The sequence below is a fragment of the Acinetobacter sp. CIP 102637 genome, from assembly GCF_000368425.1.
Taxonomy (GTDB): domain Bacteria; phylum Pseudomonadota; class Gammaproteobacteria; order Pseudomonadales; family Moraxellaceae; genus Acinetobacter; species Acinetobacter parvus.
This window is the reverse complement of record NZ_KB849435.1, coordinates 1,216,765-1,308,548: the sequence shown is the minus strand read 5'-3', so window position 1 is coordinate 1,308,548 and position 91,784 is coordinate 1,216,765. Positions and strand designations below refer to the sequence as shown.

General features: G+C 42.0%; 85 protein-coding genes, 2 tRNA genes and 5 pseudogenes (1 of these 92 running past the window's edge). 39 read left to right on the top strand and 53 right to left on the bottom strand.

The genetic code is table 11. The annotated features are described in order from the left end of the window. The 7 genes from tolA to F967_RS09290 all read right to left on the bottom strand — a co-directional run. The coding region (gene tolA, locus F967_RS09320; protein ID WP_004757663.1) for a cell envelope integrity protein TolA at nucleotides 1-920 on the bottom strand (920 nt) is incomplete at its 3' end. Nucleotides 921-923: 3 nt separating this feature from the next. Further along, nucleotides 924-1,376: a protein TolR gene (gene tolR, locus F967_RS09315; protein ID WP_004682678.1), complete on the bottom strand. Its 453-nt coding sequence runs from the start codon at nucleotides 1,374-1,376 to the stop codon at nucleotides 924-926. Next, entirely contained in the window at nucleotides 1,376-2,074 is a 699-nt protein-coding gene (tolQ, locus tag F967_RS09310; RefSeq protein ID WP_004682677.1) for a protein TolQ, read from the bottom strand. The genes tolR and tolQ overlap by 1 nt, the downstream gene beginning before the upstream one ends. A gap of 24 nt (nucleotides 2,075-2,098) precedes the next feature. Then, the gene (ybgC, locus tag F967_RS09305) at nucleotides 2,099-2,506 is read right to left on the bottom strand and encodes a tol-pal system-associated acyl-CoA thioesterase (protein ID WP_004676848.1); all 408 of its coding nucleotides are present in this window, start codon (nucleotides 2,504-2,506) and stop codon (nucleotides 2,099-2,101) included. A gap of 59 nt (nucleotides 2,507-2,565) precedes the next feature. Beyond that, nucleotides 2,566-3,564: a Holliday junction branch migration DNA helicase RuvB gene (gene ruvB / locus F967_RS09300; protein ID WP_004757666.1), complete on the bottom strand. Its 999-nt coding sequence runs from the start codon at nucleotides 3,562-3,564 to the stop codon at nucleotides 2,566-2,568. A gap of 7 nt (nucleotides 3,565-3,571) precedes the next feature. Then, nucleotides 3,572-4,180 carry a Holliday junction branch migration protein RuvA gene (gene ruvA, locus F967_RS09295; protein ID WP_004682675.1) on the bottom strand — a complete coding sequence of 203 codons (609 nt, stop codon included), beginning with the start codon at nucleotides 4,178-4,180 and terminating at the stop codon, nucleotides 3,572-3,574. A 146-nt stretch (nucleotides 4,181-4,326) separates the two neighbouring features. Continuing rightward, nucleotides 4,327-5,667 carry a deoxyguanosinetriphosphate triphosphohydrolase gene (locus F967_RS09290; protein WP_004676853.1) on the bottom strand — a complete coding sequence of 447 codons (1,341 nt, stop codon included), beginning with the start codon at nucleotides 5,665-5,667 and terminating at the stop codon, nucleotides 4,327-4,329. A 352-nt stretch (nucleotides 5,668-6,019) separates the two neighbouring features. Here F967_RS09290 and purL point away from each other — a divergent pair, with 352 nt between their 5' ends. Both purL and F967_RS09280 read left to right on the top strand, forming a co-directional pair. Beyond that, entirely contained in the window at nucleotides 6,020-9,850 is a 3,831-nt protein-coding gene (purL, locus tag F967_RS09285; RefSeq protein WP_004799512.1) for a phosphoribosylformylglycinamidine synthase, read from the top strand. A 100-nt stretch (nucleotides 9,851-9,950) separates the two neighbouring features. Next, on the top strand, nucleotides 9,951-10,265 hold the full coding sequence (locus F967_RS09280) for a YqfO family protein (RefSeq protein WP_004769584.1): 315 nt from the start codon (nucleotides 9,951-9,953) through the stop codon (nucleotides 10,263-10,265). A 4-nt stretch (nucleotides 10,266-10,269) separates the two neighbouring features. Here the strand turns inward: F967_RS09280 and F967_RS09275 are convergent, their stop codons facing one another. Beyond that, a complete protein-coding gene (locus F967_RS09275) occupies nucleotides 10,270-11,031 on the bottom strand; it encodes a nitroreductase family protein (protein ID WP_004682672.1) in 762 nt (253 codons plus the stop codon). Between the two features lie 116 nt (nucleotides 11,032-11,147). After that, the gene (locus F967_RS09270; RefSeq protein ID WP_004799508.1) at nucleotides 11,148-11,948 is read right to left on the bottom strand and encodes an enoyl-CoA hydratase-related protein; all 801 of its coding nucleotides are present in this window, start codon (nucleotides 11,946-11,948) and stop codon (nucleotides 11,148-11,150) included. A gap of 109 nt (nucleotides 11,949-12,057) precedes the next feature. Between F967_RS09270 and F967_RS09265 the strand changes: the two genes are divergently transcribed. Further along, nucleotides 12,058-12,663, top strand: coding sequence for a nicotinate-nicotinamide nucleotide adenylyltransferase (locus F967_RS09265; RefSeq protein WP_034431252.1), 606 nt, complete (start codon nucleotides 12,058-12,060; stop codon nucleotides 12,661-12,663). On the opposite strand, the pseudogene F967_RS14380 reads toward F967_RS09265, so the two are convergent. The 8 genes and pseudogenes from F967_RS14380 to dapD all read right to left on the bottom strand — a co-directional run. Next, nucleotides 12,641-12,739 (bottom strand): annotated as a pseudogene (locus tag F967_RS14380) (glyoxalase/bleomycin resistance/extradiol dioxygenase family protein); the annotation flags it as partial. The gene F967_RS09265 and the pseudogene F967_RS14380 sit on opposite strands and share 23 nt — an antisense overlap. Nucleotides 12,740-12,765: 26 nt before the next feature. After that, the gene (locus tag F967_RS09260) at nucleotides 12,766-13,335 is read right to left on the bottom strand and encodes a CAP domain-containing protein (protein ID WP_004799504.1); all 570 of its coding nucleotides are present in this window, start codon (nucleotides 13,333-13,335) and stop codon (nucleotides 12,766-12,768) included. Between the two features lie 114 nt (nucleotides 13,336-13,449). Further along, on the bottom strand, nucleotides 13,450-13,914 hold the full coding sequence (locus tag F967_RS09255; RefSeq protein ID WP_004799502.1) for a peroxiredoxin: 465 nt from the start codon (nucleotides 13,912-13,914) through the stop codon (nucleotides 13,450-13,452). A gap of 19 nt (nucleotides 13,915-13,933) precedes the next feature. Beyond that, a pseudogene (locus F967_RS13885) lies at nucleotides 13,934-14,063 on the bottom strand (ATPase); the annotation flags it as partial. A gap of 77 nt (nucleotides 14,064-14,140) precedes the next feature. Further along, nucleotides 14,141-14,560 (bottom strand): hypothetical protein, encoded by a 420-nt coding sequence (locus F967_RS09250; protein ID WP_004676872.1) that lies wholly within the window; start codon nucleotides 14,558-14,560, stop codon nucleotides 14,141-14,143. Between the two features lie 30 nt (nucleotides 14,561-14,590). Further along, on the bottom strand, nucleotides 14,591-15,259 hold the full coding sequence (gene queC, locus F967_RS09245; protein ID WP_010589178.1) for a 7-cyano-7-deazaguanine synthase QueC: 669 nt from the start codon (nucleotides 15,257-15,259) through the stop codon (nucleotides 14,591-14,593). A 71-nt stretch (nucleotides 15,260-15,330) separates the two neighbouring features. Further along, nucleotides 15,331-16,041 carry a 7-carboxy-7-deazaguanine synthase QueE gene (queE, locus tag F967_RS09240; RefSeq protein WP_004799500.1) on the bottom strand — a complete coding sequence of 237 codons (711 nt, stop codon included), beginning with the start codon at nucleotides 16,039-16,041 and terminating at the stop codon, nucleotides 15,331-15,333. An 86-nt stretch (nucleotides 16,042-16,127) separates the two neighbouring features. Then, nucleotides 16,128-16,949, bottom strand: coding sequence for a 2,3,4,5-tetrahydropyridine-2,6-dicarboxylate N-succinyltransferase (gene dapD / locus F967_RS09235; RefSeq protein WP_004799499.1), 822 nt, complete (start codon nucleotides 16,947-16,949; stop codon nucleotides 16,128-16,130). A 290-nt stretch (nucleotides 16,950-17,239) separates the two neighbouring features. Between dapD and carO the strand changes: the two genes are divergently transcribed. Next, the gene (gene carO, locus F967_RS09230) at nucleotides 17,240-17,989 is read left to right on the top strand and encodes an ornithine uptake porin CarO (protein ID WP_004799497.1); all 750 of its coding nucleotides are present in this window, start codon (nucleotides 17,240-17,242) and stop codon (nucleotides 17,987-17,989) included. A gap of 88 nt (nucleotides 17,990-18,077) precedes the next feature. Here carO and F967_RS09225 read toward each other — a convergent pair whose 3' ends face one another. From F967_RS09225 to F967_RS09200, 6 genes are all read right to left on the bottom strand, one after another. Further along, nucleotides 18,078-19,001, bottom strand: a complete 924-nt coding sequence (locus F967_RS09225; RefSeq protein ID WP_004799495.1) for a CysB family HTH-type transcriptional regulator — start codon at nucleotides 18,999-19,001, stop codon at nucleotides 18,078-18,080. Nucleotides 19,002-19,076: 75 nt separating this feature from the next. Beyond that, nucleotides 19,077-20,147: a sulfate/molybdate ABC transporter ATP-binding protein gene (locus F967_RS09220; RefSeq protein WP_004761598.1), complete on the bottom strand. Its 1,071-nt coding sequence runs from the start codon at nucleotides 20,145-20,147 to the stop codon at nucleotides 19,077-19,079. Nucleotides 20,148-20,158: 11 nt separating this feature from the next. Further along, a complete protein-coding gene (gene cysW / locus F967_RS09215; RefSeq protein WP_004676886.1) occupies nucleotides 20,159-21,043 on the bottom strand; it encodes a sulfate ABC transporter permease subunit CysW in 885 nt (294 codons plus the stop codon). Continuing rightward, nucleotides 21,040-21,873, bottom strand: coding sequence for a sulfate ABC transporter permease subunit CysT (gene cysT / locus F967_RS09210; protein ID WP_004676888.1), 834 nt, complete (start codon nucleotides 21,871-21,873; stop codon nucleotides 21,040-21,042). Before cysT ends, cysW begins: the two co-directional genes overlap by 4 nt. 84 nt (nucleotides 21,874-21,957) lie before the next feature. Continuing rightward, nucleotides 21,958-22,560: an RBBP9/YdeN family alpha/beta hydrolase gene (locus F967_RS09205; protein ID WP_004799493.1), complete on the bottom strand. Its 603-nt coding sequence runs from the start codon at nucleotides 22,558-22,560 to the stop codon at nucleotides 21,958-21,960. 62 nt (nucleotides 22,561-22,622) lie between these two features. Then, the gene (locus F967_RS09200) at nucleotides 22,623-23,630 is read right to left on the bottom strand and encodes a sulfate ABC transporter substrate-binding protein (RefSeq protein ID WP_004799491.1); all 1,008 of its coding nucleotides are present in this window, start codon (nucleotides 23,628-23,630) and stop codon (nucleotides 22,623-22,625) included. 251 nt (nucleotides 23,631-23,881) lie between these two features. Between F967_RS09200 and pabC the strand changes: the two genes are divergently transcribed. The 3 genes from pabC to tmk are packed head-to-tail and all read left to right on the top strand — an operon-like array spanning nucleotide 23,882 to nucleotide 26,380. Further along, the gene (pabC, locus tag F967_RS09195) at nucleotides 23,882-24,694 is read left to right on the top strand and encodes an aminodeoxychorismate lyase (RefSeq protein WP_004777269.1); all 813 of its coding nucleotides are present in this window, start codon (nucleotides 23,882-23,884) and stop codon (nucleotides 24,692-24,694) included. 1 nt (nucleotide 24,695) lies between these two features. After that, nucleotides 24,696-25,772, top strand: a complete 1,077-nt coding sequence (mltG, locus tag F967_RS09190) for an endolytic transglycosylase MltG (protein WP_004799489.1) — start codon at nucleotides 24,696-24,698, stop codon at nucleotides 25,770-25,772. After that, nucleotides 25,772-26,380 carry a dTMP kinase gene (tmk, locus tag F967_RS09185; protein WP_004799486.1) on the top strand — a complete coding sequence of 203 codons (609 nt, stop codon included), beginning with the start codon at nucleotides 25,772-25,774 and terminating at the stop codon, nucleotides 26,378-26,380. Before mltG ends, tmk begins: the two co-directional genes overlap by 1 nt. 27 nt (nucleotides 26,381-26,407) lie before the next feature. On the opposite strand, the gene nadB is transcribed toward tmk, so the two are convergent. Then, on the bottom strand, nucleotides 26,408-28,045 hold the full coding sequence (gene nadB / locus F967_RS09180; RefSeq protein ID WP_171063100.1) for an L-aspartate oxidase: 1,638 nt from the start codon (nucleotides 28,043-28,045) through the stop codon (nucleotides 26,408-26,410). Between the two features lie 373 nt (nucleotides 28,046-28,418). Between nadB and F967_RS09175 the strand changes: the two genes are divergently transcribed. The 11 genes from F967_RS09175 to F967_RS09125 all read left to right on the top strand — a co-directional run bounded on the left by F967_RS09175 (nucleotide 28,419) and on the right by F967_RS09125 (nucleotide 37,702). Beyond that, entirely contained in the window at nucleotides 28,419-29,795 is a 1,377-nt protein-coding gene (locus F967_RS09175; RefSeq protein WP_004761589.1) for a Do family serine endopeptidase, read from the top strand. Nucleotides 29,796-29,906: 111 nt separating this feature from the next. Next, a complete protein-coding gene (locus F967_RS09170) occupies nucleotides 29,907-30,365 on the top strand; it encodes an acyl-CoA thioesterase (RefSeq protein WP_004777265.1) in 459 nt (152 codons plus the stop codon). 157 nt (nucleotides 30,366-30,522) lie between these two features. Beyond that, nucleotides 30,523-32,340, top strand: coding sequence for a translation elongation factor 4 (gene lepA / locus F967_RS09165; RefSeq protein WP_004682650.1), 1,818 nt, complete (start codon nucleotides 30,523-30,525; stop codon nucleotides 32,338-32,340). Between the two features lie 21 nt (nucleotides 32,341-32,361). Beyond that, complete coding sequence (gene lepB / locus F967_RS09160; RefSeq protein ID WP_004799480.1) at nucleotides 32,362-33,225, top strand: signal peptidase I; 864 nt, start codon at nucleotides 32,362-32,364, stop codon at nucleotides 33,223-33,225. 28 nt (nucleotides 33,226-33,253) lie between these two features. After that, the gene (locus F967_RS09155; RefSeq protein WP_004799478.1) at nucleotides 33,254-33,631 is read left to right on the top strand and encodes a DUF4845 domain-containing protein; all 378 of its coding nucleotides are present in this window, start codon (nucleotides 33,254-33,256) and stop codon (nucleotides 33,629-33,631) included. Next, nucleotides 33,600-34,295 (top strand): ribonuclease III, encoded by a 696-nt coding sequence (gene rnc / locus F967_RS09150; RefSeq protein WP_004799476.1) that lies wholly within the window; start codon nucleotides 33,600-33,602, stop codon nucleotides 34,293-34,295. The genes F967_RS09155 and rnc overlap by 32 nt, the downstream gene beginning before the upstream one ends. Before the next feature lie 4 nt (nucleotides 34,296-34,299). Beyond that, nucleotides 34,300-35,325, top strand: a complete 1,026-nt coding sequence (gene era / locus F967_RS09145) for a GTPase Era (protein ID WP_004799475.1) — start codon at nucleotides 34,300-34,302, stop codon at nucleotides 35,323-35,325. A gap of 26 nt (nucleotides 35,326-35,351) precedes the next feature. Next, nucleotides 35,352-35,549: an NF038104 family lipoprotein gene (locus tag F967_RS09140; protein WP_034431119.1), complete on the top strand. Its 198-nt coding sequence runs from the start codon at nucleotides 35,352-35,354 to the stop codon at nucleotides 35,547-35,549. 9 nt (nucleotides 35,550-35,558) lie between these two features. Beyond that, the gene (gene recO / locus F967_RS09135; protein ID WP_004676919.1) at nucleotides 35,559-36,266 is read left to right on the top strand and encodes a DNA repair protein RecO; all 708 of its coding nucleotides are present in this window, start codon (nucleotides 35,559-35,561) and stop codon (nucleotides 36,264-36,266) included. A 55-nt stretch (nucleotides 36,267-36,321) separates the two neighbouring features. After that, nucleotides 36,322-37,050, top strand: coding sequence for a pyridoxine 5'-phosphate synthase (pdxJ, locus tag F967_RS09130; protein ID WP_004799472.1), 729 nt, complete (start codon nucleotides 36,322-36,324; stop codon nucleotides 37,048-37,050). 4 nt (nucleotides 37,051-37,054) lie between these two features. Beyond that, entirely contained in the window at nucleotides 37,055-37,702 is a 648-nt protein-coding gene (locus F967_RS09125) for a MiaE family protein (protein ID WP_004799471.1), read from the top strand. Between the two features lie 45 nt (nucleotides 37,703-37,747). On the opposite strand, the gene F967_RS09120 is transcribed toward F967_RS09125, so the two are convergent. The 6 genes from F967_RS09120 to F967_RS09095 all read right to left on the bottom strand — a co-directional run bounded on the left by F967_RS09120 (nucleotide 37,748) and on the right by F967_RS09095 (nucleotide 40,851). After that, nucleotides 37,748-38,302, bottom strand: a complete 555-nt coding sequence (locus tag F967_RS09120) for a peroxiredoxin family protein (protein ID WP_004777259.1) — start codon at nucleotides 38,300-38,302, stop codon at nucleotides 37,748-37,750. Nucleotides 38,303-38,387: 85 nt separating this feature from the next. After that, nucleotides 38,388-38,463: transfer RNA gene (locus F967_RS09115), tRNA-Asn, on the bottom strand. A gap of 88 nt (nucleotides 38,464-38,551) precedes the next feature. Next, the gene (locus F967_RS09110; RefSeq protein WP_004682640.1) at nucleotides 38,552-38,860 is read right to left on the bottom strand and encodes a DUF8200 family protein; all 309 of its coding nucleotides are present in this window, start codon (nucleotides 38,858-38,860) and stop codon (nucleotides 38,552-38,554) included. Between the two features lie 173 nt (nucleotides 38,861-39,033). Beyond that, nucleotides 39,034-39,109: transfer RNA gene (locus tag F967_RS09105), tRNA-Asn, on the bottom strand. A gap of 146 nt (nucleotides 39,110-39,255) precedes the next feature. Further along, nucleotides 39,256-39,882 carry a superoxide dismutase gene (locus tag F967_RS09100; RefSeq protein ID WP_004761574.1) on the bottom strand — a complete coding sequence of 209 codons (627 nt, stop codon included), beginning with the start codon at nucleotides 39,880-39,882 and terminating at the stop codon, nucleotides 39,256-39,258. A 210-nt stretch (nucleotides 39,883-40,092) separates the two neighbouring features. After that, a complete protein-coding gene (locus F967_RS09095; protein ID WP_004799468.1) occupies nucleotides 40,093-40,851 on the bottom strand; it encodes a Nif3-like dinuclear metal center hexameric protein in 759 nt (252 codons plus the stop codon). Between the two features lie 181 nt (nucleotides 40,852-41,032). Here F967_RS09095 and F967_RS09090 point away from each other — a divergent pair, with 181 nt between their 5' ends. After that, nucleotides 41,033-42,214: a trypsin-like peptidase domain-containing protein gene (locus F967_RS09090; RefSeq protein ID WP_004799466.1), complete on the top strand. Its 1,182-nt coding sequence runs from the start codon at nucleotides 41,033-41,035 to the stop codon at nucleotides 42,212-42,214. Nucleotides 42,215-42,442: 228 nt separating this feature from the next. Here the strand turns inward: F967_RS09090 and map are convergent, their stop codons facing one another. After that, on the bottom strand, nucleotides 42,443-43,267 hold the full coding sequence (gene map, locus F967_RS09085; RefSeq protein ID WP_004799464.1) for a type I methionyl aminopeptidase: 825 nt from the start codon (nucleotides 43,265-43,267) through the stop codon (nucleotides 42,443-42,445). Between the two features lie 209 nt (nucleotides 43,268-43,476). Between map and rpsB the strand changes: the two genes are divergently transcribed. Together rpsB and tsf are read left to right on the top strand one after the other, a co-directional pair. Continuing rightward, a complete protein-coding gene (gene rpsB, locus F967_RS09080) occupies nucleotides 43,477-44,229 on the top strand; it encodes a 30S ribosomal protein S2 (protein ID WP_004652723.1) in 753 nt (250 codons plus the stop codon). 138 nt (nucleotides 44,230-44,367) lie between these two features. Continuing rightward, complete coding sequence (gene tsf, locus F967_RS09075; RefSeq protein WP_004676927.1) at nucleotides 44,368-45,246, top strand: translation elongation factor Ts; 879 nt, start codon at nucleotides 44,368-44,370, stop codon at nucleotides 45,244-45,246. A gap of 68 nt (nucleotides 45,247-45,314) precedes the next feature. On the opposite strand, the gene F967_RS09070 is transcribed toward tsf, so the two are convergent. From F967_RS09070 to gloB, 8 genes are all read right to left on the bottom strand, one after another. Then, the gene (locus F967_RS09070) at nucleotides 45,315-46,544 is read right to left on the bottom strand and encodes a multifunctional CCA addition/repair protein (RefSeq protein ID WP_004799461.1); all 1,230 of its coding nucleotides are present in this window, start codon (nucleotides 46,542-46,544) and stop codon (nucleotides 45,315-45,317) included. A gap of 97 nt (nucleotides 46,545-46,641) precedes the next feature. Continuing rightward, the gene (locus F967_RS09065; protein WP_034431250.1) at nucleotides 46,642-48,912 is read right to left on the bottom strand and encodes an NADP-dependent malic enzyme; all 2,271 of its coding nucleotides are present in this window, start codon (nucleotides 48,910-48,912) and stop codon (nucleotides 46,642-46,644) included. A gap of 206 nt (nucleotides 48,913-49,118) precedes the next feature. Beyond that, complete coding sequence (locus F967_RS09060) at nucleotides 49,119-51,995, bottom strand: EAL domain-containing protein (protein WP_004799455.1); 2,877 nt, start codon at nucleotides 51,993-51,995, stop codon at nucleotides 49,119-49,121. 119 nt (nucleotides 51,996-52,114) lie between these two features. Then, the gene (locus tag F967_RS09055) at nucleotides 52,115-52,834 is read right to left on the bottom strand and encodes a 16S rRNA (uracil(1498)-N(3))-methyltransferase (RefSeq protein ID WP_004676933.1); all 720 of its coding nucleotides are present in this window, start codon (nucleotides 52,832-52,834) and stop codon (nucleotides 52,115-52,117) included. Between the two features lie 22 nt (nucleotides 52,835-52,856). Continuing rightward, nucleotides 52,857-53,693 (bottom strand): methylenetetrahydrofolate reductase [NAD(P)H], encoded by an 837-nt coding sequence (gene metF, locus F967_RS09050; RefSeq protein ID WP_004676935.1) that lies wholly within the window; start codon nucleotides 53,691-53,693, stop codon nucleotides 52,857-52,859. 75 nt (nucleotides 53,694-53,768) lie between these two features. After that, nucleotides 53,769-55,151 (bottom strand): adenosylhomocysteinase, encoded by a 1,383-nt coding sequence (ahcY, locus tag F967_RS09045; RefSeq protein WP_004799453.1) that lies wholly within the window; start codon nucleotides 55,149-55,151, stop codon nucleotides 53,769-53,771. Nucleotides 55,152-55,457: 306 nt separating this feature from the next. Further along, nucleotides 55,458-55,664, bottom strand: coding sequence for a hypothetical protein (locus tag F967_RS09040; RefSeq protein WP_004676939.1), 207 nt, complete (start codon nucleotides 55,662-55,664; stop codon nucleotides 55,458-55,460). A gap of 296 nt (nucleotides 55,665-55,960) precedes the next feature. Then, entirely contained in the window at nucleotides 55,961-56,692 is a 732-nt protein-coding gene (gloB, locus tag F967_RS09035; RefSeq protein ID WP_004761564.1) for a hydroxyacylglutathione hydrolase, read from the bottom strand. Between the two features lie 341 nt (nucleotides 56,693-57,033). Here gloB and F967_RS09030 point away from each other — a divergent pair, with 341 nt between their 5' ends. Then, the gene (locus F967_RS09030) at nucleotides 57,034-58,020 is read left to right on the top strand and encodes a hypothetical protein (protein WP_004799451.1); all 987 of its coding nucleotides are present in this window, start codon (nucleotides 57,034-57,036) and stop codon (nucleotides 58,018-58,020) included. Further along, nucleotides 58,014-58,880, top strand: a complete 867-nt coding sequence (locus tag F967_RS09025) for an arginase family protein (protein ID WP_004799449.1) — start codon at nucleotides 58,014-58,016, stop codon at nucleotides 58,878-58,880. Before F967_RS09030 ends, F967_RS09025 begins: the two co-directional genes overlap by 7 nt. Before the next feature lie 71 nt (nucleotides 58,881-58,951). Here the strand turns inward: F967_RS09025 and F967_RS09020 are convergent, their stop codons facing one another. From F967_RS09020 to prmA, 8 genes are all read right to left on the bottom strand, one after another. Beyond that, nucleotides 58,952-59,647: a methionine ABC transporter permease gene (locus tag F967_RS09020; protein ID WP_004799447.1), complete on the bottom strand. Its 696-nt coding sequence runs from the start codon at nucleotides 59,645-59,647 to the stop codon at nucleotides 58,952-58,954. Continuing rightward, the gene (locus F967_RS09015; RefSeq protein ID WP_004799445.1) at nucleotides 59,644-60,669 is read right to left on the bottom strand and encodes a methionine ABC transporter ATP-binding protein; all 1,026 of its coding nucleotides are present in this window, start codon (nucleotides 60,667-60,669) and stop codon (nucleotides 59,644-59,646) included. The genes F967_RS09020 and F967_RS09015 overlap by 4 nt, the downstream gene beginning before the upstream one ends. A 68-nt stretch (nucleotides 60,670-60,737) precedes the next feature. Next, nucleotides 60,738-61,613 carry a MetQ/NlpA family ABC transporter substrate-binding protein gene (locus F967_RS09010; protein WP_004761556.1) on the bottom strand — a complete coding sequence of 292 codons (876 nt, stop codon included), beginning with the start codon at nucleotides 61,611-61,613 and terminating at the stop codon, nucleotides 60,738-60,740. Nucleotides 61,614-62,225: 612 nt separating this feature from the next. Beyond that, nucleotides 62,226-63,512, bottom strand: a complete 1,287-nt coding sequence (purD, locus tag F967_RS09005; protein WP_004799443.1) for a phosphoribosylamine--glycine ligase — start codon at nucleotides 63,510-63,512, stop codon at nucleotides 62,226-62,228. 90 nt (nucleotides 63,513-63,602) lie between these two features. Further along, nucleotides 63,603-65,177: a bifunctional phosphoribosylaminoimidazolecarboxamide formyltransferase/IMP cyclohydrolase gene (gene purH / locus F967_RS09000; protein ID WP_004799441.1), complete on the bottom strand. Its 1,575-nt coding sequence runs from the start codon at nucleotides 65,175-65,177 to the stop codon at nucleotides 63,603-63,605. Between the two features lie 78 nt (nucleotides 65,178-65,255). Beyond that, the gene (gene fis / locus F967_RS08995; RefSeq protein WP_001086304.1) at nucleotides 65,256-65,525 is read right to left on the bottom strand and encodes a DNA-binding transcriptional regulator Fis; all 270 of its coding nucleotides are present in this window, start codon (nucleotides 65,523-65,525) and stop codon (nucleotides 65,256-65,258) included. Nucleotides 65,526-65,901: 376 nt separating this feature from the next. Beyond that, nucleotides 65,902-66,768 carry a DUF3426 domain-containing protein gene (locus F967_RS08990; protein ID WP_004799439.1) on the bottom strand — a complete coding sequence of 289 codons (867 nt, stop codon included), beginning with the start codon at nucleotides 66,766-66,768 and terminating at the stop codon, nucleotides 65,902-65,904. 14 nt (nucleotides 66,769-66,782) lie between these two features. Continuing rightward, nucleotides 66,783-67,688 (bottom strand): 50S ribosomal protein L11 methyltransferase, encoded by a 906-nt coding sequence (gene prmA / locus F967_RS08985; RefSeq protein ID WP_004799436.1) that lies wholly within the window; start codon nucleotides 67,686-67,688, stop codon nucleotides 66,783-66,785. Between the two features lie 205 nt (nucleotides 67,689-67,893). Between prmA and F967_RS14210 the strand changes: the two genes are divergently transcribed. After that, nucleotides 67,894-68,984 (top strand): IS4-like element ISAba33 family transposase gene (locus tag F967_RS14210; protein WP_155756395.1). Its coding sequence is split into 2 segments (ribosomal slippage): nucleotides 67,894-68,434 and nucleotides 68,434-68,984, totalling 1,092 coding nucleotides; the frame shifts between segments, so codons are not numbered across the junction. An 86-nt stretch (nucleotides 68,985-69,070) separates the two neighbouring features. Here F967_RS14210 and F967_RS08970 read toward each other — a convergent pair. Then, on the bottom strand, nucleotides 69,071-69,448 hold the full coding sequence (locus F967_RS08970) for a hypothetical protein (RefSeq protein ID WP_004799435.1): 378 nt from the start codon (nucleotides 69,446-69,448) through the stop codon (nucleotides 69,071-69,073). Between the two features lie 252 nt (nucleotides 69,449-69,700). Here F967_RS08970 and mnmG point away from each other — a divergent pair, with 252 nt between their 5' ends. The 5 genes and pseudogenes from mnmG (at nucleotide 69,701) to F967_RS08945 (ending at nucleotide 75,028) form a co-directional block, all read left to right on the top strand. Then, entirely contained in the window at nucleotides 69,701-71,581 is a 1,881-nt protein-coding gene (gene mnmG, locus F967_RS08960) for a tRNA uridine-5-carboxymethylaminomethyl(34) synthesis enzyme MnmG (RefSeq protein ID WP_004799433.1), read from the top strand. 109 nt (nucleotides 71,582-71,690) lie between these two features. Continuing rightward, a pseudogene (locus tag F967_RS14375) lies at nucleotides 71,691-71,759 on the top strand (SMR family transporter); the annotation flags it as partial. A 92-nt stretch (nucleotides 71,760-71,851) separates the two neighbouring features. After that, a pseudogene (locus F967_RS08955) lies at nucleotides 71,852-72,922 on the top strand (DUF2271 domain-containing protein); the annotation flags it as partial. Between the two features lie 36 nt (nucleotides 72,923-72,958). Continuing rightward, nucleotides 72,959-73,549 (top strand): PepSY-associated TM helix domain-containing protein, encoded by a 591-nt coding sequence (locus tag F967_RS08950; RefSeq protein ID WP_004799429.1) that lies wholly within the window; start codon nucleotides 72,959-72,961, stop codon nucleotides 73,547-73,549. A gap of 9 nt (nucleotides 73,550-73,558) precedes the next feature. Next, a complete protein-coding gene (locus F967_RS08945) occupies nucleotides 73,559-75,028 on the top strand; it encodes a sulfite reductase subunit alpha (protein WP_004799427.1) in 1,470 nt (489 codons plus the stop codon). Nucleotides 75,029-75,094: 66 nt separating this feature from the next. Here the strand turns inward: F967_RS08945 and F967_RS08940 are convergent, their stop codons facing one another. After that, nucleotides 75,095-77,185, bottom strand: coding sequence for a TonB-dependent receptor plug domain-containing protein (locus F967_RS08940; protein ID WP_004799424.1), 2,091 nt, complete (start codon nucleotides 77,183-77,185; stop codon nucleotides 75,095-75,097). Nucleotides 77,186-77,822: 637 nt separating this feature from the next. On the opposite strand from F967_RS08940, the gene F967_RS14535 reads away from it, so the two are divergent. The 3 genes from F967_RS14535 to F967_RS08930 all read left to right on the top strand — a co-directional run bounded on the left by F967_RS14535 (nucleotide 77,823) and on the right by F967_RS08930 (nucleotide 80,733). After that, nucleotides 77,823-78,020: a hypothetical protein gene (locus F967_RS14535; RefSeq protein WP_004799422.1), complete on the top strand. Its 198-nt coding sequence runs from the start codon at nucleotides 77,823-77,825 to the stop codon at nucleotides 78,018-78,020. A 330-nt stretch (nucleotides 78,021-78,350) separates the two neighbouring features. After that, the gene (locus F967_RS08935) at nucleotides 78,351-79,670 is read left to right on the top strand and encodes an NCS2 family permease (protein ID WP_004799420.1); all 1,320 of its coding nucleotides are present in this window, start codon (nucleotides 78,351-78,353) and stop codon (nucleotides 79,668-79,670) included. Nucleotides 79,671-79,734: 64 nt separating this feature from the next. Beyond that, nucleotides 79,735-80,733: an adenosine deaminase gene (locus F967_RS08930; RefSeq protein WP_004799418.1), complete on the top strand. Its 999-nt coding sequence runs from the start codon at nucleotides 79,735-79,737 to the stop codon at nucleotides 80,731-80,733. Nucleotides 80,734-80,775: 42 nt separating this feature from the next. On the opposite strand, the pseudogene F967_RS14205 reads toward F967_RS08930, so the two are convergent. After that, nucleotides 80,776-80,862: pseudogene (locus F967_RS14205) on the bottom strand (cytochrome b); the annotation flags it as partial. Nucleotides 80,863-81,124: 262 nt separating this feature from the next. Here F967_RS14205 and F967_RS08925 point away from each other — a divergent pair. Continuing rightward, nucleotides 81,125-81,508, top strand: coding sequence for a hypothetical protein (locus tag F967_RS08925; RefSeq protein ID WP_004799416.1), 384 nt, complete (start codon nucleotides 81,125-81,127; stop codon nucleotides 81,506-81,508). Between the two features lie 32 nt (nucleotides 81,509-81,540). After that, the gene (gene rnhB / locus F967_RS08920; protein WP_314371618.1) at nucleotides 81,541-82,113 is read left to right on the top strand and encodes a ribonuclease HII; all 573 of its coding nucleotides are present in this window, start codon (nucleotides 81,541-81,543) and stop codon (nucleotides 82,111-82,113) included. Nucleotides 82,114-82,195: 82 nt separating this feature from the next. Here the strand turns inward: rnhB and csrA are convergent, their stop codons facing one another. The 3 genes from csrA to alaS form a co-directional block, all read right to left on the bottom strand. Continuing rightward, a complete protein-coding gene (gene csrA, locus F967_RS08915) occupies nucleotides 82,196-82,459 on the bottom strand; it encodes a carbon storage regulator CsrA (RefSeq protein ID WP_004799412.1) in 264 nt (87 codons plus the stop codon). Nucleotides 82,460-82,696: 237 nt separating this feature from the next. Further along, complete coding sequence (locus tag F967_RS08910) at nucleotides 82,697-83,977, bottom strand: aspartate kinase (RefSeq protein WP_004799410.1); 1,281 nt, start codon at nucleotides 83,975-83,977, stop codon at nucleotides 82,697-82,699. A gap of 67 nt (nucleotides 83,978-84,044) precedes the next feature. Further along, nucleotides 84,045-86,735 carry an alanine--tRNA ligase gene (gene alaS / locus F967_RS08905; RefSeq protein WP_171063077.1) on the bottom strand — a complete coding sequence of 897 codons (2,691 nt, stop codon included), beginning with the start codon at nucleotides 86,733-86,735 and terminating at the stop codon, nucleotides 84,045-84,047. A 182-nt stretch (nucleotides 86,736-86,917) separates the two neighbouring features. Between alaS and gap the strand changes: the two genes are divergently transcribed. The 5 genes from gap to F967_RS08880 form a co-directional block, all read left to right on the top strand. Then, complete coding sequence (gap, locus tag F967_RS08900) at nucleotides 86,918-87,955, top strand: type I glyceraldehyde-3-phosphate dehydrogenase (protein WP_004761532.1); 1,038 nt, start codon at nucleotides 86,918-86,920, stop codon at nucleotides 87,953-87,955. Nucleotides 87,956-87,979: 24 nt separating this feature from the next. Continuing rightward, nucleotides 87,980-88,294, top strand: coding sequence for a hypothetical protein (locus tag F967_RS08895; RefSeq protein WP_004676969.1), 315 nt, complete (start codon nucleotides 87,980-87,982; stop codon nucleotides 88,292-88,294). A 269-nt stretch (nucleotides 88,295-88,563) separates the two neighbouring features. Then, entirely contained in the window at nucleotides 88,564-89,538 is a 975-nt protein-coding gene (locus tag F967_RS14200; protein WP_004799405.1) for a carboxypeptidase-like regulatory domain-containing protein, read from the top strand. 200 nt (nucleotides 89,539-89,738) lie between these two features. Next, the gene (locus F967_RS08885; protein ID WP_004682516.1) at nucleotides 89,739-90,905 is read left to right on the top strand and encodes an ATP phosphoribosyltransferase regulatory subunit; all 1,167 of its coding nucleotides are present in this window, start codon (nucleotides 89,739-89,741) and stop codon (nucleotides 90,903-90,905) included. Nucleotides 90,906-90,966: 61 nt separating this feature from the next. Next, nucleotides 90,967-91,784 carry the 5' portion of an adenylosuccinate synthase gene (locus tag F967_RS08880; protein ID WP_004682514.1) on the top strand. 502 nt of this gene lie beyond the right edge of the window, so the window shows 818 of its 1,320 coding nt (coding positions 1-818); it begins with the start codon at nucleotides 90,967-90,969; its stop codon lies off the right edge, out of view.

Here is a 91,784-nt window from a genome sequence, read left to right as displayed (position 1 = left end):
GCATCTGCTTTTTTCTTGGCATCAGCATCTGCTTTACGCTTGGCTTCAGCATCCGCTTTTGCTTTGGCGTCTGCCTCTGCTTTTGCCTTAGCATCCGCATCGGCTTTTTTCTTGGCATCAGCGTCTGCTTTACGTTTTTCTTCAGCAGCCTTGGCTTTGGCATCTGTTTCAGCTTTTTTCTTGGCGTCAACGTCTGTTTTACGCTTTTCTTCCGCAGCTTTTGCCTTGGCATCTTGTTCAGCTTTCAACTTGGTTGCATTATCTGCCTTGGTTTTAGCGGCTAGATCAGCTTTACGTTTTGCTTCCTGTTCAGCCGCTTTTGTTTTTGCTATGGTATCTGCCTGACGTTTTTCTTCTGCCTGTTTGGCTTTTGCATCATTTTCAGCTTGTCGTTTTTGCTCCGCAGCTTTTGCTTTCGCCTCTGCATCGGCTTTACGTTTTTCTTCGGCAGCCTTGGCTTTGGCATCAGCTTCTGCACGTTGTTTTTGTGCGATAGCTTCTGCTTGCTTCTGTTGTTTTTCTACCTGTGCTTTTGCTTTGGCGGCTTCCTCAGCCTTACGTTTTTGTTCAGCCAACTTTGCCTGTTGCGCCTGTTCAGCTTTCTGCTTTTCGGCAGCAAGTTGCTGAGCAGTAGGTGGTGGAGGGGCAACAGGAAGATTTTCAGGCTGAGTTTCATCTACAATTGGACTTAATATTTCTTCTGCCTGATTTTCAGCCGCAGTTTCCTGTTCCACGGGTTTTGCCAATGGGGGGGGCAAGTCTTCTGGCTTGACTAAAATCGTGGTGATTTTTTTAGGCTGTTCAGGTGGTTTTCCCATTCCCAAATACAATAAGCCAACAATGGCAACGATATGAACACCGAGTGTAAAACCCAGTGCAATTGCATTTTGTTTAAAAGGTGGCTCTTGAAATTTTTTCATAACTTATTTTAGCGAATCAGTTAATAAACCAACCTGAGTTAGACCTGCTTCTTGTAAACTGGACATGAGTTCCACCACTTCACCATAAGGGCGAGATTTATCGCCATTCACCAAGACCATAAGCTGTTTATTGTCTTGTTCAGCCTGTTTCTGGGCATCACTTAAAATGCTTTCAAGCTGCTCATGTGTTAGTGGTTCAGTGCCTTTATTATGTTGATATTGCAGATAAATATTACCATCCTTGCCAATGGTGACCATTGCAGGCATATCTTTAGATTCAATTGGATTGTTATTGGCTTGAGGTAAATCCACTTTAATTCCACTGGTAATCATGGGTGCAGTGACCATAAAAATCACCAGAAGTACCAGCATGACATCAATATATGGCACGACATTCATGTCACTTTTCAGCGGCTTCTTGATGCGTTCAAAACGTCCAGATCGTTGAATCGCCATTATGCATCTTCCTGTGTCGTTCCAATTGCTTGACGCTGTAACAGGGCAACCATTTCTTCGGCAAACAGGGCACGGTCTGAATAAATTGCTTCACCTTTTGCGGTGAAATGGTTAAAAGCAAGTACCGCAGGAATGGCAGCAAACAAGCCAATCGCAGTTGCAATCAATGCCTCTGCAATACCAGGTGCCACAGTCGCCAATGTCACCTGATCCACAGCAGCCAGACCAATAAAGGCATTCATAATGCCCCAGACTGTACCAAACAGGCCGATATAAGGCGCAACAGAACCAATACTTGCCAATGCGCCTAGACCTTGCTCCAATCCGCCCTGATCACGGCTTAAGCCAACACGAAGAATACGTTCAGTTCCCTCAATGGTCTGGTTGGTGTCAGCCTTACGTTTTTGCAGTTTAAAAAATTCACCCAAACCCTGATAAAAAATATCTTCCAAGCCACGACGTTTAGAGTTGAGCTGGGCGTTGTTGTATAGGGTATTCAGTTCGGCACCTGACCAGAACATTTTTTGAAAATGCTCATCATCCTGCGCTGCCTTTTTAAAGCCCATATATAGTTTGGCAATCAAATACCAGCTGAAAATTGACGCTAGTAATAAGATCAACATGACCAATTGAACGACTGGGCTGGCTTGTAAAATCAGGTCAGAAATGTGCAGGGAAGATTCTAAATTTGTTGCCATAAGTTGAGTGCCGAAAGTTTATTTTTAGTCCTGTGCCAATTCTTTTTGAATCAGGTCACGAATTTCATCAGGAAGTCTGCGTGGCATCAAGTCCTTGTTTAAACATGCCAACGTAACCTCACCTGAAGCCAGCAAGATTTCACCACGATAAATATTTTGTTGCAACACAAATGACGCGGCTTTACACGAAATAACACGTGCTGTAACGGTAATTAAATCATCCATTAATATAGGGCGTACATATTTGACCTGAATCTGGTGGACAACAAAGCTGTAATCCTTTTGATGCCAATAGTGTGCAATCCCCGTGGAGCGTAGCCATTCTGTACGGGCACGCTCCATAAAACGGATGTGGTTGGCATGGTAGACAATCCCGCCTGCATCTGTATCTTCGATATATACACGAATATTAAATTCAAAATGATTGGCCATGATGACGTCCTTATACAAAACTCTCCTGAATATTCAAGAGAGTTGGAAGAAATTTAAACTTATGTTTCTGGCGGAGTTAATCCAAACTGTAAATAAGCCATGTTGGTCGCAATACGACCACGTGCGGTACGCATCACATAACCTTGCTGGATGAGATAAGGTTCAATGACATCTTCAAGTGTGCCACTATCTTCTGCCATCGCGGCTGCTAAAGCTTCAACACCTGTTGGACGACCTTCAAAACGCTCAAGTAACATACTGAGATAACGGCGATCCAGTGTATCCAAACCTGCTTTATCCACGTTCAGCATATCCAAGGCACGTTGGGCCATATCCTGAGTCACTTCACCTGTACCCTTGACTTGGGCATAGTCACGAACTCGACGTAACAGACGGTTGGCAATACGAGGTGTACCACGAGAACGGCGAGCAATTTCCATTGCACCATCATCTGTCATGAGTACATCCATCAAACGTGCAGAACGCCCAACGATATAAGTCAAATCTTCAACTGAATAAAATTCCAAACGTTGCACAATCCCAAAACGGTCACGTAAGGGTGAGGTGAGCAGACCAGCACGGGTAGTGGCTGCAACCAGTGTAAATGGAGGCAAGTCCAGTTTAATTGAACGGGCAGCGGGGCCTTCGCCAATCATGATATCCAACTGATAATCTTCCATCGCTGGATAAAGGATTTCTTCAATCACTGGAGAAAGGCGGTGGATTTCATCAATAAAAAGAACATCACCCTCTTCAAGATTGGTGAGCATTGCGGCCAAATCGCCTGCACGTTCCAACACAGGACCAGAAGTTGATTTTAAATTACCGCCCATTTCCCGAGCGATAATATTGGCCAGTGTAGTTTTACCTAAACCAGGTGGACCAAAAATTAGAGTATGATCGAGTGCTTCACCACGTCCACGTGCGGCACCAATGAAGATTTCCATTTGCTCACGGACTACAGGCTGCCCAATATAGTCCGTCAATGAAGTTGGGCGAATTGCACGATCAAAATGATCTTCTGGTTTTTCTGTTCCGCTAATAAGACGATCTTGCATATAGATATTACTTCATCATGGATTTAAGTGCCGCACGAATAATATCGGCAGATTCTGTATAGTCTGCCTTAACGGCTGCAACCGCTTTTTGTGCCTCAGTAGGTTTATAGCCGAGTGACTGCAATGCCGCTTCGGCTTCAGCAACAGGTGAGTTTGCCATAAACTGGATTTGAGCCGTGGTTGGGCTTGCATTGCTACTACTGGTTGACTGTGCCAATGCCTTGAAGCGATCCCGTAATTCAATCATCAAGCGTTCAGCAGTTTTCTTACCAACCCCAGGAACCTTGATCAGGGTGTTGATGTCATCGTGTTCAATGGTATGAATCAATAGCTCAACACTTAATGTGGATAATATTCCCAAAGCCATTTTAGGACCGACACCATTCACTTTCAGCAAAGTGCGAAAAATGGTTTTTTCCTGCGCATCGTTAAAGCCATAGAGTTGCTGGGCATCTTCACGGACCACCAAGTGCGTCCATAATGTCACTTTCTGGCCCTTTTGTAATTGGCAAAATGTCGAAAGTGGTGTGTCTATTTCATAGCCAACACCATTCACATTGAGTAAAACTGTTGGGGCTTCCAAGGCAAACACTTCGCCAATTAAACATCCGATCATTGAGTCATTTTCACTTATTTATTAATGGTTGAATAGTAGAGGCCATTTGCTCTAAACGCAAAATGGCTTTTCATATTTATTTGTGATTTCGCGTGGATTTTATTCAAATCAATCAAAATAAAAATAGCCTGAGTAAATCTTATTTCTTAGAAGAACCCAACTTTATTGCCTTGTAACTCTTGCGCTAAACTATAAGCTTGATGGTCAGAAAACTTACTAATAATATCCAGAACTTGCATAATATTATGGTAATGGTTGTTCTGGAAATGTGCGCCCGAATGTTGCAAAATTGACATCAAACGCTGTTCCTTAAAGCTGAGGGCTTTATGTGGCATGGTCAATGGTACGAAAGCATCTAAAATCGTCTGTAAACTTTGATGCGCAATGATTTCCAGACCTGATTTTTGTGGATGCTCAAAAATCCGATCTTTGGCAAGATTCTTGGCAGTTTGAATACCTGCCTCAATATCAGGTGAACAATATTGAAGTAAACTGCCTTGAAGCTGTCCTGTCAGGATTTCATACTGATATTTGGCAAAAGCGGTGGTGACTTCGTCGACCAGACGTTTCATCACACGGCCACGCAGGGCAGCGATTTTTTGTTGCCATGTGGTATGTGGTAAATGCAGCTCTTCTGGATAGCCATAATCCACAATCAGGTTCAGGAAAATAGGCTCAACTTCGGCATAATTCAGCATGTTGAGGATGATGCCATCTTCCAGATCAATCAATGCATAGCAAATATCATCGGCTGCTTCCAATAAATAAGTGAGTGGATGACGGCAATAATGATATTCGCCCAACTGAATTAGTCCGAGTTGCTCGGCAATTTGTTTTAAAATTTCTTTTTCAGATTGATAGCAACCAAACTTGGCTCGCTTATGTGACGGAATATCACCTTGTTCCTCAATGGTTTTGGAAAGCCATGGATATTTTAAATAAGCCCCCAATGTGGCATAGGTTAGACGCATACCACCATCGTCAGGATGATAGTCAATACGGCTTAACAAACGAAGTCCTTGCGCATTACCCTCAAATTGACGGACATCGGCTGCTTCTTCTGGCGTGAGTTTAGTTAAAAAGTCCCGATGTGAGGCATCATCAAACCATTCACGAATCGCATATTCACCTGCATGACCAAAAGGTGGATTGCCAATGTCATGGGCCAAACAGGCTGCCTGAATAATCGCACCGACATCCGCAGGGGAAATCCACATGGGTAGTTCATCTTTAATCTTCTCCGCAGCCAGCATGCCCAGAGAGCGGCCAATACAGGAAACCTCAAGCGAATGGGTAAGGCGGGTATGGATACCATCATGTTGAGTGAGTGGGTGAACCTGTGTTTTTCTATTCAGTTGACGAAAGCTTTGGGAAAATATAATTCTGTCGTAATCTTTGTGGAATGGGCTTCGGGCCAATTCTGTACTGCTTTTTTTACTGCCTAAACGAATTGCGGAAAGCAATTCCAACCAACGCATTTGTTCCATTTATCATTATTCAAACTAAGTTCGCTTCATCATGCCAAAAAAAAGATTAAAGCACTAGCGTAGCGCGACATAGATTGTCTTGTTGATACAAAACTAAATCAGAATAATCACTAAAATAATCGGTCAAATATTTAAAAAACTGAAATGTGATTTGTTCTGCAAAATAAAAGAATTGTTACGAATAAAGTAAAATAGATCAGGCGAGACAGAAATAGGGCATTCATCGTCGAAAACTCTGATTTTTAAGTTGGATATGGCTAGCTGAAAAGAGGCTTTCACAGTAGAATATGCGCTCTTTCATAAGTCACATTGCGGTGGGTCTGTTCGATCTGCCCGTGGAGCCAAAGTCAACATGTTTATCGTGGCCGGTGCATCAGCACATTCTTCTTTTAAGAAAGCTCAACTCTTAAACCGTTTAGCGTCAATGAGTTCTGTTCAATCTTTTGACAGCCAGTGGGTTTATTTGTTTGATCAAGCGCTCAACGAGCAGCAACATCAATCGGCATTACAATTGTTAAACGATGGTCAATCTTTTGAACTTCGCCAGGCTGCAAGTGATGAGATCCAGATTTTAGTGACACCACGTGTTGGCACAATTTCGCCTTGGTCATCTAAAGCAACCGATATTTTCCAGAACTGCAATACCCCAATTCACCGCTTAGAGCGTGGTCTGTTATTTACATTAAAAGGTGTAAATGAGATTTCGAACGAAGTGAAATTGGCCTTACATGACCGTATGACAGAAACTGTTTTTGCTCAAATTGATGATGCAAAAGCATTATTTACTGAAACAGCACCAAAACCATTGAACTCAATTGATATTTTAGGTCAAGGGAAACAAGCGTTAGTCAAAGCCAACAATGAGTTTGGCTTTGCTTTATCTGAGCAGGAAATTGATTACTTAACCGAAGCGTTCACTAAGCTTGGTCGTAATCCAAATGACATCGAGTTGATGATGTTTGCTCAAGCGAACTCTGAACATTGTCGTCATAAAATCTTTGGTTCTGAATGGACAATTGATGGTGAAAAACAACCATTATCATTGTTCCAAATGATTAAGAATACCTATAAAGAATCTCCAACAGATGTATTGTCGGCGTATAAAGACAATGCTTCTGTGATCGTGGGTTATGACACGATGCGTTTTTATCCAAAAGCGGATGAAAATGGTCACTTTGTTTATAAATATAAGAGCCAAGCCGCTCATATTTTAATGAAGGTTGAAACGCATAACCACCCAACCGCAATTTCTCCATTTGCTGGTGCTGCAACTGGTTCAGGCGGTGAAATCCGTGATGAAGGTGCAACAGGTCGTGGTGGTAAACCGAAAGCAGGTCTAACTGGCTTTACCGTTTCAAACTTAAATATTCCAGGTTTTGAACAGCCTTGGGAAGAAAATTACGGTAAACCGAGCCGTATGGCATCACCACTTCAAATTATGATTGAAGGTCCTTTAGGTGGCGCTGCGTTTAACAACGAATTTGGTCGCCCTGCATTAAATGGTTATTTCCGTACCTTTGAACAGAATGTCAATGGTGAAGTGAAAGGTTTCCATAAACCAATTATGATCGCTGGTGGTTACGGTAACATTCGTCCTGATCATGTAGAAAAAGATGCAATCCAACCAGGTGACTTGCTCATTGTATTGGGTGGTCCTGCCATGTTAATCGGTCTTGGTGGTGGTGCTGCATCTTCTGTCGATAGCGGAACCATGGGTGAGAGCTTAGACTTTGCTTCAGTACAACGTGAAAACCCAGAAATGGAACGCCGTTGCCAAGAGGTGATTGATACCTGCTGGCGCTTAGAAGATTTTAACCCAATCGTATCTGTACATGATGTCGGTGCGGGTGGTTTATCCAATGCGATGCCTGAACTTGTGAATGATCATGAGTTGGGCGCGGTATTGAATCTTCGTAAAATTCCATCTTTAGAGCCAGGTATGAGCCCGATGGAAATCTGGTCAAATGAAGCGCAAGAACGTTATGTGTTAGCAATTCGTCCAGAATCTTTAGAACAGTTTGAAGAAATTTGTGCTCGTGAGCGTTGTCCGTTTGCAGTACTTGGTGAGGCGACTGAAGCACGTCATTTGACTGTTGAAGATCCATTATTTGAAAACAATCCAGTCGATATCCCAATGCAAGTCATGTTGGGTGGTACACCACGTATGCAACGTTCATATGAAACGATTGAACGTAAAGGTAACGACTTTGATGCATCAAAAGTTGATTTAAAAGATGCGATTTTCCGTGTATTGAAAAACCCAACGGTTGCATCTAAATCATTCTTGATCACCATTGGTGACCGTTCGATTACAGGTATGGTTGCTCGTGACCAGATGGTGGGTCGCTGGCAGGTTCCTGTTGCTGATGCAGCAGTAACCACCACCAGCTTGCAAGGCTTTACTGGTGAAGCGATGGCAATGGGCGAACGTCCACCTGTGGCATTGTTAAATCCTGCGGCATCGGCTCGTTTAGCGGTTGCGGAAGCGATTACCAACATTGCTTGTGCCAACATCGAACAAATTAGCGATATCAAACTTTCAGCAAACTGGATGGCAGCAGCAGGTCAAAAAGGTGAAGACCAAGCCTTGTTTGAAGGTGTGAAAGCGATTGGTATGGAAATGTGTCCTGCATTGGGCATCGCAATTCCAGTCGGTAAAGATTCACTTTCAATGCGTACCACCTGGAATGATGGTGAAGATAAAGCCGTTACATCTCCAATGACTGGCGTGATCACTGCATTTGCTCCTGTGTTAGATGTACGCAAAACCTTAACCCCTGAACTTAAAAATCTTACAGATTCAGTCTTAGTTCGTATCGACTTATCGAAAGGTCAGTTCCGTTTAGGTGGTTCGATCCTTGCCCAGGTGTATAAAGCAATAGGTTCTGTTACTCCTGATGTGGATAGTTTTGATGACTTCAAAGCATTCTTTGCCTTGATTCAAGACTGGAACAACCGCGGTTTGATCAAGGCTTACCATGACATCGGTGATGGTGGTTTATTGGCGACCGTTGCTGAAATGATGTTCGCATCACGTTTGGGTGTAGCTTTAGAAAATCAAACAATTGAAAGTTTATTTGCTGAAGAAATTGGTGCAGTACTGCAAATTACTGCTGCTGATTGGGCACAGTTAGAAATTGAAGTTGCAGCGTCGAGCCTGAAAGATACAATCGCGGTTGTGGGCCGTGTCAATACAACTGATCAATTGGTTGTCAATGGTTTGACTTTAGAACGTGCTGAATTACAACAAGCTTGGGCTGAAGTATCACATCAAATCCAACGTTTACGTGACAACATTGAAACGGCTGATCAAGAATTTGCTTTAATTGCAGATAAAAACCACAAAGGTTTAATTGCTCAAGCAACTTATGATTTAAATGAGCCAGTAGAAGCGCCATTTATTAATACACGTCGTCCAAACATGGCCATCTTGCGTGAGCAAGGTGTGAACGGTCATGTGGAAATGGCTGCTGCATTTGACAAAGTTGGCTTCAATACCATCGATGTACACATGAGTGACTTGCTTGCAGGTCGTGTGAGCTTAAGTGACTTCGAAGGTTTAGTGGCTTGTGGTGGCTTCTCATACGGTGACGTAATGGGCGCTGGTGGTGGCTGGGCGAAATCAGTATTGTTCAATGCCAAGTTACGTGACCAGTTTGAGCAGTTCTTCCATCGTGAGAGCACTTTCAGCTTAGGCGTATGTAACGGCTGTCAAATGATGTCGCAACTTGCACCATTGATTCCAGGTGCAGAGCATTGGGGCCGTTTCCATCGTAATACCTCAGAAGTCTTTGAAGCGCGTGCGGTCAACGTTCGTGTAGAAAAATCAGTTTCGGTATTGCTTGAAGATATGCAAGGTTCGATTTTACCAATCGCCGTGGCGCATGGTGAAGGGCGTTTAGTTGCAACTACGCAGCAATTGGCTGCTTTAAATGCTGAAAACCAAGTGATTTTGCGTTATGTGGATAGTTTGGGGAATCCAACGCAACACTATCCATTGAACCCGAACGGTTCACCTGAAGCGATTACAGGTTTAACATCTAAAGATGGTCGTGCAACCGTGATGATGCCGCATCCAGAACGTAACTTCCGTGCTTTACAGCATTCATGGAAACCTGAAGATTGGGTCGAAGATGGTGCTTGGTTGCGTATGTTTAGGAATGCACGTAAATTTATTGGTTAATTAAATCCATGCAATAAGCCACCGTCAGGTGGCTTATTTTATTCTTAGATTCAATATAAAATAACGATGAATGAACAAGAACAATGAAATCAAAAAGAATATGCTAAAACTTATTTATTACGTTCCTGAATCTCACCTTGAATCAACCAAACTTGCTATCTTTGAAGCAGGAGCAGGTGGTATTGGTAATTATGAGCACTGTGCTTGGCAAGTGAAAGGCATAGGGCAGTTTAAGCCCATTCAAGGTGCAAATCCATTTTTAGGGCAGTTGGATGAACTGGAACAGCTTGAGGAATGGCGGGTAGAAACCATTGTTACAGAAGAAAAGGCAAGTACGGTTGCAAAAGCATTAAAGGCAAGCCATCCTTATGAAGAGCCTGCCTTTGAGTTTATTCAAATATTAGATATTGAATAATTTTTTAGACTTTTTGAATAAATAAATCACGGTCAAAACGATATTGCGGGAAGAACACACCATCTGTAGCACGCTCACCAGCACCAATCACCATGACAGGATACTGTTGATCATTTAATTTTAAAATTTTACGAACTAAAGGTTCATCAAAACCTTCCATCATACAACTATCAAAACCATAGGCACGTAATGCCAATACAAGGTTTTCACAGGCTAAAGCTGTGGTTTTAGTTGCCCACAATTTGGCATCGGCAGGGTTAAATGCAGTTACAGGAAGTTGTTTATCAAGTGTGCGGGCTACTTTAAATGCAACTTTTTTAAAGTTACCTAATGCATTGAAATAACCAGTTTTATAGTTGTAGGGAATAAAACGGTAATATTTTTGTACCATTGCAGGGGCTTCAGGAAATGGAAATTCACTAATATTGCGTTTTGCCATTTCATCAACACGATCTGTACGCGCTACGCATACGATCAATTCTGATGCAGTTTTAGCAGCAAGTTGTCCTAAACACGCTTTAACCAGTTGCTTTTTCTTACTCGGATTTTGCACCACATAGAATGTCCAAGGCTGTAAGTTTGATGAATTGGGTGCAAGCAACGCCAAATCTAAGCATTCATCTAAAATTTCACTTGGAATCGGTTTATCCGTGAACTTGCGTACTGAACGACGGCTTTCAATCACCTTACGGAAATTGTCAACGTCAATGTCCTGTGGCGCGGCTTCGTAATAACGTTTCTTTTCAGTTTGTGTGTGTTCTGACATGAGGAAAGTGTCATCCTAAAGTTATTTTATATTTAAATTGGGACGTTCAATAAAAAAACCACCTCGATTTTGCAATAAAGTGGTTTTGTTTCAATTAATAATGAGTGATTACCTCATTAATTGAACTGTGAGAAGTCAGGTTTACGTTTTTGCATAAATGCCTGTACCGCTTCCATCATTTCAGGTGAGCGGACACGTTGCATAAAGATTTCAGCTTCTTCATCGACACAAGCAATAATTTCAGCTAAGTCTTTTTTCATGAGCGCTTTGGTTTGCTTGATTGATGCCAGTGGTAAAGCCGCTAAATGTTGAGCTGTTTTTTGAGCTGTTGCATAAACGTCTTCAACAATTTCATTGACCAAGTTTGCTTTGACAGCGGTTGCAGCATCAAATTTTTTCGCTGTGAATAATAATTCAGCCGCTTTTTGATAACCTGCTTGCTTCACTAATAAACGACTCGCAGCACCTTCTGGAGAAAGACCTAGGCTTACGAATGGAATTTGGAATAGGGCAGTATTGTCTGCAAATACAATATCAGCATGTAATAAGATGGTCACACCGATACCAATCGCAACGCCTTTCACTGCGATAATGAGTGGCTTAGAAAAACGTGCTGCTGCTTTTAATAATACAAATGGGGGTTGATCGCCTGCTTTGCCTTCATGTGGCTTTTGCATAAAGCCCATGAAGTCTTTCATATCATTACCCGCAGTAAAATCTTGTTCTGCACCACGTAAAATCACAACACGTACATCTTTATTTGTATCAGCTTCATCTAATGCTTTTGCAATCCATAGATAAAGTTCGCCGTAAAGTGCATTCTTTGCTTCTGAACGGTTAATGGCTAAGGTGAGTACGCCATCTTCTAAATTTGCTTGCAAATGTTGATGAGGTTGTTGAATACAGCTAAGTGTCATCGTACTATCCTTGCTTTAATCCAGATTGATTTTTTAAGTGCTCTCATTATGTCGCATATTTGCGTTACATGGTGCAACTGATGAGTTCACAAAAAGTGAAATTACGCCTATGTACACATTTGACTATCTTGTTTTTATTGGACGCTTTCAGCCTTTTCATTTGGCACATCTACAAACCATTGAAATTGCGTTGCAGCAAAGTCAGCATGTGATCTTGGCATTAGGTTCAGCACAATCAGAACGGAATATCAAAAATCCATTTTTAGCCCATGAACGTGAGCAAATGATTCTTGCCAATTTCCCTGAGGATGAGCAAAAACGGATTCACTTTGTCCATGTAGTTGATGTGTATAACGATGAAAAATGGGTTAAACAGGTTAAGGATTTAGTCAATCAAGTGGTTCAGCCAAATGCAAAAGTAGGTTTGATTGGTCACTTCAAAGATGAATCTTCGTATTATTTAGCTTTATTTCCAGAATGGGAAATGGTTGAGTTAGATAGCTTAAAGGATTCTATTTCCGCTACGCCTATGCGAGAAGCCTATTATCGAGGTGAGATTCAGACTGAATTTTTCCCTAAAGGCACAGTCTATTTTCTTGAAGAATTTCAAAAAACATCAACTTACCAGACCTTACAACAAAAGTTTAATGCCAATGACCGTTCCAATATTGAGGCATCATCAGGTAGGGAGATTAAGCATCTTCCCAAAAGATGATTCGGTTTGAAAATGGATCGGTGATACTGAGTTCCAGAGTTTCCCAGTCTATTTTTTCAATTTTGGGGGTAGTGAATGTACCAGACTGGATCATGCTTCCTCTTAACGAACACCAAATTGTTGCACCCAGTATGCCTTGGGTTTTTCCGATTCATCAAAGCTACAGGCAACTGCGTAATCGGTAAATTTTGACTGCATCAGGTTGCTGCAATGCACAGGGCTGCTGCCCCAGGTTGCCATGACTTCATCCAGATTCTTTTGGCCCCGTGCCACATTCTCACCGCCACCACGTGTTTTAACCTGATACAGTTGAAGACGTGACCTTAAATTCAAGCCTGTGCTACTGGTATGACCCAGAAAATTATGTTCCGCCATATTCTGTGCATGGGCAAGAGAACTCCTATGCAGACCGCTATTCCATCTCAGCGGTGCCACAGCGGCAAAATATTGTTGCCCACATTGACGTGGATGTTGCCGAATTTCATTAATCGCATTCATGATGACCTGCTGATAGGCTGGATTCTGTAAATCCTGACAGCTTATTTCCAAGGCGGGTTTTTGAATTTGGCGAACGGGCGTAGCAATATCCTGTGGCATTGTGGTTGAACTCGCCCCACATGTTGAGATAAAAAGATAAAAAGGCAACGAGATAAATACCTTGAACTGACTCATTTAAATGCCTTTGGTTGAATTATTTTAACGTTTTTATCATACCCCAAGCCCAAACAGGCGAGCAATTTTTCCTCAATAAAAAAGCAAGTGAAACTTGCCTCTTGTATTCAGGGTTTACGAAGCTGCCTGTAGTGTTTTTAAATCTTCAAGCACCTGTTCGGCATGTCCCGCCACTTTTACTTTTCTATAGCTTTTAACTAGTTGTTTATTATGGAAAATAAAGGTAGAGCGTTCAATCCCTATCACCTGTTTGCCATACATATTTTTTTCCTTAATCACATCGAAGTGTTTACAAAGCACTTCTTCCTTATCGCTAATCAAGTCAATGGTCAGTGCCTGTTTTTCGGTAAAGTTCTGGTGTGCCTTGACTGAATCGCGGGATACACCAATGATCTTACAGTTCAATCCATCAAACTGGTCTTTTAGGCAGGAAAAGCCAACCGCCTGGGTTGTACAGCCAGGGGTTGAATCTTTTGGGTAAAAATATAATACCAGCCATTCATTTGTGAGTTCGGCTAGGTTGATTTCGCCCTGAGTGGCTGGAAAGGTTTGATTGGGTAGCTGGATCTGTTCAGACATTTTGTATCCTTTGCCAAAGCTAAATTTGATCTGATTCAAGGGCTAAAAAAACATATTCTTCATCATAAACAATATTTCCATGACGTACAGGAATAGCTTTGTTAAAAATCCGCCCCCTCAATCACAGTGGTATGGAATTCTCCCCCTTTTTCAGCATAAAGGAAAGTTTAACAGAACCTACAAAAAAGCCTGCATCAATGCAGGCCTTGTTTACAACAGCGCAGGATTATTTTTTAGGTGCCTGTTGCTGGGCAGCTTTCATTGCTTCCTGAGTCAACTTTTCTAGCTTGGTGACAAGTGGTGCGCCTAGGCAAGCCTGTAAATCCTTATTCTGTTGCTGTACAAAGGCAAGGGAGCTTGGGCTTTTCTTGGCATTGATTGCACTTTGAATTTCCCATTTTTGTGCTTCAGTTACTTTGCCCTGTGCCTCAATATTACAAGAACAGAATTTGCTGACTTCTGCCGCTGTCAGTTTTCCACCCTTTGTGGTCTGGTCTTTACACACATTGATCAATGCAGATTTGACATTGGTACTTTTATACGCAGCTTTGAGTGGATTCTCATCCGCAGCATGGGTTGCCGTTGCAAGTAGGGCAGCCGCCGACATCATGGTGGAAAGAATAAGATTTGATTTAAAAAACTTCATATATTGTACCTAATTATAACCCTATATCGTCTATTCGGTATAACGTGTAGGATCCGCAATACCTGCTTCGATAAAACCTTGTTGACGTAAACGGCAACTGTCGCATTTGCTACACGCACGTCCTTGAGCATCTGCCTGATAGCAGGATACTGTTTGGCTATAGTCTACGCCATGTTCGATACCTAAGCGTATAATATTCGCTTTGGATAAATGTAACAAAGGTGTTTCAATTTTCAGGGGTTTTCCTTCCACACCCGCTTTTGTTGCCAAACGCGCAAGATTGGCAAACGCATCAATAAACTCAGGACGACAGTCAGGATATCCTGAATAATCAACGGCATTGACCCCAATCACGATGGCTTCGGCATCAAAAACCTCAGCGGCGGCAAGCGCATAGGACAGGAAAATTGTGTTACGTGCAGGAACATAAGTTACAGGAATACCTTCCTGTAATTGTTCTGGTACATCAATGTTATGGTCTGTAAGTGCTGAACCACCCAGATTGCCAAGATCAATATTAATGACGCGGTGCTCAACACCTGCTCGTTGTGCAAGTGCCTTAGCTGCATCAAGCTCAGTTGTAGAGCGTTGACCATACATAAAACTAATGGCGATACAGTCATAGTTTGCTTGTGCCCAAGCGAGACATGTTGTCGAGTCTAAGCCGCCAGACAATAATACGATGGCACGGGAACGCATATTATTTTCCATGATTCAACCTAAATATATTTAATGAAAGCAAGTTCGAAAATGAACTGATTTTGAACTCTTTAGCGACCAGATTCATCATTCCATAACAGCTTATGTAACTGTAATTGGAAGCGAACAGGGAGATGGTCATCTAAAATCCACTGTGCCAGGTCACGCGCAAAAGCAGGCAGGACAGCAGCACCTTTTTCAACGGCAAAGGCAGGGGAGAACCAAACGGTACTGACCTTATCCTGCAATTGAAAATTGATCAACTGTTGCTTTGACCATTCATAATCCTCACGATTACAAATCACAAACTTAATTTGGTCGTGCTGGGTTAAATAGTCAAGATTGGTTAGTAGATTACGATGGTCTTCTTTTGATGTCGGTGTCTTTAAATCCAGCACTTTGGAAACACGTGGCTCTACCTTTGAAACATCTAACGCACCACTGGTTTCAAGCGACACCTGAAAACCCAGGTCACACAGGCGCTGTAATAGTATTAAGCAATTCGGTTGTGCTAGTGGCTCACCACCTGTGACACAGATATAAGGGGTTTTATGTTGGCTTGCTGTTTCAATGATGTGTTCAAGTGACAGACGTTCACCGCCCTCAAATGAATAGGTGGTATCACAATAACTGCAACGTAATGGGCAACCTGTCAGGCGAATAAAAACGGTAGGTAAACCAAAAGTGTTCGCTTCGCCTTGCAAGGAATAAAAAATCTCGGTAATGCGTAAACCAGCCGCAGGATCGGAGACAGGAATTGCAGAAGAACGTAAGGAAGCCATAGATTCAGAACCACACCATATAAAAGAACAAAATCCCTACAACCATGACTGATTGTAGAGACGAAAAATAACGGGGTTAGAGTTGCTTAGTCAGCGCGTAACAAGTCATTCAAGCTGGTTTTTGCACGTGTTTTTGCATCCACTTTTTTCACGATAATCGCGGCATAAAGGCTGTAGCTACCACATTTAGATGGCAGACTGCCCGCAACAACCACAGAACCTGCTGGTACTCGACCATAATGGATCTCGCCAGTTTCACGGTCATAAATCTTGGTAGATTGACCAATGAAAACGCCCATTGAAATTACAGAACCTTCACCAACAATCACGCCTTCTACAATTTCAGAACGCGCGCCGATGAAGCAGTTGTCTTCAATGATCGTTGGGTTTGCTTGTAATGGCTCTAATACACCGCCAATACCTACACCACCAGATAAATGTACATTTTTACCAATTTGCGCACATGAACCAACAGTTGCCCAAGTATCCACCATTGTGCCTTCATCAACATATGCACCGATGTTGACATAAGATGGCATCAAGATCACATTTTTAGCTTGGAAGCTACCACGACGAGCAACCGCAGGTGGTACAACACGCACGCCAGCTGCTTTAAACTGCTCTTCAGTCCAACCTGAGTATTTGGTTGCCACCTTGTCATAGAACTGTAGGTCACATGCTTCGATTGGCTGGTTGTCATTCAGTTTGAATGAAAGTAAAACGGCTTTTTTTAACCACTGGTGAACAACCCACTCACCATCAATCTTTTCAGCCACACGAAGTGTACCGTTGTCTAAACCAGTTAATGCTTCTTCAACGGCTTGACGAATTTCTGTAGGGCAGTCCGCTGCGCTATAGTTGGCACGGTCTTCAAATGCTTGCTCAATGATCGTAGAAAGCTGAGACATGATCTTCCTTCATCCAAAAAAATTTTGAAGATTTTACACTAAATTGAACCAAGAAGCTTTGAAAAAAGTCGTTACAATAAAGTGTTATAAAATTAAGCAATAAAATTGTAATAAATTCGGATTTAATTGTTTTTTATCCATTATTTTGAAATATACAATTATTTTGAATTTGTATCAAAAAATAACAAAAAGTAATCAGTTTCTGTATAAAAAGATATGAATGATTATTTTAATATAAAACCACGGTAACAATTATATTTAAGTAAAAGTGTTTTTTTGAGGAGACTTCGATGAAAACTTTACGCGTTATGTTAGCGGCTGGTGTATTAACAGCAATTGCAGGTACTGCTTTTGCAGATGAGCAAATTGTTAAAGAATCAGCTTATGGATTACCTTCTTACTTAGCTCCAGTTTCAGTTCGTGCTGAAGTTGGTACGACTGGTTATGGTGGTGCGATTTCTTACCGTGTCAATCCATACGTTGGTGTAACTTTAGGTTATAACGGCGGTGATATTTCTTGGTCTGATGATTTAAAAATCGATGGCACTAAGTATGATATGGATATGGATAATAATAACACTTACTTAAATGCTGAGATTTATCCATGGGGTGCAAATGAGAATGCATTTGCTCGTGCTCTTTATGTAGCTGCAGGTGTTGCTTATATTGACAATGACTATGACTTACAAAAGCGTACTTCGGCGGGTCGTACATTAAGCATTAATAATAACGACTATCAGGTTGTAGATGCTAACCAAGAAGGCGGTGTAAATGGTAAAATGTCATATAAAAATGATATTGCTCCTTACTTAGGCTTCGGATTGAATGCGCCAGTTTATAAGAACGTAGGTTTGTTTGGTGAAGTTGGTGCTTACTATACTGGTAATCCAGATGTGAAACTTGCTTCTTATAACTTAGAGGGTGTTACTGGAGCTAAACCAATTGATCAAGCAGTAGCGGATGAGCAAGACAAAATTGCTAACAAAAGTAAGTATGAGTGGATGCCAGTGGCTAAAGTGGGTGTGAGCTTTAAGTTCTAATCCACACATTCAAAAAAAACGGGCTTTATGCCCGTTTTTTTATGCTCTAAATTTTTAGAAGAAAAGATTCAAAGATGAGTTTCTATGATTACTCTTCGGGATAAGCCACTTTTTTAAGTTCTTTGATGTTTGTTTTTGGAGAACATAAAGAAATAAATTCATAGCCATAACCACGAAGCAAATGTCCTTTGCGTACAGCAATCCATGTGGTATTGACACCAAAAATATCGGTTTTGATCTGTTGCAGACGGTAATCCCGCTCAGCATCATAGGCGACATCATTGACAATACCTACGCCCATATTCAGTTCAACATAGGTCTTGATGACATCGGCATCAAGTGCAGACATCACAATGTCAGCATGCAGTTGCGCATCTTCAAAAGCTTTGTCAATCTTGGAACGGCCTGTAAAACCACCATGATAGGTAATTAACGGATATTCCGCCAAGACCTCAAGGCTAATTTTGTCCAATTTGGCCAATGGGTGATCTTTAGGTGTAATGATGCTGTGATGCCATTCATAATAAGGCACGCTTGCAAGATTTTCCTCTGTGGTTAATGATTCCGTTGCGATGCCAATATCCGCCTCGCCCTGAAGTAGCATTTCTGCAATTTCTACTGGACTGGCCTGTTGTAAGACCAAGTGAACCTTTGGGAATAATTTCTTGAACTGATTCACAATCGGTGGAAGTATATAACGTGCCTGAGTATGGGTGGTGGCAATCGTCAGTGTTCCTTCATCTACCTTGTTAAAGTCATCGGCAAGACGCTTGATATTGTCTGCATCGACCAGCATCCGTTCAACAATACTCAATAATGATTGGCCTGGTTCAGTCAGCCCCAGTAAACGCTTGCCTTTACGCACAAACAGTTGTACGCCGAGTTCATCTTCAAGATCTTTAATGTGTTTACTGACACCTGACTGGGAGGTATAAAGTGCCGCAGACGCTTCGGTTAAATTAAAGTTTTGACGAACAGTTTCCCGAATAATTCTGAGTTGTTGAAAGTTCATAAATATTTTTCCACATAAAAGGTGGGGAACAACTAAAGTTCAGTAGGGAAGTTTAGTGTTCCTCCATATATTATTTTAAGCCACTTGCGTTGTTTGGTCTGCAAATAAATGAAGTTGAGCCGCACTAATCCAAACGGTTTGATTTGGCTTGAATTGATGTAAATTCGCTTCTTCTACACTTAATAAAATCTCAATGGTACGTCCACTGCGATCTTGTAATTCAGCAATGACCCTGCCTGCAATCCAGACTTCACGTAGAAACGTTGCCTCAATGGTATTTGGCTGTGGTTGTGCATGAATATGTAGTTCATTTGGTCGTGCAAAGGCGATCACTTTGCCTTGCGGTGCATCAATAGCAGTCGGTAACTGAATACGGTCATCACCGAGGCGAATGATACCGCCTGTATGCTCACCCTCAAAGCGGTTTGCCTGACCAAGAAAATCAAACACGAATGGTGTGGCTGGCTTTTCATACACTTCACGTGGTGAACCGATTTGCTCAACATCACCTTTGTTCATCACAATGATTTGATCGGCAACTTCCAGCGCCTCTTCCTGATCATGGGTCACAAAGATGGAAGTGATATGTAGTTCATCATGCAGGGTACGTAACCAACGACGAAGTTCTTTACGTACTTTGGCATCTAGTGCGCCAAACGGTTCATCCAGTAATAAGACACGGGGTTCAACTGCCAAAGCACGAGCTAGCGCAATACGTTGACGTTGACCACCCGAAAGTTGGGCAGGGTAACGGTCAGCTAAAAAGCCCAATTGCACCAAGTCCAATAAACGAGTCACACGTTTTTTAATTTCAGCTTCTGTTGGACGGGTGGCACGTGGGCGCACGCGTAAACCAAAAGCGATATTATCAAACACAGTCATGTGGCGGAACAGAGCATAATGCTGGAACACAAAACCGACCTGACGCTCACGCACATGGATGTTGGTGGCATCTTCACCCTCAAGCAAGACCTGACCGCCATCCGCAGATTCAAGTCCTGCGATGATGCGTAACAGTGTGGTTTTACCGCAGCCAGATGGACCCAGCAATGCAACCAGTTCACCCTCAGGAAAGTCTAGGGAGATGTTTTTTAGCGCATGGAATGCACCAAAGTGTTTTTCAATATTTTTAACTTGAATACTCATGTGTTCATTCCTTATGTATTTGGCTGATGTTCGTTGGCTTGGTCTTGACGGATTTCTAACCATGTTTTCAAAATCAGGGTAATAATCGCTAAAAATGCCAGTAATGAAGACACAGCAAATGCAGCACTAAAGGTATATTCGTTATAAAGAATCTCAACGTGTAACGGTAAGGTATTGGTTTGACCACGAATATGTCCTGACACCACCGATACCGCACCAAACTCACCCATTGCACGGGCATTACATAGAATCACACCGTAAATCAGACCCCATTTAATATTTGGCAGGGTCACTTTCCAAAAGGTTTGCCAGCCTGAAGCACCCAAAACAATCGCAGCTTCTTCTTCCTCTGTGCCTTGCGCTTCCATCAGTGGGATTAACTCGCGGGCAACAAAAGGAACGGTAATAAAAATGGTCGCCAATACAATCGCAGGAACGGCATATAGAATCTTGATGTCATGATCCATTAACCAGCCACCAATCCAGCCTTGTGTACCAAAAATCAGCACCAGCATTAAACCTGCAATGACAGGGGAAACTGAAAACGGCATATCAATAATGGTGGTCAAGATGGCTTTGCCACGGAACTGAAACTTAGCCACGGCCCATGCTGCGGCAACCCCGAATACCACATTGATTGGAACGGCAATTGCAGCGGTTAATAAAGTCAGCTTCACCGCAGACAGGGTATCTGAATCGGTCAGGGCATGGATATACACTTCAATCCCTTGTTTAAACGCTTCTACAAACACCAGAATCAGCGGCAAAATCAGGCAGCTCAGAAAGAAAATCATTGCCACGGTGATCAGCGTATAACGTACCCAGGTCGGTTCACGGGTTGCATCGCGGGCCTGTAACTTGAGTGCCAAGGCATTGCTATTGTTATTTAAGCTCATTGTGCAACTCTCCCTGTACGGCGGCTTGCCCATGCCTGTAATAAGTTAATTAAAAATAGGATGGCAAAGGAGAGAACCAGCATCACCACGGCAATGGTGGTTGCACCTGCATAATCATATTCTTCCAGACGGGAAATAATCATCAATGGTGCAATCTCGGTCTTATATGGCATATTCCCTGCGATGAAAATAACTGAACCATATTCACCAACACCACGGGCAAATGCCAGCGCAAAACCTGTCAGTAATGCAGGGAATAAAATTGGCAGAATCACCTTACTAATGGTTTGCCAGCGATTTGCGCCCAGTGCAGAAGCCGCTTCTTCAAGCTCCGTTTCAATGTCGCTGAGTACAGGTTGTACGGTACGCACCACAAAAGGCAGGCCAATAAAGATCAGGGCAAGGGTAATACCCAGCGGGGTATAGGCCACATGAATACCTAAAGGTTCAAGATATTGTCCAATCCAGCCATTTTTTGCATACAGTGAGGTGAGGGCAATACCTGCAACCGCAGTGGGTAACGCAAAAGGAAGATCAACCAGCGCATCGACAATTCTTTTGCCTGGAAAGCTATAACGTACCAAGCACCATGCCAGTAATAAGCCAAAAATCACATTGACTGTGGCGGCAATCAGGGCAGCACTAAAGCTTAGTTGTAGAGACTTTAAAATTCGTTCAGAAGTTAAGATTTCCCATAATCCGTCCCATCCAATCCCAAAAGATTTGATAAACACAGCAGATAAAGGAATAAGCACAATGAAAGACACGTAAGCGAGGGTAAAGCCTAAAGAGAGACCAAACCCAGGCAGCACTCGGGAACGCTGCGACATGATATTTCCTCAAGATGAGAGATGCTTGCTAAAGACCAGTAAGCAAATAAATAACGCGAAAACTAAAGGTATGAAGAGCTGAGCTTAGGCAAATTTCAGGTTAAAATTTGCCTGACTCATTCGGTTTACAGGCTGCATCTTTTTTTCGGGCAGCATGTAATTGAGGATTTCAGGAAAAGGACCAAACCCAGATGCCACATTGATATGACCAACCTGACCCAGATTAATCGGAGTGAGTTTCCATGCCTGTGCAAGCTGTAACGCATCGACATAACCCAGCCATGGATCATTTTCACTAATCAATAATGTGGTCGGCACATCAATGCTGAGCTGATGAAAATATTGCTTGTAGTCCGTCAGACTATGACGGGCAAAGCCACTTTCACCAAAACGGGCAGGGTTGGCAGGTGCCACCAGAATCAGGTTTTTCACTTTTGCCCTGAGTTCAGGATGTTCAGCAAGAGCCGCAACACTGGTCAGGCAACCAAAACTGTGTGCAACGATTTGCACAGGCGATTTAATTGCTGCAACTGTTTTGACAAACTGGGCAACCCATTCATTTAATACTGGTCGGTCCCAGTGTTTTTGCTGCACACGAGAACTAGACACGATTTGCTGTTGTAACCACGACTGCCAATGTTGTGCTTCACTGCCACCAACACCAGGAACAATGACTGTATGAACCATGTCTATTCTCCTTCTTAACTTCCCCCTTGCGCTGTTATCAACTACAGCGCAAGGAGACTTTATTATTTGCCTGTACTATTGGTCTTAACGATCTGGTCAAAAATACCGCCGTTGTCAAAGTGGGTTTTTTGTACCTTGGTCCAGCCACCAAACTCTTTATCAATGGTGATAAGTTTGAGCGGCTTAAATACATTGCTGTATTTCTTCAATGTGCCTGCATTACGCGGACGGTAGAAGTTACGCGCTGCAATTTCCTGACCTGCTGGTGAATAGAGATAGTTCAGGTAACCACGGGCAATTTGCAGGTTGCCTTTCTTCTCGGCATTTTTCTCAACCACGGCCACAGGTGGCTCAGCAAGAATTGAAAGTGATGGAGTTACAATTTCAAACTTGCCTGGTTGCTCACGTACAGCAAGGAACGCTTCATTTTCCCAAGCCAGCAACACATCACCGATGCCACGTTCAGCAAAGGTCGTGGTTGAACCACGGGCACCTGAATCAAGCACCTTGGTTTGTTTATAAATCTGGCGTACGAATTCCTGTGCCTTGGCATCATTACCACCTTTCTGGTGTTTTGCCCAAGCCCATGCTGCCAAATAGTTCCAGCGCGCACCACCTGAAGTTTTAGGGTTCGGGGTAATGATTTCTACACCTGGTTTAACCAGGTCGCCCCAATCTTTAATCTGTTTAGGGTTGTCTTTACGCACAAGGAAAACGATGGTTGAGGTATAAGGTGTTGAGTTATTTGGCAGTTTCTTCTGCCAGTCTGCTGGAAGCAATTTTGCATTTTCAGCAATTTCATCAATATCCGCTGCAAGGGCAAGTGTCACCACATCAGCATTTAAACCATCAATCACGGCACGGGCTTGTTTGCCTGAACCACCATGGGATTGTTTGAAGTCAATGTCCTGACCTGTACGCTGTTTCCAGAAAGCACCAAACTGCTTGTTGAAATCGGTATAAAGCTCGCGGGTTGGGTCATAAGAGGCATTTAAAAACTCTTGTGCTGCAAAAGAAGACACTGAGAGTAATGCGGCAATGACACCAACTTTTAACTGAGATAAACGCATGAAAAACCCCTTGAAACTAAATGAATGTTTGAAATATGGATGCAGCATAACGCCAGTTTTATTGCAAAAAAAATAATTAAAAACGAATTTGATATGAAAAAAATGCAATTGCATAAAATAGATAAGCTATGCTGAATTATTGATAAATAATAAATTTTTATTTCACTGCTTAAGTTGGTATAATTATTTAAAATCAAAGAGTTATTTATTGTTAATCATGTGGACTATTTGGATTGAAAGGTGTTTGAATCATGCAATGCTATAAAAATGGACAATTCATTGATTCTATTCCTTTACTTGATCGGGCATTTCACTATGGAGATGGCTGCTTTACCACAGCACGTATTTTTCAGGAAAATTTTGAACTAAAAGAATTGCACTTTGCACGTTTAAAACTAGCTTGCCAGAACCTGAGTCTAGATGTGGATTTATCTCAAATTGAAAAATCAATCGAGCAGTTGCAACAACAGCATTCAAGCTTAAACGGCACCTTAAAGATCGTGATTAGTCGTGGAGAGGGAAACCGTGGCTATAGCTTGCCTTTGCATCCCGCCGATATTTACCTCTGGTATTATCCAGCCACATTGCAGGCTTTCCAGCCTGAATGGATTGCCAGTGGCATGCTAAATCGTGCTTTGGGCCTGACCATGCCGAATCTGGTGGGCTTAAAAACCCTGAACCGTTTGGAACAGGTGTTATTGAAACAGGAAGCAGACCAGCAGGGTTGGCTTGAGGCATTGGTCAGTGATGTACAGGGTTATATTGTTGAAGGCGTGAGCAGTAATTGTTTTATTCGTATAAATGGACGGTGGATTACGCCAGAACTTCGTTATAATGGCGTCCACGGTGTCATGCGGGCAACTATCCTGTCGCGAATGCAGCAATCACAGATTGAATGTGAGCAACGCTATATTGGAATAGATGAGCTTGGGCAGATTCAAAGCCTATTTTTCTGTAATGCCTTGCATCCGATGAAAGCGGTTGTTCGATTTCATGATCGAGCTTTAGAGCAACAACCTTGTCTTGATTTATTTAAAACTTTAAAACTGAACCAGATTGATTAATATGCCAAAGTCGCCAAATTCAAGCAAAAGCAATAAAAAACCGAAAGCCAAGCCGAAATCCAGATTTCCAGTGAAAGCATTTTTGGGCGCGATCATTGTTTTACTTGTCATCCTTTTGAGCATTGTGGGGACAAGCCTGTTTAAGAATTATCCTGTTGAAGGCAAGAAACAGCTTTTGGTCATTTCTTCGGGCGATACCTATTCCAGATTTATTGACCGTCTTGCAAAAGAAAATAAGGTGAATTTTCCGATAATATTAAAGCTGTACCAGAAGTTCATGATTCATGACAGTATGAAAGCGGGTGTGTATGAAGTCACTCATGGCATGAGTGTTCGTCAGGTGCTGGATATGTTGTCGAATGCTGAAAATGCACAGATGAACCGTATTCTGGTGATTGAGGGAACAACGTTTAAGCAACTGGTTCAGAATCTTAAAAAAGACCCAAATGTCAGCAAAACCATTCTGGATTTGCCACAGGATCAATTTCTTAAGGAGCTGGACATTCCATATTCACATCCAGAAGGTTTGTTTGCGCCTGATACCTATTTCTTTGCCAAAGGTGAAACGGACAAGAAAATCCTGACCGATTTATACCGCCGTCAAATGAAGTCACTGGATGAGGCATGGATAAATAAAGCGGCGAATCTCCCTTACAAAGATAAGTATGAAGCATTGATCATGGCTTCGATTATTGAGAAAGAAACCAGTCTGGACAGTGAGTTGCAACAGGTTTCAGGTGTGTTTGTGCGTCGTTTAAAAATTGGAATGCGTTTGCAAACAGACCCAACCGTGATTTATGGCATGGGTGATCAATATAAAGGGAATATCACCCGTAATGACTTACGTACCCCAACAGCGTATAACACCTATACCATTAACGGATTGCCACCAACGCCAATTGCTTTGCCAAGTAAAAAAGCAATTGAGGCTGCCATGCATCCAGATGACTCAAAAAATCTTTATTTTGTTGCCACAGGCAATGGTGGACATAAATTTACAGCATCGTTGGAAGAGCATAACCGTGCGGTACAGGAATATTTAACTGTGTTACGTTCAAAGAAAAATCAGGGTGAATGATGTTTATTAGTTTTGAAGGAACGGAAGGTGTGGGCAAAACCACGCTGATTCGCAAAATTCACCAGTACTTTGAACAGCAGGGTAAACAGGTGCAGCTCACCCGCGAACCAGGTGGAACGCCATTGGCGGAACAGATTCGTTCGTTGCTGTTGGCGGTGAATCATGAAGAACAAATGAGCCATGATACTGAGTTGCTACTGATCTATGCGGCACGGGCGCAACATTTACAGCAGGTGATTGTTCCAGCTTTGGAGGCTGGCAAGATTGTGTTAAGTGACCGTTTTACTGATGCCAGTTTTGCCTATCAATGCGCTGGGCGTGGTTTAAGTCAGGAAAAGTTGCAACTACTTAACCAAACGTTTATTTCGCATATGCCGAATATTACTTTCTGGCTGGATGCGCCGATTGAACTGGGTATGACCCGTGCCAGAGCGCGCGGGGCACTGGATCGTTTTGAGCAGGAAAAGCTGAGCTTCTTTACCAAGGTGCGGACAGGATATGAAAGCTTGTGGCAGGCTGAACCTGAACGGATTAAGCGACTGGATGCCACACGGAATGCTGAGCTTGTGTTTGAAGACGCCCTAAATTATGTAAAACAGCTTGCTTAGAAGCTGTTTTACATCGAATAAATATAATTACTCATTAACCAATGGCTGTTCCACTGCAAAATTTGGTGGTGTCAGAACAGTTTTACGAATTTCACTGGAGAGTTCAGGATAATCCAGCGTGTAATGCAGGCCACGCGATTCCTTGCGTTGCATGGCACAGCGAACAATCATCTCAGAAACAAGCACTAGATTACGCAATTCGATCAGGTTCTTGCTGACACGATAGTCCTGATAATACTCCGTGATTTCACGTTTTAACATTTCAATACGGTGCAGGGCACGTTGTAAACGTTTGGTGGTACGTACAATTCCCACATAGTTCCACATGGTTGAACGCAATTCATCCCAGTTTTGCAAAATCACCACATCTTCATCCGCATCGGTGACCTGTGATTCATCCCACGCAGGAACCTCAGGGAATTTAAAGCCCTCATCAAACTTCTGCTCAATATCTTCAGCCGCGCTCATGCCATACACAAAGCACTCCAGTAAGGAGTTGCTCGCCATACGGTTTGCACCGTGTAGACCTGTGTAGGAGGTTTCACCAATGGCATACAAACCTGTCAAATCGGTCTGGCTGCTAGAATCTACCATCACACCACCACAGGTATAGTGGGCAGCAGGTACAACAGGAATCATGTCCTTGGTAATGTCAATACCAAGCTCTAGCAGGCGTGCATAGAGTGTAGGGAAGTGTTCGGTAATAAATTCTGGTGATTTATGGGTAATGTCCAGCCATACATGGCGGATACCCAAACGCTTGATCTCGTAGTCAATGGCACGGGCCACAATATCACGGGGTGCAAGTTCGGCACGTTCATCAAAACGCAGCATAAAACGTTCACCATCAGGTAAACGCAGATAAGCCCCTTCACCACGCATTGCTTCAGTAATCAGGAACGAACGTGCTTTGGGATGGTATAAGCAGGTTGGGTGGAACTGGTTGAATTCCATATTGGCAACACGGCAACCCGCACGATAGGCCATTGCAATACCATCACCCGTTGCGATGTCAGGGTTTGAGGTATATAGATAGGCTTTCATTGCACCGCCACAAGCCAAAGCGGTGAAAGGGGCCAGAAACGTATGAACCTGTTCAGCACTTTCATCCAGGGCATATAAGCCAATTGCACGGTTAGGCTGGTTCTGGTGGCCAAGTTTATGCAAGGTGATCAGGTCAATTGCAATGTAATTTTCAAAAATGGTGATGTTGTCGCGTTCTTTGGCGCGTTCAACCAATGTGGTTGAAATTGCTTTGCCTGTTGCATCCGCTGAATGGATGATACGGCGTTGTGAGTGACCCCCTTCACGGGTAAGGTGTAATTGCTCGTCATCATCCAGTGTGAACTGCACACCTTGTTTCAGCAGGAAGTCAACAGAGGGTTTGCCACCCTCAACGGTATGTTTGACGGCATCCATTTCACATAAATGTGCGCCTGCAATCATCGTGTCACTAATGTGTTGTTGAATGGAATCAGTCTCGTCCAGTACCGCAGCAACACCGCCCTGAGCATAAAAGGTACTGGCTTCCGTGAGCGCCGCCTTTGCCAAAATTGCAATGTTGTAATGACTCGGTAAAGAGAGTGCGAGGCTTAGGCCCGCACCACCACTGCCTACAATAATCACATCAAAATGGTGAATTGTTTCTAAATCAGGCATGACGATCTGCTTCATTTTCAAACGTTCGCTAATGACAACGCTTTTTAATGAAAAAGGCAAGTGCCAATCTGCCTAGAATTGAATGAAATTTTAGCGAATAAGTTTATTTTAATTGCTTGCCATAATTTAGCAGATCTATATAAATATAGGTCAATTACGATTTGGAACACTGTTTTAATCTTTTTTTAAGGCTTCCCATGGTAAAACATGGCTGAGAGTGAAGATTGAGGTGGAACTCCACAATTTATACACATTCTGCCATTCTATTTCGTTGTATACCTTGAAAATATAAACATATTTTTACGAAAAGAATGCTAGGGTTGTGATAAAAACATAATCCTGAATTTTATTTGATCATCAGTATGTAGGTTCTTGCTTCATGAAAAGTCGCTATTTACAACAAGGAATGTATGCTGCGGTATTTACGGTGGCAGCTGCTCAAGTCAATGCTGCATCGCCAGTAGATTTTTCAAGTCTCGTTGAGCAGGTTAGCCCTGCTGTGGTGAGTGTGAATGTTGTGAAGAAAATGACTCAGGAAGAGTTGTTGCAGCAACAGGTTCCCGAAATTCTACGCCGTTTTTTTGGTAATCAGGTGATTATTCCCCAACAGCAGGGGCCACAGGAAAAAACCGCTTACGGCAGTGCGTTCTTTATCAGTAAGGATGGCTATCTGTTAACTAACCGTCATGTCATTGACGATGCATCACGTATTACCATTACCTTAAATGACCGCCGTGAGCTTGATGCAACCTTAGTTGGAAGTGATGAGCGTACTGATATTGCCTTGCTAAAAGTGAATGGCGCGAGTTTCCCTGAACTGAAAATTGGTGATTCAAATCAGCTAAAAGTGGGTGAACCTGTGTTGGCGATAGGTTCTCCTTTTGGCTTTGATTACTCAGCATCGGCAGGCATCGTCAGCGCAAAGTCACGTAATATGAGTGGTGAAACGTCAGTTCCATTTATTCAGACCGATGCAGCCTTAAACCCAGGCAACTCTGGTGGCCCATTGTTTAATCAGCGTGGTGAGGTAGTGGGTGTAAACTCGCGTATCTTTAGTGGTACGGGTGGTTATATGGGCTTGTCTTTCTCTATCCCAATTGATGTGGCGATGGATGTTGTGCAGCAGCTGAAAACTAATGGCAAGGTAACGCGTTCTTATTTGGGGGTGATGTTGCAGGATATTGACCGCAACTTGGCCGATGCCTATAAACTGCCAAAACCAGAAGGATCATTGATTAATCAGGTTTCGCCAAAATCTCCTGCTGAAAAAGCAGGCCTAAAACCAGGTGATGTCATTTTAAAACTGGATGGCAATAGCATTAGTCGTACCAGCGATCTGATTTATCGCTTAAACCGTATTGCACCAAACCAGACCATCCAACTGGAAGTTCTGAGAGATGACAAGATCCGTACAATTTCTGCGACTTTAAGTGTGGCGCCAGATGATACACCTGCGGCTGAGGATAAAAATAATCCAACCAATGGCTTGGGTATGAATATCCGTGACCTGACGGAAGCTGAACAAAGCCGTTTAAATGTTAATGGTGGTGCTTTGGTCCGTGAGGTTAAACGTGGTGGTTTGGCTTCATTGTCGAATCTGGTTGCGGGGGATGTGATTGTACAAGTCAACAGCACACCTGTTGCCAATAGTCAGGCATTTGCTAAGGCAATTGCAGCATTGCCAAAAAATAGTGTGGCCCGTATTGTGATTATCCGTCAGGGGCAACGTGCAATTGTTGGTTTGCGTCTTCAGTAATTCATCTTGATTTTTAAGACCACTCCTCATTGGAGTGGTTTTTATTTTGTAATGACGATGGGTTTAGACTAGTGTACGCAACGAAACTTTGACGAATGAAATATCAGACCAATGAGTACCATTTTTGATTTAAAAATACAGGTTCAGCCAGCACATATTGATGTACTTGGGCATGTCAACAATGTGATGTATATCCAGTGGATGCAAGATGTTGCTGAGGCGCATATCGAAGCATTGGGTTTGGGGCTGGCACAATATCTAGAACTCAAGCATGCGATGGTCGCGGTTGAACACCATGTGCAATATCGTAAGGCTGCATTTGAGGGGGAGGAAGTCATCTTAAGGACGTGGCTTAATGATATTAATGCATTATATTCTTTTCGCCAGTATGCATTTTACCGTCCCAAGGATCAAAGTATCCTGTTTGTTGGTAACACTAAATGGGCCTGTATTGAAATTGCCACAGGTCGTCCAAAACGCATGTCACCAAGTTTTACCCATGCCTACCAACCCATTCCAGCTGATTTGAATCCGATGGATTTTTCAATTTCCTATGCTGCTATGGAATGAATGAAGGTGTTGCGTGAACCATGAAGCCTTTAAATGAAACTCATTATTTTGGATACTTTGAAAAGCTGTTCTGTTATAATCGGCAACAATTTTGTTAAACCGCTTTGGCCTATTGCTTTTTTAAAGTATCAGGCGTTCTATTTTCTCAAGGTAACCCATGGCGCAAGCTAAAAAATCCGTAGATATCAAAAATATACGAAATTTCTCGATTATTGCTCACATTGACCACGGTAAGTCAACACTGGCTGACCGTTTCATTCAAATGTGTGGCGGCTTACAGGATCGTGAGATGCAGGCTCAGGTGCTAGACTCCATGGAGCTTGAGCGTGAACGTGGGATTACCATTAAGGCTGCGTCGGTCACGTTGTACTATACGCATCCGAATGGTCAGGAATATCAACTCAACTTTATTGATACGCCAGGGCACGTTGACTTTTCTTATGAAGTGTCACGTTCCTTGGCTGCATGTGAAGGTGCGTTGCTAGTCGTGGATGCGGCACAGGGAGTTGAGGCTCAATCTGTTGCAAACTGTTATACCGCAATTGAGCAAGGCTTGGAAGTATTGCCCATCCTGAACAAGATTGACCTGCCTCAGGCTGAACCTGAGCGTGTCATCCATGAGATTGAAGAAATTATCGGGATTGAGGCAACAGATGCGCCAACCTGTTCTGCAAAAACAGGTTTAGGGGTTGAGGGTGTTTTAGAGCGTCTGGTTGATGTGATTCCAGCACCAGAAGGCGACCGTGATGCGCCGTTGCAGGCGTTGATCATTGACTCATGGTTTGATAACTATTTGGGTGTTGTCTCGCTGGTCCGCATTAAACAGGGTCGTATCCGTAAGGGCGACAAAATGCTGGTGAAATCAACTGGACAAACGCATCCTGTGACATCGGTAGGTGTGTTTAATCCAAAACATACTGAAACTGATTTGCTTGAGGCAGGTGAGGTTGGTTTTGTCATTGCGGGTATCAAGGATATTTTTGGTGCACCAGTCGGCGATACCATCACGCTTTCATCTACTCCCGATGTTGCAATACTTCCAGGCTTTAAGAAAGTGAAGCCACAGGTGTATGCTGGGCTTTTCCCAATTGATGCCAGTGATTTCGAGCCATTCCGTGAGGCTCTGCAAAAACTCCAGATTAATGATTCAGCTTTATTCTTTGAACCAGAAAGCTCTGATGCTTTAGGTTTTGGTTTCCGTTGCGGCTTCTTGGGGATGCTGCATATGGAAATTGTGCAGGAACGTTTGGAACGTGAATATGATCTTGACCTGATTAGTTCTGCGCCAACTGTAATTTATGAAGCATTGACCAAGAAAGGCGACATTATTTATATCGATAGCCCATCGAAAATGCCAGATGGTTCGACAGTTGAAGACTTACGTGAGCCGATTGCAGAATGTCATATTCTTGTGCCACAGGAATATCTGGGCAATGTCATGACCTTGTGTATTGAGCGTCGTGGTGTGCAAAAAGATATGAAATTCTTGGGTAATCAGGTATCCATCACCTTTGAAATTCCAATGGCTGAGGTGGTTATGGATTTCTTTGACAAGTTGAAATCATGTTCTCGTGGCTTTGCTTCACTGGATTATAACTTTGTCCGTTTTGAGAGTTCATCTCTGGTTAAGGTTGACGTGTTAATTAATAGCGAAAAGGTGGATGCCTTGGCGATGATTTGTCACCGTCAGGATGCCCGCCATCGTGGTATCGCACTTGTTGAGAAGATGAAAGACCTGATTCCCCGCCAAATGTATGATGTGGCGATTCAGGCAGCTATTGGTGCGCAAATCATTGCACGTTCTACCGTTAAAGCCATGCGTAAGAACGTTTTGGCAAAATGTTATGGTGGTGACGTGTCTCGTAAGAAGAAACTGCTTTCGAAACAAAAAGAAGGTAAGAAACGCATGAAACAGGTGGGAAGTGTCGAAATTCCACAGGAAGCGTTCTTGGCTGTATTAAAAGTTGATCGATAGAAAAAGACTTAGGAATCGCTCATGGATTTTGATTTTAATTTGATTCTCGTTCCAGTCACACTGATATTTTTTATTGTGTGGTTGCTTGACAAGTTTGTACTGAAACAACGTGCAAATAAGGGACGTGATCAGGAAAACTTTGTGATCACATGGGCGTATGATTTCTGGCCAGTATTGGCTGTGGTGTTGGTGCTACGTTCTTTCCTCTATGAGCCGTTTAATATCCCATCTGACTCTATGGTGCCTACCCTGGAAACAGGTGACTTTATTTTGGTGAATAAGTTTGATTACGGTGTACGTTTGCCGATTATAAATAGCAAAGTAATTAATGTTGGTGAACCAAAGCGCGGTGAAGTCATCGTGTTCCGTTATCCACCACAACCAACCATTAGCTATATCAAGCGTGTGGTGGGTTTACCAGGTGACCACATTCAGTTTAAAGATGGGCAGCTAATCATTAATGGTCAGCAAATTGCAAAAGTTGCTACTGAGGTTAAACGTGAAAAGGACCAGCTTGAAACGCCAACCGTATATTACTTTAAAGAGACTTTAGGTGAGCATCAGCATCTAATTCGTTATCTGGATGGGCGTAATCCTTTGGCTGAACAGTTTCAGTTTGCTCAGTTAAAGGGCGCTGAAGCATTAGTGCCATTTGTGGCAAAAGCTAATGATGTATTTATTAAAAGTAATGGACGGGATTGGGAAGTGACTGTACCACAAGGCCAGTATTTTGTAATGGGGGATAACCGTGACCAAAGCGCTGATAGCCGTTTTTGGGGTTTTGTCCCAGAAGCCAATTTAACAGGCCGTGCTTTTTATGTATGGATGCATAAAGAACCTGGTTTCAATCTTCCAAGTTTTAGCCGAAATGGTAAGATTGACTAATAAATAAAACGTATAGGACATACTACAGATGCGTAAATCTCAACAAGGCGCTTCGTATATTGCAATTTTATTTTGGGCGGTTTTATTTGCGATTGCTGTAAAGGCATTAGTCGCAATCTGGCCAGCATATTGGGATGATCGAATTATAGATTCTCAAATTGAAGGTCTATTAAAGGATAGTCCTGAGAATATTACACCCACTAAGTTTGAATCTCAGATGGATCAGCGTCTGGATATGAATGGTGTCCGAGATCTTCGTTTTAAAGATATCGCACAAGCAACCTATAAAGATAGTTTAGTTGTAAAGAAAAAGTATGAAGTGCGTAAGCCTTTCATGCTGAATATTAGTTTAGTGATGACCTTTGAGAAGACTTTTGACCAAAAATCTGCCAAACAAGCTCAATGATGCACGTCTGCAAGGGCGAATTGGTCACCAGTTTAAACAGCTTGATTTGTTAAAACTGGCATTGACCCATCGTTCTGTGAGCCAAAAGCACAATTATGAACGCCTAGAATTTCTAGGCGATTCATTATTGGGAATGATCGTTGCCAATTATCTCTACCATACCTATCCGCTAGAAAATGAAGGTCGTTTAACGCGTATGCGTGCGACTTTGGTTCGACAGGAAGCATTGGGGAAAATTGCCAATGACTTGCAACTGAGTCGCTCACTTATTTTAAGCACTGGTGAGCTAAAATCGGGTGGACATCACCGAGAGTCCATTCTTGCTGATACCGTTGAGGCGATTATTGGTGCCATTTATTTGGACAGCAATGATCTCAACCTGTTGGAACGCATTGTGCTAAAATGGTATGAGCCTTATCTGGATTATATCGAACCGACAGATCAACTCAAAGATCCAAAATCACGTTTGCAAGAGTATTTACAAGCACGTAAAAAACCTCTCCCAGTTTACGAGGTTGTAGATATTCAGGGTGATGCCCCTAATCAACATTTCAAAGTGGAATGTGATGTAGCGGGACTGCCAAAAATTATAGGCGAGGGCTCAAGTCGTCGTTTTGCCGAACAAACGGCAGCGGCAGAGATTTTAAAATTATTGGAGCAATAACCTGATGTCTCATTCAGAAGAAAATAAGCCAGAAGCAACTGAACAGCAAGATGGCAATAATGTAGTTGATCAATTTTTCAGTGCTCAGGGAACCACGATTCCCTCAGATTTCAAAAGCGGTTTTGTGGCTATTGTTGGTCGTCCAAATGTAGGAAAATCGACTTTGATGAACCACATCTTGGGTCAAAAGCTATCGATTACTTCACGTAAGCCACAAACCACACGCCACAAGATTGTCGGTATTGACTCGCGTGAGAAATCACAGGCAGTATTTGTAGATACACCTGGGATGCATAAAAAAGAAGTCCGTGCCATCAATAAAATGATGAACCGTGCTGCACATTCAGCATTGCGTGATGTGAACTTGGTTCTATTCGTGGTGGATGCGCAGAAGTGGACCCAAAATGATGAGCTAGTTTTGGAGAAGCTTAAAAATGCTGATATGCCTGTGATTCTGGTGATTAATAAACTGGATACATTTGAAAATAAAAATGAGGCTTTACCACTGATTCGAGAGCGTGCCAAGCTCATGAATTTTGCTGAAATTGTTCCGGTTTCAGCATTGCGTGGTGCAAATCTCGATCATTTGCGAGATACCATCGAGAAGTATCTGCCATATCAACCACCATTGTATTCATTAGATCAAATTACTGATCGTTCTGAGCGTTTCCTTGCGAGTGAGATCATTCGTGAGAAAATTATGCGTCAGTTAGGTGAAGAGCTGCCATATGATTTGACTGTACAAATCGAATCATTTAAAACTGAAGAAGCAGCCGTAAATGAAAAAACAGGTCGTTTAAAGCCACCTTGTACGTATATTGATGCGACCATTTTTGTGGAACGCCAAGGCCAAAAAGCGATTGTGATTGGTGATAAAGGTGCGAAGCTGAAAAGCATTGGCATGGATGCACGTACAGATATGGAAAAAATGTTTGAGCAAAAAATTATGCTAACGCTTTGGGTGAAAGTCAAAGGTGGTTGGTCTGATGATGAGCGTGCGTTAAAAAGCTTGGGTTATAGCGATATTTAACAGGTTTTAAGACAATGGAAACAGGTATGAAAATAACAATCCGTGTACTCGCAATCGTAACATGCATCTTCATGTTGCAAGGCTGTGTTCATAAGCTTGTGACCGTACCTGTTAAAGTTGCTTATAAGACCACCAAAGGTGTTGTTAAGGGGACTGCTGCTGTGGCTGGTGCAGTTATTCCTGATGGCGATGATGAAGAAAAGGATGAGAAAAAGAAGGACTAGTCTCGTACTATGATGCGTAATGAAGTCCTACATGGTTATTTGATTCATCATCGTAAATATCGTGAAAAAAGCCATATTGTGCATTTATTTACACAAGAATATGGGCGGGTGGATGGGATTCTAAGACAGACCCCACCGCCGCAATATCAGCCTATTCGTCTGCAGGCCACAGGCAAATCTGAACTAAAAAACTTCACAAAACTGGAAATTCTGAATCAACCTGTGTTTTTTCATGGTGATGCATTTTTTGCTGGTTTCTATTTAAATGAGATCGTGTTACGTTTATGTCCGCTTGAAGAAGCGATGCCACAGACATTTGAACAATACCAACTGACCTTATTGCAATTACAGCAATTGGCATCGCATAAACAAGCCTCTTTATTCCTGCGACAGATTTTACGCCAGTTTGAACATGTATTATTGCAGGAGTTGGGCTATGCGATTGATTTTTCAGTAGATGCGAGTCAACAAGACATTCAGGTCAATCAGCATTATCAATTTCAGCTCAATGATGGCTTTCTGCCAGTTTCACGAGCCTCACGTTCAACACTTGAGGGTGCATTGATTACATCCATGCAAAGTTATGAAGATGGTCAGGATTTTTCTCACGAACAGTTGCAATTATTGGGTAAACTATACCGTCAAATGATTAGCTCCTTGTTGGGTGATCGACCGCTGAAAAGCCGTCAACTTTGGATTCAAAGTACACAAACTTGATATTCCTGATGTATTGAAAATAATGATTCAGGGCTAAACCGATAGGATATTTTTTATGGCCGCAATCTTAGGTGTGAACATTGATCATGTTGCAACATTAAGACAGGCACGTGGTACGACTTACCCCGATCCAGTTCAGGCTGCTTTGGTTTGTGAGCAAGCGGGTGCAGAGGGGATTACCCTCCATTTGCGCGAAGATCGCCGCCATATACAGGATGATGATGTTCGCCGTATGCGTCCGTTGTTAAAAACACGTATGAATCTTGAATTGGCAGTGACGGATGAAATGGTTGCGTTTGCCAAGGAAATCCAGCCTCAGCATGTCTGTTTTGTTCCTGAACGTCGTCAGGAAGTGACTACAGAGGGTGGCCTGGATGTTGTAGGTAACTTTGAAAAAGTGAAGGCGGCAACTGAAGCCCTGACAGCCATTGGTAGTGATGTATCTTTATTTATTGATGCAGATTTGGCCCAAATTGATGCGGCGGTTGCCTGTGGTGCACCAACCATTGAAATCCATACGGGTGCTTATGCTGATGCCGAGACAGATGAGCAGCAACAAGCTGAATTAACTCGTATTATCAAAGGTGCTGAATATGCAGCGGCAAAAGGTTTGGTTGTGAATGCTGGGCATGGTTTAAACTTAAATAATGTTGCTGCTATTGCTGCAATTCCACAAATTAATGAGCTTAATATTGGTCATTCGATTATTGCCGATAGTGTATTCGTTGGTCTGGCTCAGGCAGTGAAAGATATGAAAGCAGCGATTCAGGCTGCTGCGAGATAAATTGATGAGTAGTGTGAATTATGATGAGTTAATGCAACCTGTCATTGCATTTTTAGGTTGTACCACTCCTCAGGCGTGGCTGGATGAAGCGGTGAATAACCTCGACATCCTGATGCAAGACCATGCCAACTGTGAGAAAAAAGCGGCAAGTACAGCAATGAACCTGATGTTCCGCTATAGCTTTTTTACCGACTTACAAGTGAAATTGGCACAACTGGTACGTGAAGAAATGCTGCATTATGAGCAGGTTTTGGAATTCATGACCAAACGCGGTCAAGAGTGGAAAGGATTGAGTGCTGGGCGTTATGCTGGTGGATTGCGTAAAGAAATCCGTACTTACGAGCCTGAAGCATTGATTGATGTCATGATTATCGGAGCTTTTGTAGAGGCACGTTCCTGTGAGCGTTTCTATGCGCTAGCACCTGTTGTGGACGATGAGCTGGGCCGTTACTACCGCTACTTACTTAAGTCTGAATCTCGTCATTTTGAGGACTATTTGGCTTTAGCTTTAGATGTTGCAAAAACTGCCAAACTTAAAGATCCAGAAGAAACGATCCAGCAACGGATTGAGCATATTCGTGAAGTGGAAAAGAATCTAATTTTAACGCCAGATGATACTTTCCGCTTCCATAGTGGTGTGCCTAGTCGCTAAACACACCATTTTTGCATAAATCAATTAAACACGAGGTGTTGTAGACTACTTAGGGTTCTGATCAGCATTTAAAAATTTATAAATATTTTCAAATGGAATGTGGTCGCTAGCATCAGAACCGTAATATGTTTCAATAATATAACCTTGCTCATCAATTAAAAAATCTGCTGGCATAATATCACTTGGATTTTGTAGATTCTTTTTTAAACCCTCAGCCCCAATTATTTTGATGCCTAAAACCCATGAGATGAAATGTCGAAAAACGCTATAAGCAGAGCGTGCAATTGATCGTTCAATACCATAAGCTTTATAGGCGATATTTTCAGGATCGGCGACGATCGTAAAAGGGCGAGGGCGTTTTCTTACAAATTCATTGACTTCTTCATGTGTTGATGAAAAAAATGCAATGATTTCTAAGCCTTCATCCGAAAGTTTTTTATAATGTTGTGTTAATTGGAAAATTCTAAAATTACAAAAAGGACAGTTTGTATCACGGAAAAATGCAAGTAAAGTGCGTTTACCTGAGTCTAGTCGAACTACTTTGCCATGGCTATCTATAAGTTGAAATTTTGGTGCAGTTTCTGGCGATATAAGACGCATTATGATAAGACCATATATTTTAAAAGGTATGCATTGTGCTTAATATAAAAAAGCCCTGATTATTGATCAGGGCTTTTTAGAATTTTGGCTCTCCCACCTGGGCTCGAACCAGGGACCTGCGGATTAACAGTCCGTCGCTCTACCGACTGAGCTATGGGAGAATCTGGAGTGAATTTTAGGGGGCAAGACGTTTATAGTCAAGTAAAATCAGTGTAAATAATAAACTGTTAAGTGCTTAAAATCGCTATATTAACGTACAACCTGATTGCATTGGGCTAATTGGGACGAATGCGCTGTCCAGCTTGCTCCCACTGAATTTTTATAATAGCTAATCTTGCCAATACGCAAAACCAGATTTTGACAGGAGTCCAGAGACAGGTCATTGCCCCAGGGCCCAGACATGCTACAAACTTTACCATTACACTTCCAGACCACATTTGGCCCATTTTCAATAGGGACAGTCACAGTACCCTTATAAGTCGAGCCTGCATACCATGTTGTTTGTGCAGCCATGACTGGACTGCATAAGAATAATAAACTGAGAAGTAGTTTCTTCATTATGGTTTTCCTTAATATGACCATCGTTTTTTATTATAGGGTTGAAAAGGACGCAAGGCTAAAACATATACGAGATGCAACATAAAAAATAAATAGAGTTACAACAGGGATGACAATAAATTAAAGCATTGACAATAAAAAAACCCTGATCAAATCAGGGCTTTTTAGAATTTTGGCTCTCCCACCTGGGCTCGAACCAGGGACCTGCGGATTAACAGTCCGTCGCTCTACCGACTGAGCTATGGGAGAATCTGACGCGCATTTTAGGCATGAAAAACGTATGCGTCAATAAGAATATTAAATAAAATGAATTGTTTGCTTGATAAATATGCTTTTTAGGTTTTACGCATAAAAAAACTGCCCGAAGTGGGCAGTTTTTATTCAAGAAATAAAAATTATTTCTCAACACCTGCTGGTTGACCTGCAAGTTTTGCATTTGCATAGTCCCAGTTCACTAGGCTTTCCAAGAAAGTTGCAATGTATTTTGGACGTAGATTACGGAAGTCGATGTAGTAGGCATGTTCCCAAACGTCAATGGTTAATACCGCAATTTGACCGTGAGCAAGCGGGGTGTCTGCATTTGAAGTTTTGGTAATTGATAATTTACCGTTGATTTCATCGGCAACCAACCAAGCCCAACCTGAACCGAACTGAGTTGTTGCAGCAGCGGTAAATTCTTCTGCAAATTTTTCATAGCTACCAAAAGCTTCTTCGATTTTAGCTGCGATTGCGCCTGTAGGCTTGCCACCACCATTTGGTTTCATGCTGTTCCAGTAGAATGTGTGGTTCCAGACCTGTGCAGCATTGTTAAAGATACCTGCTTTAGAAGCATCGCCAGCAGAAGCCTGGATGATTTCCTCTAAAGTTTTACCTTCAAGGTCAGTGCCTTTGATTAGGTTGTTTAAGTTAACAACATAAGTATTGTGATGTTTATCGTGATGGTATTCTAAAGTTTCGCGGGTAATGTGCGGCGCTAAATCATCATAGCCATATGGAAGTGCAGGTAAAGTAATGGTTGTCATGTTTCAATCCTTGCATTTGCTGGGTTTTACATTAAGTGGCTCTATTGTAAATGATTCTACAGAGAATAGTGCAGTCTTTTAAAGAACTATACACAATAACGACTTAATTTAAATGTATAACCTGAGCTTCGAGTAAAGCAAAGCTTGATTTGAAACCCCAGACAATGTTATGGAAAAATATGTTGAACAGAATCAAATTATGCCATTGGGTTAAATCGGATTGTTTAATTCAAAATATTCAGCTTGTATGGAAAACTGCTTGGCAATGGCCTGAGCCAAACGCTGTACACCATATCGTTCGGTTGCATGATGCCCACATGCAAAATAATGAACACCTAATTCTTTAGCCTGATAAAACGTACGCTCACTCACTTCACCTGAAATATAGGCATCACAGTTTTCCTGAGCTGCCTTATCAATAAAGTCCTGTGCTCCGCCTGTACAAAAGCCAACTTTCTGAATCAGGGCTTTATCACATGCCAGATGTAATACACTAAAATCAAAGACCTCCTGTAGTCTTTCCTTAAATTGTTCAGGGCTCAGGGCTTGATCCAGATAGCCAATGTTGCCAATTGGATACTTTTCGGCTGGGTCTAAGGCTTCCAGATTTTGTAAACCAATTAACTCTGCAATCGCTACATTGTTTCCCAGTATAGGGTGGGCATCCAAAGGCAGGTGATAGGCAATCAGTGAAATGTTGTTTTGAATGAGTTTTTTAATGCGATTGCCACGCATCCCTGTGATTGGGTAGGGTTCACCTTTCCAGAAATAGCCATGATGAACCAGCAAGGCATCCGCCTGTTGAGCAATTGCCGCATCAATGCCATCTTCAGAGGCAGTGACAGCACAAACAATTTTATTGACTTCAGACTTGCCCTCAATTTGTAGCCCATTCGGTGCATAGTCCTTAAACTCATTTGCTTTTAATGTCTGATTACACCACTGCACAATGTCATGCAAATTTGCCATGCGATTCCTCAAATGCTTTACATCTATACAAGTATCCATAAAACCATATTTTTGAATGTAACTAAAGCTAGACAAAACTTTTGTAACTTTTGCATTGATTTTAGGCAATTTACTTTACAATATTGGAAAATTCCTGTTCTTCAATATATTAACTCCATTGTTCGCCTAGAGGATAATAAACGTGCGCCGTGCATTTATATGGTTACCTTGGGTATTACTCATTCTTGTTATCATTAGTTTCCTAAGCTGGCAAAAATTGCATCAGCCGAAGCCAACAGTCGCTGCCGATGGCGTTAAAATGCCTGCCGAAAAAGTGGAGCCACTGATTGATACAACCCGAACGGGTGGCGTGGTTTCCTATAGTGCTGCGGTAAAGGTTGCAACGCCAGCCGTGGTAAATATTTTTACCACGCAGAAAGTGAAGCAGATGAATCATCCATTGTTGAATGATCCTGTGTTCCGTGAGTTTTTTGGCAACCAGATTCCTCAGCAGCCTCAAAATGAAAATAGTCTGGGTTCGGGCGTTATTGTTCGTGCAGATGGTTATATTTTAACTAATAACCATGTGATTGCTCAGGCTGAACATATTGTAGTGGCGTTGCATGATGGTCGCCGTGCTGAAGCTAAGGTGATCGGAACTGACCCTGATACTGATTTGGCTGTCATTAAGATTGAACTGAACAAACTGCCTGTTCTGCCATTTAAACTGAGTGGTAATGAGGTTGGGGATGTCGTGCTGGCGATTGGTAATCCCTTTGGTGTAGGCCAGACCGTCACGCAAGGGATTATTTCCGCCACAGGCCGTTCAGATCTAGGTATCAATACCTATGAAGACTTTATTCAGACCGATGCGGCAATTAACCCAGGTAACTCTGGTGGTGCTTTGATTGACGTTGCGGGTAACCTGATTGGTGTAAACACTGCAATCTTCTCGCAGTCTGGCGGTTCGCTGGGAATTGGTTTTGCGATTCCTGCACAGATTTGCCAGCAGGTTCTTAACTCGATTTTAAAAGATGGTCGTGTTGTACGTGGTTGGTTGGGCATTAGCCTGATTCCAAATACGCTGGATGAAGATGTACTGGCCTCAAAACCAGTCGGTGTCATTGTTGCAGATGTATTGCGTGATGGTCCAGCCGATGCTGCGGGCGTGAAGCGTGGTGATAAAATCATTCAGGTCAATAATGAGCAAATTAGCTCAGCATCACACCTGATCAATTATGTGGCCTTGCAGGCACCTGCAAGTGTGATTGATGTAGTTGTTGAGCGTGATGGCAAGCAGCAAACCTTGCAGGTCAAAGTAGGCGAGCGTAAAGTGCAGCAAAATGCCCAGTCGCAATATATTCCATTGCCTAAACAACAATAACTAATTGATTATATTTAATGAAAAAGGGCTGCTTAAGGGCAGCCCTTTTGTTTGAGCAATAAAAAAAGCTTGCTGATCAAGGTCACTCAGCAAGCTTTTTGATTGTTTATAGGCTTTTTATTTTTTATTAAAACAGCAAAATTTGATGATTTGACTATATTCATCACAATCCGCATCTTAATAAAAAAGCTACCGAAGCAGCTTCTTATATCTTATTTAAATGAGTGTCTACATAAAACGTGATAAGTCTTCTTCAGGACGTGCTGTTAACACTTCAATTCCTGTTTTAGTCACTAAAATGGTGTGTTCATATTGGGCAGACAACTTATGGTCTTTAGTTACCACCGTCCATTTATCGCCTAAAAGCTTGGTTTGCCAAACACCAGCGTTGACCATTGGCTCAATGGTAAAAGTCATTCCAGCTTCAAGAATCATGCCTGTGCCTTTCTGGCCATAATGCAGAACTTGTGGCTCATCATGGAACACCTTGCCAATACCATGACCACAATATTCACGCACTACACTAAAACGTTCCGATTCCACATACTGCTGGATAGCATAGCCAACATCACCCAGATAAGAACCATCTTTAACCGTGGCCATACCACGATACATGGCTTCTTGTGCAACTTGGCAGAGACGATTCGCAAGAATAGAAGTCTCTCCACCGACGATATACATCATGTTGGTATCGCCGTGATAACCATCTTTAATCACGGTGACATCAATATTCAGAATATCGCCATTTTTTAGGATTTTATTTTCAGATGGGATACCATGACAAACCACATGGTTAACCGAAGTACAGATTGAATGTTGAAAAGCAGGGCGGCCTGGTGCCGCGCCGTAACCTACACAGGCAGGAATGGCCTGCTGTACATTTTCAATGTGATTGCGACAGATGGTATCGAGTTCTAAAGTGCTTACACCCGCTTTAATGTGCGGTTTAATCATGTCTAGAACTTCAGCCGCCAATTTGCCTGCAACACGCATCTTTTCAATTTCTTCAGGTGTTTTGATTAATCGACGAGGGGCTGTATAAGTTGTATTCATGATCTCTAAAAACTTTTGGAAATTTGTTTGTGACTATGGTATAAATAGCCGCCCATTTTATCAAATGCTTTTTCGTGAATAAATTTCACGGGCTTTGTGCGATGGGGCAATAAAATCCGCACATATATCGTCACATTACTCTGGGTGCCTAGCAATAGGTGGAGAATGCGGATATATGGAGGCCTAACCCAAACTTTAAGGTAAAGAAAATGGCAGATTACAACGTAAGCATGCGCGACCTTCTTCAAGCAGGCGCGCACTTCGGTCACCAAACTCGTTTCTGGAACCCAAAGATGCGTCAATACATCTTTGGTGCGCGTAACAAAATTCACATCATCAACCTTGAGCACACTGTTCCTGCGTTAAATGATGCTTTGAACTTTGTTAACAACCTTGCTAGCAAAAAGAATAAAGTATTGTTTGTTGGTACGAAACGTGCTGCTTCTAACATCATCCGTGAACAAGCACAACGTGCTGGTCAACCATATGTTGATCACCGTTGGTTAGGTGGTATGTTGACGAACTGGAAAACACTTCGCCAATCTATCAACCGTTTAAAAGATCTTCAAACTCAATCTCAAGATGGTACTTTTGCCAAGCTTACTAAACGTGAAGCTTTAGAGCGTACTCGTGAGATGGAAAAACTTGAACGTGCTTTAGGCGGCGTTAAAAACATGGGTGGTTTACCTGACGCATTATTTGTAATCGACGTTGATCACGAAGCGATTGCAATCAAAGAAGCGAAAAACCTGGGTATTCCTGTAATCGGTATCGTTGATACAAACTCTAACCCAGACAACGTAGACTACGTTATTCCTGGTAACGACGATGCGATCCGTGCAGTAACTTTATATGCTTCTGCTATGGCTGATGCGATTCTTGCTGGTAAAGAATATGCTCAATCACAAGCAAATGCACAAGCGAAAGGCGACGACGCTGCTAAAGACGCTTCTGAGGCTTAATGCGTTTTGACGCAAGCTTGTCATTTTTGCGACATGTAATGGTGGCAGATTAAAGCGTCGAGATTGCAAACGGCCCAGAGATTCTTTGGGCCGTTTTTGTTGAACAGATTTATTTTCTACCGATTTTAGGAGAACAACATGACTGCAGTTACTGCGAGCATGGTAAAAGAATTACGTGACCGTACTGGTCTTGCAATGATGGAATGCAAAAAAGCATTAACAGAAGCAGGCGGTGACATCGAACTTGCAATTGATAACCTTCGTAAATCAGGTCAGGCAAAAGCTGCTAAAAAAGCAGGTAACATTGCTGCCGATGGTGCGATCACAATTATTCAAGACGCTAACAAAGCGATTCTTGTTGAAGTTAACTGTCAAACTGACTTCGTTGCAAAAGACGAAAACTTCAAAAACTTCTCTGATAAGGTTGCTGCTGCTGCACTTGCTGCAAATGAAACTGATGCTGCAAAAATTGCTGAACTTAAGCTTGAAGACGGTGCGACTGTAGAAGAAGCTCGTGTTGCGCTTGTTCAAAAAATCGGTGAAAACATCCAGGTTCGTCGTGCTCAAATCGTTGAAGGCGAAAACTTGGCTGTTTACAAGCACGGTTTAAAAATCGGTGTGGTTGTATCTTACACAGGTGATGCTGACACTGGTAAAGGTATTGCAATGCACGTTGCTGCGTTCAACCCAGTTGCTGTAAATGCAGAAGCTGTTCCAGCTGACTTAATCGCGAAAGAGAAAGAAATTGCTGAAGCGAAAGCGTTGGAATCTGGTAAGCCAGCCAACATCGTTGAGAAAATGGTAAGTGGTTCAGTTGACAAATACTTGAACGAAGTTGCACTTGACCGCCAAATGTATGTAATCGACAACGACAAGAAAGTTGCTGATGTATTGAAAGCAACGGGTACCAATGTCGCTCAATTCGTTCGTTTCGAAGTGGGTGAAGGTATTGAGAAGAAAGCTGAAATGAGCTTTGCAGAAGAAGTTGCTGCTGCTCAGGCTGAAGCTGCGAAGTAATTCGTATCTTTTCAAAAAACCCAGCCTTGTTGCTGGGTTTTTTTATTGGTTCTTTTTACATGCTCAAACTATGGCTCATCGTGTTGCTGTTTGAACTGTGCCAGTGCCTCAATTCGGTATTTAATCAGCATTTCACCAATTTCAGGCCCTGTAATGTGTTCGGGTAAATCCTGTGCCCGAATATTCCGTACAATTTGCATTGCATCCAGAATATATTGGGCCTGTGGATAAGGGCGATCTTCCAGACCTAGGCGGCCTTTTGCGTCACATTCACATGCCTGTACAAATGCCTCAACCTTTTCTGGTTTCCGTAGAACATCCAAACGTTGTAATAAACGCCATAAAGTACCTGGTTTTAAACTCTTGGCCTGATGACACTTTAAATGTTCTTTACAGACGGTCAGGGCCAGACTCTTGAGCTGAGAGGGAACCTTTAAGCGGTCACACACCTCGGTTACGGGTTGCAAACCACGTTCCTCATGCATGATATGCCGTGGTAATTCCTCAGTTGGGGTCAGCGCTTTCCCTAAATCATGCACCAAGACAGCAAAACGTACATCTAGTCCATAGTTGGACTGACAAGCTTGTTTTAGTGCCATGAGGGTGTGAACCCCACAATCTATTTCAGGGTGGTACTCTGGGCGCTGTGGTACACCAAATAAGGCATCGATTTCTGGGAACAGAACTTTTAGCGCATCACAATTTCTTAATGTTTGAAAATAGATATATGCATGATCCTCCATCAATGCACGAGAAGTTTCTTTCCAGACACGTTCAGGAGTCAATGCATCAAGCTCACCTGATTTCGCAATTTCACTCATTAGTTGCAGCGTTTCATCTGCGATTTTAAAACCGTAGTTTGCATAGCGTGCAGCAAATCGGGCAACCCGAAGCACACGCAAAGGGTCTTCGGTAAATGCATCTGAAACATGGCGTAGGATTTTCTGGTCAAGATCTTTTTGACCACCATAGGGATCATAAACTTTCCCAGTTTCATCCATTGCCATTGCATTGATGGTTAAGTCACGGCGAATTAAATCTTCTTCTAATTTAACAGTGCTATCAGTAAAAAACTGGAAACCATGATAACCCACACCAGACTTGCGCTCTGTGCGGGCAAGTGCATATTCTTCTTTTGTTTTTGGATGAAGAAATACAGGGAAGTCCTTTCCAACGCGTTGGTAACCTTCAGATAATAATTGTTCAGGTGTTGCTCCAACCACAACATAATCTTTTTCGTGATAGGGGTGACCGAGTAAGTGATCTCGAACTGCACCGCCTACTAAATAAACTTGCATAAAAAACCTCTATTCTTCACACAATCATGCTACAGAATAGAGGTTTTCTCAAGCACTAAGCATAGCTTTTAATGTTAAAAGCTATGCTTAAACTATATCAGTTTTGGCTTTGCTGAATTTCAGCAACAGTTAAAGCTGTCATATTCACTAGACGGCGGGTAGTTGCTGTCGGTGTTAAAATATGAACTGGCTTTGCTGCGCCTAATAAGATTGGACCAATCGTTACATTATTACCAGATGTTGCTTTTAACAAATTGAATGAAATATTTGCAGAATCTAAATTCGGCATAATCAACAAGTTTGCTGAACCTTTAAAGCGTGAATTTGGAAATGCAAAATGACGAATATTATCATCTAATGCAGCATCACCATGCATTTCACCTTCAACTTCAAGTTCAGGGGCTTGCTCGGAAAGTAAACGATAAACTTCACGCATTTTCTGAGCACTTGGATCAACTTGATCACTTCCAAAACTTGAGTGAGAAAGTAAAGCGACACGAGGAGTCATACCAAAACGACGTACTTCTTCGGCTGCTAAAATAGTCATCTCTGCAAGTTGTTCAGCAGTTGGATTGGTATTTACATAAGTATCGGCAATAAACAAGTTACGATCTTCAAGCATTAATGCGTTGAGTGTAAACAATGTACTACGACCTTCTTTTAAACCGATCACGTTTTTAACGAAATCTAAATGGATATCGTAGCTCGCATAAGTGCCACATAGCATGCCATCAGCTTTGCCAAACTTAACTAGCAATGCTGCGATCAAAGTTGAACGACGACGTGCTTCACGTTGCGCATATTCCACAGTTACGCCTTTACGTTGCATCGTATTGTAGTAGTCTTTCCAGAAATCATCATATAAAGGATTGTTTTCTTGATCGACGATTTCAATATTGACATCACGCTGTAAGCGTAAACCGAGTTTTCTGATATTATCTTCAATAACAGCCGTACGACCAACAAGGATTGGTTTAGCTAGACCTTCATCTACAACAATTTGAACCGCACGCAATACACGTTGATCTTCACCCTCGGCATATGCAATACGCTTAGGATCAGTTTTCGCTTGTGAGAAAATCGGTTTCATTAAAAATGCTGAGTTATATACAAACTCAGAAAGTCTTTGACGATATACAGAAAAATCTTCAATTGGACGTGTCGCAACACCTGAATCCATCGCTGCTTTAGCTACTGCTGGCGCAATCTCAAGAATCAAGCGTTGGTCCAGAGGGCGAGGAATCAAGTAATCACGACCGAATGATGCAGATTTTTCACCGTAAGTTGCAGCATCTGCTTCAATATGTGCCATACGTGCAATCGCATGTACACAAGCAATTTTCATATCTTCATTAATGGTAGTTGCACCGACATCCAGCGCACCACGGAAAATATATGGGAAACAAAGCGCATTGTTTACTTGGTTTGGATAGTCTGAACGACCAGTTGCCATAATCACATCTGGGCGAACTTCGTGCGCATGTTCAGGCAAAATTTCTGGGTCTGGGTTTGCCAATGCAAAGATAATTGGGTTTTCAGCCATTTCCTTAACCATTTCTTTGGTTAAGATTCCTGCCGCCGAAAGGCCGAGGAACATATCTGCGCCAGCCACAACTTCATGCAACTGGGTTGCCGCGATGTCCTGAACATAGCGTTTTTTCGAATCGTCCAGCCCTTCACGTGAGGTGGTGAGAAGACCACGGGAATCTGCAACAACAATGTTGGCCTTGTTTACGCCTAATGCACAAAGTAAATCTAAACATGACAATGCAGCAGCACCAGCACCTGATGCAACGATTTTAATTTCATCAATTTTCTTGTTCACGATCTGCAAGGCATTCAACAATGCTGAGCCTACAATGATACTGGTACCATGTTGATCATCATGGAATACAGGAATGTTCATGCGTTCACGAAGTTTCTTCTCGATATAGAAACATTCAGGTGCCTTGATGTCTTCCAGGTTGATACCGCCAAAGGTTGGTTCTAGTGCGGCAACGATATCCACGATCTTGTCTGGATCGTTTTCAGCAATTTCAATATCAAATACATCAACCCCAGCGAACTTCTTGAACAGTACGCCTTTACCTTCCATTACAGGTTTGGAGGCAAGGGGACCAATGTTCCCTAAACCAAGTACGGCTGTACCATTACTCACGACGGCGACCAGATTGCCACGGGCTGTATATTTAGCGGCGGCAGAAGGGTCACGTTCAATTTCCAGACATGGAGCTGCGACACCAGGAGAATATGCAAGCGCTAAATCTCGTTGGTTAACGAGCTGCTTGCTAGGTGTCACACTGATTTTTCCAGGTGTAGGAAATTCATGGTAATACAAAGCGGCTTGTTTTAAAGATTGATCGTCCATCTGAGTCTCGATTGTTTCGATAGTTGTTTCAATACAACAACCAGTCATAGCTAGGACTGATGATTATATTAAGATAAGTGCACAAGAATATAGCACTAGTTCATGTTTTCGCCCAGTCAAAAAAGCTTATTTTCACTGAACGTATAGGCTTATTGACAATTCATATTGAGTGTAAATTAAACTGCCAAAAAGCTCAAAATATGGTTTTAACTGGAATATCTTGCAATTGCTAGACTCATATGTTGCTGTAAGTATTCAGTTGCATGTGCGGCAGTTAATGGTTTGGCAAACAGGTAACCCTGCAATATGTCACAGTTTTGGCGTTTTAGGTAATCACGCTGTTGTTCGGTCTCAACCCCTTCCGCCACAACTTTTAGGCCAATGGTTTTGCCCATGGCTATCATGGCATTAACAATCGCATCCTGTTTGGCATCACCAATTTTTGAAATAAATGCCCGATCAATTTTTAAGATGTCAATTGGATATTCGGTAAGGTAGGCCAGAGATGAATAGCCAGTACCGAAATCATCCAATGCAATAGAAATGTCGCGTTCTTTAATGGCTTTTAACACCATTTTCACAGTATCAGTATTTTCCAAAAATGCCGATTCGGTAATTTCTAATACAAGATTACGGCCAATAATGGCGTAGGTTTCGAGTATGTCATCGAGATCGCTCAGCAATTGACCACGTTGAATTTGCTGCGCCACAATATTTACCGCAATTTTAATATGATTGAAACCAAGTTTTTGCCATGCTTGTAATTGTTTTGCCGCTTCATACAACACAAAACGCCCAATATCTGAAATCAAACTGGTGCTTTCTGCCAAAGGAATAAAAATATTCGGCATGATTAAGCCTTTACTTGGGTGATTCCAGCGAATTAAGGCTTCAAAACCAACAACTTTACCATCAAGCGCATTCATTTTAGGTTGATAATAGACAACCAGTTCATTGTTCTGAATCGCTTTTCTTAGATCGAGTTCCAGGTCAGTGTGTCTTGCCACGAAGTTGGTGCGTTCACTCGAATAATAACGAATGGTGTTGCCGCCCAAACGTTTGGCTTCCGTCAGTGCCTGTTCGGCATGGGTATTGAGGTTATCAACCTGACGGCCGTGCTCTGGGTAAATGGCGACACCGATGGAGATGCTGACCACATATTCCTGTTCCGCAATATAGAATGGCTTGCTAAATGCTTCGACAATATTGTTGCACAGTTGGTGTATCTGCGGATGGAGTGGTGACATCTCGTAAATAATGGCGAAATCATCCGCGCTTAAATGGGCCACCAAAAGTGCGTCAATATTACTAATCCGTAAACGCTGTGCAGCCTGTTTAAGTAGCTCATTTCCTGCCTGATTGCTTAGTAGTTCATTTAAGGCACGGAATCTGTCGATATTCAATCGAATTACCGCAAGATGCTGAATAGATGCCTCATTGACCAGATATTGATGTAATTGCTGATGGTAATAGAAACGATTTGGTAAATCCGTCAGGGTGTCGTAGTTGGTGAGGTAGGAAAGACGCTGTTCCTGATGTTTACGCTCAGTCTGGTCAGACACAATGCCAATATAGTTAATGACCCGATCAGTCTCATCTTTCACCGCATTGATATGTATCCATAAAAAACACGATTTTTCAGAAAGATAGGTTTCCTGAAATTCCCCTTCATATTCCTGTTCTTCATAGAGGGTGTCTAGAATCGAAAGGTGGAAATTATGGTGATGCTGTTTATCTTGTTTGGTAATTTCAAAAAGTTCTTTGTTTATAATAACTTGCTTATCAAGTCCAGTCAGTTGTTCGTATTTTGGGTTGACCTCGATATAGCAGAAATTTTCATCCAGAATAAAAATGCCTTCAGAAGCGTGTTCAAAAACGCTGGCAGCCAGTTTTAAACGTTCCTGATGCTTTTTCTCCTGATTAATGTCACGGTGTATGCCCACCATGCGCAACGGCGTTCCATCTTTTGGATTTCTTAAAATGACTTGACCAACATCATGAATCCAAACCCATTCACCATTCGGTCGTTTAATGCGGAAAGTTTCTTCATAACGTTTAGTTTGGCCATATAGATGTTTATAAAGTGTGTTTTTAACACGTTCAAGATCATCAGGATGTACGATTTTATGGAGCAACGAATAGTGATTCTCAGAACCACGCGTAACTTCTTTACGATGAGAATTGGTAATCCCAACAGTGTTATTTTCTAAATTCCATTCCCAGGGACGAATACCCGCAGTTTCATGGGCAAAAGCCAAGTTCTGGCGGTGTTCTTCCAGACTCTCATTCATCTGGGTAAGATCGAAAGTACGCTCACGGACCTTTTGTTCGAGTAAATGATTATTGAACTGCAGTTGTGCTTCTATGTCCCTGGATTTGTTGACTTCACGCTGCAATTGTTGGCAGAGTTCCTCTGTCCATTGATTGTGTTGTTCCGCCACATCAATCAGTTGCTTGTTCTTGTTCAGAACCTGTGACAGGCGCTGGTGAATTTTAAAGGTAGCCTGTGCACACAGTAGGGTTGCAAAAAAAGACAGGTAATAGGCAATATAAAACAGGGTATATTCTTGATCTCTATGTATAATCTGGGAAATCACCAAGGGGCTGATGCTTGGAATGAAGAACAGGAAGAAATAACGGATATGCTGGGTTAAAAAAGTCAGCGCAATAATATGTGAAGAGGTGAGCAGCAGGGCTGTCAAGCTTAGGATGTGTGATGTGGAAAGATTCGGGACATCCTTAATCAATAGGTCATTGATCACAAGGGTGCTGATCCCCAGCAATAAACCCGTGAAAAAGCAGATCACCTGAAAGGTAATGTTGGTTTTTCCAGCAAAGCGACTTGATGAGTAATATCTTAATGAAAAGTGGCAGATTGCGTAAAAAATGAGTAATAGCGTAAGGGTAAGGGTCATCCATGTGGTAAAGATATTCGCACTAAAAGAATAGAAAGAAGCAAATAACAGATAGTCCAGAAGTGCAATAATAAATACACTTAAAACGAATAGGCGTACGTGGTTAGGATAGTTGATCTGATCCGTATAAATAAACTGCGGAATTTTTTTTTCTTGAACCCCTGACATATAAAGAATAATCCTTTTCATTTTTATCTGTGTTGGGCCTACATACGTTGCTGTATATCAACATCATCGTATTTTATTTTAAATTACCGCTAAAGCCATTGGAAAGCAATCCAAAACCATTATTTGGCTGAAAAGTGATAATTTAAAATGGATAAGGCGACAACTGGAGCGGTTTCAGTCCTTAAAACACGGTCTCCAATGCACCAGCTTTGAAAATGGTTCTGGTTTGCAGTTTCAATTTCTGCTTCACTCAAACCGCCTTCTGGACCAATCAGTAGCGCTAAATCAGGTTCACTATTCAGCAGTACATTGTTCTGGTCTTTATTTGGCGCCAAAACTAAACGGGCCTGTGGCAGTTCCGAGCTGACCCACTCTGTTAAGGCAATGGGAGCAAGGATTTCTGGAACAATGTTCATGCCACATTGTTCACATGCTGCAATCGCCACAGACTGCCAATGATCAATCTTCTTTTGGTCACGGTCATATTTCAGGCGCATTTCGCAACGCTCGCTGGTCAACAGTTGAATAGTGGTCACACCAAGTTCAGTGGCTTTCTGAATCGCATAATCCATACGATCCCCCTTGCTCATCACCTGGCCTAAAACCACTTTAAAGGGTGGTGTCCGATCAGCTGGCTCAAAATGATCAACTGACACAAACGCATTTTTCTTGTTGATTTCAGTGAGCGTCACGCGATATTCACCACCTTTTCCATTGAAGAAGATGGCCTGTTCCTGTTCTTTTGCACGGAGCACACGCACCCAATGATGAAACACCGATTCCGTCAATTCAATAGTATTGCCAGTGTTTAATTCGGCTTCGATGTAAAAACGGTTCATGTCTGGGGAATGCTCATGCAAATTAGTTTAAGCCAAGGTCAACAACGAGTTGTCGAGTTGGTTCGGTTTGGTTCATTGAATAGAAATGCAGTGTTGGCGCACCACCCGCAATTAAACGTTCACAAAGCTTCACAATCACTTCATGGCCGAATGCTTTAATACTTTCGCTATCATCACCATAAGCAGCAAGTTGTTTGCGAATCCAACGTGGAATTTCTGCACCAGTTCCATCCGCAAAGCGAATTAAATTGCTTGCATTGGTAATTGGCATGATGCCTGGCGCAACGGGAATATTGATACCTTCTTTTTCCAATCTTTCTATAAAATAGAAGTAAGCATCTGGATTAAAGAAAAATTGAGTAATCCCTGCATTCGCACCTGCATTCACTTTTTCTACAAAGCGCTTAATATCAGCATCAAAGCTATCAGCCTGCGGATGCATTTCTGGATAAGCAGCAACTTCAATATGGAAATGGTTGCCTGAATGTTCACGGATAAAGCGAACAAGATCTTGAGCGTATGGTAATTCACCTAAGCCAACTTGACCTGAAGGTAAGTCACCACGCAATGCTACGATGCGGTCAATCCCTTGTGATTTATATAAATCTAAGAGCTCAGCAATACGAGCTTTATCATCACCAATACAAGAAAGGTGAGGGGCTACGGGCGTACCTTTGCCATTAAAATCATGAATAGTTGCTAAAGTACGTTCACGAGTAGAACCACCAGCACCATAAGTAATTGAGAAAAACTCTGGGTTTAATCGCTGTAGTTCTTGGTGAACGATATGTAACTTTTCAGCGCCAGCATCAGTTTTTGGCGGGAAAAATTCAAAAGAAATAGGAATACGTTTCGTCATTTCAAATCCTTTTTTTAATCGCTTAGACATTATTTTAGAAAAAAGGGCAGCCCGTAAACGTCTGCCCTGATTTTCTTAGTATTTATAAGCGTCAGATTTGAATGGACCTTCTACAGGAACACCGAGGTAATCTGCTTGTACTTGAGTCAATTGGGTTAATACACCACCAAAACCAAGCACCATTGCAGCAGCAACTTCTTCATCTAATTTCTTAGGAATCAGTTCTACTCGGATTTTTTCAGCCTTTTGATCTTCAGGAAGATCGGCAAATTTCTCAGCGAACAAGTGCATTTGACCCAATACCTGATTAGCAAAAGAACCATCCATAATACGTGATGGGTGACCTGTTGCATTACCAAGATTCACTAAACGCCCTTCAGAAAGAAGGATTAAGTAATCATTTTCATTTTCTGAACGATACACTTGGTGAACTTGAGGCTTAACTTCAACCCATTTGTAACCACGGAGGTAAGCTGTGTCGATTTCAGTATCAAAGTGACCGATGTTACACACTACCGCACCTGCTTTTAATGAATCAAGCATTGCTGAATCACAAACGTGGTAGTTACCCGTTGTCGTTACGATAAGGTCAGTGTTTTGAAGAAGGTCAAGATTGATGTCTTCTTTCTTACCTGTTTGAACGCCATTTTTGTATGGAGATACAACTTCGTAACCATCCATACATGCTTGCATTGCACAGATCGGATCTACTTCAGTTACACGTACAATCATACCTTCTTGACGAAGTGATTGTGCAGAACCTTTACCTACGTCACCGTAACCGATTACAAGTGCACGACGACCAGATAACAACATATCTGTACCGCGTTTGATCGCATCATTTAGAGAATGGCGGCAACCATATTTGTTGTCGTTTTTAGATTTCGTTACCGAATCATTTACGTTGATTGCAGGAACTTTTAAAGTACCATCACGTAACATTTCATACAGACGTTGAACACCTGTTGTTGTTTCTTCAGTTACACCGTGGATTTTTGCAATCACTTCAGGGTATTTTTCGTGAACAAGTAGTGTTAAATCACCGCCATCATCAAGAATCATGTTGGCATCCCAAGGTGTGCCATTTACATTGATTTGTTGTTCAAGACACCACATGTATTCTTCTTCAGTTTCGCCTTTCCAAGCAAACACAGGAATACCCGCAGCGGCGATAGCAGCAGCAGCGTGATCTTGAGTAGAGAAGATGTTGCATGATGTCCAACGAACTTCAGCGCCAAGTTCTACGAGTGTTTCGATTAAAACTGCAGTTTGGATGGTCATGTGGATACAACCGAGAATTTTTGCGCCAGCAAGTGGTTTTTCAGCCGAATAACGCTTACGTAAACCAATCAAAGCTGGCATTTCTGCTTCAGCAAGTTTGATTTCTTTACGGCCATAATCAGCAAGTGAAATATCAGCGACTTTATAATCTGTAAATGAAGCAGTAACCGCGTTCATCAGGATCTCCTAGAAAAATAGTATGGATCATTCTGTTCGCGGATGCCGTTGTTGGTTAAAGCGAGTGTTCAACCGATCGTCGAGCCTGGCAAATTGATCTTTAGCGCCAATCAATTGTCGCAGCATCCCTCGACTAGGACATTATGATACTTGGAAATTATAATTGTTCCAACGTTATTTTGATGACAGTTGGTTAGAAAGCGAGAAATCAGCAATAAGATGAAAACTAAAAAATAGGTCAGTTATTCATACCATAGGATTTCATATCCATATGAAACCCTAGTTTATGTAAGGATAAAATCATTATTATGCTTTTAAGTGGTCTTCGAATTCTTCGCCCAGTTGCATTGCCAAAGCATTACCCGATAGGTCACCTGTGACCAATCCATATTCTTTTTTAAAGCTAAAGGTAAATCCACGATTATCTGCCAGATTCTTAACGGAATATCCCAGTTTTTCCAGCCAAATACGAAAGGCCAATAAATTTTTTGCTTTAACAACTCTATTTTTCATACCAGAACTCCTTGTGAACCTGAGTTTATTAATAAGGGTCGCCGAAAATTTTTTAAAGGGGGAGTGTAAACATTTATTTTTCTGCATGTAAATTATGTAAAATTAGCGTAATTTTTATGAGGAAAATTTTATCTGTCGTTTTTTTACTTGATTGTATTTATTATTAAAATTATTTTTTACGTGCTTGGATAAGATAATTTTCTGTAAAAATCTATTTAATCCTAAATGTAAAAAATTATTTCATTTTTCACTTTTTAAAGACTAAATTTTAGCCTTTAAAAAGTAGAACTTTAAAATTAGAACAGATCTTTAAGCGCTCTGATCCGTGCGAAATCTTCGGCACTTTCTGTGCGCAAGAAAGGATTGGTTTCAAGCTCTAATTCAATTGTACTTGGCAGAGTAATTTGTTCTGAATCTCTCAATGCTTTTACGTCTTTTATGCGTTCTTGTAGTGCAACATTATGAGGTTCAATTGTTAATGCAAACTCTGCATTTGCAAGCGTATATTCATGGGTGCAGTAAACCTTGGTTTGGATTGGCAGGGCAGCAAGCCGATTCAGTGAATGATACATCTGCTCAGCTGTACCCTCAAACAGGCGACCGCAACCCATTGCAAACAGGGTGTCACCACAGAACAGGGTATCAATTTCTTCAATAAAATAAACAATATGACCGAGGGTATGACCAGGTGTGGCAATAATCTCAACTTTTAAATCATTAAAGTGAAAATGGTCATTATGTTGCAGTGGATTCGATATAAACGAAATTTTACTGAGTTCATCACGTGGACCGAAAACTGGTAAATTTTGCTCAGCCAATAGAGCTTGTACGCCATCAGTATGATCGCGATGCCAATGTGTTAACCAGATTTGCTTCAACTCAAGTTGATGTTGTTCGCAAAATGCAGTCACCAAATCTGCGTCAGTGGGGTCAATCACAACAACTTCTTGTGTCGTGGTATCTTCCAATAACCAAATATAGTTTTTTAAGGCATTTTTTACGTCAATTGCATGAATCTTATAATGCATAGCCGAGTCCTAAATATTTGTTTCATGCTGGGTTGATGATAAAGACCATCACCTGTGTCTAGTGTAAGTGGAAATATTAAAGAGTGCAAAAATAGTGTGTTATGTAACTGACGGTTTAGGCTAAATTCTGACACCTTTAAGACCAGAAAATCTTTAGAGTTGACAAGTGTAGTATTTTAAATAAATATGGTATAAAAGTTTTATAAGTTAATGATTTATATTCATCTTTAAATATATGGAATAAATGTGAAAATAATTTAAAAAGATTACTTAACAACATAAGGACAGGGTAATTTCTCAGGATGAAATTCAAATAAATCATAACAATAAGAGAGGAAGTTATGTCTGATTTGGTTGATCACGAAGTGGTGGTGATTTTTAAAAAATATTTGCACCCCTTGTCTGTCAAACTTACTGAAATGCTGAATGAGCACTTTAGTCATCAAACTGAACGCCGTGGTTGTGGTTATACTCAGGCAACACGTGTGATTGCCGAATTTGTCTCACAGCCGCGTGATGCGCTTGGTTTTCAGGATTTACGAATCTTTGATGATTATGAAACCAAGGGACTGAGAAATATTTTAAACCAGAGCTCTTGCTATGGCTTGGAACTTGCCACTTGGCGCAATCTGGATATACATGCCGATGTGCAGCAGTGTCTGCAACGCCTAAATCCAGAAGAGACATTTGCCCAGAATTTAAGGCAGGAAGTGGATTTTCAGGCCAAATTAAGAAATATCCATCAATATGCTGAACTTGAGGAAAGTATTCTGATTTGCCAGTTGCTTGCTGATATTATTTTGCCGCAGGATGCACGGACGATTGAGATGATTGAATGCCATGCGCTGGAAGAAAAACCCAAAGTGGGGTCCTGCCCAATGGCAGAGAAATTCTTTCTACGGATCGCACATCATCGTTTATTGAGACAGGGTGAAATTAATATTTTTGTAGATGAAAACCACCAGCCAATTATGATGGAAAAGCTGAATATGGGGGACAATCATTCCTGTATTAGTTTGGTACCATTGATGATGAATGGGGTGCGTTTACCCGCAGGTAGCCTGTTTTCAGCAAATTACGATATTGAACAACTGGAAAAACATAAAAATAAACAATATAAAGGCTATGTGATTCCCATCTCTGAAATGAAAGGTTTCTGGTTTTTGCGTCTAACCACTTTGGCAGTGTCACCTAAAAACCGTGCCCGTGCATTTAACTCTCACTTTAAACAACAGGTGGATAATGGATTATTTCGACCTGATACGACTGAATTGAGCCAACTTATTGAAATTGCTAAAGATCAAATTTGCGTAGGACATCCATGCTAAAAGCCTGTTACTCTCCGCGCTATTATGCCCGAACGCATACCAATAGCATGGAAAAGCTCACCGCGGTGGCGGATGTGTTGTGTAAGCATAAAATGGTTGAACTGATTGATCCTGGTTTGATTGATGTTGAAATCCTAAAGAAACTCCATAATCCGCAATATGTTGAGGCCTTTCTGGCAGGCGAGTCTGCATTTGCAACCATACAGGGCTTTAAACCGTGGAATGAACAATTGCGGGATGCAATTTTATCAGTACAGGCAGGGCAGTTGGTTGGTGCTGATATTGCGTTTAAAGAGGGTATTGCCGCGAATATCGCACAGGGCTTTCATCATGCCAGTTATGAGTCTGGTGCGGCGTATTGTACCTTTAATGGTTTGGCCTTGATTGCAAAGCAATATCCTGAAAAACGAATCTTTGTACTGGACTGTGATCAGCATGGTGGAGATGGCACTGCGATATTTACTAATAGACTCACCAATCTGGTCAATTTTGGAATTTTTGGGATTCGTTTTGGTTGTAAGGCAGGTGAGCGCAGCCTGACCCGTTATATTCACCCCAAGCAGGGCAATTTTGATTTATATCGGGAGTCCATTTTTGAGGCATTTCAATATGCTTCACGTTGGGAGACCGATCTGATTATTTATCAGGCAGGAATGGATTGTCATCAACATGATAAATATGGCTCGAAGTGGTTGACCACAGAGCTGTTGTTTGAACGTGACCGTTTGGTGTTTGATATGGCAAGGAAAATGAAAATTCCCATACTATTTGTGTTGGCGGGTGGCTATCAGGTACTTGAAGATCTGGTGCCTTTGCATGTAAATACGTTTAAGGCGGCAAATGAGGTTTATTTTCCTTAAGAAAACCGTTTCATTCTACATAAAAAAACAGCCCTTGTTTTTAAGAGCTATTTTTTAACAGTATTCATCAATTAGCGTAATTTTGCCAACCAATCTCCCAGCATTTGAACCAACTGCACAAGCAGCAGAAGTACGATGACGGTGAGGATAACCACACTGGTATCAAAACGCTGATAACCATAAGAAATAGCTAAATCACCGATACCACCTGCGCCAACAGCGCCCGCCATTGCTGTGGCACCAATTAGGGTAATCGTTCCTGTGGTTAGGTTCAGGATCAGTGAGCTACGCGCTTCAGGGATAATAAACTTAAAGATGATTTGCCAAGGGGTTGCACCCATTGCCTGAGCTGATTCAATAATTCCTTCATTCACTTCAAGCAGAGAAGTTTCAATTAGACGGCCTAGGTATGGACCCACATAGATGGTTAAAGGCACAATTGCAGCCCATGTCCCAATGGATGTTCCCACCAGCAGTTTGGTTAGTGGAATCACCGCGATCAATAAAATGATAAATGGGAGTGAACGCAGGGCATTCACAATAGGATTCAGGAAATAGTAAATCGCCCGATTTTGTAGGATGCCACCTGTACGGGTAACCACCAGGGTAATGCCCTGAACCAGACCCCAGATACAGCCAAAAAGCAATGAGAAGAAAACCATTTGAAAGGTTTCCTGCAAGGCTGTCACAAACTGGTCAATGCTAAGGGCACTATGCCAAAAAGGTGCTGTGACGTCAGTTAGCCATTGTACAATTAAATCTCTCATTGGCTGACTCCAGACTGTTCAACTTTAACGCCATGCTGCTCCAGAAATTGGATTGCTTGCCGAATAAGACTTTCATCACCGAGCAGTTGAATAAACATTTGCCCAATCACGGTACCATTGATTTCAGTCATATTGGCAAAGAGAATATTTAAACTGATGTCAAACCGTTTGATGACTGCCTGAATTACCGTTTCCTGTGCAGATGTACCCAGAAACTGCAAACTATAAATACTATTGTGATGTCTGTGTTCAAGGTTGTTTAAGATATTTACTGGCAACTGTTGCTGTAATACCGTTTGAATAAAAGTTTTTGTGGTGGGGTGTTGTGGCTGACTAAAAATGTCCAGCGTAGGCCCTGTTTCAATCACCTTGCCAGCTTCCATCACTGCCACATAATCACAAACAGTCTCAATCACATCCATTTCATGGGTGACCATCACAATGGTGATGTTTTGTTCCTGATTGATCTTCTTTAACAGTGCCAATACAGATTGGGTGGTTTGCGGATCAAGTGCGGAAGTCGCTTCATCACACAGCAGAATCTTTGGGTGATTGGCAAGCGCACGCGCAATCCCTACACGCTGTTTTTGTCCACCTGAAAGTTCGTCAGGGTAGGCATCTTTTTTATGTTTGAGATCAATAAAATCTAGCAGATCAGCTAAACGTTTCTCTCGTTCCGCCTTGCTGTGACCAAGTAGCCTAAGTGGCATTTCAATGTTTTCAGACACCGTTTTGGTTTGTAATAAATTGAAGTGCTGAAAAATCATGCCAATATTTGCACGTTCTTGACGAAGAGTGCGTGCATCCATTGCAGTAAAATCTTTTTGATTGATGATGACCTGCCCTTCGGATGGGCGTTCAAGCAAGTTAATCAGTCGGATTAAGGTACTTTTACCTGCACCACTATAGCCAATAATGCCAAAGATACTTCCAGCTGGAATCTCTAAATTGATTTGATCCAGCGCGTTGATCGTTTGACCTTTTAGCTGATAGCGTTTTGAAATATTTTTAAATTGGATCATGTTCGTCAATACTAGGCAAAAAAGAAAAACAGGCAAATATCTTTGCCTGTTTCATTGAAAATATTATATTACGGATTTGCTTCTGTGAGATAGCTTGTTGGCTTATTTACGTCAACTTTAGTGCCCGCAAAGTGTTCCTGTACATATTGCTTGACTGCTTCGGTATGATAAAGCGCGCCGACTTTTTGCAATACTGGATCATCTTTACGAGATTCAGCCGTTGCCAAAATATTGACATTCAATTTAGTGCTTTGATCAATTGGTTCGTAATAGATTGCATCTTTAAGAACGTTCAAACCACCTTCCATCGCAAGGGTGTTACCTAACAAGATTGCATCAACCTCGTCTTTTACACGTACAGCAGTGGCCATCTGAATCGGCTTGATTACAATTTTCTTGCTGTTTTCAATGATGTCGGCAGGCGTACCTTTCACTGGGTCAAAGTCAGGTTTTAACTTGATCAAGCCAGCGCTTTGTAAAAGTAATAATGCGCGAGATTCATTGGCACCATCATTTGGGATTGCAATGGTTGCACCTTGAGCAAACTCTTCAACTTTCTTCACCTTGTTTGAATAAATCCCCATAGGTTCTAAATAAGTGGTTGAAACAGGCGCGATCTTGTCTTTGTTGGCTGCGTTGAAAGCAACCAGATAAGCATAAGACTGGAATGCGTTGAGATCAACTTCCTTATTGGCAACCGCGGTGTTCATTGCCACATAATCCGTGAAGTTTTTCACTTCCAGTTTAATACCTGCAGCTTTGGTTTCAGGTAATGTCGCAATATAACGCCAAATATCAGCGTCTGAACCTGTAGATGCGATGACAACAGTCTGGAGGCCCGCAGCATCATTTTTTTGTTCACTCGATGCGGTATCTGGCTGTTTACTGCATGCTGCAAGTAGTAGCACAGATACACTTAAAAAAAGGCTAATCAGCTTTTTCATGTATAAATCCTAATAGGAAGAATGCCGAGAACATTATGATTTCTCAAGCATCAATCATTGCAATGGGTTTGTATGTTGCAAATTGGCATCCTCATTCAACAATCATGTGAATTGTTTTTAATTTCTAATCCAGAAGACTGTTTGCAACAACACAAGAAATAGATGAATATTCAAATTCCAGTTGGTCTATCCCGTGTCTGGAAAATCTCTATCCAATTATTCCTTAAATTAAATTGGGAGCTGAATACAATAGAATATTGATGTTTTATTTTATTAAATGATTGAACATAATCATGAATAATCTAAAACAACAATTGAGCTGTATTCAAGATTTTAGCAATCATAGCAATAATTTACCAACTGATACAGGGGCGGTATTTGTGTTTTGATATATAAACATATGATTATGTGAGGGAAGTTGTGTTTAAAGTAAATATAAACTGATGATAGTTTTATAAATTTTTTTAAATGTGGGGTTGAGTGATTTACGGGAAAATAAATATATGTTTTTCTGAATTTTATATTTAAGTAATGAATATAGAAGTTTGATTTATTGCCTATTAAAGAATAAAAAAGCTTTCCAAGGAAAGCTTTTTTATCAATTAGATTGGCTTATTCTGCCTTTTCACGCGCAATGGCACGGTAACCAATATCGCTACGGTATTGCATACCTGTAAATGTCACTTGACCACACACTTCTAAAGCATTGATCTGGGCTTCAAGTACTGTATCACCTAATGCTGTTACACAAAGAACGCGACCGCCAGCTGTGATGATATGGCCATCTTCTGTCGTTGTCGTACCTGCATGGAAGATCTTAGTATCTTCAGGAGATTGTCCGATACCAGAAATCACATCGCCTTTACGGACTGTATCAGGGTATCCTTCAGCTGCAAGTACAATACCGATGGATTTACGTTCATCCCACTCAGCTTCTTTTGGAAGATTGCCCGCAATACCTGCTTCAACCAAATCTACTAAAGATGATTTTAAACGCATCATAATCGGTTGTGTTTCTGGATCACCGAAACGACAGTTGAATTCAATAACGCGTGGTTGACCTTGTTCATCAATCATTAAGCCAGCATATAAGAAACCTGTGTAAACATGACCATCAGCTGCCATACCATCAACGGTAGGGCGCATGACTTCATTCATTACACGTTCAAATACTTCTGGTGTAACAACTGGAGCAGGAGAGTAAGCACCCATACCACCAGTATTTGGCCCTTGGTCACCTTCAAAAATACGTTTATGGTCTTGTGAAGTTGCCATAGGTAAGATGTTGTTGCCATCAATCATGCAAATGAAGCTAGCTTCTTCACCATCAAGGAATTGTTCAATGACAACACGTGAACCAGCATCACCAAACTTGTTGCCTGCAAGCATATCGTCTATCGCAGCAAAAGCTTCTTCGTTGCTCATGGCAACGATCACGCCTTTACCCGCAGCCAGGCCATCCGCTTTGATCACGATTGGCGCGCCATGCTGTTTAATATAAGCTTTTGCAGCATCAACTTCGGTAAAGACGTCATAAAATGCGGTTGGGATGTTATGACGTTTTAAGAAATGTTTAGCGAATGCTTTAGAACCTTCAAGTTGTGCAGCGTACTGAGTCGGTCCCCAGATTTTTAAACCTGCTTCACGTGCTGCATCAACCACGCCATTTACTAAAGGTGCTTCAGGACCAACAATCACCAATGCCACATCATTTGCCTTTGCAAATTCGATAATGGCAGGATTATTTAAAATATCGATATCAACGTTTTGACACTTATCTTCGGTTGCTGTGCCTGCATTACCTGGCGCAACAAAAACCTGAGTTACTTTTGCATCTTGTGCGATTTTCCATGCAAGTGCATGTTCACGGCCACCGCTACCCAAAACTAAAATATTCATTTTAAAGTTATTCCCTTTTTCAGTATTTAAGAATATACCTGTTCAGAATAAAAAAGTCCCTCTTTGAGCAAGAGGGACTTCAGGGATATATTAATGACGGAAGTGACGCATACCCGTAAACACCATTGCAATACCTGCCTCGTCAGCAGCGGCGATAGTTTCTTCGTCACGCATTGAACCACCTGGCTGGATAATACATTTAATGCCAGCTTTAGCCGCATTATCAATACCATCACGGAATGGGAAGAATGCATCAGATGCCATGACCGCACCCTCAACCACTAAGCCAGCATGTTCAGCTTTGATTGCAGCAATACGAGCAGAATTTACGCGGCTCATCTGACCTGCACCCACACCAATGGTTTGACGGTTTTTAGCATAAATAATCGCATTCGATTTCACGTATTTCGCTACTTTCCATGCAAAGATGAGATCATCAATTTCCTGTTCAGTTGGCGCGCGTTTAGTCACAACCTTAAGGTCATCTTTGGTGATCATGCCCAAGTCTTGATCTTGCACCAGTAAACCACCATTCACGCGTTTATAGTCAAGTTGAGCGGTACGTGCATCAATGGCTGGAAGTTCACCACACACCATGACACGAACATTCTTTTTCGCACCAGTAACTTCAAGTACACCGTTAGCAATGCTTGGTGCAATAATCACTTCAACGAATTGGCGATCTACAATTGCCTGAGCCGTTGCAACATCAAGCTCACGGTTGAATGCAATGATGCCACCAAACGCAGATTCAGGATCAGTTGCATAAGCAAGATCATAAGCCGCATGGATACCATCTAATGAAACTGCAACGCCACATGGGTTTGCATGTTTAACGATGACACAAGCAGGTTTTGCAAATGATTTAACACACTCAAGTGCCGCATCTGTATCTGCAATATTGTTATAAGACAATTCTTTGCCTTGTAATTGTTTCGCAGTTGAAACTGATGCTTCTTTAGCATTTGCTTCAACATAGAATGCTGCATTTTGATGAGGGTTCTCACCATAACGCAAATCTTGAGCTTTATTGAGTTGGGTGTTGAAGGTGCGAGGGAATAAATCTGCTTCACCCTCAGCTTTGCCAACACGTGCTCCTAAATAAGATGCGATCATGCCATCATATTGTGCTGTGTGCTCAAACGCTTTTACCGCTAAGTCGAAACGAGTCTCGTAAGAAAGAGCTCCATTTGTCTTTAACTCTGCAATTACAGCATCATAGTCAGAAGCATTTACAATAATACCCACAGAAGCATGGTTCTTCGCTGCGGCACGCACCATTGTTGGACCACCAATGTCGATGTTCTCAATCGCATCAGCGAGTGAGCAGTTTGGTTTAGCAACTGTAGCTGCAAATGGATAAAGGTTTACTACGACAAGATCAATTGCATCGATATTGTGTTCTTGCATAACAGCTTCGTCTAGACCGCGACGCGCCAAGATACCACCATGAATTTTTGGATGTAGTGTCTTAACACGACCATCCATCATTTCAGGAAAACCTGTATGTTCAGAAACTTCTACTACAGCGATATTGTTGTCTTTAAGCAACTTATAAGTACCGCCCGTAGATAAGATTTCTACCCCTAATCCAGCAAGGTTTTGAGCAAATTCAACGATTCCAGTTTTGTCGGAAACAGAGATTAAAGCACGTTTGATAGTCATGATTCTAGTCAACAGTTTGAAGTCTACAGATTAAAAAAAGGCAAAAAAATGCCCACGAGAACGTGAGCATTTTATCAATTATTCACTCATTAAACCGTGAGCTTTTAACTTTTTACGTAAAGTTCCGCGGTTAAGGCCTAAAATCTCAGCAGCGCGCGTTTGATTGCCACGAGTGTATTCTAAGACTACAGATAAAAGAGGTTTCTCCATTTCTGCTAAAACCATGTCATATACTTGAGATGGTTGCTCACCTTGCAACTGTGCAAAATAATGACGAACTGCGCGATCTACATGGATGCGAAGAGCGACATCAGATTGAGCCGTAAAAATAGGAGATTTGCTATTCATGCGTGTTAATCCGAAAAATCAAAATATCACTTGGATAAAGTGATAGGTAAATGTGGTCTAAATTACTGAGTCCTGTTTTAGATCCTAAAACAGTGACTCTAAAACAAAGGGACTATTAGCTTGCCACAAATCCTCGAGTTGTGTAAAAAATAAGCGCAACAATGGTTAAATATTTGTTACAGCCTATTTTTAAAAACAAAAAAACCAACAGTGCGCTTAGCAGATAAAAGCACAGTTTGTTTAACGATTTTATTGTCTATAAATAACGAGGAGTATGTAGGTCAAAGCATTCGTGGCGCGTATCATACCACTGTCAGCGAAAAAGTGAGCAAATTAACTGCACTTTTTTTTATTTTTTTGTCATTTTTTTATGCGTTTAGGGCTGTACAATTTCTAAACTATAGTCATCGAAGCTATTTTTACTTTTTGGAATGCTAAATTCAAACTTAAAAGGGCTATTTGATGGGATGCGTTGAATGGTTTTTAAACTGTCAACCAGATAATCTTGTGGCTTGAGTGTAATGTCTGTTGTCACTTCTCCCTGGTCTTTCAGAACCACCTTGATGGAAGGGAGCAATATGCTGTTTTCATGACGATTGATCAGCACGCCTGAAAACCGCGTTTCATTTTTACTGGTTTGTTTGAGCTTAACCTTTTCAAAACTGAGATATTTATATTGGTCATTTTGGGTTTTGCAGGTCAGCATGCCGCAGGCATAGTTAAACATCTGGTTTAAGGCAGGGCTATCGTGCATCAATTTTGGGTTGAACCATAAAATCTGGAACGCAAACACCAGAATCAGCGCGATATTGCCAATTCCCCAGAGTGTGTAATAAAGCCACCCATGTTGTTTGGTACTGTGATCATCATGATTATTAAGTAAAACATCTTCAGACAAATTCAAATTAGGCAAGGCGCTCACTGGCTCTGTATTGAAATAATTTAGGTTATTAAGATAGGTGAGCAGATCAATATTGGAGTTTTCAATTTTCTGGTCAAAAATACTTAAAATCTGCATTTGCTTTTCTGCAAATGAACTGTCTGGCTGAATCGACGAAAATAGTGAGCGGTTACTCGGTATTGGTACAATTTCACTTGTCTGTGATTCCAGCAAATTCGTCAGTGCGTTAAAGTTAATCACGCATTTTGGACAACAAACCATACCCTGTGCAACACTGAGTTGTGAAAGGGTCACTTTGTACGCGGTTGAACACTTAGGGCAGCGGGTTTGTTTTTCACTCATGAGTAACAATATTCTCAAATTGTTGTTTTACGTTTTCCAGAAATGCGGCACCAGTTCTCTTCACGCTTTTCAATCTCTAATATATCAAAAAACTCAGAGTAAACACTAGAAACATCAGCAACTTGCTCTTCGATTACACCAGCGAGTGCGAACTCACCCTCATTTTTCAATAAAGTTGAGAATTCAGGTGCCAGTGCCATGAGCGGTGCAGCCAGAATATTCGCAACCAATACATCCGCCTGTTGTGGTTTAAATTCCTGATCGAACTCTTCTGGCAAGCCCACATAAAGACGTTCCAGCACACCATTGAGTTCTGCATTTTGTTTGGTGGCTAACACCGCCTGAGGATCAATATCGGTTGCATAAACCTTTTTTGCACCCAGTAGCAATGCAGCAACCCCTAAAATGCCTGAGCCACAGCCATAGTCGATTACAACTTTATCTTTTACATCGGTTTTGCCCAACCACTGTAAGCATAAAAAGGTACTGGCGTGGTTGCCTGTACCAAACGCTAAACCTGGGTCCAGCTTAATGTTAGTGGCATCCGCTTCAGGTGGTTCCAGCCATTCAGGCACAATCCAGTATTTCTCACCAATCTGAATTGGTTCGTAGTAATCCATCCAGGCACGTTCCCAGACCTGATTTTCTAGATATTCATGGCGCATTGGCACATCTGGAAGTTGGGCCCTGAGAAAAGCCTCCAAGGTATCAACATCAATTGGATCATCTTCTTCCTGTTGATAAATACCCGTTACAATGACTTTATTCCAGAGAGGGGTTTCTCCTGGTAAAGGCTCAAGCAATGCCTGATCTTCTGCGTCATCTAGCGTTACGCTGACCGCTCCCAGAGAGAGTAACAGGGTTTCGGTAAGTTCAACTTGATGTTGATCAACAGTAATATGAATTTGTAGCCAGTTCACAGGAAAACCTAAATTAATGTATTTGAAGTTATTGTAATGGATTCAAAACCGTTAAACGGATTATAAAATAAACAGATTACAATTTTAAGGTGAAATATGTTGTGACCAATTCTATTTGTTTTATTGTGTTTTTTCTTTGTACACGACAAAAAAAGATAACTCATTGAAATAATGGCATAATACTTGTTTTCTGACGACGAATATGATGACACATTTCAATGAGTTACATCTCATCTTAAACAAATATCTAAAGTGGAACAAGTCACATGTAAAATGTTTTACACTGATTATGATTGCATTAATTGTAAAACAGACATGTAATCTTTCTTCTGCATCTAAAGCCTTACCCATCAAGTGCTTACCACAATCATTTTATCGACGTATACAACGCTTCTTTGCAGATCAGTATTTTGATTATCGTCAAATTTCTCAGTTAATTTTCAATATATTTTCATTCGACAAAGTGCAACTGACTTTAGATAGAACCAATTGGAAATGGGGAAAACGAGATATCAATATCTTGATGTTAGCCATCGTCTATCGTGGAATAGCGATACCTATTGTTTGGACATTGCTCAATAAACGTGGAAATTCAGATACAAAAGAGCGTATTGCTTTGATTCAACGCTTTATCTCTATTTTTGGTAAAGACCGTATTGTGAATGTGTTCGCAGACAGAGAATTTATCGGTGAGAAATGGTTTACATGGTTAATTGAAAATGACATTAACTTCTGTATACGTGTTAAAAAAACTTTATTGTGACCAATCACTTAGCCAGGAATCATAAAATTAGTGATTTATTTCGTCATCTTCAAGTTGGTCAAACTGAATGTCGTAAACGACGTATTTGGGTTGGTCGAGTAAAACTGTATATTAGTGCGCTACGATTAGAAGATGGAGAACTTTTACTTGTTGTTTCTCCTATGTTTAATGCTTCTGCTATTCGTGATTATGCATTACGCTGGGAAATCGAAACCTTATTTAGTTGTCTCAAAGGACGTGGATTCAATCTTGAAAATACTCGTTTAACAGACCCTGGACGAGTCAAGAAATTGATAGCAGTGCTAGCTATCGGTTTCTGTTGGTGCTATTTAACAGGTGAATGGCAACATGATCGAAAAAAAGCGATAAAAATAAAGAAGCATGGACGACTTTCAGTAAGTTTATTTCGCTACGGTTTGGACTATGTTCAAATGGCTATTCTACGTTTGATTGGTTTTGGAAAAAAAGAAGAATTTAAGAAAGTGCTAGCAATTTTAAGAAAGAAAAAGCCTGATAGGACAAGGATCCTATGAAATTTGTCGTGTACAGAGGTGTTTTTTATATTTTTAGCTCATTAAAGGATACCTGAAATGGGTATCCTTTAGTCTAGTGCTTTAAATTAAGGGGTGGTCTGTTCAACATCTGAATCTGAAACAGGCGGCGCTGGTTGCATTGGAGGAACATCCACAGGCATAAGGGCACTGACAGGACGTGGCTCAGACTGGGTTTGCGACATGCGGTTCTGGGTTTCAGGCATTGTGCCTGCTGGCGGAGCAGGTGGCTGGAAAGCTAGCTTGCCCGCATCATTATTTTCACAAACACCGTTGAAAACAACACCTTTATAGGCAAATGAAACGGCATCGCCCTGTTTTTTACCTTTACATACCTGTTGATACTTCTGTGTTTGTGGGTCCTGAGTGGTTTTGGCATTTGCCTGGGCTGCAACGGTAAAACACAGACCACAAATCAGTGATGAAAGTATAAGCTTCGTGTTCATATCATTGTCCTGAGTATTTGTTATGCATGTTTTAGAATAAGAAATTCATCAAATAAAACAGTGGTGATCAAGTTAATAATTATGGGGCGATGTGTTAAAAGTGCGATGAAAATGCAACATAACGTTTCTTTTTGTGTATTCAACAGCGATATCAGATTCTTGTGGGCGGCAAGAATATCGACAGTTTTTGTCAACTTAATATGAAAAATCCTGTATAATACTCTGTCATTTTTTGAATACACATTTACCACTATGCACTATCCTAAAGTTTACGACGTTATCGTGATTGGTGGCGGTCACGCTGGTACGGAAGCGGCACTGGCTGCGGCGCGTATGGGACGACAAACCTTATTGTTGACGCATAATATTGAAACTTTGGGGCAGATGAGCTGTAATCCAGCGATTGGTGGTATTGGTAAATCACATCTTGTTCGTGAGATTGATGCGCTGGGTGGCGCAATGGCGCTTGCGGCGGATAAAGGTGGTATTCAGTTCCGTATTCTGAATTCGCGCAAGGGTGCGGCTGTACGTGCAACACGTGCACAGGCTGACCGTGTCCGTTATAAGGCTGCAATTCGTCATACGCTGGAAAATCAGGCAAACCTTGATATTTTCCAGCAAGCGGCGGATGACCTGATTGTTGAGGGAGATAGCGTAAAAGGTGTCGTGACACAGATGGGTATCCGTTTTGATACCAAAACGGTAGTGCTTACAACAGGAACTTTCCTTGGTGGCGTGATCCATATTGGTTTGCAAAACTCAAGTGGTGGCCGTGCGGGCGATCCTCCATCGATTGCTTTGGCACATCGCCTACGTGAACTTAAACTTCCAGTGGGTCGCCTAAAAACAGGGACACCGCCCCGTATTGATGCTCGTAGCGTTGATTTTTCGGTCATGACACCTCAACCAGGTGATTTCCCATCGCCAGTGATGTCATTTATGGGTGATGTGTCGATGCACCCTGAACAGGTGAATTGCTATATCACGCATACCAGTGAAAAAACTCATGATATTATTCGTGGTGGTCTAGACCGTTCACCGATGTATACAGGTGTGATTGAGGGTGTTGGCCCGCGTTATTGTCCATCAATTGAAGATAAAATTCACCGTTTTGCTGATAAAGACTCACATCAGGTATTTCTGGAACCTGAAGGTTTGGATACCCATGAGCTTTATCCAAATGGTATTTCGACTTCATTGCCGTTTGATGTTCAGTTCAACTTGGTTCGTTCAATTCGTGGTATGGAAAATGCGCACATTTTGCGTCCTGGCTATGCGATTGAATATGACTACTTCAATCCACAGGCATTGAAGTTCACGCTTGAAACTAAAGCCATTCAAAACCTGTATTTTGCTGGTCAGATTAATGGTACAACAGGATATGAGGAAGCAGGCGCACAAGGTCTGCTTGCTGGTCTGAATGCTGCACGCCGTGCGTGGGAACAGGAAGAGTGGACACCGAAACGTGACCAAGCCTATATGGGCGTGTTGGTGGATGACCTGATTACGTTGGGAACTAAAGAACCGTACCGTATGTTTACCTCTCGTGCTGAATATCGTTTGATGTTGCGTGAGGATAATGCCGATCAACGTTTAACGTCTATTGGCCGTGAGCTTGGCTTGGTTGATGATGAGCGTTGGGCTGCCTATCGCGAGAAAATGGAAGCGGTTGAGCGTGAAACTTCCCGTTTGCAGCATCTATGGGCTGCACCAAATAATCCAATGGGTAAAAAATTCGTTGAAATGACGGGTGCTGATCTTAGTAAAGAATGTAGTGCGATTGATTTGTTGAAACGTCCAAATATCAATTTCAGTCAAATTGCTGAATTGACGGGTTCGGAAGTATCCGAGCAGGTGGGTGAACAGATCGAGATTGCGGTGAAGTATGAGGGTTATATTAACCGTCAGCATGATGATGTTGCACAGATGAAGCGCCTTGAGGAAACCCGAATTCCTGCTGACTTTGACTATGACGTTGTTTCAGGTCTGTCACGTGAAATCACACAGAAGTTGAAAACCGTACGTCCAGAGACTTTGGCACAGGCCAGTCGTATTCCTGGCGTAACACCTGCCGCGGTTCAGTTGGTGATGATTACAATCCGTAAAAACAATATGGCGAAAAAGTCAGCATAATTCCTGACTATAAGCGATATAAGATCAATATTAAAAACACTCTTTAATCAAAAGGGTGTTTTTTTATTGGCTTATTTAAAGCTTTAGTAGGCGGCTTAGGTGTATTTAGATGAAAAACTGGATATTTTTATGTGTTGCAATTATAGCGGAAGTGATTGCAACCTCAGCTTTAAAAAGTATAGTCAAACTACTTTATTATTCATACAGGATTCGAAAAAAACTCGAAATAATTCATCGACTGAGTTGTATTAGTTTTATAATGATTTGACTATACTACAACAGCTAAAAACACAAAGTATTGAGTTAAATCCACAGACCAAACAAATTACGCTGGCTCCAGCCATTAAGGTGGCTCCAGATGCCTATGCAAAAGGCTATGTGATTGACCGTGCCTTGGTTGCGGCGCAGCAGGCTGTTCCACATTTGCAGGGTATCCTGATTGATATTGGTGGTGATATGCGTGTTTGGGGACAATCTCCACAACAGGCAGGCTGGAAAATTGGTATCCAGAATCCAAATGAACGTTTTGATAATGCCGCACCAGCACAGGTTCTCAATGTTAAGGATCAGGCTGTGGCATTTAGTGGTCAGGGTTATCGTGATCTTGCGGGACAATCTCATCTACTTAACCCGCAGACAGGTCAGCCTGTGCAAACAGTGGAACAGTGTGTGGTTGTGGGGCAATGCGCTGCTGATGCCGATGCCTTGGCAACCGCTTTAACTGCAATGCCTGCACATGAGGGAATTCAGTTGATTGAACAACTGGTGGGATATGAGGCGCAACTGGTCAGCACGGATGGTATACAGTATCAAAGTTCGGGCTGGTCAACACTGTTAGATGCCAATCAGCCAGCCATCATGCGCCATGTTGCGGCAGGTGGAGCGGCAACCGCATGGCCAAAAGGCTATCAGGCACAGATTGAAGTCAATATTCCAAAAATTGCGGTAGACAACTATCGTGCGCCGTATGTATCGGTATGGGTGACAGATGCCAATAAAAAACTGGTCCGTACCATTTCGGTTTGGGGTAAGGATGAAAAATGGATCAACTCCAACTATGTTTGGTGGCGCCGTTATGGCCGTCAAATGCCGAACCTGGATGCGGTGGCGAAGCCATCACGTCAACCTGGTCAATATAAATTGGCCTGGGATGGCAAGGATGAAGAGGGCAAGGCAGTGAATGCAGGTAAATACCTGATTCATATCGAAACCTCACGTGAGCATGGTGACCACTCTTATCAAACCATTGAGTTGGATGTTGCACCAAAAACCGCCACCCAAACGCTTCCTGCGCAGGCAGAAATTGGTATTGTTGAATTAAAGTTCCAACGTGGTGCTTAATTTAATTCCTTCCTGAATCCATGAGAGGCTTGTCTCTTGTATCAACGCCGTGATTTTTACCGCCATGCACGTTATGTGCATGGCTGGCTTTCTGCCTTTGCCTTTATTGTCCTGCTTTTCTTTTCCGCCACAGGGTTGTTACTGAACCATCCTGAGTGGTTTAGTGCCTCTAATCAGGAACAGACAGTCAAGCTTGGCTTGCCTGAAAGTTTTGTTGAGACCGTTCAACAGCAGGAAAACCCCAGTCAAACTATCCTTGATTATGTACGTGAAAAACATTCGCTGGTTGGTCGCTATAAGAGTAGTGAGGTACTGGATGGTGAGGTAATGATTCGTCTGGAAAGTCCAGCAGGCTCAACCGATGTGTGGGCGTTGCTCGATACAGGTGAGGTTGAGATCACCCAAAAACCTGCAACCACAGTATCCCTACTCAATGACCTGCACCGTGGCAAAAATGTAGGTACAGTCTGGAGCTGGTTGATTGATGTCAGTGCCATCATCATCATCCTGTTATCGTTGGCAGGTTATATCCTTTTCCTGACCATTAAAACGCGTTTGGTCACACATTTACTGTTAACCGCATGCAGTTTATTCGCAATCATTCTGCTCATTTGGTCTGCCATCTAAGGTGAAACAATGACTCAAGCTGTCATGATAATTATTGTGATACTCGCAATATTATTGAGTCTGCATATTTTTATCATCGTATGGCTGTTATGGCAGCAACGTAATGGCAATAAGTCAGAGGTTCAGGATGATCATACCTATTTAGTGGTTTATGCCAGCCAGTCAGGTCATGCTGAATCCTGGGCAAAGCATACCACTGAGCAATTACAGTTTATTCATCAGCAGGTCACGCTCAAGAACATTCAAAAACTGACAGCCACTGACTTGATCCAGTATCAACGGATTTTGTGGGTGGTTAGTACCTATGGTGAGGGTGATGCACCTGATGATGCCCAGCATTTTGTGCATAAAATATTGTCACAGCCTGTAGATTTATCACATTTGTCTTTCGCAATCCTTGCGTTAGGTGATAAACGCTATACAAACTTCTGCCAGTTTGGGCAAAGCATTGAACAATGGCTTTTACAGCAAAAAGCCCAGCCTTTATTTTCCACAGTTCTGGTAGATCAGCTCAATAGCCGTGATCTGGAAAAATGGCTAACAGCTCTGGAACAGTTGACGGCAATGAGTCTGACAGCACTGGACAATGAATGGCAAACTATTGAACTCAAGTTTGCCCATCGTCAGTGTCTAAATGTGGGTAGTGCTGGCGAACCAATTTATAAGATTCAGTTGGTTGCTGAGCAGGAACTGGTTTGGTCATCAGGCGATATTTTGGAAATTCAGTGTGAAAACAATATCACTGAGATTCAACAGTTTCTGGTTGCGCATCAGCAGGATGATTTTAATGATATAGATGCATTAAAAATACTGAATTTAAGACAATTGCCAAATCGTGAACATCATTCATTTGCCGCATGGCTAGAACATTTTGATCGATTGCCCAAGCGTGAGTATTCAATTGCCAGCTTGCCTGAAAATGGCTTGATTGAGCTAGTGGTGAGACAACAACAGACGGAAACAGGTCCTGGACTGGGTTCTGGCTGGTTGACGGCAGGTTTGCAGCACAACCAGCCTATTCAGGCTTATATACGCAATAATCCAGGTTTCCATTTACAGCATCATCCACAACCTTTAATCCTGATTGGCAATGGGACGGGGATTGCGGGTCTGGTTGCGCATTTAAAGCAACGGGAACGATGGGGCTATGGGCAAAACTGGCTGATCTTTGGGGAAAGACAGCGGCAGTTTGACCATTTATATCATGCGGAAATTCAGTATTGGCAACAGCATGGCTTTTTACAGCATGTTGACTATGCGTTCTCACGTGATCAAGCTGAAAAAATCTATGTGCAGGATATTCTAAAACAGCAGTCTACGCGTTTAAAACAATGGATCGAACAAGGTGCGGCAGTTTATGTTTGCGGTAGCTTGAATGGTATGGCTGGTGGCGTAGATCAGGTTCTAAAAGAAATTTTAGGTGATGAGCTGGTGGAACAGTTGAAGCATGAGCTGCGTTATCAACGGGATGTTTATTAAATAGAAAAAATGATCGAGAAAAAAAGCCAGTAAGTGAACTTACTGGCTTTTTGTATAAGGGACAGATTAAAATTTCTTTTCAAGTGTAAACTGGAAATTTGGAATGGCTTGGTTGTTACGGGCCTGATAAAGGCTGCCATCAGACTGGTTGGTTAAACGCTCTTTATAGTCAGTGCTTAAAATGTTGTTCAGGTTTAGGCTTGCTGACCAGTTTTTGGGAAAGCGTTTGGTTGCTGCAATGTCAACATTGAAACGCTGGTTGGTGGTACGGTTATAAGGCTGGCCATCCAGAGCACGGGTAAATTCAGGCGTGTAATTGACATTGATGCTGGTGGAAAGCTGCCAAGGTTTGTAGCTGTATGAAATGCCTGAACTCGCGGTATAAGGTGCAACATCACTGACCAAACGGTCATTGTGCTGGGCATCTTCAATGGTTGCACGTACGGTTGAGACTTGCCCATTGAGCATAAAGGCATGTCCAGCTTCAGTCTGTTTCAGTGCATAACGACCAGAGAATTCCACACCGTAGGTGGTGGCTTCATTCTGGTTTTGTGGGCGTTCAACATAACGGCTACCCTCAAGCGCAATCACCCGTTCAATATAGTCCTTGATTTCACGGTGATAGGCGGTTAAGTTCACGCCACCACTGGCAGAATCAAATGCCAGGGTTGACTCAAATGCCTTGATCTTTTCAGGTTTTAGGTTTGGATTACCCCCACGGTCAGGATTATTGAGTGAACCCGCATCGCTGTCTGTTGAAACCGTTACGTTTGGAATCAGTCGATCAGTATTTGGACTGCGGAACGCCTGACTTAAATTGGTTTGAATTGACCATTGGTTGGTGAGGTCAAAACGATAGGCAAGTACAGGACTTAAATGATGGTCTTGATAATCCACCAGACCTGAACGGTCCAACCATTCCTGACGCGCACCCAACGTGACAGTCTGGCGTTCAGTAAAGCGCCAGCTTCCCTCACTGTAGAGGGCATAGCGTTGTTCATCCAGAGTTTGGCTGACATTGCTGTCCAACTGACTGTTGTTGGCACTGACCCCAAACTTAATCTGACGGGTTTGGTCAAACTTACGCACACCATCATAGGCCAAACCATATTCGTCCACGGTTTCATCAGTATAAATGCTGTTGAGTGGAGAGCGGGTCAATTGCGTTTCAGTCTGATGTTCAACTGTTAAGCGAACCTTGTCACTGAGGTCTTTATCCTTACGTTCATAACGTGTATTCAGGCGCATACTGTCATTTTTATCATCCTGAATCTGGTCGCCACGTACCCCTGTGCTTTTATTATTCCGATAAAACAGTTCAGCAATGAGTTTTTGCTGGTCATCCAGTTCATATTGCAGACGAGGGGAGAACATTTGGCTGGTACGGTTGGTGGTGCGTAGTTGCTCACGTGTGCCTGTGGCTGTTTCCGTCTTGGTAATGGAGGTGGTGTCATTCCACATCTGGTTGGCAGACAGACTGTAGATCCACTGATTGTCACGACCATCGGCTTGTACGCTGACCTGTTTGCGTTCGGCTTCCTGCTTGCCACTATCGCGTAAACCATAGCCAAGTTTCACTGAACCATTTAAACGGGTATCCAGCGGTTCCTTTAAAATAATATTGATGACTGCGGAAGATGCGACAGATGCCTGAGCGACACTTGGCTGCTTGACCACCTCAATCCGTTCGATCATGTCGGCGGTAATGGTGTCAACAATGGACATGCCACCACGTGGACCACCTTGCACAGCTTCACCATTGATCAGGAATGTCGGTGCGCCACCACCACGGAAACGCATGCCAGAAGCACCATTTCCGCCACGTGGGCCTGGGCCACCTGGTAACTGGAAACCAGCAGCACGACGCAAGGCATCCATAACCGTCTGGTCGCCATACTGGAGCATTTCATCACGGGTGATGATGGTTTTAGGTACTGCACTGATATCATCATCTTTTGGTTTTTGTGGTTCCGCCGATGCCTTGAATGACAGTGTAGGGAGCACCTGTGCTGTCTGTTCGGCAGGAGATGGGGCTGGCGCTGTGGTGGATTCAACATCATTTGCTAAAACTGAAGAAGTTAGGCTGAGTAAAGCCGAGCTGAGTACGGTCAGCTTTCCATAGCGGAATGGATGCTTCATTAAAATTACCCCAAACATTGATGATCAAATTATTTTGAATATAGACTAATGTAAAATTGTGTAGAAAAATCGAATATCTGTGCTGTAATAGCTTGAATTTGAGATTATTTTTTTATTCATTTAACGAGGAAGCACAATAGAGTGAGCCATCTGACACATAGAGGGCTTTAACTCTGTAGATGTTGTAACAGGGCATAAAAGAATAAAGGGTGCTTCTAGCCGTTTTAAACCACCTCGGCAACAGACAATATTGGCGTTCTGAGTCCATGCCTCGGACACCACGTAGTTTCCTGGTTCGATTAAACTATCAATTCTAAAAAAACTGTAGGTTCTGCCAATAAAAGTTCAGCATCTTCGCCTGTACAAAGATGCTTTTTTGTATCAATTAAAGCCCTGATAAAGTGTTTAAAAATAAAAATTTTGGTAAATTTTTAAAAATATTTTATATCTATCCTTATTGAATAATATAAAAAGTCATTGATTTAAAAAATGGAATATTCTAGTATCTAAGTGGGTGGAAAATGTACAAAATTAATATTTAAATGATCATATAATTGTGACTTGTTTTTATTTTGTCATTATTAAATGTTAAAAATTTATCATTTTGTTCCTTTTTATTGGTATTAAACAAAACCATACAATAGAGATAATAACAATGAAGATATTACTTACACTGGTTATGGTCTGTTCAGTCCTTATTTTAGGATATGCTTCCTATGTGGATTCCAAAAACAAGAAACGCCAGGAAATTACTAAAATTGTGAATGATGCTGAACATAGCTTGAATACAATCCAGCATAACACTAATTATGTAAATTCCACCCATATTTCCTCCTCAAAACACCATAACTAAGAATAGAGTTCTATGATGATGCGGCAGGTGAGGTGCCTGATGTTTTTTGAACTCAGGAATCCATGTGCTTTTTTATCTGGCCATGCGCCAGTTTTGTATGGAATCTGCTAAAATATTTACCATTAAATAAAAAGCTGCATCTTGTTATGCGGCTTTTTACGTTCTGATAGCGGAATCGAATTTTATATGGATTGTTCGTGTAACACCTATGAAACTGGCATATAGATTGCTGTATCGCATGATATGCCGTTTTCTGTCCATTGAAAAAATGTTTGAACACAAGCGTATAGATTTCCATTCTACGATCTTGGATTTTACAGGTGCCATGTTATGACAACGCCTCATGCTTCGGCTGGTTTGTTGGAACGCTTATTTAAACTGAGCGAAAATAAAACCAGCTTTAGAACCGAAGTTCTAGCAGGTGTAACCACATTTTTGACCATGTGTTACATCATTATTGTAAACCCACTTATCTTGTCTGAAACGGGTATGGATCATGGTGCCGTGTTTGTTGCGACCTGTCTGGCTGCCGCAATCGGCTGTTTGGTTATGGGGCTTGTTGCGAATTATCCAATTGCACTTGCACCTGGGATGGGCCTGAATGCCTATTTTACCTATTCTGTCTGCTTGGGAATGGGAGTGCCGTGGCAAACCGCACTTGCGGCGGTCTTTGTTTCGGGAATTGTGTTTTTAGCGATTAGCTTCTTTAAAATCCGTGAAGCGATTGTCAATGCCATTCCAATGTCACTAAAGTTTGCCATCGGGGGCGGTATCGGTTTATTCCTTGCCTTGATTGCGCTTAAAAATGCAGGAATTATTGTGGATAACCCTGCGACTCTGGTTGGCTTGGGTGACATCAAGCAGACAACGGTATTGCTTGCGCTGTTTGGCTTCCTGATGATTGTGGTTTTGCATCAGTTTAAGGTGCGTGGTGCCATCATCATCAGTATTCTGGTGATTACTGGAATTGCGACAGCCTTGGGCCTAAACGAGTTCAAGGGTGTTGTTGGACAGGTTCCATCCATTGCACCGACATTTATGCAAATGGATTTTGAGGGCCTGTTCACTGCAAGTATGGTGGGCGTGATTTTTGTCTTCTTTATTGTTGACCTGTTTGACAGTACGGGAACATTGGTTGGCGTGTCACATCGTGCTGGTTTGTTGCAGGATGGCAAATTACCACGTTTGAAAAAGGCCTTGTTCGCAGACTCAACCGCAATTGTTGCGGGTGCGGCCTTGGGTACATCATCCACCACACCTTATATTGAATCTGCTTCTGGAGTTGCGGCAGGTGGGCGTACAGGTTTAACCGCAGTTGTGGTTGCCTTGTTGTTCATTGGTTGTTTATTTTTGGCACCTTTGGCGCAGTCAGTACCTGGCTTTGCGACGGCACCCGCATTGCTGTTCATTGGCGTGTTGATGATTCAGGGCATCACCCATATTGACTGGGAAGATATTACCGAAGCGGTTCCTGCATTTTTAACGATTGTATTTATGCCATTTACGTATTCAATTGCGGATGGTATTGCAATGGGCTTTATTAGTTATGCATTAGTAAAATTATTTACAGGCAAAGCAAAAACAGTTCCTTACATGGTTTGGATTATTGCTGCACTGTGGGTATTTAAGTTTATTGCCTTTGGCGGTTAACATAGCAATCAATAAAAGGATGTCGTTATGGCTGGCGACATCCTTTTTTCTTTGGAGAAAAATGATGAATGCAATTGAACTGATACAGGCTTTACCAAAAGCTGAATTGCATGTGCATATTGAAGGGACATTTGAACCAGAGTTGATGTTTGCCATCGCACAACGCAACCAGATTCAGATTCCATATCAATCTGTTGAAGAAGTGAAGCAGGCCTATAACTTCCATAATCTTCAGTCTTTCTTGGATATCTACTACGCAGGTGCCAATGTACTGGTACATGAGCAAGATTTTTATGACCTTGCGTGGGCGTACTTTGAGAAATGTGCTGAAGATAAAGTGGTACATACTGAAATGTTCTTCGATCCTCAAACACATACTGAGCGTGGGGTGGAATTTGCCACGGTGATTGCGGGCTTAAAAGGTGCCTGTCAGGATGCACAGCAAAAGCTGGGGATTAGTTCTCAACTGATCATGTGCTTCTTGCGTCATTTAAGTGAAGAAAAAGCGTTTGAAACGCTTGAGCAGGCATTGCCATTTAAAAATGACATTATTGCAATTGGTTTAGATTCGAGTGAAGTAGGGCATCCTCCTGCGAAGTTTGAACGTGTCTTTGCCAAAGCCCGTGAGGCAGGGTTCCTGATTGTGGCCCATGCAGGTGAAGAAGGGCCACCAGAATATGTCTGGGAAGCGCTGGATTTATTGAAAGTGAACCGTATTGATCATGGTGTGCGTTCAGAGGAAGATAAGCAACTCATGGCCCGCCTGATTGCAGAGAAAATGCCGTTAACGGTTTGCCCACTCAGCAACTTAAAGCTGTGTATGGTGAATGACATGAAAGAGCATAATATTCGCCGTTTGTTGCAGCAAGGTGTGCATGTCACGGTCAATTCAGATGATCCATCTTATTTTGGTGGTTATATGAATGATAATTTTATTGCGATTCAGCAAGCTTTAGACTTGAGCAATGAAGAGTTAAAGCAGCTTGCAATCAACTCTTTTGAGGCTTCATTTATTTCTGATCAGGAAAAGCAGAAATGGATTGCAGAGATTAAAAAGATTTAAGTTTAAAAAACCGCGTGAAGCGGTTTTTTTATGGTTGTTATTTTATTTCGGCTGTCTCAACATACTCAGCAAAACATTATCCTTATCAGTCACATGATGTTTAATGGCTGCCAGAATGTGTTCAGCAATTGCAACACTTGTGCTGTGCGGGTATAACACTGTGCTGAGTTTGACATTGCAACATCCTGGCTGTTTGAAATGAACTGATTTTAAATAGGGCTTTTTCTGTCTCATACAGCATCGTTGTAATGGAGCGTTTTATGTGTGCAACAGTCTTAATCAAACCCGAATCTGTCATTGTTATATGATGTAAAGATGGCGATGTGTTATTTCATAAAATAAGCCATTTAGGCACAATACGCCTGACAAAATTAAGATACAGGTAAGAATCGTGAAAAAGTTATTATTGATTGCTGCTCCCCTTGTTTTAGCGCTATCTGGATGTGTTGCCCCAAATGGAGCCAGTCCAGTAACCACAACTTCACAGCAGTTGGGTATGGCCGCGCTTAAAATCGCCGTAAATGCGAAATGCCTGAATGAGATCAATACATTGCCTGCATGGAAAACCGCAACACGTTATATGATTGCGGACCAGCGTGACAATATCCAAACCAATGTCTGTGGCTGTGTCAGTGACAAGGCACCGAATAGTGTAACTGCTGTTGAGCTTGCAACTGCTGCCATTGATCCATCTGCACGCGCAAAAATTGTCAATCAGGTGGTTTCACAAACCGTGAACGCCTGTGTTGCTGAAACACTGAAACGAGTGCAATAAGAGACTAGGCTGAGAGATCAGCCTTTTGTGAGATGAAGATGAGAATAGCAGGTGTAGATGAAGCTGGAAGAGGACCATTGGTTGGTTCTGTTGTGGCAGCCGCGGTCATTTTAGATCCAGACAATCCCATTGTGGGCCTGAATGATTCCAAGAAACTGACTGAAAAGAAGCGTGAAAAACTCTTTATCGAGATTCAGGAAAAAGCGCTGGCCTGGTCAATTGCTGAGGCAACACATGCTGAAATTGATGAGTTGAATATCTTACAGGCAACATTTCTTGCCATGCGCCGTGCGGTCGAAAGCTTGAACGTTCAGCCAGAAAAAGTCATTGTGGATGGTAATCAAATTCCAAAGGGCATTAGCATTGCATGTGAGGCTATTGTTGGGGGAGATGCTAGTCATGCTGAAATCAGTGCCGCCAGTATTTTAGCGAAAGTGACACGTGACCGACAAATGCAGGCTCTGGATTTAATCTACCCTGATTTTGGGTTTGCCAAACATAAAGGCTATCCAACCAAGGCTCATTTTGATGCAATTGCTGCACATGGCGTTATTTATGAGCATCGACGTAGTTATGCACCCGTAAAAAAAGCACTGGGTTTATAATAGGTATAAAATACGCATCCCCCTATATCATTAAAGCGACTTATTATAAGTCGCTTTAATGATTGGAGAAGAATTCTGGAAATTAACGATTAAAGTTATTATGTCGAGGAAAATCGTTATTATCTTCTTCATAGGAAACTTGATAATCTTGATCAAGATGTTGTAAATGCTCATGCATGGCACGTTCATGTTGTATACGTTGGTAAATTTCCTCACGATGCACAGAAACCTCTTTAGGAGCATTTACACCAATACGTACCTGATTGCCTTTTACGCCAAGCACAGTCACACTGACTTGATCCCCAATCATTAATGTTTCTCCGACACGACGGGTCAGAATCAGCATGTTTATCTCCTTGCTAAACGCTTAAACTTGCAACAGGGAATTGTTTGAAAGCACAGCCTTAATATACAGAAAAATCTAAACAGAAATAAGTAAAAACAATATTTTTTTCGTAAGTTCTGTTGAGATGCTCTGAAAAATCTCATAGGTTAATATAACAGAGCCACTGTAGTAAAAACTATAGTGGCTCTTATTTTTTTACTATTTACTTGAAAGTAAATATGTTTATTCTGCTATTAATTAAGCACGTACACTACTTTCGCCATGTTCACGGTCTAAACCAAAAGCAGTATGTAAACAACGTACCGCAAGCTCTAAATAGTTTTCTTCAATAATCACTGAAATCTTGATTTCAGAAGTGGATATCATCAGGATGTTGATACCTTCTTCAGCCAGTGCAGTAAACATTTTGCTTGCCACACCTGCATGCGAGCGCATGCCTACACCCACAATGGACACTTTAACGATATCGTCGCGTGTTGCAACTTCACGTGCGCCAATGGCTGTAGCAGTTTCTTCCAGAATCTTTTTCGCTTTCGCAAGCTCGCCACGGTTCACTGTGAAAGTAAAATCAGTGGTGCCATCTTCTTCCACATTCTGGATAATCATATCCACTTCAATGTTTGCGGCACCGATTGGCGACAAAATTTTGGATGCAACACCTGGAACGTCAGGAACACCCAAAATTGTTAATTTTGCTTCGTCACGGTTAAATGCGATACCTGAGATAATTGGTTGTTCCATGTCGTCTTCTGCCTCAGTAGTAATAAGTGTGCCTACGTTTTGTTTAAATTCTTCATCAAATGCGCCATCATCATCATTATCAAAACTTGATAATACGCGTAATGGAACCTGATATTTACCTGCGAATTCAACAGAGCGAATTTGTAAGACCTTTGAACCCAAGGATGCCATTTCCAGCATTTCTTCAAATGAAATACGATCCACTTTTTTAGCTTTGGGTGCAACACGTGGGTCGGTGGTATATACACCATCTACATCAGTGTAGATCTGGCATTCATCTGCCTTTAATGCCGCAGCAAGTGCAACGCCAGAGGTATCAGAACCACCACGACCTAAGGTTGTGATATTGCCATCGGCATCAAAACCCTGAAAGCCTGCAACAACCAGAACACGGCCCGCATCAAGGTCAGCAGACATAACCTCAGTATCAATGGATTCAATACGGGCTTTGGTAAATGCGCTGTCAGTCTTGATACCGACCTGACGACCTGTATAGGATTTAGCTTCCACACCAATCGAGTTCAGCGCCATCGCTAACATGGAAATCGTAACCTGTTCACCCGTAGACACCATTTGATCAAGTTCACGTGGGTTAGGGGTGCTAGTAATGGCTTTAGCAAGCGCAAGTAAGCGGTTGGTTTCACCACTCATTGCAGACACAACCACAACCACCTTGTGACCGTGATCATGCCAGCGCTTGACACGACGAGCAACATTTAAAATGCGCTCAGGAGTACCCATAGAGGTGCCGCCATATTTTTGAACGATTAATGCCATAGTTGTTCCATATAAGCCATGACCCTGAGAGGCATCAGGGTCAGTTACACAAAAAGTGAAGTGTTTATTATTGTTCAAGCCAAGCAGGCAGGGCTGCAATCACTTGATCAAACTTCTCGTTGAGTGGCGCGCCACCTTGTGCCAAGTCAGGTTTACCACCACCTTTGCCACCCAGCTCCTGAGCCAGGTGTTTGATGATGTCACCCGCTTTTAGATGTGCAGTATATTGTTTAGCAACGGAGGCGATTAAACTCACTTTATCGCCCTCAACGCCAGCTAAAATAATGACTGCATCATCTAATTTTGATTTTACGCTGTCATGTAGGTTGCGTAATGATTTTGCATCTAAACCTTGTACAGTGGTAATCAGGGTCTGACGACCTGCAATTTCTTTCACCTGATCAAGCAGGTCAGCCGCCTGAAAGCTCGCCAATTTCTGGTTTAACTGTTCAATCTGCTTTTGTAGGCTTGAAGCTGTTTCAACAATCGCCTCAACTTTTTCTACAGTTTGATCTTTCTGCGCCTTTAACAAGGCGTTGATGCTTTGAATGTTGGTATCAGTCTTTTGGACCACTTCAAGCGCCTTGGTACCTGTAACCGCTTCAATACGGCGGACACCCGCAGCTACACCACTTTCAGAAGTGATCTTGAACAGGCCAATATCACCTGTACGCTTAACGTGAATACCACCACACAGCTCGATGGAGAAGTTTTTCTCTTCAATTACAGAACCCATTGAAAGGACACGAACTTCTTCGCCATACTTTTCACCAAACAGCATCATTGCGCCTTTGGCTTTTGCTGACTCAATATCAAGCAATTCAGTGCTAACGGGTGTGTTGGCGATGACTTCAGCATTGACCAAACGTTCGATCTGCTGCAATTGCTCAAATGAAACAGGTTGGTCATTGGCAAAATCGAAACGCAAAATATCACTCGCAACCAAAGAACCTTTCTGTTGAACATGCTCACCCAGAATTTGACGCAAAGCGGCATGTAAAAGGTGGGTTGCAGAGTGGTTACGTGCGGTTGCGGCACGAATGTCTGCTTTAACTGTTGCTTCAACGTGCTGTGTCGCTTTTAGGCTACCCATGGTCACGATACCTTGGTGAACAAAAGCACCACCAGATTTTTTGGTATCTTGAACTTCAAAAATACCTGTATCGTTCTTGAAGAGTCCTGTGTCACCAATTTGACCACCGCTTTCAGCATAGAAAGGGGTCTGGTTTAATACGATCAGTGCTTCATCACCTTCGTTGATTTCATCAACCTGCACGCCATCTTTATAGATCGCCACAATTTGACCCTGACCAGTCGTTGCGTCATAGCCATCAAATTGAGTTTCGCCTTCAATTTTTACAATTGAGTTATAATCAACCGCAAATTTACCTGCATCGCGTGCACGTTGACGTTGTGCTGCCATTTCAACTTCAAAGCCTGCTTCGTCAATGGTCAAGTCACGTTCACGTGCAATGTCTGCTGTTAAGTCAGTCGGGAAGCCGTAAGTATCATAAAGTTTAAATACAGTTTCACCTGGGATGACATTGCCTTTTAGTTGAGCCAATTCACCTTCAAGTAATTTCAGGCCTTGTTCAAGTGTTTTCGCAAATTGCTCTTCTTCTTTCAGCAGTTGCGCTTCAATTCGTGCTTGCTGTGCAGCAAGTTCTGGATAAGCATCGCCCATCACTTCAATCAGAGGTTGCAACATCTTGTAAAAGAATGAACCAGTCGCACCGAGCTTGTTACCATGACGTACGGCACGACGAATGATACGACGCAACACATAACCACGACCTTCATTTGAAGGATTAACACCGTCAGCAATCAAGAATGAGCATGAACGTGCATGATCTGCAATGACTTTTAAAGAAGCTGGGTATTCAACTGGTTTATTTTGAGCTTTCGCTTCAGCTTCAATTGCGGTGGTATCCAAACCAATGATGTCAGCTGCTGCTTTTAATAAGTGCTGGAACAGGTCAATTTCGTAGTTTGAATTGACATGTTGCAGAACCGCAGAAATACGCTCCAAACCCATACCTGTATCAACAGAAGGCGCTGGAAGAGGGTGCATCACACCATCCGCAGTACGGTTGAACTGCATGAAAACGTTGTTCCAGATTTCAATGAAACGGTCGCCATCTTCTTCAGGTGTTCCTGGTAAGCCACCCCAGATGTGGTCGCCATGATCATAGAAGATTTCAGAACATGGACCACAAGGACCTGTATCGCCCATTGCCCAGAAGTTATCAGAGGCGTATTTGCCACCTTTGTTATCGCCAATACGGATGATACGTTCAGCATCGATTCCGATTTCTTTGTTCCAGATATCAAATGCTTCATCATCGGTATGATAAACCGTGACATATAAACGATCTTTCGGTAAGCCTAACCATTGTTCGCTGGTTAAAAATTCCCAAGCAAATTTCAGTGCATTTTCTTTAAAATAATCACCGAAAGAAAAGTTACCTAACATTTCAAAGAAAGTATGATGACGTGCGGTATAACCTACATTGTCGAGGTCATTGTGTTTGCCGCCTGCACGTACACATTTTTGAGATGAAACAGCACGAACATAATCACGCTTTTCTAAACCTAAGAAACAATCTTTAAACTGGTTCATACCAGCATTGGTAAACAGTAAAGTTGGGTCGTTGGCAGGAACGAGAGAACTCGAAGCAACACGTGTATGTCCTTGCGATTCGAAGTAACGCAAAAATGCTTCACGGATTTCAGCGGATGTCATAAAACGAGTACTCACAACCAAGCGTCCATAATTTTGAAAGTGCTAAATTATAGCGGAAAATGTGTGCTCGACCAACGATTTTACAAGTAATCTTAGATAAAACTGTGTTTAGGCTAAAAATCTATATTCAATGCTGGCTTGCATGTTTTACCATATAACATAGAAAAAATGATGTTTTGATGAATTAAGGGCACCACATGCAACGTATCGCGATTAATGGATTTGGCCGAATTGGCCGCAATGTGCTACGGGCATGGTTTGAAAATCCCAAACAATTTCAGTTTGAAATTGTCGCAATTAACGATATTGCTGATGTTCAGACATTGGCTCATTTATTTAAGTATGACACCACACACGGGCGTTTTTCAGGTCAGGTTGAAATCCAGATAGAAGATGGACAGATTTTCTTGAATATTCAGTCCAATCAGCGTCAATTAAAACTACAGGTTTTTAAACAGGTACAACCTGAGTTATTACCTTGGGCGGCTTTAAAAATAGATGTGGTACTGGAATGTACAGGATTGTTTCGCTCCAGAGCCGATGCAACCCGTCATATACAGGCAGGGGCAAAGCGGGTGATTATTGGGGCAGCGCCTTTTGACTCTGTTGATGCCGCAATTGTCTATGGTGTCAATCATGCCGAAGTCAAAGCCACGGACCAGATTATTTCCAGCGTGTCCTGTACCACACAGGCTTTAGTGCCATTGGTGAAAATTATTGATGATGCCTTTGGAATTGAAACAGCGCTGATGACTGAAATCCATGCGGTGACTGCGGATCAGTCGGTGCTGGATCATGCCCATCGTGATTTGCGCCGTGCCCGTGCATCGGGACAGAACATTATTCCTACCACATCCAGTGCTTTGGGTGCATTAAAACAGGTGATGCCGAAAATGGAAAACCGTATTGATGGTTATTCCATTCGTGTCCCTACAATTAATGTTGCAGCGATTGACCTGACTTTTATTTCCCAGTCACCTATTACCGTACAGAAAGTCAATAAAGTCCTGACTAAGGCTGCACAATTGGATTATTCCCAGATTATGCAGGTCACAGAGGAAGACCTTGTTTCAAGCGACTTTAACCACTCACCATATTCCTTAATTGTAGATTTAACCCAGACCATGGTCGTCGGACATCAGGCCAAGGTCTTTGCATGGTATGATAATGAATGGGGTTATGCCAATCGCTTACTTGATTTATGTGAATCATTTGATTCGAAAAATATTAAATAAATAATAACGGATTTGGAGAACGGAATGATATTAATATTGATTTGGGGTTTTATTGGTCTGTTATTGATTGCAGTTACTTTCTTGTTTTGGTTTCAGTTTAAAAATAAACAGCAACCTGCTGTTGATCCGCAAGTATTGTATCTGGAAGAAAAAGTTCTACATCTGGAATCCCACCTTAAAAAGAGTCTGGAAATTATGCAGGACCTGGCAAAGAAAATGCACGTCCAACAAGAGGTGTTGGATCGGACCGTTGCAAACATTGCGGCGTTGGAAAAGCAAAATGTTGAGTTGGTCAATGTTTTGGAAGTGGTTGTTAAAAATGGGAAAAATATGCCCTAAATTTGTCCCCCTTGAATAAGGGGTTGACAAATTAATATGTATAACTATTTGTTTTTATTAAATATTTTGATACAAATTTAAGAAAAATAAGCAATATATTTCAATACATAAAACCTATAAAAAACAATTATTAATTTTTGTTGGATGGTTAAATATTTTTTAACCATCCGTTTTGATTACAATCGCACTTGATGTGTATTCAGAACGCTCATTATGATGATTTGGTGCTTCCAAAGCATTGATCTGAAAATACATAGGGGTGTCTGATAATGAATAAAACAACTTTAAAACGTACGGCAATATGCTCAGCTTTATTGAGTGCCGTTGTCATGGTTGCGGGATGTAATGATGATGACAAGAATTCAAATCAAAACCAAGCTTCTCAAACTGAAACTCTAAAAGGGACAGCAGCAACAGGTGCTCCATTTAAAGGTGCGGAGATCATTGTAACCAATAAAAATGGTAAATCCCAATCGACAACTGTGAATGAAAATGGTGAATTTGATGTCAAGATTGAGATCGGATCTCCATATATTATTCGAGCGAAAAAGGGAGATGTCACACTGTTTTCTTATGCTGCTAGTGCAGGTTATGTCAATGTAAACCAATTAACAACGCAAGCATTATTTGATGTTAATGGGCAAATGGATGTTGCAAAATTATGGGAGGCTTGGCAAAGTCAAGCGGCAGGTATTACTCAAGCTAAAATTGATGAGGCAGCCAAAAAAGTTGCTGCGAATTTAAATGAGCAGTTTACTAAAGCAGGACTAGACCCTAAAAAAGTAAATATTTTCAATTATGAGTTTAAACCTGATGGCAAAGGCTTTGACGCTGTACTAGATCAGGTGAAAATTGATTACAGTTGTAATATCGGTAGCTGTAATGTGACTTATAAGGTTGGTGATAACGCTAACTATAATTGGAATTATACCATCTCTACCAATGGCTATAGTTTTGTTGTTGATGGTGGTGGCAATGGAGCAGCAGGTTCAGGGCAGAACTGTGCTGTTGACATGGATTATAGTTATAATATTAATGGTATCTCTGGCAGTGCTGTTTATAAGATCTGTTATATTAATTTCCCACAAAATGCATCTTGTGCAGCAGGAAATGGCAGTTTATCTAATCTATTAAATACCGTACAGGTTCCTGGCGTTTCTGGCACAATGAAAGTGAATAAATTTGTTTATCAATCTGTTGCAAGCTGTCCAGCAGGTTCTATTGAGATCGCATATAAACAATAATTCTTTGATTTATATATGAACAAAAAAGAGGATCCAACCATTATTTGGGTCCTCTTTTTATCCATGATTTTGCTAAATTCTCAGGTGCATCATAGAAATCTTCATGTTACACTACGCTGAATCGGGCATTCACCCGATTTTTTTATGTGGTTGCTTTTTATGTGGATGCCTCCACGTTGAACAGATTTTAGGTTTGAAACATGACCATTTCAGAGACATGGTTGCTCCCTGACGGGGTAGCAGATGTATTACCCGAACAAGCGCAAATGGTTGAAACCCTGCGACGGGAAGCTTTAGATTTCCTCGCTGTTCGAGGATATCAACTGGTATACACTCCATTTATTGAATACATCGAATCGTTGTCTTCACTTTCAGAATCCAATCAAGATTTAGACTTGGTCACCTTTAAGGTGATTGACCAGCTTTCAGGTCGCCTGCTTGGTGTGCGTGCGGATATGACACCGCAAGTTGCACGTATTGATGCGCATGTTCGTCCAATTGAAGGCGTTGCCCGTTACTGCTATGCAGGTACAGTACTGCACACCAAACCACAGAATTTTAATGCAACACGCGCACCTTTGCAGTTGGGTGCTGAGCTTTATGGCCATGACAGCATCGAAGCTGATGTGGAGATGATTGATGTCATGCTGGGCCTGTTGGAGAAAACTGACAGTTTGCAAGGTGTTCATCTGGATTTAGGTCATGTCGGTTTATTTCGTAGTTTAGTGAAACGTGCTGGTTTAAATAAAAACACTGAAAGCCAGCTGTCTGATTTATATCAGCGTAAGGCTTTACCAGAATTAGAAGAATTTACTCAAAGCTTGCCAATGGGTAATGATTTTTATGCTCTAGGTCGCTATGCAAGTGACCTTAATGCATTACAGGCACATTTAAGCCATGACATTTTAAGTGACGCTGATTTTAAAAATGCGTTTGATGCATTGAAAACAACATTCACTCAAATTCAGTCACGTTGGTCGAATCTGAATATTGGAATCGATGTGGTTGAGTTGCGTAGTTATCACTACCATACGGGCCTGATGTATGCCATTTATGCACCGAATCGCGCTGCGCCGCTTGCACAGGGTGGACGTTATGATGGTATTGGTGAGCACTTTGGCCGTGCACGCCCAGCCACAGGCTTTAGTTGTGACTTATATGCCTTGGGTGCTACACAGTTTGCTGAAATTGAAACTGTCGTTGCGCCAAAAGGAAATGATCAGGATTTATTAACCGCGATTGCAGATGCACGGGCGAATGGTTCGCGTGTGGTGCAGTTGCTGGGTAATGATGAGTTAAGTTCAGTGCCTTATGCAACCCACCAAATGGTGTTGCAAAATGGGCAATGGATCATTGAAAAAATTTAATTGCCGAGTTGTAAAAACAACTTGGTTTCCAATTCTAACAGCATGATGTAATGAGGCTATTATGGGCAAAAATGTTGTGGTACTGGGTACCCAATGGGGCGACGAGGGTAAAGGTAAGATCGTCGACCTGCTCACAGATCAGGCGGCTGCGGTCGTACGCTACCAGGGCGGGCACAATGCAGGACATACGCTTGTGGTCGGTGGTAAGAAGACTGTATTACACCTCATTCCATCAGGTATCTTACGTGACAACGTATTGTGCTTAATTGGTAATGGTGTCGTTCTTTCTCCTGAAGCACTGATCAAAGAAATGGCGATTTTGGAAGAGGAAGGCGTACCTGTAAAAGAGCGTCTGCGTATTTCTCCAAACTGTCCGTTGATTTTGCCAAACCATATTGCACTTGATCAGGCCCGTGAGAAAAAACGTGGTAATGCCAAGATTGGTACAACAGGTCGTGGTATTGGCCCAGCATACGAAGATAAAGTTGCCCGTCGTGCGGTACGCGTTGCAGACTTGGTTCGTGGTGGCGCTAATTTGGAAGAAAAACTCAAGGAAATGCTTGAGCTTCATAACTTCCAGCTTTCTCAATTCTATGGCGTTGAAGAAGTTAAGTTTGAAGATGTGTTGGCACTTTGCAACGAATGGCGTGAAGTTCTTGCCCCGTTGGTAATTGACGTAACCAAAGTGTTGCATGATTACCGTAAAGAGGGTAAAGCAATCATGTTTGAAGGTGCACAAGGTTCACTGCTTGACATCGATCATGGTACTTATCCATTTGTAACAAGTTCTAATACAACTGCGGGTGGCGTAAGCTCTGGTTCTGGTATGGGTCCTTTACATTTAGACTATGTGTTGGGTATTACCAAAGCCTACACAAC

Coding starts and splice junctions, on each gene's coding strand:
- tolR (WP_004682678.1), bottom strand. CDS start 1,376: ATGGCGATTCAACGATCTGGACGTTTTGAACGCATCAAGAAGCCGCTG.
- tolQ (WP_004682677.1), bottom strand. CDS start 2,074: ATGGCAACAAATTTAGAATCTTCCCTGCACATTTCTGACCTGATTTTA.
- ybgC (WP_004676848.1), bottom strand. CDS start 2,506: ATGGCCAATCATTTTGAATTTAATATTCGTGTATATATCGAAGATACA.
- ruvB (WP_004757666.1), bottom strand. CDS start 3,564: ATGCAAGATCGTCTTATTAGCGGAACAGAAAAACCAGAAGATCATTTT.
- ruvA (WP_004682675.1), bottom strand. CDS start 4,180: ATGATCGGATGTTTAATTGGCGAAGTGTTTGCCTTGGAAGCCCCAACA.
- F967_RS09290 (WP_004676853.1), bottom strand. CDS start 5,667: ATGGAACAAATGCGTTGGTTGGAATTGCTTTCCGCAATTCGTTTAGGC.
- purL (WP_004799512.1), top strand. CDS start 6,020: ATGTTTATCGTGGCCGGTGCATCAGCACATTCTTCTTTTAAGAAAGCT.
- F967_RS09280 (WP_004769584.1), top strand. CDS start 9,951: ATGCTAAAACTTATTTATTACGTTCCTGAATCTCACCTTGAATCAACC.
- F967_RS09275 (WP_004682672.1), bottom strand. CDS start 11,031: ATGTCAGAACACACACAAACTGAAAAGAAACGTTATTACGAAGCCGCG.
- F967_RS09270 (WP_004799508.1), bottom strand. CDS start 11,948: ATGACACTTAGCTGTATTCAACAACCTCATCAACATTTGCAAGCAAAT.
- F967_RS09265 (WP_034431252.1), top strand. CDS start 12,058: ATGTACACATTTGACTATCTTGTTTTTATTGGACGCTTTCAGCCTTTT.
- F967_RS09260 (WP_004799504.1), bottom strand. CDS start 13,335: ATGAGTCAGTTCAAGGTATTTATCTCGTTGCCTTTTTATCTTTTTATC.
- F967_RS09255 (WP_004799502.1), bottom strand. CDS start 13,914: ATGTCTGAACAGATCCAGCTACCCAATCAAACCTTTCCAGCCACTCAG.
- F967_RS09250 (WP_004676872.1), bottom strand. CDS start 14,560: ATGAAGTTTTTTAAATCAAATCTTATTCTTTCCACCATGATGTCGGCG.
- queC (WP_010589178.1), bottom strand. CDS start 15,259: ATGCGTTCCCGTGCCATCGTATTATTGTCTGGCGGCTTAGACTCGACA.
- queE (WP_004799500.1), bottom strand. CDS start 16,041: ATGGCTTCCTTACGTTCTTCTGCAATTCCTGTCTCCGATCCTGCGGCT.
- dapD (WP_004799499.1), bottom strand. CDS start 16,949: ATGTCTCAGCTTTCTACGATCATTGAGCAAGCATTTGAAGACCGTGCC.
- carO (WP_004799497.1), top strand. CDS start 17,240: ATGAAAACTTTACGCGTTATGTTAGCGGCTGGTGTATTAACAGCAATT.
- F967_RS09225 (WP_004799495.1), bottom strand. CDS start 19,001: ATGAACTTTCAACAACTCAGAATTATTCGGGAAACTGTTCGTCAAAAC.
- F967_RS09220 (WP_004761598.1), bottom strand. CDS start 20,147: ATGAGTATTCAAGTTAAAAATATTGAAAAACACTTTGGTGCATTCCAT.
- cysW (WP_004676886.1), bottom strand. CDS start 21,043: ATGAGCTTAAATAACAATAGCAATGCCTTGGCACTCAAGTTACAGGCC.
- cysT (WP_004676888.1), bottom strand. CDS start 21,873: ATGTCGCAGCGTTCCCGAGTGCTGCCTGGGTTTGGTCTCTCTTTAGGC.
- F967_RS09205 (WP_004799493.1), bottom strand. CDS start 22,560: ATGGTTCATACAGTCATTGTTCCTGGTGTTGGTGGCAGTGAAGCACAA.
- F967_RS09200 (WP_004799491.1), bottom strand. CDS start 23,630: ATGCGTTTATCTCAGTTAAAAGTTGGTGTCATTGCCGCATTACTCTCA.
- pabC (WP_004777269.1), top strand. CDS start 23,882: ATGCAATGCTATAAAAATGGACAATTCATTGATTCTATTCCTTTACTT.
- mltG (WP_004799489.1), top strand. CDS start 24,696: ATGCCAAAGTCGCCAAATTCAAGCAAAAGCAATAAAAAACCGAAAGCC.
- tmk (WP_004799486.1), top strand. CDS start 25,772: ATGTTTATTAGTTTTGAAGGAACGGAAGGTGTGGGCAAAACCACGCTG.
- F967_RS09175 (WP_004761589.1), top strand. CDS start 28,419: ATGAAAAGTCGCTATTTACAACAAGGAATGTATGCTGCGGTATTTACG.
- F967_RS09170 (WP_004777265.1), top strand. CDS start 29,907: ATGAGTACCATTTTTGATTTAAAAATACAGGTTCAGCCAGCACATATT.
- lepA (WP_004682650.1), top strand. CDS start 30,523: ATGGCGCAAGCTAAAAAATCCGTAGATATCAAAAATATACGAAATTTC.
- lepB (WP_004799480.1), top strand. CDS start 32,362: ATGGATTTTGATTTTAATTTGATTCTCGTTCCAGTCACACTGATATTT.
- F967_RS09155 (WP_004799478.1), top strand. CDS start 33,254: ATGCGTAAATCTCAACAAGGCGCTTCGTATATTGCAATTTTATTTTGG.
- era (WP_004799475.1), top strand. CDS start 34,300: ATGTCTCATTCAGAAGAAAATAAGCCAGAAGCAACTGAACAGCAAGAT.
- F967_RS09140 (WP_034431119.1), top strand. CDS start 35,352: ATGAAAATAACAATCCGTGTACTCGCAATCGTAACATGCATCTTCATG.
- recO (WP_004676919.1), top strand. CDS start 35,559: ATGATGCGTAATGAAGTCCTACATGGTTATTTGATTCATCATCGTAAA.
- pdxJ (WP_004799472.1), top strand. CDS start 36,322: ATGGCCGCAATCTTAGGTGTGAACATTGATCATGTTGCAACATTAAGA.
- F967_RS09125 (WP_004799471.1), top strand. CDS start 37,055: ATGAGTAGTGTGAATTATGATGAGTTAATGCAACCTGTCATTGCATTT.
- F967_RS09120 (WP_004777259.1), bottom strand. CDS start 38,302: ATGCGTCTTATATCGCCAGAAACTGCACCAAAATTTCAACTTATAGAT.
- F967_RS09110 (WP_004682640.1), bottom strand. CDS start 38,860: ATGAAGAAACTACTTCTCAGTTTATTATTCTTATGCAGTCCAGTCATG.
- F967_RS09100 (WP_004761574.1), bottom strand. CDS start 39,882: ATGACAACCATTACTTTACCTGCACTTCCATATGGCTATGATGATTTA.
- F967_RS09095 (WP_004799468.1), bottom strand. CDS start 40,851: ATGGCAAATTTGCATGACATTGTGCAGTGGTGTAATCAGACATTAAAA.
- map (WP_004799464.1), bottom strand. CDS start 43,267: ATGAATACAACTTATACAGCCCCTCGTCGATTAATCAAAACACCTGAA.
- rpsB (WP_004652723.1), top strand. CDS start 43,477: ATGGCAGATTACAACGTAAGCATGCGCGACCTTCTTCAAGCAGGCGCG.
- tsf (WP_004676927.1), top strand. CDS start 44,368: ATGACTGCAGTTACTGCGAGCATGGTAAAAGAATTACGTGACCGTACT.
- F967_RS09070 (WP_004799461.1), bottom strand. CDS start 46,544: ATGCAAGTTTATTTAGTAGGCGGTGCAGTTCGAGATCACTTACTCGGT.
- F967_RS09065 (WP_034431250.1), bottom strand. CDS start 48,912: ATGGACGATCAATCTTTAAAACAAGCCGCTTTGTATTACCATGAATTT.
- F967_RS09060 (WP_004799455.1), bottom strand. CDS start 51,995: ATGTCAGGGGTTCAAGAAAAAAAAATTCCGCAGTTTATTTATACGGAT.
- F967_RS09055 (WP_004676933.1), bottom strand. CDS start 52,834: ATGAACCGTTTTTACATCGAAGCCGAATTAAACACTGGCAATACTATT.
- metF (WP_004676935.1), bottom strand. CDS start 53,693: ATGACGAAACGTATTCCTATTTCTTTTGAATTTTTCCCGCCAAAAACT.
- ahcY (WP_004799453.1), bottom strand. CDS start 55,151: ATGAACGCGGTTACTGCTTCATTTACAGATTATAAAGTCGCTGATATT.
- F967_RS09040 (WP_004676939.1), bottom strand. CDS start 55,664: ATGAAAAATAGAGTTGTTAAAGCAAAAAATTTATTGGCCTTTCGTATT.
- gloB (WP_004761564.1), bottom strand. CDS start 56,692: ATGCATTATAAGATTCATGCAATTGACGTAAAAAATGCCTTAAAAAAC.
- F967_RS09030 (WP_004799451.1), top strand. CDS start 57,034: ATGTCTGATTTGGTTGATCACGAAGTGGTGGTGATTTTTAAAAAATAT.
- F967_RS09025 (WP_004799449.1), top strand. CDS start 58,014: ATGCTAAAAGCCTGTTACTCTCCGCGCTATTATGCCCGAACGCATACC.
- F967_RS09020 (WP_004799447.1), bottom strand. CDS start 59,647: ATGAGAGATTTAATTGTACAATGGCTAACTGACGTCACAGCACCTTTT.
- F967_RS09015 (WP_004799445.1), bottom strand. CDS start 60,669: ATGATCCAATTTAAAAATATTTCAAAACGCTATCAGCTAAAAGGTCAA.
- F967_RS09010 (WP_004761556.1), bottom strand. CDS start 61,613: ATGAAAAAGCTGATTAGCCTTTTTTTAAGTGTATCTGTGCTACTACTT.
- purD (WP_004799443.1), bottom strand. CDS start 63,512: ATGAATATTTTAGTTTTGGGTAGCGGTGGCCGTGAACATGCACTTGCA.
- purH (WP_004799441.1), bottom strand. CDS start 65,177: ATGACTATCAAACGTGCTTTAATCTCTGTTTCCGACAAAACTGGAATC.
- fis (WP_001086304.1), bottom strand. CDS start 65,525: ATGAATAGCAAATCTCCTATTTTTACGGCTCAATCTGATGTCGCTCTT.
- F967_RS08990 (WP_004799439.1), bottom strand. CDS start 66,768: ATGAGTGAAAAACAAACCCGCTGCCCTAAGTGTTCAACCGCGTACAAA.
- F967_RS08970 (WP_004799435.1), bottom strand. CDS start 69,448: ATGAACACGAAGCTTATACTTTCATCACTGATTTGTGGTCTGTGTTTT.
- mnmG (WP_004799433.1), top strand. CDS start 69,701: ATGCACTATCCTAAAGTTTACGACGTTATCGTGATTGGTGGCGGTCAC.
- F967_RS08945 (WP_004799427.1), top strand. CDS start 73,559: ATGACTCAAGCTGTCATGATAATTATTGTGATACTCGCAATATTATTG.
- F967_RS08940 (WP_004799424.1), bottom strand. CDS start 77,185: ATGTTTGGGGTAATTTTAATGAAGCATCCATTCCGCTATGGAAAGCTG.
- F967_RS14535 (WP_004799422.1), top strand. CDS start 77,823: ATGAAGATATTACTTACACTGGTTATGGTCTGTTCAGTCCTTATTTTA.
- F967_RS08935 (WP_004799420.1), top strand. CDS start 78,351: ATGACAACGCCTCATGCTTCGGCTGGTTTGTTGGAACGCTTATTTAAA.
- F967_RS08930 (WP_004799418.1), top strand. CDS start 79,735: ATGAATGCAATTGAACTGATACAGGCTTTACCAAAAGCTGAATTGCAT.
- rnhB (WP_314371618.1), top strand. CDS start 81,541: ATGAAGATGAGAATAGCAGGTGTAGATGAAGCTGGAAGAGGACCATTG.
- csrA (WP_004799412.1), bottom strand. CDS start 82,459: ATGCTGATTCTGACCCGTCGTGTCGGAGAAACATTAATGATTGGGGAT.
- F967_RS08910 (WP_004799410.1), bottom strand. CDS start 83,977: ATGGCATTAATCGTTCAAAAATATGGCGGCACCTCTATGGGTACTCCT.
- gap (WP_004761532.1), top strand. CDS start 86,918: ATGCAACGTATCGCGATTAATGGATTTGGCCGAATTGGCCGCAATGTG.
- F967_RS08895 (WP_004676969.1), top strand. CDS start 87,980: ATGATATTAATATTGATTTGGGGTTTTATTGGTCTGTTATTGATTGCA.
- F967_RS14200 (WP_004799405.1), top strand. CDS start 88,564: ATGAATAAAACAACTTTAAAACGTACGGCAATATGCTCAGCTTTATTG.
- F967_RS08885 (WP_004682516.1), top strand. CDS start 89,739: ATGACCATTTCAGAGACATGGTTGCTCCCTGACGGGGTAGCAGATGTA.